This window comes from Cellulomonas persica (genome assembly GCF_007989825.1).
GTDB lineage: Bacteria > Actinomycetota > Actinomycetes > Actinomycetales > Cellulomonadaceae > Cellulomonas > Cellulomonas persica.
In genome coordinates, this window is the sequence record NZ_BJUA01000013.1 from 1 (window position 1) to 101,223 (window position 101,223).

The 101,223-nt window shown below is 74.2% G+C and carries 84 protein-coding genes; 57 read left to right on the plus strand and 27 right to left on the minus strand.

The features are described from left to right. Nucleotides 1–117: 117 nt before the first annotated feature. Nucleotides 118–567, plus strand: coding sequence for a 30S ribosome-binding factor RbfA (gene rbfA / locus CPE01_RS12680; protein WP_146807191.1), 450 nt, complete (start codon nucleotides 118–120; stop codon nucleotides 565–567). A gap of 118 nt (nucleotides 568–685) precedes the next feature. Here the strand turns inward: rbfA and CPE01_RS12685 are convergent, their stop codons facing one another. Further along, complete coding sequence (locus tag CPE01_RS12685; RefSeq protein ID WP_146807192.1) at nucleotides 686–2,194, minus strand: DHA2 family efflux MFS transporter permease subunit; 1,509 nt, start codon at nucleotides 2,192–2,194, stop codon at nucleotides 686–688. An 82-nt stretch (nucleotides 2,195–2,276) separates the two neighbouring features. On the opposite strand from CPE01_RS12685, the gene CPE01_RS12690 reads away from it, so the two are divergent. From CPE01_RS12690 to CPE01_RS12725, 8 genes are all read left to right on the plus strand, one after another. Continuing rightward, nucleotides 2,277–2,876: a TetR/AcrR family transcriptional regulator gene (locus tag CPE01_RS12690; protein ID WP_246783930.1), complete on the plus strand. Its 600-nt coding sequence runs from the start codon at nucleotides 2,277–2,279 to the stop codon at nucleotides 2,874–2,876. 5 nt (nucleotides 2,877–2,881) lie between these two features. Continuing rightward, the gene (truB, locus tag CPE01_RS12695; protein WP_146807193.1) at nucleotides 2,882–3,877 is read left to right on the plus strand and encodes a tRNA pseudouridine(55) synthase TruB; all 996 of its coding nucleotides are present in this window, start codon (nucleotides 2,882–2,884) and stop codon (nucleotides 3,875–3,877) included. A gap of 157 nt (nucleotides 3,878–4,034) precedes the next feature. Further along, nucleotides 4,035–7,388 carry a glycoside hydrolase family 9 protein gene (locus tag CPE01_RS12700; protein WP_246783931.1) on the plus strand — a complete coding sequence of 1,118 codons (3,354 nt, stop codon included), beginning with the start codon at nucleotides 4,035–4,037 and terminating at the stop codon, nucleotides 7,386–7,388. Between the two features lie 106 nt (nucleotides 7,389–7,494). Then, nucleotides 7,495–8,478: a bifunctional riboflavin kinase/FAD synthetase gene (locus tag CPE01_RS12705; protein WP_146807195.1), complete on the plus strand. Its 984-nt coding sequence runs from the start codon at nucleotides 7,495–7,497 to the stop codon at nucleotides 8,476–8,478. 225 nt (nucleotides 8,479–8,703) lie between these two features. Beyond that, nucleotides 8,704–9,783: a CAP domain-containing protein gene (locus CPE01_RS12710; RefSeq protein WP_146807196.1), complete on the plus strand. Its 1,080-nt coding sequence runs from the start codon at nucleotides 8,704–8,706 to the stop codon at nucleotides 9,781–9,783. A gap of 176 nt (nucleotides 9,784–9,959) precedes the next feature. Beyond that, nucleotides 9,960–10,229, plus strand: a complete 270-nt coding sequence (gene rpsO / locus CPE01_RS12715; RefSeq protein WP_013884091.1) for a 30S ribosomal protein S15 — start codon at nucleotides 9,960–9,962, stop codon at nucleotides 10,227–10,229. 273 nt (nucleotides 10,230–10,502) lie between these two features. Continuing rightward, nucleotides 10,503–12,725 (plus strand): polyribonucleotide nucleotidyltransferase, encoded by a 2,223-nt coding sequence (locus CPE01_RS12720; protein WP_146807197.1) that lies wholly within the window; start codon nucleotides 10,503–10,505, stop codon nucleotides 12,723–12,725. 1 nt (nucleotide 12,726) lies between these two features. Further along, nucleotides 12,727–14,070, plus strand: coding sequence for a M16 family metallopeptidase (locus CPE01_RS12725; protein WP_146807198.1), 1,344 nt, complete (start codon nucleotides 12,727–12,729; stop codon nucleotides 14,068–14,070). Nucleotides 14,071–14,220: 150 nt separating this feature from the next. On the opposite strand, the gene CPE01_RS12730 is transcribed toward CPE01_RS12725, so the two are convergent. Continuing rightward, nucleotides 14,221–17,382 carry a S8 family serine peptidase gene (locus CPE01_RS12730; protein WP_146807199.1) on the minus strand — a complete coding sequence of 1,054 codons (3,162 nt, stop codon included), beginning with the start codon at nucleotides 17,380–17,382 and terminating at the stop codon, nucleotides 14,221–14,223. A gap of 219 nt (nucleotides 17,383–17,601) precedes the next feature. Here CPE01_RS12730 and CPE01_RS12735 point away from each other — a divergent pair, with 219 nt between their 5' ends. The 3 genes from CPE01_RS12735 to CPE01_RS12745 all read left to right on the plus strand — a co-directional run bounded on the left by CPE01_RS12735 (nucleotide 17,602) and on the right by CPE01_RS12745 (nucleotide 19,800). After that, complete coding sequence (locus tag CPE01_RS12735) at nucleotides 17,602–18,492, plus strand: hypothetical protein (RefSeq protein ID WP_146807200.1); 891 nt, start codon at nucleotides 17,602–17,604, stop codon at nucleotides 18,490–18,492. Between the two features lie 84 nt (nucleotides 18,493–18,576). Then, on the plus strand, nucleotides 18,577–19,332 hold the full coding sequence (gene dapB / locus CPE01_RS12740; RefSeq protein ID WP_146807201.1) for a 4-hydroxy-tetrahydrodipicolinate reductase: 756 nt from the start codon (nucleotides 18,577–18,579) through the stop codon (nucleotides 19,330–19,332). A gap of 3 nt (nucleotides 19,333–19,335) precedes the next feature. Continuing rightward, nucleotides 19,336–19,800 (plus strand): hypothetical protein, encoded by a 465-nt coding sequence (locus CPE01_RS12745; protein WP_146807202.1) that lies wholly within the window; start codon nucleotides 19,336–19,338, stop codon nucleotides 19,798–19,800. A 50-nt stretch (nucleotides 19,801–19,850) separates the two neighbouring features. Here CPE01_RS12745 and CPE01_RS12750 read toward each other — a convergent pair whose 3' ends face one another. From CPE01_RS12750 to CPE01_RS12765, 4 genes are all read right to left on the minus strand, one after another. After that, nucleotides 19,851–20,405, minus strand: a complete 555-nt coding sequence (locus CPE01_RS12750; RefSeq protein ID WP_146807203.1) for a GNAT family N-acetyltransferase — start codon at nucleotides 20,403–20,405, stop codon at nucleotides 19,851–19,853. 12 nt (nucleotides 20,406–20,417) lie between these two features. Then, nucleotides 20,418–21,116, minus strand: a complete 699-nt coding sequence (locus CPE01_RS12755) for a TIGR00645 family protein (protein WP_146807204.1) — start codon at nucleotides 21,114–21,116, stop codon at nucleotides 20,418–20,420. A gap of 110 nt (nucleotides 21,117–21,226) precedes the next feature. Next, on the minus strand, nucleotides 21,227–21,547 hold the full coding sequence (locus tag CPE01_RS12760; protein ID WP_146807205.1) for an AzlD domain-containing protein: 321 nt from the start codon (nucleotides 21,545–21,547) through the stop codon (nucleotides 21,227–21,229). Continuing rightward, a complete protein-coding gene (locus CPE01_RS12765) occupies nucleotides 21,544–22,326 on the minus strand; it encodes an AzlC family ABC transporter permease (protein WP_146807206.1) in 783 nt (260 codons plus the stop codon). The genes CPE01_RS12760 and CPE01_RS12765 overlap by 4 nt, the downstream gene beginning before the upstream one ends. Before the next feature lie 74 nt (nucleotides 22,327–22,400). Here CPE01_RS12765 and CPE01_RS12770 point away from each other — a divergent pair, with 74 nt between their 5' ends. The 4 genes from CPE01_RS12770 (at nucleotide 22,401) to CPE01_RS12785 (ending at nucleotide 26,621) form a co-directional block, all read left to right on the plus strand. Next, complete coding sequence (locus CPE01_RS12770; protein WP_443092632.1) at nucleotides 22,401–23,276, plus strand: thymidylate synthase; 876 nt, start codon at nucleotides 22,401–22,403, stop codon at nucleotides 23,274–23,276. A gap of 9 nt (nucleotides 23,277–23,285) precedes the next feature. Next, nucleotides 23,286–23,813, plus strand: a complete 528-nt coding sequence (locus CPE01_RS12775; RefSeq protein ID WP_146807207.1) for a dihydrofolate reductase — start codon at nucleotides 23,286–23,288, stop codon at nucleotides 23,811–23,813. Between the two features lie 87 nt (nucleotides 23,814–23,900). After that, nucleotides 23,901–24,818, plus strand: coding sequence for a 4-hydroxy-tetrahydrodipicolinate synthase (gene dapA, locus CPE01_RS12780; protein ID WP_146807208.1), 918 nt, complete (start codon nucleotides 23,901–23,903; stop codon nucleotides 24,816–24,818). A 117-nt stretch (nucleotides 24,819–24,935) separates the two neighbouring features. Further along, entirely contained in the window at nucleotides 24,936–26,621 is a 1,686-nt protein-coding gene (locus CPE01_RS12785; RefSeq protein ID WP_146807209.1) for a ribonuclease J, read from the plus strand. Here CPE01_RS12785 and CPE01_RS12790 read toward each other — a convergent pair. After that, nucleotides 26,596–27,618, minus strand: coding sequence for a GlxA family transcriptional regulator (locus tag CPE01_RS12790; protein WP_146807210.1), 1,023 nt, complete (start codon nucleotides 27,616–27,618; stop codon nucleotides 26,596–26,598). The two genes, CPE01_RS12785 and CPE01_RS12790, sit on opposite strands and share 26 nt — an antisense overlap. A gap of 70 nt (nucleotides 27,619–27,688) precedes the next feature. On the opposite strand from CPE01_RS12790, the gene CPE01_RS12795 reads away from it, so the two are divergent. Next, nucleotides 27,689–28,516: an MBL fold metallo-hydrolase gene (locus CPE01_RS12795; RefSeq protein ID WP_146807211.1), complete on the plus strand. Its 828-nt coding sequence runs from the start codon at nucleotides 27,689–27,691 to the stop codon at nucleotides 28,514–28,516. Nucleotides 28,517–28,519: 3 nt separating this feature from the next. Here the strand turns inward: CPE01_RS12795 and CPE01_RS12800 are convergent, their stop codons facing one another. Next, on the minus strand, nucleotides 28,520–29,431 hold the full coding sequence (locus tag CPE01_RS12800) for a DMT family transporter (protein ID WP_146807212.1): 912 nt from the start codon (nucleotides 29,429–29,431) through the stop codon (nucleotides 28,520–28,522). Nucleotides 29,432–29,581: 150 nt separating this feature from the next. Here CPE01_RS12800 and CPE01_RS12805 point away from each other — a divergent pair, with 150 nt between their 5' ends. Then, on the plus strand, nucleotides 29,582–32,278 hold the full coding sequence (locus CPE01_RS12805; protein ID WP_146807213.1) for an FtsK/SpoIIIE family DNA translocase: 2,697 nt from the start codon (nucleotides 29,582–29,584) through the stop codon (nucleotides 32,276–32,278). After that, nucleotides 32,275–34,698: a putative bifunctional diguanylate cyclase/phosphodiesterase gene (locus tag CPE01_RS12810; RefSeq protein WP_246783933.1), complete on the plus strand. Its 2,424-nt coding sequence runs from the start codon at nucleotides 32,275–32,277 to the stop codon at nucleotides 34,696–34,698. Before CPE01_RS12805 ends, CPE01_RS12810 begins: the two co-directional genes overlap by 4 nt. 35 nt (nucleotides 34,699–34,733) lie before the next feature. Here CPE01_RS12810 and CPE01_RS12815 read toward each other — a convergent pair whose 3' ends face one another. Beyond that, a complete protein-coding gene (locus CPE01_RS12815) occupies nucleotides 34,734–36,044 on the minus strand; it encodes a CapA family protein (RefSeq protein WP_146807214.1) in 1,311 nt (436 codons plus the stop codon). A 135-nt stretch (nucleotides 36,045–36,179) separates the two neighbouring features. Between CPE01_RS12815 and pgsA the strand changes: the two genes are divergently transcribed. The 3 genes from pgsA (at nucleotide 36,180) to CPE01_RS12830 (ending at nucleotide 37,991) form a co-directional block, all read left to right on the plus strand. After that, entirely contained in the window at nucleotides 36,180–36,767 is a 588-nt protein-coding gene (gene pgsA, locus CPE01_RS12820) for a CDP-diacylglycerol--glycerol-3-phosphate 3-phosphatidyltransferase (RefSeq protein WP_146807215.1), read from the plus strand. 62 nt (nucleotides 36,768–36,829) lie between these two features. Further along, nucleotides 36,830–37,351, plus strand: coding sequence for a CinA family protein (locus tag CPE01_RS12825; RefSeq protein WP_146807265.1), 522 nt, complete (start codon nucleotides 36,830–36,832; stop codon nucleotides 37,349–37,351). Nucleotides 37,352–37,649: 298 nt separating this feature from the next. Next, entirely contained in the window at nucleotides 37,650–37,991 is a 342-nt protein-coding gene (locus tag CPE01_RS12830; RefSeq protein ID WP_146807216.1) for a helix-turn-helix domain-containing protein, read from the plus strand. A gap of 232 nt (nucleotides 37,992–38,223) precedes the next feature. On the opposite strand, the gene CPE01_RS12835 is transcribed toward CPE01_RS12830, so the two are convergent. Together CPE01_RS12835 and CPE01_RS12840 are read right to left on the minus strand one after the other, a co-directional pair. Next, a complete protein-coding gene (locus tag CPE01_RS12835) occupies nucleotides 38,224–38,982 on the minus strand; it encodes a DNA-formamidopyrimidine glycosylase family protein (RefSeq protein WP_146807217.1) in 759 nt (252 codons plus the stop codon). A gap of 63 nt (nucleotides 38,983–39,045) precedes the next feature. Continuing rightward, on the minus strand, nucleotides 39,046–44,202 hold the full coding sequence (locus CPE01_RS12840; RefSeq protein ID WP_146807218.1) for an Lhr family ATP-dependent helicase: 5,157 nt from the start codon (nucleotides 44,200–44,202) through the stop codon (nucleotides 39,046–39,048). Between the two features lie 144 nt (nucleotides 44,203–44,346). On the opposite strand from CPE01_RS12840, the gene CPE01_RS12845 reads away from it, so the two are divergent. From CPE01_RS12845 to rny, 6 genes are all read left to right on the plus strand, one after another. Then, nucleotides 44,347–44,580, plus strand: a complete 234-nt coding sequence (locus CPE01_RS12845) for a DUF3046 domain-containing protein (protein ID WP_146807219.1) — start codon at nucleotides 44,347–44,349, stop codon at nucleotides 44,578–44,580. Between the two features lie 18 nt (nucleotides 44,581–44,598). Continuing rightward, entirely contained in the window at nucleotides 44,599–46,710 is a 2,112-nt protein-coding gene (locus CPE01_RS12850) for an alkaline phosphatase family protein (protein WP_146807220.1), read from the plus strand. Nucleotide 46,711: 1 nt separating this feature from the next. Further along, complete coding sequence (locus CPE01_RS12855; RefSeq protein ID WP_246783934.1) at nucleotides 46,712–47,560, plus strand: MBL fold metallo-hydrolase; 849 nt, start codon at nucleotides 46,712–46,714, stop codon at nucleotides 47,558–47,560. Between the two features lie 285 nt (nucleotides 47,561–47,845). Continuing rightward, entirely contained in the window at nucleotides 47,846–48,889 is a 1,044-nt protein-coding gene (gene recA / locus CPE01_RS12860; RefSeq protein WP_146807221.1) for a recombinase RecA, read from the plus strand. A 171-nt stretch (nucleotides 48,890–49,060) separates the two neighbouring features. After that, on the plus strand, nucleotides 49,061–49,663 hold the full coding sequence (locus CPE01_RS12865) for a regulatory protein RecX (protein WP_146807222.1): 603 nt from the start codon (nucleotides 49,061–49,063) through the stop codon (nucleotides 49,661–49,663). Between the two features lie 228 nt (nucleotides 49,664–49,891). After that, nucleotides 49,892–51,418 (plus strand): ribonuclease Y, encoded by a 1,527-nt coding sequence (gene rny / locus CPE01_RS12870; RefSeq protein WP_146807223.1) that lies wholly within the window; start codon nucleotides 49,892–49,894, stop codon nucleotides 51,416–51,418. A gap of 94 nt (nucleotides 51,419–51,512) precedes the next feature. Here rny and CPE01_RS12875 read toward each other — a convergent pair whose 3' ends face one another. The 4 genes from CPE01_RS12875 to CPE01_RS12890 all read right to left on the minus strand — a co-directional run bounded on the left by CPE01_RS12875 (nucleotide 51,513) and on the right by CPE01_RS12890 (nucleotide 54,967). Beyond that, a complete protein-coding gene (locus tag CPE01_RS12875) occupies nucleotides 51,513–52,379 on the minus strand; it encodes an amino acid ABC transporter permease (RefSeq protein WP_146807224.1) in 867 nt (288 codons plus the stop codon). Continuing rightward, a complete protein-coding gene (locus CPE01_RS12880; protein WP_146807225.1) occupies nucleotides 52,376–53,047 on the minus strand; it encodes an amino acid ABC transporter permease in 672 nt (223 codons plus the stop codon). Before CPE01_RS12880 ends, CPE01_RS12875 begins: the two co-directional genes overlap by 4 nt. A 170-nt stretch (nucleotides 53,048–53,217) precedes the next feature. Beyond that, complete coding sequence (locus tag CPE01_RS12885; RefSeq protein ID WP_146807226.1) at nucleotides 53,218–54,075, minus strand: glutamate ABC transporter substrate-binding protein; 858 nt, start codon at nucleotides 54,073–54,075, stop codon at nucleotides 53,218–53,220. Between the two features lie 91 nt (nucleotides 54,076–54,166). Next, nucleotides 54,167–54,967: an amino acid ABC transporter ATP-binding protein gene (locus CPE01_RS12890; RefSeq protein ID WP_146807227.1), complete on the minus strand. Its 801-nt coding sequence runs from the start codon at nucleotides 54,965–54,967 to the stop codon at nucleotides 54,167–54,169. Nucleotides 54,968–55,135: 168 nt separating this feature from the next. On the opposite strand from CPE01_RS12890, the gene miaB reads away from it, so the two are divergent. Continuing rightward, entirely contained in the window at nucleotides 55,136–56,713 is a 1,578-nt protein-coding gene (gene miaB, locus CPE01_RS12895) for a tRNA (N6-isopentenyl adenosine(37)-C2)-methylthiotransferase MiaB (protein ID WP_146807228.1), read from the plus strand. A 132-nt stretch (nucleotides 56,714–56,845) separates the two neighbouring features. Here miaB and CPE01_RS12900 read toward each other — a convergent pair whose 3' ends face one another. Together CPE01_RS12900 and CPE01_RS12905 are read right to left on the minus strand one after the other, a co-directional pair. Continuing rightward, the gene (locus CPE01_RS12900; RefSeq protein ID WP_146807229.1) at nucleotides 56,846–57,364 is read right to left on the minus strand and encodes a type III secretion system chaperone family protein; all 519 of its coding nucleotides are present in this window, start codon (nucleotides 57,362–57,364) and stop codon (nucleotides 56,846–56,848) included. Beyond that, nucleotides 57,361–57,951 (minus strand): type III secretion system chaperone family protein, encoded by a 591-nt coding sequence (locus CPE01_RS12905; protein ID WP_146807230.1) that lies wholly within the window; start codon nucleotides 57,949–57,951, stop codon nucleotides 57,361–57,363. The genes CPE01_RS12900 and CPE01_RS12905 overlap by 4 nt, the downstream gene beginning before the upstream one ends. Before the next feature lie 154 nt (nucleotides 57,952–58,105). On the opposite strand from CPE01_RS12905, the gene CPE01_RS12910 reads away from it, so the two are divergent. The 5 genes from CPE01_RS12910 to CPE01_RS12930 all read left to right on the plus strand — a co-directional run bounded on the left by CPE01_RS12910 (nucleotide 58,106) and on the right by CPE01_RS12930 (nucleotide 61,958). Further along, nucleotides 58,106–58,663: a type III secretion system chaperone family protein gene (locus CPE01_RS12910; RefSeq protein WP_146807231.1), complete on the plus strand. Its 558-nt coding sequence runs from the start codon at nucleotides 58,106–58,108 to the stop codon at nucleotides 58,661–58,663. Nucleotides 58,664–58,820: 157 nt separating this feature from the next. Beyond that, nucleotides 58,821–59,642, plus strand: coding sequence for a class III extradiol ring-cleavage dioxygenase family protein (locus CPE01_RS12915; protein WP_146807232.1), 822 nt, complete (start codon nucleotides 58,821–58,823; stop codon nucleotides 59,640–59,642). Continuing rightward, nucleotides 59,639–60,598 (plus strand): tRNA (adenosine(37)-N6)-dimethylallyltransferase MiaA, encoded by a 960-nt coding sequence (miaA, locus tag CPE01_RS12920; RefSeq protein WP_146807233.1) that lies wholly within the window; start codon nucleotides 59,639–59,641, stop codon nucleotides 60,596–60,598. Before CPE01_RS12915 ends, miaA begins: the two co-directional genes overlap by 4 nt. Beyond that, nucleotides 60,595–61,584 (plus strand): diaminopimelate epimerase, encoded by a 990-nt coding sequence (gene dapF / locus CPE01_RS12925; protein ID WP_146807234.1) that lies wholly within the window; start codon nucleotides 60,595–60,597, stop codon nucleotides 61,582–61,584. Before miaA ends, dapF begins: the two co-directional genes overlap by 4 nt. A 35-nt stretch (nucleotides 61,585–61,619) precedes the next feature. Beyond that, nucleotides 61,620–61,958, plus strand: a complete 339-nt coding sequence (locus tag CPE01_RS12930; RefSeq protein ID WP_146807235.1) for a TlpA family protein disulfide reductase — start codon at nucleotides 61,620–61,622, stop codon at nucleotides 61,956–61,958. Here CPE01_RS12930 and CPE01_RS12935 read toward each other — a convergent pair. Continuing rightward, nucleotides 61,910–63,439 carry an MFS transporter gene (locus CPE01_RS12935; protein ID WP_146807236.1) on the minus strand — a complete coding sequence of 510 codons (1,530 nt, stop codon included), beginning with the start codon at nucleotides 63,437–63,439 and terminating at the stop codon, nucleotides 61,910–61,912. The genes CPE01_RS12930 and CPE01_RS12935 overlap by 49 nt on opposite strands. Nucleotides 63,440–63,473: 34 nt before the next feature. Next, entirely contained in the window at nucleotides 63,474–64,094 is a 621-nt protein-coding gene (locus CPE01_RS12940) for a class I SAM-dependent methyltransferase (RefSeq protein WP_146807237.1), read from the minus strand. Nucleotides 64,095–64,214: 120 nt separating this feature from the next. Between CPE01_RS12940 and hflX the strand changes: the two genes are divergently transcribed. The 4 genes from hflX to CPE01_RS12960 all read left to right on the plus strand — a co-directional run bounded on the left by hflX (nucleotide 64,215) and on the right by CPE01_RS12960 (nucleotide 69,360). Next, a complete protein-coding gene (gene hflX, locus CPE01_RS12945) occupies nucleotides 64,215–65,762 on the plus strand; it encodes a GTPase HflX (RefSeq protein ID WP_146807238.1) in 1,548 nt (515 codons plus the stop codon). Next, the gene (locus CPE01_RS16495) at nucleotides 65,759–65,896 is read left to right on the plus strand and encodes a hypothetical protein (protein ID WP_186811533.1); all 138 of its coding nucleotides are present in this window, start codon (nucleotides 65,759–65,761) and stop codon (nucleotides 65,894–65,896) included. Before hflX ends, CPE01_RS16495 begins: the two co-directional genes overlap by 4 nt. A gap of 231 nt (nucleotides 65,897–66,127) precedes the next feature. Further along, nucleotides 66,128–68,206: an ATP-dependent DNA helicase gene (locus CPE01_RS12955; protein WP_146807267.1), complete on the plus strand. Its 2,079-nt coding sequence runs from the start codon at nucleotides 66,128–66,130 to the stop codon at nucleotides 68,204–68,206. A gap of 140 nt (nucleotides 68,207–68,346) precedes the next feature. Then, entirely contained in the window at nucleotides 68,347–69,360 is a 1,014-nt protein-coding gene (locus tag CPE01_RS12960; RefSeq protein ID WP_146807239.1) for an L-lactate dehydrogenase, read from the plus strand. Nucleotides 69,361–69,499: 139 nt separating this feature from the next. Here the strand turns inward: CPE01_RS12960 and CPE01_RS12965 are convergent, their stop codons facing one another. Both CPE01_RS12965 and lexA read right to left on the minus strand, forming a co-directional pair. Then, nucleotides 69,500–69,733, minus strand: a complete 234-nt coding sequence (locus tag CPE01_RS12965; RefSeq protein WP_146807240.1) for a hypothetical protein — start codon at nucleotides 69,731–69,733, stop codon at nucleotides 69,500–69,502. 5 nt (nucleotides 69,734–69,738) lie between these two features. Continuing rightward, nucleotides 69,739–70,440 (minus strand): transcriptional repressor LexA, encoded by a 702-nt coding sequence (gene lexA / locus CPE01_RS12970; protein ID WP_371862009.1) that lies wholly within the window; start codon nucleotides 70,438–70,440, stop codon nucleotides 69,739–69,741. A 540-nt stretch (nucleotides 70,441–70,980) separates the two neighbouring features. On the opposite strand from lexA, the gene CPE01_RS12975 reads away from it, so the two are divergent. From CPE01_RS12975 to CPE01_RS12990, 4 genes are all read left to right on the plus strand, one after another. Further along, a complete protein-coding gene (locus CPE01_RS12975) occupies nucleotides 70,981–71,355 on the plus strand; it encodes a LysM peptidoglycan-binding domain-containing protein (RefSeq protein ID WP_146807242.1) in 375 nt (124 codons plus the stop codon). A gap of 218 nt (nucleotides 71,356–71,573) precedes the next feature. Then, nucleotides 71,574–72,107, plus strand: a complete 534-nt coding sequence (nrdR, locus tag CPE01_RS12980) for a transcriptional regulator NrdR (protein WP_146807243.1) — start codon at nucleotides 71,574–71,576, stop codon at nucleotides 72,105–72,107. Between the two features lie 64 nt (nucleotides 72,108–72,171). After that, a complete protein-coding gene (locus CPE01_RS12985; protein WP_146807244.1) occupies nucleotides 72,172–74,184 on the plus strand; it encodes a S9 family peptidase in 2,013 nt (670 codons plus the stop codon). 112 nt (nucleotides 74,185–74,296) lie between these two features. Further along, nucleotides 74,297–74,485 carry a DUF5302 domain-containing protein gene (locus CPE01_RS12990; RefSeq protein WP_146807245.1) on the plus strand — a complete coding sequence of 63 codons (189 nt, stop codon included), beginning with the start codon at nucleotides 74,297–74,299 and terminating at the stop codon, nucleotides 74,483–74,485. Nucleotides 74,486–74,681: 196 nt separating this feature from the next. Here the strand turns inward: CPE01_RS12990 and serA are convergent, their stop codons facing one another. Together serA and CPE01_RS13000 are read right to left on the minus strand one after the other, a co-directional pair. Continuing rightward, a complete protein-coding gene (serA, locus tag CPE01_RS12995) occupies nucleotides 74,682–75,881 on the minus strand; it encodes a phosphoglycerate dehydrogenase (RefSeq protein WP_146807246.1) in 1,200 nt (399 codons plus the stop codon). A gap of 147 nt (nucleotides 75,882–76,028) precedes the next feature. Beyond that, nucleotides 76,029–78,266: a HelD family protein gene (locus tag CPE01_RS13000; RefSeq protein ID WP_146807247.1), complete on the minus strand. Its 2,238-nt coding sequence runs from the start codon at nucleotides 78,264–78,266 to the stop codon at nucleotides 76,029–76,031. Between the two features lie 173 nt (nucleotides 78,267–78,439). Between CPE01_RS13000 and CPE01_RS13005 the strand changes: the two genes are divergently transcribed. Together CPE01_RS13005 and CPE01_RS13010 are read left to right on the plus strand one after the other, a co-directional pair. Further along, complete coding sequence (locus CPE01_RS13005) at nucleotides 78,440–79,378, plus strand: proteasome assembly chaperone family protein (protein ID WP_146807248.1); 939 nt, start codon at nucleotides 78,440–78,442, stop codon at nucleotides 79,376–79,378. 360 nt (nucleotides 79,379–79,738) lie between these two features. After that, the gene (locus CPE01_RS13010) at nucleotides 79,739–79,942 is read left to right on the plus strand and encodes a cold-shock protein (protein WP_146807249.1); all 204 of its coding nucleotides are present in this window, start codon (nucleotides 79,739–79,741) and stop codon (nucleotides 79,940–79,942) included. A gap of 176 nt (nucleotides 79,943–80,118) precedes the next feature. Here the strand turns inward: CPE01_RS13010 and CPE01_RS13015 are convergent, their stop codons facing one another. Then, nucleotides 80,119–81,036, minus strand: a complete 918-nt coding sequence (locus tag CPE01_RS13015; protein ID WP_146807250.1) for a spermidine synthase — start codon at nucleotides 81,034–81,036, stop codon at nucleotides 80,119–80,121. Nucleotides 81,037–81,236: 200 nt separating this feature from the next. Here CPE01_RS13015 and CPE01_RS13020 point away from each other — a divergent pair, with 200 nt between their 5' ends. Genes CPE01_RS13020 through CPE01_RS13030 form a run of 3 tightly spaced genes read left to right on the plus strand, consistent with a single transcriptional unit; the run spans nucleotide 81,237 to nucleotide 83,406 of the window. Then, nucleotides 81,237–81,677, plus strand: coding sequence for an SAV_6107 family HEPN domain-containing protein (locus tag CPE01_RS13020; RefSeq protein ID WP_146807251.1), 441 nt, complete (start codon nucleotides 81,237–81,239; stop codon nucleotides 81,675–81,677). Beyond that, nucleotides 81,674–82,957, plus strand: coding sequence for a DNA polymerase IV (dinB, locus tag CPE01_RS13025; protein ID WP_146807252.1), 1,284 nt, complete (start codon nucleotides 81,674–81,676; stop codon nucleotides 82,955–82,957). Before CPE01_RS13020 ends, dinB begins: the two co-directional genes overlap by 4 nt. Nucleotides 82,958–82,995: 38 nt before the next feature. Beyond that, the gene (locus CPE01_RS13030; protein ID WP_146807253.1) at nucleotides 82,996–83,406 is read left to right on the plus strand and encodes an SCO2097 family morphological protein; all 411 of its coding nucleotides are present in this window, start codon (nucleotides 82,996–82,998) and stop codon (nucleotides 83,404–83,406) included. Nucleotides 83,407–83,640: 234 nt separating this feature from the next. Here CPE01_RS13030 and CPE01_RS13035 read toward each other — a convergent pair whose 3' ends face one another. The 3 genes from CPE01_RS13035 to CPE01_RS13045 are packed head-to-tail and all read right to left on the minus strand — an operon-like array spanning nucleotide 83,641 to nucleotide 88,294. Beyond that, entirely contained in the window at nucleotides 83,641–86,016 is a 2,376-nt protein-coding gene (locus CPE01_RS13035) for a transglutaminase TgpA family protein (protein ID WP_146807254.1), read from the minus strand. Then, nucleotides 86,013–87,263, minus strand: coding sequence for a DUF58 domain-containing protein (locus CPE01_RS13040; protein ID WP_146807255.1), 1,251 nt, complete (start codon nucleotides 87,261–87,263; stop codon nucleotides 86,013–86,015). Before CPE01_RS13040 ends, CPE01_RS13035 begins: the two co-directional genes overlap by 4 nt. Then, complete coding sequence (locus tag CPE01_RS13045; RefSeq protein WP_146807256.1) at nucleotides 87,263–88,294, minus strand: AAA family ATPase; 1,032 nt, start codon at nucleotides 88,292–88,294, stop codon at nucleotides 87,263–87,265. The genes CPE01_RS13040 and CPE01_RS13045 overlap by 1 nt, the downstream gene beginning before the upstream one ends. Nucleotides 88,295–88,883: 589 nt before the next feature. Between CPE01_RS13045 and mraZ the strand changes: the two genes are divergently transcribed. The 10 genes from mraZ to CPE01_RS13095 all read left to right on the plus strand — a co-directional run. Further along, nucleotides 88,884–89,321 carry a division/cell wall cluster transcriptional repressor MraZ gene (gene mraZ / locus CPE01_RS13050; RefSeq protein ID WP_146807268.1) on the plus strand — a complete coding sequence of 146 codons (438 nt, stop codon included), beginning with the start codon at nucleotides 88,884–88,886 and terminating at the stop codon, nucleotides 89,319–89,321. 230 nt (nucleotides 89,322–89,551) lie between these two features. Continuing rightward, complete coding sequence (gene rsmH, locus CPE01_RS13055) at nucleotides 89,552–90,592, plus strand: 16S rRNA (cytosine(1402)-N(4))-methyltransferase RsmH (protein ID WP_146807257.1); 1,041 nt, start codon at nucleotides 89,552–89,554, stop codon at nucleotides 90,590–90,592. Further along, a complete protein-coding gene (gene ftsL, locus CPE01_RS13060; protein WP_146807258.1) occupies nucleotides 90,589–91,023 on the plus strand; it encodes a cell division protein FtsL in 435 nt (144 codons plus the stop codon). Before rsmH ends, ftsL begins: the two co-directional genes overlap by 4 nt. 83 nt (nucleotides 91,024–91,106) lie before the next feature. Then, nucleotides 91,107–92,957, plus strand: a complete 1,851-nt coding sequence (locus tag CPE01_RS13065) for a peptidoglycan D,D-transpeptidase FtsI family protein (protein ID WP_246783935.1) — start codon at nucleotides 91,107–91,109, stop codon at nucleotides 92,955–92,957. Nucleotides 92,958–93,019: 62 nt separating this feature from the next. After that, a complete protein-coding gene (locus CPE01_RS13070; protein ID WP_186811536.1) occupies nucleotides 93,020–94,615 on the plus strand; it encodes a UDP-N-acetylmuramoyl-L-alanyl-D-glutamate--2,6-diaminopimelate ligase in 1,596 nt (531 codons plus the stop codon). Then, the gene (locus tag CPE01_RS13075; RefSeq protein WP_146807259.1) at nucleotides 94,612–96,084 is read left to right on the plus strand and encodes a UDP-N-acetylmuramoyl-tripeptide--D-alanyl-D-alanine ligase; all 1,473 of its coding nucleotides are present in this window, start codon (nucleotides 94,612–94,614) and stop codon (nucleotides 96,082–96,084) included. The genes CPE01_RS13070 and CPE01_RS13075 overlap by 4 nt, the downstream gene beginning before the upstream one ends. After that, entirely contained in the window at nucleotides 96,081–97,163 is a 1,083-nt protein-coding gene (mraY, locus tag CPE01_RS13080; RefSeq protein WP_146807260.1) for a phospho-N-acetylmuramoyl-pentapeptide-transferase, read from the plus strand. Before CPE01_RS13075 ends, mraY begins: the two co-directional genes overlap by 4 nt. Then, nucleotides 97,164–98,642: a UDP-N-acetylmuramoyl-L-alanine--D-glutamate ligase gene (murD, locus tag CPE01_RS13085; RefSeq protein WP_146807261.1), complete on the plus strand. Its 1,479-nt coding sequence runs from the start codon at nucleotides 97,164–97,166 to the stop codon at nucleotides 98,640–98,642. It abuts the gene before it with no gap. Beyond that, complete coding sequence (gene ftsW / locus CPE01_RS13090; RefSeq protein WP_307723704.1) at nucleotides 98,639–99,976, plus strand: putative lipid II flippase FtsW; 1,338 nt, start codon at nucleotides 98,639–98,641, stop codon at nucleotides 99,974–99,976. Before murD ends, ftsW begins: the two co-directional genes overlap by 4 nt. Before the next feature lie 10 nt (nucleotides 99,977–99,986). Continuing rightward, the coding region (locus tag CPE01_RS13095; protein WP_186811539.1) for a UDP-N-acetylglucosamine--N-acetylmuramyl-(pentapeptide) pyrophosphoryl-undecaprenol N-acetylglucosamine transferase at nucleotides 99,987–101,223 on the plus strand (1,237 nt) is incomplete at its 3' end.

The following is a 101,223-nucleotide window of genomic DNA, read 5'->3' on the forward strand; positions in this document are numbered from 1 at the left end:
CCCCGGCAGGGGCGGCCGCCCGCCAGGCCCAACCACGGCCGTGTGCGCACACCGCACCCTCCCGAGCGCTCACCGCGGTGGGCGCTCCGGGCGTTCTGAGCATGTGAGGAGAGTCTGATGGCGGACAGCGCTCGTGCGCGCAAGCTGGCGGAGCGGATCCAGCAGGTGGTCGCGCAGATGCTCGACACCCGCGTGAAGGACCCGCGGCTGGGGTTCGTGACCGTGACGGACGTCCGGGTCACGGGAGACCTCCAGCACGCCGACGTGTTCTACACCGTGCTCGGCGACGACGAGGAGCGGGCCGCCAGCGCCAAGGCGCTCGAGTCGGCCAAGGGCATCATCCGCTCCGAGGTGGGCAAGCAGACGGGCATCCGGCTCACGCCAACGCTCGCGTTCCACCTCGACGCCGTACCGGAGACGGCCGCGCACCTGGAGCAGGCGCTCGCCGAGGCGGCGCGTCGTGACGCCGAGGTGCAGGCGCTGGCCAAGGCCGCGTCCTACGCGGGCGAGGCCGACCCGTACCGTCGTGCCGAGGAGGACGACGAGACGGACGAGGCTCAGGCCTGATCCACGGCGCACGCCGGCCCTGCGGGACCGCGCGGTCGCCGCGCACAGACGTCGCGAGGGCGGCTCGACCTGGTGGTCGGGCCGCCCTCGCTCATCGTGCGGTGGCGCGTCGGACGGGTCAGCGGGTAGCGAGGGCCGGCTGGTCCTCCTCGCTGCGCCGCGTCTCCGTCGGGTATGCGGGCTCCACGTCGAGCGTGGGGGAGTCCGGGGTGATGCGGCCCGTCGCGCGCGGCATGAAGGCGGCGACCACGGCGCCGAGACCGACGACCGCCGCCCCGACGAACGCCGCGGGCTGCAGACCCTGGGCGAACCCCTCGGGGGTCAGCGTCCCGTCGGCGGCCTGGAACACGGCCACGATCACCGCGACGCCGACCGCTCCGCCGACCTCGCGGATGGTCGAGTTCACCGAGCTCGCGGTGCCGTGGTCGTCGGGCGCCATGTCCGCGAGGACGGCGGTCGCCGAGGGCGCGAACGTCAGACCCATGCCGATCCCGGCGAGCGCGAGCCCGGGCACGATGTCGGTGTACACGGTGGTGTCCCCGACGACCGCGGCCTGCCAGGCGAGGCCGACCGCCTGCAGCGCGAGCCCGGCCGTGAGCAGGGGGCGCACGCCGAGGCGCGGGGCGAGCATGCCCGCGATCGGGGCGACGAGCATGGGCGCCGCGGTCCACGGCAGCGTGCGCACGCCCGCCTGCAGCGGGCTGTATCCCATCGCGATCTGCAGGTACTGCGAGAGCACGAACACCGTGCCGAAGACGCCGACCGAGAACAGGAACGAGCTGCCGTTGGCGGTCGCGAACGAGCGCACGCGGAACAGACGCAGGGGGACCAGCGGGTGGTCGGTCGTCGCCTCACGCCGCAGGAACGCGACGAGGAGCACGACGCCCGCGGTGACGGCGCCGAGCACGCGACCGGACGTCCAGCCGTCGTCGTTGCCGTGCACGACCGCCCAGACGATCGCCAGGACGCCCAGGCTGGCGAACACCAGCCCGGTCAGGTCGATGCGCTGGCGCCGGCCGTAGGACTCGGGCAGCACGCGCAGGACGAGCGGGACGGCGACGACCGCGACGGGCACGTTGATCCAGAAGATCGCCTCCCAGGAGATGCCCTGGACGACGGCGCCGCCGATCACCGGACCGAGCGCGACGCCGAGGCCGGACACGGCGCCCCACACGCCGATCGCCATGGCGCGACGTGCGCGGGGCACCGCGGCGGCCAGCAGCGTGAGCGACAGCGGCATGATCGCGGCGGCTCCGGCGCCCTGCACGGCGCGGGCCGCGATGAGCATCTCGGGGGAGGTGGCTGTCGCCGAGGCGATGGAGGCCAGGGTGAACACGCCGATCCCGACGAGGAAGACGCGGCGCCGGCCGAGGCGGTCGCCGAGGGTCGCGGCGGCGATCATCAGCGAGGCGAACGCGAGCGTGTAGGCGTTGATCATCCACTGCAGCTCGCTCAGTGACGCGGAGAGCTCGGTGCGCAGCACGGGGAGCGCGGTGGTCATGACGAGGTTGTCGAGCGTCGCCATGAACATCGGCAGGGACGCGGCCAGGAGCGCGATCCCGGTGCGGGTGACCCGAGGGCGGGCGCCGGACGCCGGCGCGTCGGCGTCGTGGAGGGACGTGGTCATCGAGGGCTCCCCTGCAACTCTTGTTGGCATTGAGTGATTACTAACAAGAGCGACCGTAGGCATCCGCTGATAACCTGTCAACATGTCCAGCAGCACCGTCGCGGCCGAGGCCGTCGGCAAGGAGCCCGCACGGGCCGTCCGCATGTCCGGCGACGAGCGCCGCGAGCAGATCCTCGCGGCGGCGCGCCGCGTGTTCGCCGAAGGGGGGTTCGCGGCGACGACCGACGAGGTCGCACGGGCCGCGGCGATCTCCCAGCCGTACGTCGTGCGCCTGTTCGGCTCCAAGCGTGACCTGTTCGTCGAGACGTACCGCCAGGCCGCCGACGAGGTCGTCGCGGTGCTGAGCGCCGCCGCGCAGGAGGACGACCCCGCCGAGGCCATGGGGCGCGCGTACCTCGAGCTCATCGAGGACCGCGACCTGCTGCGGCTGCTCATGCACGGCTTCATCGCGAGCGCCGACGACGAGGTGGGCCGCGTCGCGCGGCACTGCCTGGGCGAGGCCTACCGGCTGTTCGTCGCCGGCACCGGGGCGGGTCCCGACGAGGCGCGTCAGTTCGTCGCCTTCGGCATGCTGCTCAACGTGCTCGTCGCGGTCGACGCCGAGGCGCACCGCGGCGAGGACGGCGGGATGGACGCCCTGGTCGAGTGCGTGTTCCTCGCGACGCGCCGGGCCCAGGCGTGAGCGGGGTGCCGCAGGCGACCGCGCGCGGTCCGCGCGGGCCGCGCGACGACGCGCCGCGACGCCGCCGGCCGACCGCGGCAGACGGGTTCGTCGTCGTCGACAAGCCCGCGGGCTGGACGAGCCACGACGTCGTCGCGCGGATGCGCGGCCTCGCGGGGACCCGCAAGGTCGGGCACGCCGGCACGCTCGACCCCATGGCCACCGGCGTGCTCGTCGTCGGGATCGGCCGCGCGACGCGGCTGCTCACGTACGTCGTCGGCGCGGACAAGGAGTACACCGCGACGGTGCGGCTCGGTGTCGCGACGACGACCGAGGACGCCGAGGGTGAGGTCACGAGCGCGCACGACGCCGCGCACCTGACCCGCGAGCAGGTCGAGGCCGCCGCGCGCACGCTGACGGGCGACATCCTGCAGGTGCCGAGCGCCGTCTCGGCCATCAAGGTCGACGGCGAGCGCGCCTACGTGCGGGTCCGGGCGGGGGAGCAGGTCGAGCTCGCGGCGCGTCCGGTGACCGTGTCCGAGCTGACCGTCGGCGAGGTGCGTGCGGTCGACGTGCAGGCGGGCGAGCACCGGGTGCGCGTGCTCGACGTGGACGTCCGGACGGTCGTCTCGTCGGGCACCTACGTACGGGCGCTCGCGCGTGACCTGGGTGCGGCGCTCGGGGTCGGGGCGCACCTGACCGCGCTGCGTCGCACGCGCGTCGGCGGCTACCTGCTCGAGCACGCGCGCACGCTGGACGAGCTCGCGCTCGTGCCCGACGGCGTCCCGATCGACGTCATGCCGCTCGCCGACGCGGCGCGCGCGACGTTCCCGGTGCACGAGATCGACGAGGCGCAGGAGCGTGCGCTCGGGTACGGCCAGGCCATCGCCGCGTACCCCGCGTCGCTGACGGCCGACCCGGAGGTCACGGTCGCCGCGATCGGCCCGACGGGCCGCCTCGTCGCGCTGCTGCGGCTGCACGACGGCAAGGCCCGCCCGGTCCTCGTGCTCGCCGCGCAGTAGCCGCCACACCTGCGGGCGGCGGCGCGCTGCCCTAATCGGTTGTCATACGCCGGAACCGGTTTCGTCGCCCCGTATGTCCTGGTACGTTCCGGCTTGGCGACGATCGGGAGCTCTCTCCGCTCCCGGGGCACGCGCTGTCAGGCTTCGAGGAGACGACGTGGTTTCCTGGTTCCCCCGCCGTGCGCGCACGGCTGCACTCTCCGCCGGGCTGACCGCCACGGCGCTCGTCGCGACCGCCGCTGCCGCCCCCCTGGCGTTCGCGGACCCGGTCGAGTCCCCGCACGACTTCACGGACGGCACCCAGGGCTGGTACAGCTACGGCGGCGACTCGTCGTCGTCGATCGTGGACGGCGAGTTCTGCGTGGTCGTGCCGGCCGGCACGACGAACCCGTGGGACGCCGCCGCGCAGCACGACGGTGTGACCTTCGCGGCCGGCGACACGTACACCGTGTCGTTCTCCGCGCACGCGACCGTGCCCGTCTCGGTCAACCTGCGCGCCGGGATCGGCTGGCCCGACGACGTCTCGTCGACCGTCGCGCTGACCGAGGATGAGCAGGACTACGCGTTCACCTGGACGCCGGGGTTCAGCGGTGACGGGAACACGTCGTTCCAGCTCGGCGCGCAGGCGCAGGACTACACGTTCTGCCTCGACGACTTCCAGATCAGCGGTGAGGTCGAGCTGATCCCGGACACGAGCTTCGACGGCGTCCTGCCCGAGGGCTGGAGCGCCAACGGCTGGAACGTCACCTCGGAGCCGGGTGAGGGCGAGCCGCTGTGCTTCGAGGTGCTCGACGGCTCGGGCCAGTACGCGGGTCTGGTGCTGAACGGCCTGCCGATCGAGGCGGACGCCAACTACCGCCTCACCTACACGGCGAGCTCGAGCAACGCGGCGACGATCCGCACGGTCATCGGCGAGAACGCCGAGCCGTGGCGCACGGCGTTCGTGGACAACACCCAGCTCACGACCGACCTGCAGGAGCACGTGCTGGCGTTCACCTCGCCGGTGACGTTCCCGGCCGAGTCCTCCGACCCCGCGGTCGGCGTCGGGCAGGTCGCGCTGCAGATGGGTGCGCGCGGCGACTTCACGTTCTGCATCACGAGCCTGTCGCTCCAGAAGGTCGCCACGCCGCCGCCGCCCTACGAGCCCGACGTGCGTGGCCCGATCCGGGTCAACCAGCTCGGCTACCTGCCGGGCGGTCCCAAGAACGCGACGGTCGTGAGCGACGCGAGCGAGCCGCTGGACTGGCAGCTGCAGGACGCGGCGCAGCAGGTGGTCGCGTCGGGCCAGGCGACGCCCGCCGGCCTCGACCCGAGCTCGCAGCTCGACGTCCAGACCATCGACTTCAGCGCGTTCCAGACGCCCGGAACGGGCTACACGCTCGTCGTCGGCGAGGACCGCAGCGACCCGTTCGCGATCTCGGCGACGCTCTACGACCAGCTGCGCTACGACGCGCTGAACTACTTCTACCCCGTGCGCTCCGGCATCGCCGTCGACGTGCCGGACGACCGGTACGACCGGCCCGCCGGGCACGTCTCGGGCCCTGACGGCGCGGTGAACAAGGGCGACCTCGACGTCGCGTGCCTGACCGCTGCCGAGGACGGCGCGTCGTGGTCCTACGGCACGTGGACCTGCCCGCAGGGCTACTCGCTCGACGTCGTGGGTGGTTGGTACGACGCGGGCGACCACGGCAAGTACGTGGTCAACGGCGGCATCTCGGTCGCACAGCTGCTCGGCACGTACGAGCGGACGCTGCACCGCAAGAACGTCGTGGCGGGCGCGCTCGGCGACGGCACGCTCGACGTGCCGGCCGACGAGAGCGGCAACAAGGTGCCCGACGTCCTGGACGAGGCGCGCTGGCAGCTCGAGTTCCTGCTCGCGATGCAGGTCCCGGCCGGCTCGGGGATGACGGTCTCGGCGACCGACACGCGGTCGCTCGACGGCCTGGTGCACCACAAGATCCACGACGTCGGCTGGACCGGTCTGGGCCTGCTGCCCTCGGACGACCCGCAGCAGCGGCGCCTGCACCGGCCGTCGACGGCCGCGACGCTCAACCTCGCCGCGGCGGCTGCCCAGGGCTCGCGCCTGTTCGAGAAGTACGACAAGGCGTTCGCGAAGGAGCTGCTGAAGGCCGCGAAGACGGCCTACGCCGCCGCCGAGCGGGTTCCGGACCTGTACGCGCCGGTGACCGCCGGTCAGAACGGCGGTGGCCCGTACGACGACACCGACGTCAGCGACGAGTTCTACTGGGCGGCGGCCGAGCTCTTCCTCACCACGGGCGACCCGGCGTTCAGGAAGGACGTGCTCGCGAGCCCGGACCACACCGGTGACATCTGGTCGCGGACCGGGTTCTCGTGGGGGAGCGTGGCGCCGCTCGCGCGCATGGACCTCGCGACCGTGCCGAGCAAGCTGCCGAAGAAGGACGTCGACGCCGTGCGCGCCTCGGTCGTGGCGGGTGCGGACACGTACCTCGCGTGGCAGGAGGCCGAGGCGTTCGGTCACGCGTACCCGGGCCAGGCGGACGGCTCGTACGAGTGGGGCTCGAACTCGGCGGTCCTCAACAACCAGGTGGTGCTCGGCACGGCGTACGACCTGACCGGTGACCCCCGGTACGCGCGGGCGGTCCTCGAGTCGATGGACTACCTGCTCGGCCGCAACGCGCTGAACAACTCGTACATCACCGGGTACGGCACGCAGTACTCGTCGCACCAGCACAGCCGCTGGCTGGTGCCGCCGCTGCCGGGCACGATCTCGGGCGGTCCGAACTCGCAGCGCGGGACGTGGGACCCGGTGATGAACCGGCTCTACCCCGCGGGCCACGAGTGCGCGCCGCAGATGTGCTACGTGGACGACATCGAGGCGTGGTCGGTCAACGAGCTGACGATCAACTGGAACGCGCCGATGTCGTGGGTCGCGTCCTTCGTCGCCGACGTCGCCGCCAAGGGTCTGCCCGCGGCGCCGGTCGTCACGACGCAGCCGCAGGACGCGACCGTCGCACCCGGTGCCACGGCGTCGTTCGTCGTCGCCGCCACCGGGAGCCCGACGCCCACCGTGCGGTGGGAGCAGCGCGACGCCAAGGGCAGGTGGAAGCCGGTGCACGGCGCGACCTCGACCACGCTGACGGTCAAGGCCTCGCCCGCGACCGACGGTGCGCAGTTCCGGGCGGTGTTCACGAACCCGTCCGGCTCGGCGACCACGGACGCGGCCACGCTGCGCATCACGCGACAGGCGCCGACCATCACCGTGCACCCCGCGTCGGCCTCCGGGAAGCAGGGCACGAAGGTCACGCTGCGCGCGGCGGCGACCGGCTACCCGACGCCGAGGATCCAGTGGCAGGTGCTCGAGAAGGGGTCGACGAGCTGGGTCGACGTGCGTCGCGCGTGCGGCACGTCGCTGCAGTTCGTCATCGGTCCGCCGACCGACGGCGACCGCTACCGCGCGGTGTTCACGAACACCGCTGGCAGTGCCACGACGCGTGAGGCGACCATCACCCTGGCGCGCGGTCCGCGGTGACCTCACCGGTGCGCGGCCTCGTCGCAGCTGCCCCGTGGGCGGCACGACGAGGCCGCGCGGCCGGACGCCGCAGCACCGCACCGTGAGGCGGTGGCATGATCGGCGGGTGCATCGCTGGACCGACCTCGCCGACGTGCCGTCCGACTTCGGTCCGACGGTCGTGACGCTCGGCAACTTCGACGGAGTGCACCGCGGTCACGCGAGCGTCCTGCGCCGCATGGCGGCCGACGCGCGTGCGCAGGGCTCGGCCGCGGTCGCGGTGACGTTCTCGCCGCACCCGCTGCAGGTGCACCGCCCCGACGACGCTCCGCCGTTGCTCACGGGGGACGAGGACCGCCTCGACCTGCTCGAGCAGACGGGGCTCGACGCCGTGCTGCTGCTGGAGTACTCGCTCGACTTCGCCCGTCAGTCGCCCGAGGAGTTCGTGCGCACGTACCTCGTGGAGGGGCTGCGGGCGCGCACGGTGGTCGTCGGGCGGGACGTGCGGTTCGGCTGGCAGAACGCGGGCGACCTCACGACGATGGTCGAGCTCGGCCGCCGGTACGGGTTCGAGGTCGAGGTGATCGACGACATCACCCCGACCGGCCACGACGAGGCCCTGCGCCGCCGGTGGTCGTCGACGTGGGTGCGCGAGGCCCTCGCCACGGGCGACGTCGAGCAGGCGGCGCTCGTGCTCGGCCGCCCGCACCGGCTGCGCGGCATCGTCGTGCACGGCGACGCGCGGGGGCGTGAGCTCGGCTTCCCGACCGCCAACCTCGCCCAGGACGCGCTCGGCATGGTCCCCGCCGACGGCGTGTACGCGGGCTGGCTGCGCCGGACGCGGGCCGCGGACGGCACGCCCGTCGTCGACGACGAGCCGCTGCCCGCCGCGGTCTCGATCGGCACCAACCCCACGTTCGACGGCGTGCAGCGGCGCGTCGAGGCGTACGTGCTCGACCGCACGGACCTCGACCTGTACGACCAGGAGGTCGTGCTCGACCTCGTCGCGCGCCTGCGGCCGACGCTGCGGTTCTCGTCGGTCGACGACCTGCTCGAGCAGATGCACGCGGACGTCGTGCGCGTGCGTGAGGTGCTCGCGGCCGAGGGCTGACACCCGGCCGGGACGGCCTCGGGGGAACCGGGGAAACCGGTCGACGAACCACGCCCCGCGCGGGCCGCGGGCGCCCGCGGGCCGCTGCAGAGGTGCGCGGACGGTGCGTCGCGGCTGGTCAGCGGCATTCTCTGCGTCGGGACTCAGGTCTCCGGTTCGACGTGCCGATGCGAGCGACAGGGATCCGCCGGATCTCGGCCCTGTCGTCGCCCCACGGAGGTCCGTGTGACCGTGCGTCGCACCCTCGTCCTGATCGGCCTCGCCGCCTCGTGCGCGCTCGTCGCCGGAGCCGTCGTCCCCGCCGCCGCCGGCACGCCCGGCTCCCCGGCGCAGGCCGGCACCGCGCAGCCGCCCACGGTCCTCGGGCCCACGCTCGCCGCACCGACGAGCGTGACGCTCGACGCGTCCGCGGCGACGGCGCTGGTCTCCGCCGCCGGCGTCGACACCAAGCCGACCAAGGAATGGGTCACACGCCTGTACAACCGCAGCATCGCCGAGGCGCTCGCGGTGCCGGTCGAGTGGAGCGGGAGCGTGGGCGCGTGCACCGCCGGACAGGAGTCGAGGGCGTCCCGCGCGGCGACGCTGACGACCGTCAACGCGATGCGCGCGATGGTCCAGCTGCCGCCGGTCGAGCTCGACACCGAGGCGAGCAGCGCGGCCCAGAAGGCGGCCCTGCTCATGGACGCGAACGACAAGCTGTCGCACGCCCCGAGCCCGAGCGAGTTCCCCAAGTGCTGGACGCGGGCCGCCAAGAGCGCCGCGGGCGTCTCCAACCTCGCGCTCGGCGCGAGCGGCGCCAAGGCGATCGCCGCGTACATGGTGGATCCGGGCACCGGCAACACCGCGGTCGGCCACCGCCGGTGGATCCTCAACCCCACGACCACGCGCATCGCGACGGGCTCGACGCCGTCGGCCAACGCGCTCACGGTGATCGGCCTGGGCTCGTCGTCGTCCGTCGCCGCGCCGACGTGGATCGAGTGGCCCGCGCGCGGCTGGTTCCCGGAGCAGCTCGAGCCGAACGGCCGCTGGTCGCTGTCGTCGTCCGACCCGGACGTCAGCTTCTCGAAGGCGACCGTCAAGGTGCAGCGGCTGTGGTCGTCGGGCCGCGTGGCCCGCACGCTCAAGGTCAAGAGGTACACGCCGGTCGTGGGCTACGGCCCCAACACGCTGGTGTTCCACGTCAAGGGCGTCGGCGACCCGAAGGGCACGACGCCGCTGCGGTACCGCGTGACGGTGTCCGGCATCACCGGCGGCTCGTCGCGCACCCTGAGCTACGTCGTGCGGCTGTACGACCCCACCGCCTGACGGTCTCGCCCGGCGGGCGCCGGTCACGCGGGCCGGTCTCGCAGGTCATGTGCGGCCCGGCTCCGGGGCTGGCCTGCGGCTGGTAGGCTGTCGTAGCCGTCAGAACGGCCGCGGAACGAGAGAGCCCGGGTGGACGTGCCCCGGCGCACCGCGCAACGAGATCAACAAGGAGAGCCGTGTCCCTCGACGCTGCCACCAAGCAGGCCATCATGACCGAGTACGCCACGCACGAGGGCGACACCGGTTCCCCCGAGGTCCAGATCGCTGTCCTGACGCAGCGCATCAAGGACCTGACCGAGCACCTCAAGGAGCACAAGCACGACCACCACAGCCGCCGCGGCCTGCTGCTGCTCGTCGGTCGTCGTCGCCGCCTGCTCGGCTACCTGCAGAAGATCGACATCAACCGTTACCGCTCGATCATCGAGCGTCTCGGCCTGCGTCGCTGACCTCCCGGACCAGCCCGGATCCCCGCGGGGGTCCGGGCTGGTCCGCATGTCGGGCCCGCGCGTCGCGCGACAGGCCCGGCCGCACACCGGCAAGATCGTCGGCGTGCCCGGTCGCTCGAGCCGAGCGGCCCGCACCACCCGTTCCACACGCATCACCCACCGCGTCGGTCCACCTGTCCGGTCCTCGGTAGTGGCCCCCGGAGCCTGGCTCCGTGGGCCTCGATCGAAGACCGCCGGGACCGGCCGGCGCCTTCGAGAGCAAGGAGGGCACCCGTGGAGGGTCCCGAGATCCAGTTCGCCGAGGCCGTGATCGACAACGGTCGCTTCGGCACCCGCACCGTCCGTTTCGAGACCGGCCGCCTCGCCAAGCAGGCCGCCGGCTCCGCCGCCGCGTACCTCGACGGCGAGACGATGCTCCTGTCGGCCACGACGGCCGGCAAGCACCCCAAGGAGCAGTTCGACTTCTTCCCGCTGACGATCGACGTCGAGGAGCGGCAGTACGCCGCCGGCAAGATCCCCGGCTCGTTCTTCCGCCGTGAGGGCCGCCCGTCGACCGAGGCGATCCTCGCGTGCCGTCTCGTCGACCGTCCGCTGCGCCCGCTGTTCGTCAAGGGCCTGCGCAACGAGGTCCAGGTCGTCATCACCGTCCTGGCGATCCACCCGGACGACGCGTACGACGTGCTCGCGATCAACGCCGCGTCGATCTCGACGCAGCTGTCGGGCCTGCCGTTCTCCGGCCCTGTCGGCGGTGTGCGCATCGCGCTCATCGACGGCCAGTGGGTCGCGTTCCCGCGCTACTCCGAGCGTGAGCGCGCGACGTTCGACATGGTCGTCGCGGGCCGCGTGGTCGGCGACGACGTCGCGATCGCGATGATCGAGGCCGAGGCGCCCGAGAAGTCGTGGAACATCATCAAGGACGAGGGCGGCCAGGCGCCGACCGAGGAGATCGTCGCGCAGGGCCTCGAGGCCGCCAAGCCGTTCATCCGCGTCCTCGTCGAGGCGCAGACCGAGCTCGCCGCGAAGGCCGCCAAGGAGACCCAGGTCTTCCCGACGTTCCCGGACTACCAGGACGACGTCTACGCCGCGGTCGAGGCCGCCGCGACGGCGCGCCTGGGCGAGGCCCTGAGCATCGCCGACAAGCAGACCCGCGAGGGTCGCCTCGACGAGATCAAGGCCGAGGTGCAGGCCGAGCTCGCCGCGCAGTTCGAGGGTCGCGACAAGGAGATCTCCGCCGCGTACCGCTCGGTGCAGAAGAAGCTCATCCGCCAGCGCATCCTCACCGACGGCTTCCGCATCGACGGCCGTGGCCTGCGCGACATCCGCACGCTCTCGGCCGAGGTCGAGGTCCTGCCGCGCGTGCACGGCTCGGCGCTGTTCGAGCGTGGCGAGACCCAGATCCTGGGCGTCACGACGCTGAACATGCTCCGCATGGAGCAGCAGCTCGACACGCTGTCGCCCGAGACGCGCAAGCGCTACATGCACAACTACAACTTCCCGCCCTACTCGACGGGCGAGACGGGCCGCGTGGGCTCGCCGAAGCGCCGCGAGATCGGCCACGGAGCGCTCGCCGAGCGCGCGCTCATGCCGGTCCTGCCGAGCCGCGAGGAGTTCCCCTACGCGATCCGTCAGGTCTCGGAGGCGCTGGGCTCGAACGGCTCGACGTCGATGGGCTCGGTCTGCGCCTCGACCCTGTCGCTGCTCAACGCGGGTGTGCCGCTGCGCGCGCCCGTCGCGGGCATCGCGATGGGCCTCGTGTCCGACACGGTGGACGGTGAGACCCGCTACGCGGCGCTCACCGACATCCTCGGCGCCGAGGACGCGTTCGGCGACATGGACTTCAAGGTCGCCGGTACCCGCGAGTTCGTCACGGCCATCCAGCTCGACACCAAGCTCGACGGCATCCCCGCCTCGGTCCTGGCCGGCGCGCTGACGCAGGCCAAGGAGGCGCGTCTGGCGATCCTCGACGTCATCGCCGAGGCCATCGACACGCCCGACGAGATGAGCCCGTTCGCGCCGCGCGTCATCACGGTGAAGGTCCCGGTCGACAAGATCGGCGAGGTCATCGGCCCGAAGGGCAAGATGATCAACCAGATCCAGGAGGAGACCGGCGCCGACATCTCGATCGAGGACGACGGCACGGTCTACATCGGCGCGACCGACGGTCCGTCGGCCGAGGCCGCGCGGGCCGCGATCAACGCGATCGCGAACCCGCACATGCCGGAGATCGGCGAGCGCTTCGTCGGCACCGTCGTCAAGACGACGACGTTCGGCGCGTTCATCTCGCTGTCGCCGGGCAAGGACGGTCTGCTGCACATCAGCCAGATCCGCAAGCTCGTCGGCGGCAAGCGCGTCGAGAACGTCGAGGACGTGCTCGCGGTCGGCCAGAAGGTCCAGGTCGAGATCGGCGAGATCGACCCGCGCGGCAAGCTGTCGCTGCACGCGGTCGTCGACGAGGACAAGGCCGAGGCCCCGGCCGACGCCGCGGTCGACGCCTGACGTGCCTCTCGAGCTCCCGCTCGTGCGCCCGGGTCTCCCGGGCGCCGAGCAGTCCGCCGGGCAGGACGGCGACGCCTTCGTGCGTCGTTCCGTCCTGCCCGGCGGCGTCCGGGTCCTGACCGAGCACATGCCCGGCCTGCGGTCCGCCACCGTCGGGGCGTGGGTCGGCGTCGGCTCGCGTGACGAGGAGTCGGGTCACTTCGGCTCGACGCACTTCCTCGAGCACCTGCTCTTCAAGGGCACGGCGCGGCGCACCGCGATGGACATCGCGGAGGCGTTCGACGCGGTGGGTGGCGAGGCCAACGCGGCGACCGGGAAGGAGCACACGTGCTACTACGCGCGCGTGCTCGACACCGACCTGCCCATGGCGGTCGACGTGATCGCCGACATGGTGACCTCCGCACGCCTCGACGCCGACGAGCTCGAGACCGAGCGGGGTGTCATCCTCGAAGAGCTCGCCATGAACGACGACGACCCGAGCGACGTCGTGCACGAGCAGTTCGCCACCGCGGTGCTCGGCGAGCACCCGCTGGGCCGGCCGATCGGCGGCACCCCGGACACGATCCGCGACGTGCCGCGCGACGCCGTCTGGGAGCACTACCGCTGGCACTACCAGCCGTCGACGCTCGTCGTGAGCGCCGCCGGCGGGGTCGACCACGACACGCTGTGCGCGCAGGTCTCCGACGCCCTCGTCGCCGGGGGCTGGGACCTGTCGGGCGACGCGAGTCCCACCGGTCGCCGTGATCGCGCCGTCGAGCTCGCCGCCGGGCAGCAGGGTCTGCCGATCGTCGGCGTCGAGCGCGCCGTGCGGCGGCACACCGAGCAGGCGAACGTCATCGTCGGCTGCACGTCGCTGACCGCTACCGACGACCGGCGGTTCACGCTGTCGGTGCTCAACGCGGTGCTCGGCGGCGGCATGTCGTCGCGCCTGTTCCAGGAGGTGCGCGAGAAGCGAGGCCTGGCGTACTCGACGTACTCGTTCGCGTCCGGCCACACCGACACCGGCGTGTTCGGCCTCTACGCGGGGTGCACGCCGGCGAAGGTCGACGAGGTCGTCGCGCTCATGGTCGCGGAGTGGGAGCGCCTCGCCGCGGAGCCCATCACGGCCGCCGAGCTCGAGCGGTCGATCGGACAGCTCTCGGGCGGGCTCGTGCTCGGCATGGAGGACACGGGCTCGCGCATGAGCCGTCTGGGCAAGGCCGAGCTCGTGCACGGCCAGCTGCTGAGCATCGACGAGTCGCTCGAGCGCGTGCGTGCCGTCACGGTGCAGGACGTCCAGGAGCTCGCCGCCGAGCTCGCGTCACGGCCGCGGTCCGTCGTGCGCGTCGGACCGTTCGGCGACTGAGCCGGGCCAGGCTGATCACGGCGCGCTGATCACGACGCCCTGATCACGACATCCTGGTCACGACCCCTGATCACCGCGCTGCGCGGGCCGGCCGAGGCCGACCCGCGCAGCGCGGGACCTTCCGGGCGTCAGCCCGGTCGTGTCAGGTGATCACGGGATCGACGACGTGCTCTCGCACGACGCCCCCGAGTCGGCGCCGGTGCCGCCGAAGCAGGAGTCCGTCCCCGTACCGCCGTTGAGCGTGTCGGTACCGGACTCGCCGTACAGCTTGTCCGTCCCGGCGTCGCCGTACAGGGCGTCGTTCCCGGTGCCGCCGCGCACGGTGTCGTTCCCCGACCCGCCGCGCAGGGTGTCGTTGCCCGACCCGCCGAGCACGGTGTCGTTGCCGGCCCCGCCGGTCGCGGTGTCGCCACCCGAGCCGGCGTCGACCGCGTCGTTCCCCGACCCGCCGTCGATGGTGTCGGTGCCGTCACCCCCGGCGATGGTGTCCGCTCCGACGTCGCCGTACAGCCGGTCGTTGCCGGTGCCTCCGGAGATCAGGTCGTTGCCGTCACCGCCACGGACCGTGTCGTTGCCGGGGTTGCCGTACAGCTTGTCGCTGCCGGCCTCCCCGAGGACCGTGTCGTTCCCGTTGCCGCCGAGGATGGTGTCGACGCCCGGCCCTCCCGAGAGCGAGTCGTTGCCGTCCCAGCCCTCGATCCGGTCGTTGCCGGCGCCACCGCGCAGCACGTTCACGCCTGCAGTCCCGACGAGCCGGTCGGCGTACGCGGAACCGATGGCGTTCTCGGCCTGCACGATCGTGTCGGTCCCCTGACCCGTCGCGGTGCCCGCGGCGAGGTCGACGACGACACCCGCGGTCGCGGTCGCGAAGATGACGGTGTCCGTGCCGGCCATGCCCCACAGCGCGTCGTTGCCGGCGCCGCCGTTGAGCTCGTCGTCGCCGAACCAACCGTCCAGCACGTCGTCGCCAGCCCCCCCGTTGAGGTAGTCGCCGGCGTCGTCGTTCGACCCGCCACCGGGGTTGCCGAGCAGCGTGTCGTTGCCCGCCTCGCCCCGGATGTCGTCCGAGCCCGACCCGCCGAACACGGTGTCGTTGCCCGAGCCGCCGCGGATCGTGTCGTCACCCGCGTCACCGCAGATCCGGTCGTTGCCGCCCAGACCGTTGATGACGTCGTTGCCCGCACCGGCGACGATCACGTCGGCGCCCGCTGTTCCGTTGATCGTGTCCGCGCCCGGCGTCCCGACGATGGTCGCCGCGACACCCCCGCAGAGCGGCGGGGCCCCGTTCTCGATGTGCAGGTTGAGCAGGCCGTTGGCCGCGCCGAACCCGTCCACCTTGATGCGGTAGGTGGTGCCGCCGTTGACGGGGAACGTGACCAGGCTGCGGTTGCCCGTGCCGGAGTCGTCGTCCCAGGCCAGCGGCGTGAGCGTGGCCAGCGAGCTGCCGGTGTAGACGGTCAGCGTCGTGTCGAACGTGGTCACGGACGTGCCGTTGTCCTCGGTCGAGATCGTCGCGGTGCCGGTCGTGGCGGGTGTCCACCGCCACCAGACGCCGTTGTCGACGCTGAACGGCCCCGGCTCGCCCGGCTCGGCGTCGGAGCAGACGGTGAAGTCGAAGTCGTTGATCGGCCCGTTTCCGGCGAACACCTCCGGCGACGCGAAGTCGTTGTTGTTCACCGTGCGGGTCGCCGCGTCGAGCACGTTGATGCGCTTGCGGGTGACACCCGCCCGCGTCACGTCCACGCCCGTCGCGTCGAGGTTCGCCGCCGCGGCCGCGTTCGTGATGGGGACGCCGTTGCCGTCGACGCACTCGCGCAGCAGCGCGAAGGCGCCCGTGACGTGCGGGGCCGCCATCGAGGTGCCGTCCTTGAACCCGTGGTTGTTCGTGGTCGGGACGGCGGCGTCGATCGAGACACCCGGAGCCCACCAGCGCAGGCCCGAGGTCGAGTTGCTGAACCCGGCCGGGACGTCGGTGTCCGTCGTCGCGCCGATCGCGAACGCCGTCGTGAGGCAGCCGGGGAAGCTCATCCCGGCGGTGCTGCCGTTGTTGCCGGCGGCCACGACGACCGCGACGCCCTGCCCCTGCAGGAGCGAGAACCACGTGTTCGTGGTCGGGCCGGTGTTCACGCACCCGGCGTCACCCGGTGCGAACACGGCGTTCGTCCCGATGCTCAGGTTGACCGAGACGATCTTGGGGTTCGTCGTGGTCTTGAGCGCGTAGACGCGGGCGAGCGCGTTGTTGATCGACGAGAACTGGGCCGTCCACCGTGCGCTGGTGGGGTTGTCCTGCGCGACCTTCAGCGCGTGGATCCCGGCCCCGCGCGCGACGCCCTCGTGCCCTCCGGTGAACGTGCTGCCCGCCGCGATGCTCGCGACGTGCGTGCCGTGGTCGCAGTCGGTCGAGTGCGTGCACTCGTCGGCCGAGCCCGGTGCCGTCGACGCGTTGACCCCGCCAGGGCACGACGAGTCGGTGACGTAGCAGGCCTGCGACACGATGCGTCCCGTGAACGCGTTGTGCTGGTTGTCGACCCCGGAGTCGATCACGGCGACCTCGTACCTGCCGCCGGTCGCGCCGTCGAAGTCGTTGCCGAGGACCCCAGCGGTGTTGAGCAGGTCGGAGTCGATGACCCCGGTGCTCGTGTCCAGCGTCGAGTACGCCTCGCCGTCGAGCGTGACCGACCCGACGTCCGGGTCGGCGAGCAGGGCGTCGAGCCCGTCCTCGGTAACGGTCCAGACCCCGGCCGGGAGGACCGGGTCGAGGCTCACGAGGTCCGAGCCCGTGCCGGCGAGGGTCGCGCCGATCGCGGCCTGGGCGTCAGCGGTCAGCTCGCTCTGCACCCGGCCCGCCGTCGCCGACGTGCCGAGGTCGGACCGCAGCGCGTCGGCGGCCGTGACGGTCACGCGCGCGCTGCCGGCCCGGGTGATCGCGGAGCGCACCGCGGCCACCTGCGTCGGGTCGGGGGCGCTCGGCAGGGGAGCGACCGCGGGCAGCCGCTTCGTCTGGGGCGTCTTCGAGCCGGCGACGTCGGGCGTGACGAAGCCCGGGGTCGGGACCGGCCCCGGGTCGGTGGTCTTGGGTACGTCCGTCGCGGCGCCGGAGGCCCCGGCGCCCTCGGGGTGGTAGCCGACGTAGCCCTCGAACTCCGGCTGCGCCCCGGCCGGGTCCTGCAGCGGGTTCGACGCCTGGCTGGTGGCGGCCGGCGGGGCCGCGAGGGCGGCAGTGCCGCCGGTGATGGCCAGAGCCAGCGCAGCGACCGTGGCTGCCGTGGCTCGTCGTACGTTCCTCCGATGACATCTTGCGGGCACGATCATCGTGCACCCCCTCGTGCTGAGCGAAGACGGGCGCCGGCGGTCGCGGTGGAGGGCCCCGACGCGCACGGCCGCCCCGTCTCGTGCGACAGTCAGGAGCCGGCGCGGGGCGCGGTACGGACGTCCTGCGAGCGAACGATGTCGGGTTCGGGGTGTTTTCACCCTGCTCTCGGGCCGGCGTTCGCCACCCCGACCCGCGGTGCGCGAGGCGATGATGGAGCCGTGACCACCTCGTCGGCCTTCTCCGACCGTGACTACCGCCGGCTCCCGACCACGGAGCCCGGCCTGGTCGAGCACGCGTGGGTCCTGCGCGACGCAGGTGCCGTGCGCGAGCTCCTGCTCCCGGACGGCCGCGGCCTGGTCCAGCTCGCGCTCGGGGAGCCCGGCCGGCTCACCGACGCGCTGACCGGGGCGCGGCGGGCGGAGGGCGACGACGTCCGCGGCCTGCTCACGCGGGCCGCGGTCCGTGAGCTCCCGGCGGGCGCCGTGCGCCTCGGCGTCCAGCTCCACCCCATGGCGGTCGGACGGCTGGACGTCGCGCCGCCCGCCGGCTCGGCGCTGCGAGCCGGCAGTGACCTCCTCGTCGACCGAGCGGTGCCGGTCCAGGACGTGCTGGGGAACGAGACGACCGACGCCGCTCGTGCGGCGCTCGCCGCCGGTGACGACGAGACGGCCGCCTGGCTCGTGGTCTCGGCGCTCGCCCGGCGCGTGGAGCAGCGCACCGGCCGGCGCCAGGACGAGCTCGACGAGCGCAGCGCGCAGGACCGGGCCACGTTCGCGGAGGTCGTCGCGCAGGTCGACGCCGAGCGCGGGCTCGTCGCGGCGAGCGACCTGGCCCGTACGCACGGCGTCACGGTGAGCGACCTGCACCGCTGGTCCGTGCGGTACCTGGGCGTGCCGCCGGCCACCTATCTCGCCGCGGTGCGCTTCACGGGGTTCGTGCGCGAGGCCGTGGGGCCCGGGCCGGTCGCGCCCGCGGACGTCGTCGCCGCGCTGCGCTGGTACGCGCAGTCGACGGTCGCGCCGCGCGAGGTCGAGCGGTTCACCGGCCTGACCCCGGTCGAGCTGCGCCGTGTCGAGGAACGCGTGGCCGAGCTCGTCGGGATCGCGTGACCAGGCTCGCGTCGCGCGCGTCGGGACACGCACGAGGCTGACGCCGCACGAGCGGAGCATCGCGCGCGGCTAGGGTTACCAGTCGTGAGCGAACGGATCAGGGTGGCCGTGCTGGGCGCGGCGGGACGCATGGGCTCGACGACGGTGCGCGCGGTCGAGGCCGCGCCGGACCTGGAGCTCGTCGCCGCGCTCGACGCGACCGACGACCTCGCGAAGGTCACGGCGGCGGGGGCGCAGGTCGCCGTCGACTTCACGGTGCCGTCCGTGACCGAGGGCAACGTGCACGCGCTCGTCGACGCGGGCGTCCACGCGGTGGTCGGCACGACCGGCTGGGACGACGCCTCGCGCGCACGCGTGCGCGACCACCTCGCCGACCGGCCCGGCGTCGGGGTGCTCATCGCGCCCAACTTCGCGCTCGGCGCGGTGCTGACGATGGCGTTCGCGGCGCGCGCCGCGCGGTGGTTCGAGTCCGTCGAGATCGTCGAGCTGCACCACCCGGACAAGGTCGACGCGCCGTCGGGCACGGCGATGCACACCGCGCACGCGGTGGCCCACGCGCGTCGTGCCGCGGGCGTCGCGCCGAGCCCGGACGCGACCGAGCAGTCGCTCGACGGTGCGCGCGGCGCGCTCGTCGACGACGTGCGCGTGCACGCCGTGCGCCTGCGTGGTCTCACGGCGCACGAGGAGGTGCTCCTCGGCAACCCGGGCGAGCAGCTCACGATCCGCCACGACTCGTTCGACCGCGTGAGCTTCATGCCCGGCGTCCTGCTCGCGGTGCGCCAGATGCCCTCCCGGCCCGGGCTCACCGTGGGCCTCGAGCACCTGCTCGACCTGGGCTGAGCGATGGCGCAGCGACGACCCCGCTCGACGGCGGTCGCGGTCGGGGCCGCGCTCGCCCTCACCGCGCTCCTCGTCCTCTACCTGCTGCTGGTCGCGACGCGCGCGACCGGCCTCATCCGCACGGGCGAGCCCATCGCGATCGCGCTCGGCGCGGCCCTGTGGATCCTGCCGGTCGTCGCGATCTGGTTCCTGGCACGCGAGTGGGCGCTCGCGATCGACGTGCAGCGCATGGCGGACACGCTCGCGGAGGCCGACGAGCTGCCCGTGGACGACCTGCCGCGCTCACCGGGCGGGCGGATCGACCGCGCCGCCGCGCGCGCCGCGTTCGACGACGTGCGCGCGCGCTGCGAGGCCGAGCCTGACGACTGGCGCTCGTGGTACCACCTCGCGTTCGCCTACGACGCGGCGGGGGACCGGCGCCGGGCCCGCGAGTCCTTGCGGCACGCGCGCACGCTCTACCGCGCCTGAGCGGCGGCCGAGCCGACCTCGGCCGGGCGGACCGGCCGACGCGCGGACCGTCAGATCGCCGCCCACCACCGGTGCTCGCGCACCGTGCGGGTCGTGCCGTCGGGCAGCGTGCCGGACGCGAGCTCGCGCACCGTGTCGTCGGGACCGAGACCGGCGCCCGAGAGGAACTGCGCGCGCGCGGCGTCGCCGTCGAGCACCCAGGTCTGGAGCTGGTCGGCCCCGTCCTCGCGGAGCAGGTCCACGCACGCCGCGAGCAGCCGCGAGCCGTGACCGGCCTGCTGGTGCGCGGGGTCGACCTCGAGCGCGAGCAGCAGGCCGCCGGGGGCGCCGGCCGGGTCGGTCGCCCGGACCGGGGCGATCGACGCGAAGCCCACGACCGTCGCACCCTCGCACGCGACGAGCACGCGGTGACCGGCCGGGGGAGTGCTCACCGCGGTCGCCCACTGGCTGCGCATCGCGTCGAGGTCGAGCACGTCGAGCGCGCCACCCAGCAGCTCACCGTGCGCGCGGCGCCACGCGTCGACCTGGATCGTGGCGATCGCGCGCTCGTCGCCCGGCACCGCGGGCCGGACCGAGACGTCGGAGGTCTCGCGGAACAGGCTCATGCCCCGATCGTCTCAGGCGCCGGGCGCGTCGGCTGCCGCGTCCGCCGTGACCGGCGCGACCCTCGGCCTCGGCGGGTGCTTGGTCGAGACCCGGTCGATCCACGCGAGCGCCATCGCCGAGAGGATGAACGCGATGTGGATGAGCGTCTGCCACAGCAGCGGCTCGGCGCCGTACGTCTCGATCGTGGACTCCGCCTCGATGAAGCTCGCCAGCAGGTGGATCGAGGAGATGCCGATGATCGACATCGCGAGCTTGGTCTTCAGCACGTTCGCGTTGACGTGCGAGAGCCACTCGGGCTGGTCGGGGTGGTCGTCGAGCCGGATCCGGGAGACGAACGTCTCGTAGCCGCCGATGATGACCATGATCAGCAGGTTGGCGATCATCACGACGTCGACGAGGCCGAGGACGGCGATGATCATGTCGCCGCTCGTGAACTGGTCGGCGGTCGGGTCCTCCGCGAGCTGCTCCGCGGTCGCGTGCACGTGCCCGGTGAACAGGCCCACGCCGAGGTGCCACAGCTCCTTCATGAACTGCCAGACGTAGAACGCCTGGGCCACGATCAGCCCCAGGTAGAGCGGCACCTGCAGCCAGCGCGACATGAAGATGAACGCGCCGATGGGCGCGCGCTCGGGCGGCGCGGGTGCCGGGCTCGTGCTCGGACCGGCCGGGTGCGAGCTGGTGGGGCTGGTGGTCAAGGTGGCCTCGGCCATCGGTCCTCCGGGTAGCGGGTGCCGCGCGGGCGGCCTCGTCGTCGGGCGAGGGTACAACGCGTGACCTACGCCCCTGGTGCCCGGCGCACGCGCGTGACCTGCGCCTCGTCTCAGGCCATGCCGAGAGCGCGCAGCAGCGCGGCCGTCAGCGCAGCGAGGACCACCACGACGACGAACGGGGCGCGCAGGGCGAGCGCGACCGCCGCGACGGCGAGCGCGGGCAGCCGGGCGTCGACGACGAGGTCGCCGCCCTGGGCGACCGCCTGCACGGCGACGAGCGCGGACAGCAGCGCGACGGTGACGAGCGAGGCGGTGCGCGCGACGCGGGGCTCGGCGAGCCAGTGCTCGGGCACGAGGTGCCCCACGAGCTTGATCGCGAACACGACGGCGGACGCGACGACCACGGCGACCCAGGTGGCGGTGGGGCTCACGGGCGGGCTCCTTCCTCGGGCTCGTCGTCCTGGCGGGTGGCGGGGTCCCGCGCGGCGCGGGGGTCGGGCTGGATGCCCGAGCCCGGCGGCTGGACGGGCGTCAGCATGCCGACGAGGATCGCGACCGCCGCCGCGAGCAGCACGGGCACGCCCGCGGGCAGGAACGGCGTGGTCGCGAGCGCCGCGACCACGGCCGCGGCCGCCACGAGCCGCGCGAGCCGTCCCTGCGCACCCGTCAGCCGCGGCCAGACGAGCGCGAGGAACGCCGCGGCGGCGGCCGCGTCGAGGCCGTACCGGCGCGGGTCACCCAGCGCGTCGCCCAGGAGCGCACCGCCGAGCGTGAAGAGGTTCCAGAGCGCGAACACGCCGGCGCCCGTCCACCAGAAGCCCGCACGAGCCGCCGGGCCGGGCGGGTGCGCGGTCCCGACCGCGGTGGACTCGTCGATCGTGAGCTGCGCCGCGAGCAGACGCCGTCCGCCGTGCGCGCCCAGGAGCGGGGCGACCTGCGGTCCGTAGAGGCCGTTGCGCACACCGAGCAGGCCCGCGGTCGCCACCGCGGCGGCCGGCGTGCCCGCCGAGCCCACGACGCCGATGAACGCGAACTGCGACCCGCCGGAGAACATGAGCAGCGACAACGCCATCGTCTGCCCGAGCGACAACCCGGCCGCCACCGAGAGCGCGCCGAACGAGACGCCGTACAGCCCCGTGGCCACGGCGACCGAGAGAGCCTGACGGACGGCTGCGCGCACCTCGTCGCGCTGGGGGTCCGGGCTGCTCACGCGGGTCACTGTCGCACATCGCGGGACCCGGTCGGACTTCGTCGGAGCCCGACCGTACGATGGCGCGCATGACGCTGCCGTCCGCCGACGCGACCGCCCTGTCGTCCTCCTCGTCGTCCCTCGGGCAGGCTCCCGGAGCCACCGGTGGCGCCGTCGTCCCGACCCCGTACGAGGACCTGCTGCGTCTCGTTCTGGAGACCGGGACGCCGAAGTCGGACCGCACGGGCACGGGGACCCGGTCGGTGTTCGGGCACCAGATGCGGTTCGACCTGTCGGCGGGCTTCCCGCTCGTGACGACGAAGCGCGTGCACCTCAAGTCGGTCGTGTACGAGCTGCTGTGGTTCCTGCGCGGCGACTCGAACGTGCGCTGGCTGCAGCAGCACGGCGTGAGGATCTGGGACGAGTGGGCCGACGAGGACGGCGAGCTCGGGCCTGTGTACGGCGTGCAGTGGCGGTCCTGGCCGACGCCCGACGGCGGTCACGTGGACCAGATCACGCAGCTCGTCGAGAACCTGCGCGCCGACCCGGACTCGCGCCGGCACATCGTCTCGGCCTGGAACGTCGCCGAGCTGCCGCAGATGGCGCTCCTGCCGTGCCACGCGTTGTTCCAGTTCTACGTCGCCGACGGTCGGCTCTCGTGCCAGCTCTACCAGCGCTCGGCGGACCTGTTCCTCGGCGTGCCGTTCAACATCGCCTCGTACGCGCTGCTCACCCACATGGTCGCGCAGCAGGCGGGGCTCGAGGTCGGCGACTTCGTGTGGACGGGGGGCGACTGCCACATCTACGACAACCACGTCGAGCAGGTGCGTGAGCAGCTCACGCGCGAGCCGTACCCGGCGCCGCAGCTGCGCCTGCGCCGGGCGGCGTCGATCCTCGACTACACGTACGAGGACGTCGAGGTCGTCGGGTACCAGCACCACCCGACGATCAAGGCCCCGATCGCCGTCTGACCCGGGGAGATGACCACGACACGAGAGCCGCACGTCGCGCTCGTCTGGGCGCAGAGCCCGGCGGGCGTGATCGGCGTCGACGGCGGGCTGCCGTGGCGCGTGCCCGAGGACCTCGCGCGCTTCAAGGAGCTCACGGGCGGGCATCCCGTCGTCATGGGCCGCGCGACGTGGGACTCGCTGCCACCGCGCTGGCGCCCGCTGCCCGGCCGCACGAACGTCGTGCTGTCCCGCGCGGCGGACCTCGCGCTCGACGGCGCGACGGTGTGCGCGGACCTCGACGGTGCGCTCGCGGTGGCCGCCGCCTCGGCCGGGGGCGAGCAGGTGTGGGTGGTCGGGGGAGGCGCGGTGTACGCGCTCGCGCTGGCCCGCGCCGACCGCGTGGAGCTCACGACCGTGGACGTCGAGGTCGAGGGCGACACGTACGCACCGCACCTGCCGCACGACGAGTGGCGTCGCGCGTCGGTGGACCCCGACGAGGGGTGGCACACCTCGTCGTCGGGCGTGCGCTACCGGTTCGAGTCCTACGTGCGCCGCTGACGCGCGGGCCGGGTCGCGAGCCCGGCGCGTGCCCGTGGGCTGGAATCAGCGCGGTCCGTGCGCCCGCGGAGCGGTACGGTGGGCGCCATGCCGCAGGTGACGTCGAGCACGCGACCGTTCGGGGCCTTGCTCTCCGCGATGGTCACCCCGTTCACCGCCGACGGCGACGTCGACCTGGACGCCGCGGTGCAGCTCGCCCGCCGGCTCGTCGACGCCGGGCACTCGGGGCTGGTCCTCAACGGCACGACCGGCGAGGCGCCCACGACGCACGCGCCCGAGAAGGCCGAGCTCATCGCCGCGGTGGTCGAGGCGGTGGGCGACCGGGCGTACGTCGTCGCCGGTGCCGGGTCGAACGACACGCTGCACGCGGTCCGGATGGCCGAGCAGGCCGCCGAGGCGGGCGCGCACGGGCTGCTCGTCGTCAGCCCGTACTACTCGCGCCCCTCGCAGCCCGGCGTCATCGCCCACGTGCGCGCGGTGCTCGACGCGGCCGACCTGCCCGCGATGCTCTACGACGTCCCGGGGCGCAGCGGCGTTCGCCTCGCCGACTCCACGATCGACACCCTCGCCGCCGACGAGCGCGTGGTCGCCTTCAAGGACGCCACCGGCGACACCGTGAACGCCGCACGCGCGATCGCCCGCACGGACCTGGCCTGGTACTCGGGCGACGACGGCCTGCTCGCGCAGTTCCTCGCCGTCGGCGCCGTGGGCATCGTCGGCGTCGTGACGCAGGCCGCGACCCGCATGTTCGTCGACGTGCTCGAGGCGTGGGACCGCGGTGACGTCACCGCGATGCAGCGGGCGTACGCCGCGACCCTGCCCGTGACCGACGCCGTCAACGGCGCCGGCTTCCAGGCCGTCCACGTCAAGGCGGCGCTCGAGGTGCTCGGGCTCATCCCGCGGCGCACCGTCCGCCTGCCGTACGTCCCCGCGTCCGACGAGGAGGTCGACGGCATCCGCACCGCGCTGCGCGCTGCGGGCCTGCTCGACGCCGCGCTCACCTGACGCCCACGCGACCCCCGGGGCCGCACGCACCACCGATACGTCATCACCCGGACCCGGTCCGGGACCGTCGCGGGTCCGCGCCGCACAAGCCCGGCCCGCCCGTTGCAGGGAGAGCCCTTGAGCCACCCCCACCCCGAGCTCGACACCCCGCCGCCGCTGGCCGAGGGCGCACTGCGCGTCGTCGCCCTGGGCGGTCTCGGCGAGGTCGGCCGCAACATGGCCGTGCTCGAGTTCGCCGGCCGTCTGCTCGTCGTCGACTGCGGTGTCCTGTTCCCCGAGGACCACCAGCCCGGCGTCGACCTGATCCTGCCGGACTTCGACTACATCCGGGACCGCCTCGGCGACATCGAGGCGATCGTGCTCACGCACGGCCACGAGGACCACATCGGAGCCGTGCCGTACCTGCTGCGGCTGCGCGAGGACATCCCGCTGGTCGGGTCCCAGCTCACGCTCGCGTTCGTCGAGGCGAAGCTCAAGGAGCACCGGATCACGCCGGTCACGCGGCCCGTGCGCGAGGGTCAGGTCGAGCGGTTCGGCCAGTTCGAGTGCGAGTTCGTCGCCGTCAACCACTCGATCCCGGACGCGCTCGCGGTCGCCGTGACGACGCCCGCGGGCACCGTGCTCCACACGGGCGACTTCAAGATGGACCAGCTCCCGCTCGACGGGCGCATCACGGACCTGCGTGCGTTCGCGCGCCTCGGCGAGAAGGGCGTCGACCTGTTCATGGTCGACTCGACCAACGCCGAGGTCCCCGGCTTCGTCGCGCCCGAGCGCGGCATCGGTCCCGTGCTCGACTCGGTCTTCGCGGACTCGGCGAAGCGCATCATCGTCGCGTCGTTCGCCTCGCACGTGCACCGCGTCCAGCAGGTGCTCGACGCCGCCGCGGCGCACGGCCGCCGCGTCGCGCTCGTCGGGCGCTCGATGGTCCGCAACATGGCGATCGCCGCCGACCTCGGGTACCTGAAGGTGCCCGACGGCGTGCTCGTCGACCTCAAGGCGGTCGGCGACCTGCCCGACGACGAGGTCGTGCTCATGTGCACCGGCTCGCAGGGCGAGCCGATGGCCGCGCTGTCCCGCATGGCGAACAACGACCACAAGGTCTCCGTCGGCGCGGGTGACACCGTGATCCTCGCGTCGTCGCTCATCCCCGGGAACGAGAACGCCGTGTACCGCGTGATCAACGGGCTCACGCGGCTCGGTGCGCGCGTCGTGCACTCGGGCAACGCGAAGGTGCACGTCTCGGGCCACGCGTCGGCCGGTGAGCTCCTGTACTGCTACAACATCCTGCGCCCGCGCAACGTGATGCCCGTGCACGGCGAGGTCCGTCACCTCGTGGCCAACGCCGCGCTCGCGGTGCAGACCGGTGTCCCGGCCGACCGCGTGGTGCTCGCCGAGGACGGCGTGGTCGTCGACCTCGTCGACGGGCGCGCGTCGGTCGTCGGCGCGGTGCCGTGCGGCTACGTCTACGTCGACGGCTCGAGCGTCGGTGGCATCACCGAGGCCGAGCTCAAGGACCGCCGGATCCTCGGTGACGAGGGCTTCGTGTCGATCTTCGCGGTCGTCTCCTCGGCCGACGGCAAGGTGCTCGCGGGACCGCAGATCCACGCGCGCGGCTTCGCCGAGCAGGACGAGGTCTTCGAGGACATCCTCCCCGAGGTCACGCGCGCGCTCGAGGAGGCCGTCGCGCAAGGTGCGACCGACACCCACCAGCTCCAGCAGGTCATCCGGCGCGTCGTCGGCCGGTGGGTCTCGAGCCGGCTGCGCCGCCGGCCGATGATCATCCCCGTGGTGGTCGAGGCCTGACGGAGAACATCTCGCGGTGGCGACGCGGCGTCGTGCGCAGGTGCTCGGCGAAGTGCGCGCGCAGCGTCGCCGCCGACCCGAGACCCGCGCGCCGCGCGACCTCGTCGATGCCCAGGTCGGTGGTCTCGAGCAGCGTGCGCGCCCGCGCGAGGCGCTGCTGCACGAGCCACTGACCGGGGCTGAGCCCGATGCGCTCGCGGAACCGGCGCGTGAACGTGCGTCGCGCGAGGTGGACCTGGGCCGCCCACGTGTCGAGGTCGAGCGGCTCGTCGAGGTGGTCGAGCGCCCAGTCGACCGCGCGGTCGACCGGGTCGGCGCCCGGGCGCCGGGACACCGGCGCGGGGATGAACTGCGCCTGCGCGCCGTCGCGGTGCGGTGCGAGCACGAGGGCGCGCGCGACGTCGTCGGCGACCGTGACGCCGCGGTCGGTGCGCACGACGTGCAGGCACGTGTCGAGCGCAGCGGCGACGCCCGCTGACGTCACGACGTCCCCGAGGTCCGACCACAGGATGTCGGAGCGGACCGTGACCGCGGGGTAGCGGCGGGCGAGGTCCCCTGCCGCGTGCCAGTGTGTCGCGAGCGTGCGCCCGTCGGCGACGCCGCTGGCCGCGACCACGTACGCGCCCAGGCACAGCCCGACGATCCGCGCCCCGCGCTCGTGCGCGCCACGCACGGCCGCGACGAGGGCGTGCGGCGGCTCGCGGCGCGTGTCCCAGCTCGGCAGGACCACGGTGTCCGCCTGGGCGAGGACGTCCAGGCCGTGCTCGACGACGACGTCGTAGCCCGCGGCGGTCGGCAACCGCCCGGCCTGCTCGGCGCACACGACGACCTCGTACCCGGTGTGTGGTGCGACGCCCCGGCCCGAGGCGAACACTGCACTCGGGACGGCGAGGTGGAACGGGCTGATCCCCGCGAACGCGACCACGGCGACACGGTGCACGAAGGCATCCGGGGCAGCGCCGTCCTCGACGGCGGTCGGCGACGAGGAGACGGACATGGCCCGATCCTAGCGATGTGCGGCTCACGGGCCACTGGTCGGTCGTCGACGACCAGCCCAGCATGGGGACATGACCGAGCTCACCAGCCCCGATGTCGTCTCGTCCCTCGCCGAGGGCGGCCCGACCCCAGGCCTCGACCCGACGCCCGACGTCGTCGCGACGTGGGTGGGCGGCCCGACCGTCCGACTCTCGTACGCGGGACTCACGTTCCTGACCGACCCGACGTTCGACCCGGCCCCGGCCGAGTACCCCGGCCCCGTCACGCTGCACAAGCTCGTGGGACCCGCGGTGGCGGTCGACGAGCTGGGCGCGCTCGACGTCGTGCTGCTGTCGCACGACCAGCACGCCGACAACCTCGACATGGCGGGCCGCGCGCTGCTCGCCGACGTCCCGGTGGTCCTGTCCACGCCCGACGCCGCCGCTCGCGTGCCCGGCGTGCGCGGCCTCGCGCCCTGGGAGCAGGTGGTGCTCGACGGCGACGTGCGGGTCACGGCGGTGCCGGCACGGCACGGCCCGCAGGGCGCCGAGCCCCTGAGTGGCGCCGTCACCGGCTTCGTGCTCGAGGCGCACGCCTGGCCGACCGTGTACGTCTCGGGCGACAACGCCTCGATCGACGTGGTCGACCAGGTCGCGCGCCGGTTCCCGCAGATCGGGCTCGCGGTGCTCTTCGTGGGCGGGGCGAACGTCGGGCGCTTCGGTGCCGAGCCGGTCACGCTCGACGCGCTGCGCGCGGCCGCCGTCGTCGAGCTGCTCGCGCCCGCGCGCGTCGTGCCCGTGCACCACACCGACTGGTCGCACTTCGTCGAGCCGCTCTCGACCCTCGTCGAACGGCTCGAGCGCGGCGCCCGGTCCGACCGGCTCGTCGTGCTCGAGCGCGGGCGGCCCACCGCCGTGTGACCGCTACGAGCGCAGCTCGAGCTCCGTCGCGGCCTCGGCGAGCGTGGCCCCTGGGCGAGCGGTGGCCGACCGCCGCGAGGCCGCGGCGGAGCCCGCGAGGATGAGCGCCGCGGCGGCGACCACGGCCAGCGTGAGCGGCTCGTCGAGGATCACCGCACCGAGCGCGACCGCGACCACCGGGTTGAGGTAGGCGACGAGCGTCGAGCGTGCACCGCCCACCTCCTCGATGAGCCGGAAGAACAGCACGAAGGCCAGCGCGGTGCACACGACGCCCAGGACGACGAGCGCGACGACGGCGTCCGTCCCGGGCCGTGCGTGCGGCGCCTCGAGCAGCACGACCGGCAGGTACACGAGCGCGGCGAGCGTCAGGCAGACCGTGGTCAGCGGGATCGCGGGGACGCCGCGCAGGTGGCGCTCGGCGACGATCGGCGCGATCGCGTACCCCAGGGCCGCGACGAGCACCTGCACGACGGCCCACGGGTCGCCTCCGGCGGCGGCCCCCGGTCCGAGCAGGAGCGCGACGCCGCCGAGCGCGACGACCAGCCCGACCCACCGCACGAGCGCGACGGCCTGGTGGTCGACGAACCGGCCGATCACGACCGCCGCGATCGGGACGGTCGCCACGAGCAGGCCCGTCGTCGAGCTCGAGAGCGTGCGCTCGGCGTTCGACAGCAGGATCCACGGGATGACCAGCTCGAGCACCGCGAACGCGACGACCGCGCGCCAGTGCCCGCGCAGCGGGCGCAGGCCCCCGCCGCGCAGCGCGAACGGCAGGAGCAGGAGCGCGCCGATCGCGGTACGCGCGAGCACGACCGTGGCCGGGGTCACCTCCTCGACCGCGACCTTGATGAGCAGGTAGGGCACGCCCCAGATCACGCCCATCGCCAGCAGCAGCGCCCAGCCGCGGCGCGTCACGGGAGCAGTCCACGCGTGTCTGTGTGCACGGGCGTCACGCTAGGGGCACCCACCGACACGGTCACGAGGATTCCCGCGCACAGGCGGCGCACGGGCGACACGGACCCGGACAGCGCCGTTCCAGCGGGTCGCGACGCTAGGTTGAGGACCATGGCGACCCGTACGACTCCCCGGTCGCGCTCCGGCGCGCCCGCAGCACGGTCCGCCGGCACGTCGTCCTCCGGGAAGCCCGCACGCACGCGGCAGCCGAGCGCGCGTCCGGCGGGCCGCTCCGCGCCGCCCCCGCCCCGTCGACCCGCGCTCCCGGTGCGCATCGTCAAGGGCGTGTGGATGGGCAGCGCGCACCTGGTCGGCGGCGCGGCGCGTCGCGTCGGCCGCGACGCGCGCGACCTCGACCCGTCGCACCGCCGGGACGGCCTGGCGTTCACCCTGCTCGGGATCGCGGTGGTCGTCGCCGCGCGGGAGTGGTGGTCGCTGTCCGGGACCGCGGGCGGCGTGGTGCACAACATCGTCGCGGGCACGTTCGGCGTCGTGGGCGTCGTCGTCCCGGTCCTGCTGCTGGCGACGTCCGTGCGGCTCATGCGGCACCCGGACCGCGGTCAGGCGAACGGGCGCATCGGCATCGGCCTCGGTGCGATCCTGCTGGCGGTGTGCGGGCTCGTCCACGTCTTCGCGGGGACCCCCGGCACCGACGACATGGACGCCGTGCGCGGCGCGGGCGGCATGCTCGGGCTCATCGTCGGCACGCCCCTGGCGACCCTCCTGACGGTCCCGGTCGCGGCCGTCCTGCTCTTCCTCCTGGCGTTCTTCGGCGTGCTCGTCGTGACCGCGACGCCCGTGCACCAGATCGTGCCGCGCCTGCGCGCGCTGTACCGCCGCCTCACCGGGCAGCACGACGAGGCCGAGGGCGCCGAGGACGACGAGCCCCTGATCATCAACGCGGGCCACACCGCGGTCGACGAGCCCGAGCCGCGGCCCAAGCGCCTCGGCCGGCTGCGTCGTCGTCGTGCGGAACGGGCCGCCGCCCTGGACGAGGCCGCGCTCGAGGCCTACGAGGCCGACGAGGCATTCGTGCGCGCCGCGGTCGTCGTGCCCGGCAGCGAGGTCGACGGTGACCACGACGACGCCACAGCGCACCTCGACCCGGCGCGCGACCCGGCACCGGCCACCGAGCCGACCACGGTCGTCGCCGAGGCGACGTCGACCACGGCCGCGCCGACCAAGCCCGCTCTGACGCCGCCCGTGACGACGGGTGTGCCGCGCGGTGAGCAGCCGATGCTCGACGGCGAGGTCCTGTACACGCTGCCGTCGGAGGACTCGCTCGTGAAGGGCGCGCCGCACAAGGTGCGCTCGGCCGCCAACGACCGCGTCGTCGAGTCGCTCACGAGCGTCCTCGAGCAGTTCGAGATCGACGCCAAGGTCACGGGGTTCACGCGCGGCCCGACCGTGACGCGCTACGAGGTCGAGCTCGGCCCGGCGGTCAAGGTCGAGCGTGTGACCGCGCTGTCGAAGAACATCGCGTACGCGGTGGCCTCGGCGGACGTGCGGATCCTGTCGCCCATCCCCGGCAAGTCGGCGATCGGCATCGAGATCCCCAACACGGACCGCGAGACGGTCGCCCTGGGCGACGTGCTGCGCTCGGCCGCGGCCAAGCGGTCCGACCACCCGATGGTCATCGGCGTCGGCAAGGACGTCGAGGGCGGGTACGTGACCGCGAACCTCGCGAAGATGCCGCACCTGCTCGTCGCGGGCGCCACCGGCGCCGGCAAGTCGAGCTTCGTGAACTCCATGATCGTCTCGATCCTCATGCGCGCGACGCCCGACGAGGTGCGCATGGTGCTCGTCGACCCGAAGCGCGTCGAGCTCACGATCTACGAGGGCATCCCGCACCTCATCACCCCGATCATCACCAACCCGAAGAAGGCCGCCGAGGCCCTCGAGTGGGTGGTGCGGGAGATGGAGGCGCGGTACGACGACCTCGCGATGTTCGGGTTCAAGCACATCGACGACTTCAACGCCGCGGTGCGCGCGGGGAAGGTCAAGCCGCTGCCGGGTTCCGAGCGCAAGATCGCGACGTACCCGTACCTGCTGGTCATCGTCGACGAGCTGGCGGACCTCATGATGGTCGCGCCGCGCGACGTCGAGGCCTCGATCCAGCGCATCACGCAGCTCGCGCGGGCTGCCGGCATCCACCTCGTGCTCGCCACGCAGCGCCCGTCGGTCGACGTCGTGACGGGTCTCATCAAGGCCAACGTGCCGTCGCGGCTGGCGTTCGCGACGTCCTCGCTGACCGACTCGCGCGTCGTGCTCGACCAGCCTGGTGCCGAGAAGCTCATCGGCCAGGGTGACGCGCTGTTCCTCCCGATGGGCGCGGCCAAGCCCATGCGCACCCAGGGCGCGTGGGTCGCGGAGTCCGAGATCCACGCGGTCGTCTCGCACGTCAAGACGCAGCTCAAGCCGACCTACCGGCAGGACATCACCGCCGCGGCGCCCAAGAAGCAGGTCGACGAGGACATCGGTGACGACCTCGACCTGCTGCTCCAGGCCGCCGAGCTGGTCGTGACGACGCAGTTCGGCTCGACGTCGATGCTGCAGCGCAAGCTGCGGGTCGGCTTCGCCAAGGCGGGTCGCCTCATGGACCTGCTCGAGTCGCGCGAGATCGTCGGCCCTTCCGAGGGCTCGAAGGCCCGTGAGGTCCTCGTGCAGCCCGACGACCTGCCGGCCACGCTGGCCATGCTCCGGGGTGCGCCCGAGGCGCTGCCCGGCGACGAGCCGATCCCCGTCGCGACCGACTACCACGACGACCTCGAGGACGAGGGCCAGGACTGGCCCGGCGGCGGTCGGTGAACGCCGGGCTCGCGCCGGACGACGCGTCGCTCGCGTCGTTGGTCGCCGGGACGCAGGACAGCGTGGGCGTGGGCCTGCTCGTGATCGCGGCGATCGCCGTCGTCGCACTCGTGTGGGTGCTCGTGCTCCTCGCGCGGCAGCGCCGCGAGGTGCACCGCGCCAACGGTCTGCTCGACCTGTCACGCGAGCTGCGGCACCGCTACGACGCGCTGCAGGCCGTCACCAAGGAGGGCGTGCTCGTCGTGTCGCTGTCCGGCACGGTCCTGGACATCTCCGAGCGCGCGGCCGCGATCCTGGGCGTCGACAGCGACGCCGCGGTGGGCCGCCACCTGACCGACCTGCCCGTCGTGCTCGTCAACGAGCAGGGCCTGTCGATGAACCCCGCGGCGGTCCTCGGGTACCGCACGGGTCGCGCCGGCTACACGGTCGACTCGCAGCTCGTCGGGGTCGCGGTGCCGGGGCCGAGCGGGACGCAGGCCCGCATGGTGCAGGTCGCGAGCCAGCTCGTGGCCGCGGCCGACGGCGACGCGCCCGCGGTCCTGACGACGCTCGTCGACGTCACGGGCTCCCGGCAGGTCGAGGCGGCGCTGTCCCGGTCGGAGACCCAGTTCCGCGTCGCGATGGAGAACGCGCCGATCGGCATGGCGCTCGTCGACCTCGACTGGCACATCGTCGAGGCCAACTCGGCGCTCGCCGAGCTGCTCGGCACCACGGTCGAGGCGCTGCGCGGCTACCCGATGGAGGCGCTCGGCACGCCGGACTCGCGCGCGAGCGAGCGGCTCGAGGTGGACCGGCTGCTCGGCGGAGGCCAGCACCGGTTCTCGATCGAGAAGCGCTACCAGCGGGCCGACGACCACCAGGTGTGGGTCGTGCTCGACGCGGCCCTGGTGCGCAGCCCCACCGGCGAGCCCGACCACTTCGTCGTGCAGGTGCGTGACTCGACCGAGTCCCGGCTGCAGGCCGAGATGCTCACGCACCGTGCGATGCACGACCCGCTGACCGGCCTGGCGAACCGCACGCTCCTGCAGGAGGTGCTGCAGTCCGTCCTCGAGCAGCCCGGGGTCGTCGACCGGGTCGCGGTGCTCGCGTGCGACCTCGACGGCTTCAAGGAGATCAACGACCGGTACGGGCACGCGGCGGGCGACGAGGTGCTCGTGCACGTCGCGGGCGTGCTGCGGGCCGCGACCGCACGACGCGGCACGGTCGCGCGCCTGGGCGGCGACGAGTTCGTCGTCGTGGTGCAGGACATCGACGGGCCGCGCGCGGTGTTCGAGGTCGCGGGCGCGATCCACGCGGGGCTCGCCGAGCCGGTACGCGTGGCCCGGCGACGACTGCCCGTCGCCGCGAGCATCGGGATCGCGCTGGCCGACCCGGACACCGTGCAGGGCGGCGCGCCGGGCCTGCTCGCCGCAGCCGACTCGGCGCTCTACAAGGCCAAGGCGGCAGGTCGCGGACGCACGGAGGTGTACGACCACTCGATGACGCGCTCGTCGAGCGCGGACCTGCTGCGCGAGCTCACGGACGCGCTCGACGCCGACGAGCTCGTCGTGCACTACCAGCCGATCGTCGACCTGGCCGACGGCCGGGTCGTCGGCTACGAGGCGCTCGTGCGCTGGCAGCACCCGTACCGCGGGCTCCTGCTGCCCGCCGCGTTCCTCCCGCTCGCCCAGGAGGCGGGCCTCGCCGTGCCGCTGGGGCAGTTCGTCGCGACCAAGGTCGCCGAGTTCGTCGCGTCGTCGCCCGACCGCACCACGTGGGTCTCGGTCAACGTCTCGGCCGACCAGCTCGGCGACGGGGAGTTCGCGACGACGCTGCTCGCGGAGATCTCGCGACACAGGCTCATGGCGGGCCGGATCGTCGTCGAGCTCACCGAGTCCTCGCTGGTCGCGTCCGGGACGCGGATCCGGCACGAGCTGACGCAGCTGTCCGCGGCGGGCGTCCCGATCCTGCTCGACGACTTCGGCACGGGGGTCTCGCCGCTGTCCTACCTGCGCGACCTGCCGGTCGCGGGCGTCAAGCTCGACATGTCCTTCACGTCCGGCATCCCCGACGACCCCACGGCGGGCAAGGTGGTGCGGGCTCTCGGCGCGCTCGCGCGCGAGCTCGCGATGGTGACGATCGCCGAGGGCATCGAGCACGCCGAGCAGGCCGAGTACCTGCACCGCAACGGCTGGCGGTACGGGCAGGGGTGGTTGTACGGGGGAGCGCAGCCCGCGCCGGCCGAGCAGTTCGCGCCGCCGAGCCCGGTCGCGCCCCCGCTCGTGCGCGACGCGACCCGATCGGCACCCGTGCCGGCCGACCTCGTCCCGCCGACCGGTCCGACGCTGCCGGGGATGTCGTCGGGCCCCGCTCCCACGCCGCCCGGTGGTCGCCCACCGACGAGCGGCCCGGCAGGCCCGCTGCCGCGACTGCCGCACTGACCTCACCGCCGTGCGGGCGGTGCGGGGGTGCGACGTCAGCGCGCCCGCGTCACCACGGTCGGTGCGTCACCGGTCGGCGTGAGCGGGCTCGTCCGCTCGGGCGCCTGCGTCCCGGCCGCCTCCGTCACGCGCGCGAGCCGCGCGGCGACCTCCGAGGCGGACAACGTCGAGGTGCCGTCCGCGATGTCCCGCAGCGCGTGCACCCGGTGCCCGCCCTTGCGGTCCACCGTGACCGCGGTCCACTCGACCCCCGTGACGCGCGCCGGTCCGGCGGCTCTGCCCTCGGCGTCGAACCCGCCCGGACTGCTGACGTGCGCGGTGAGCATCAACCCGGAGTCGGTCTTGGGTGAGCAGCACGCGCCGTCCTGGTTGGACAGGAAGTTCCCCAGGCCGTAGGCGACCCACATGCCGGTGCCGTCGGGGCCGCCGTCGAGGCGCACCACGGGCTGCGGGACGTGCGCGTGGTGCCCGATGTAGAGGTCGAACTCGCCCGAGGCGGCGATCTCCTGGGCGACCTCGAGCTGCTCGGGCGTCGGTTCCGTCTGGTACTCGACGCAGCAGTGCACGCTCGCGACGACGAGGTCGGCGCCGGCCGCGCGCGCGGCCCGGGCCTGGGCGACCATCGCCGGGACGTCGATCAGCGAGACGGACCACGGCTTGTCCGCGTCGACGGGCATGCCGTTGGTGCCGTAGGTCGCGGCGACCTGGGCGACCGTGAGCGACTGACCCGCGCGCTCGAGCGTGTAGAGCTGCGGCTGGTCCGCCTCGGCCTGCGACCGGGCGGTACCGACGTGGCCGAGCCCGGCGGCGTCGAGCGCGTCGAGCGTCGCCGCGACGCCCGCGAAGCCCCGGTCCACCGAGTGGTTCGACGCGGTCGAGCAGCCGTCCCAGCCCTGCCCGGCCAGGCCGGGCACGATCTGCGCGGGCGCGCCGAACACGGGGTAGCCGCTCGGCTTCGAGCCCGCCGGGGCGACGGGGACCTCGAGGTGGCACAGGGTCAGGTCGCCACCCTGCACCCACGGGTCGAGGGGTGCCAGCAGCGGTGCGAAGTCGACGGTGCCACCCTCCGTGGCCGACGAGATGACGGGCAGGTGCGGGAGCACGTCACCCGTCGCGACGATGGTGAACTCGGCGTCCGGGTCGGGCGTCGGCGAGGGCGTGGGTGACGGGGTCGGGCTCGTCGTGACCTCGGCCGTGGTGGGTTGCGCCCGCCCGGGCTCGTCGGTGCCGCGGTCCCACGGCTGCAGCGCGGCTGCGGCCCCGACCGCGCACACGACGACGACCACGAGGGTGAGGACCGGGGCCGCCAGGGGACGGCGCCGGGTGGAGCGGGCATGGCGAGTCACGCGTGGACCCTAGCCGCCCGGCTGCGAACTGCGAGAACGCGCACGCCGTGCACCACCCGAGCGGCGCACACGACGACGCGCGGACGTGGGCCCGAGGTGCCCGTGCGCGGGCCCGGCACGACCTAGTCTGTGCGGGTGAGTGCCGCACCGCAGCCGTCGTGGAACCTCGCGAACGTGTTGACGGTCGCGCGGGTGGTCCTGGTCCCGGTGTTCGGCTGGGCCCTGCTCGTCGACGGCGGCGAGAGCGTCGGGTACCGCCTGCTGGCCGCCGGCGTCTTCGCGCTCGCCGCGGTGACCGACCGGATCGACGGCTGGTACGCGCGCCGCACCAACCAGGTCACCGACTTCGGCAAGCTGCTCGACCCGATCGCCGACAAGCTGCTCATCGGCACGGCCCTGGTCCTGCTCTCCGCGCTCGACGAGCTGCCCTGGTGGATCACGGTCGTGATCCTGGTCCGCGAGCTCGGCATCACGGTGATGCGGTTCTTCCTGCTGCGCTACGTCGTGCTGCCCGCCTCGCGCGGCGGCAAGCTCAAGACGGTGCTGCAGTCGTTCGCGATCGGGCTCTACGTGCTGCCGCTGTTCGCGATGCCGCACGCGGTCGAGGTGCTCGCGGGCGTCGTGATGGCGGCGGCACTCGTCGTGACGGTCGTGACCGGGCTCGACTACGTGCGGACCGCGGTCCGCATCCGCCGCACGGCGACCGTCCCGCCGGGGATCTAGCCGTGCCAGGCCCCGACGTGCCGGGCCCCGAGGTCCCGGGCCCCGACGTGCCGGACCTCGTCGTGCCGGACCCGGCCGGGGCGGGCTCGGCGGCCGAGGCGCTTCGGGCGCTGCGCGAGCGCGGCTGGACGCTCGCCGTGGCGGAGTCGCTCACGGGCGGGCTGCTCAGCGCCCGCATCGTCGACGTGCCGGGCGCCTCGCTGGTCCACCGCGGGGCCGTGGTCGCATACGCGACCGAGCTCAAGGCGACCCTGCTCGGCGTGCCCGACGGCCTGCTGGCCCGGCGCGGTCCCGTCGACCCGGACGTCGCGCTGCGGATGGCCGCCGGCGTGCGCGAGCGGCTGGGTGCCGACGTGGGGGTCGCGACGACGGGGGTCGCCGGGCCCGACGAGCAGGACGGCAAGCCGCCCGGCACCGTGCACGTCGCCGTGGTGACGCCGGACGCACAGGCGGTGCGTTCGTGGCACCTCGTGGGGGACCGGGCGATGGTGCGGGAGCGGACGGTCGAGGCCGCGTTGCGCCTGCTCCGCGAGCTGGCCGACGGGTCCGGTGACGAGCGGGCAGGCGGCCCCGACACGGCGTGACACGCGCGCGTCCCGCACACGCGGGTGAATCCTCACGTGTGGTCGTGGCGGGCTCGACCGGCCCGGGAACACGACGACGTGCTCGGACGTTGGAGCCAGCGTGATGAACACTCGACCTCCCGTCCGCCGCACGCCCGCGCGTGTGGGCGGCGCAAGGTACGGTGGAAAGGTGTCGGCGGACAGGACGTCGACACGCGAGGCGACACGCCAGCCGGCACGGGACGTGCCGACTGGTCCGACACTCCGGTCGGACGGCAGGACCGTCGGCCGGACGGACGAGACGAGAGGGGGAGCCCCGATGGTCGTTCTCCGTCGTGAGATCGGCGATGTGCTGCGGGATGCGCGCCAGCGCCAGGGCCGGACCCTTCGTGAGGTCTCGTCGGCAGCACGGGTCTCGCTCGGGTACCTGAGCGAGGTCGAGCGAGGGCAGAAGGAGGCGTCGTCGGAGCTGCTGCAGAGCATCTGCGTGGCGCTCGACGTGCCGATGTCGCTCGTGCTGCGCGAGGTGAGCGACCGCGTCGCGGTCGCCGAGGGTCTGCTCATCCCGGACACGGTCCCCGCGGACCTGGCAGCGTCGATGGGTTGCACGGGCGAGGGTGGCTGGGCGCGCACGCGCTCGGAGCTCGCGCCGATCGGCTGACGACCGCGGTCGTCAGCCCACCGCAGGGCACGCACCGCGGCCTGCCGCGCCGCAGTGCACGGGTGCGCTGCCCCGACTTTCCCGCACGATCGACTTCCCGTACGCCCCGGACAGCCGCTGTCCGGGGCGTACGGCGTCTGTGCCCGGTGCCGATTCCGTCGGACCCGTGCCCGATGCGTGCGCCCCTCGGATGCCTGGCTCTCTCGCGCGCTGCCGACCGTGCGCCCCGGGGTCACCGGGCTCGCTGGCAGGTCGGGCAGTAGAAGACCGGCCGTTGCATCGGGGGCCGGCGCGCCTGACCGACCGCGACGGGCGTGCCGCAGCGCGGGCAGGGCTGCCGCAGCCGCCCGTGCACGCGACCGGGTGGGAACCCCGTGAGCACCGAGCGCTGCATCTGCTGCCGCGCGGTCCGGTAGAGGCGCACCGGGTCGGGCACCTCGTCGGCGGGTGTCCAGGGCCACAGACGCAGCGCGAACAGCGATTCGGCGCAGTAGATCGTCCCGATGCCCGCCGCAACCCGCTGGTCGAGCAGCACCTCGGCGGCGGGCGTCTGCCCGGCCGCCCGCCACCGCTCGAGGACCTCGTCGAGGTCGAGCTCGTCGGCGAGCACGTCGGGGCCCAGATGACCCAGGAGGCGGGGCTCGTCGCGCGTCGGGAGCACGTCGAGCATGCCGAGCAGCCTGCCGTACGCGGTCCAGCGTGACGTCGCGAGCAGTGCCCGCACCTCCTCGGACCGACCCCGCGCCGCGGGTGTACCGGTACGCGCGATCCGCCACTCGCCGTCCATGCGCAGGTGCGTGTGCAGCGTGCGGCCGTCGTCGAACCGCGTGAGCAGGTGCTTGCCGTAGGGCCGGGTGCCGAGCACGGTCCGTCCGACGAGGTCCACGCCCGCGGCCGTCGGCCAGCGCAGCTCGGCGCGCTCGAGCACCTGACCCGCGAGCGCCTCGTCGAGCCGGGTCGCCGTCCGGCGCAGGATGTCTCCCTCAGGCACCGCGGACCGCCCTCACGGTGCCCGACCGCCGTCCGACGGTGCACGGACGCGGCGGCGTGCGCGTCACCGGTCCGTCCCGAGCCGCAGCCCGCGCGGCGTGGTCGCGAAGCCCGCCGCGACCAGAGCCCGTCCCGCGGGCGAGTGGACGGCGCCGTCCGCGAGCACCGCCGCGCCGTCGATCCGCGTGATGGTCAGCCGGCCGGTGCGCGCGACGACGGCGGCGAGCCCGCGTGCGGCCGCGGCGAGCGTCTCGTCGTCCTCCGCGAACGACAGCACCGTGCGGCCGCCGCGTTCGAGGTAGAGCGCAAGACCGCCGTCGACGAGCACGACGAGCGACCCCGCCTTGCGCCCAGGCCGGTGGCCCGTGCCGTCGGCCGCCGGTCGGTCGGGCCACGCGAGCGAGCCGCCGTAGGGGTTCGCGGGGTCGGTCGCGGCCAGCACGACGACGACGGGGTGGGGACCGGCGCCGTACCGGCGCGGCGCGTCGGCGGACGCTCCGGAGCCCGCCGTCGCAGCGCCCGCCGCCGCGCCTGACCTGGTCATGCCTGCCCCTGCTGTGCCTGCCCTCGCCGTGCCTGCCCTCGCCGTGCCCGAACCGGTCGCTCCCGCTCCCGGCAGCGCCCATGCGTCGGTGGACGGCGGTGCAGCGCCCGGGCGCTCGTCGCGCAGCTCGACGGCCCGGTCGCGCGCCGCCTGCACGGTCGCGGCGTCGGCGCGCAGCTGGTCGACCGCGCCGGGCAGCGCGAACTGCGAGCCGCCGAGCCGTTCGACGAAGTACCCGCGGCGCACCTGACCGCCCTGCTCGAGCGCCCCGAGCACGCGGTACACGTCGCCGAAACGCGCACCGATCCCCTCGAGCGGGGCGACGGCGCGCGTCAGCACGCCGTGGCGGTCCAGGAGCTGCGCGGCGAGCGCGTGCGCGCGCAGGGTCGGGTCGGGCTCGCGCGCCGGCAGGAGCGACCAGCGGCCCGCGGCGCTCGCCGCGCTCGCACCCGGGCGACCGAGCGCCCCGGCCGAGGCCATGCCGGGCCCGCGCAGCCCGAGGCGAGGACGCAGCGCGCGACCGCGCGGCGCCGCGGGGCGCGTGCGGTGGGCGGTGCTGCCCGAGCCCAGCCACGCGCGCAGGGGCGCGAGCGAGTCGTTGGTGACCTGTCCGGCCCACACGAGCTCCCACAGCGCGGCCGCGATCTCGCGCTCGCTCACGTGACCGGAAGCCGGCCGATGCTGCTCGTCGCCGGACGCGAGCTCCTGGCCGTGCTCCTGCTCGCGCGCACGCTCGTGCTGGGCGAGCCGTTCGGCCACGCGCGCGACGAGCGCGCCCACGAACCACGCGCCGCCGTCGGCCAGACAGTCCAGGACCGCGTCGCGGACCGGTGACGGCGTGAGCTCGTCGGGCACGGGGGCGGGCAGCGTGAGGTCCGCGACGGCCGCCGGGTGCAGCGAGACCAGGCCGTCGTGGCCCGGCAGCGCGGCGTGCCCGGCCCACACCACCTCGCCGGCGGCCGTGAGCTCGTCGAGCATCTCCGGGCGGTAGTCGACGACGCGCGACGGCAGGACGTGCGCCTCGAGCGCCGAGGCCGGGACGGCGAAGCCCGCGAGCTGCTCGACGACGCGGGCGACACCGTCCACTCCGCGCAGGCCGTCGCTCGCACGCCCCAGCACGGGCACGACCGACTGCCAGCGCGGCAGGAAGACTCCCAGCGAGCGCGGGTCGACGGGCTCGACCTGCGACCGCAGCGCCGCGAGCGAGCGCCGCCGCAGCGTGCGCAGCACGTTGGCGTCGCAGAACTCGTCGCCCGTCCCGCCGAGCTCGGTGGGTCGCAGCCGACCGCGCACGAGCACGCCCGCGCTCTCCAGGCGGGCGAGCGCATGGTGCGCGATCGCGACACCCCAGCCGTAGCGCGCGGCGAGCGCGGTCGCGGTGAACGGGCCGTGCGTGCGGGCGTACCGGCGCGCGAGGTCCCCGACGGGGTCGGGCAGGACCTCGGTGAACGCCTCGGGCACGCCGACGGGCAGCGCCACGCCGAGCGCGTCCCGCAGCCGCCCCGCGTCCTCGATCGCGGCCCACTGCGTCGCGCGGTGCGGCGGCACGCCCGCGAGGCGCACCTCGATCAGCCGACGCGCGTCGGCGAGCTCGGCGAGCCACGTCGCCACGTGGTCGTGCGCGGCGGGCGCGGTGCGGGTCATCAGCTCGGCGACCGTCAGCGGGCCGTGCCGGCGCACGGTGTCGGCGAGCTGCTCGATCGTCGTCGCCTGCCGGTCCGGCGCGCGGCCGGACAGCTCGGCCTCCGTCTCGAGCACCGCCTCGGGGTCGAGCAGGTCCGCGAGCTGGGACTCGCCGCCCTGGCCGAGCAGCTCGGCCAGGAGTGTCGGGTCGAGCGTGAGCGCCGCGGCCCGGCGCTCGGCGAGCGGCGCGTCCCCGTCGTACAGGAACTGCGCGGTGTAGCCCATGAGCAGGGACTGCGCGAACGGCGAGGGCGCGGGTGTCGTCACCTCGAGCACCCGCACGCGCCCGGTCGAGATCCCGCGCATGAGCTCGGCGAGCGCAGCGGTGTCGAAGTCGTCCTGCAGGCACTCGCGCGTCGCCTCGAGCAGGATGGGGAAGTCGGGGTACTGCGCGGCGACCGACAGGAGCTGCGCGGCGCGCTGGCGCTGCTGCCACAGCGGGCTGCGGCGGTCCGGCCGACGGCGGGGGAGCAGCAGGGCGCGTCCGGCGGCCTCGCGGAAGCGCGCGCCGAACAGCGCCGACGAGCCGAGCTCGGAGCGGACCTGCGTCACGACGTCGTCGGCGTCGACGAGCAGGTCGGCCAGGTCGAGACCCGGGCCGCCGGAGGTCGGCGGCGGCCCGCTGCGGCTGTCGAGCCCGTCGACCGGCCACAGCTCGTCGAGCTCGGCGTCGAGCATGTCGGGCAGCCGCAGGACGATCCCGTCGTCGGAGTGCATCGCCGCGGCGTCCACGCCGTACCGCTCGCGCAGCCGCGCGCCCAGCACCACGGCCCACGGCGCGTGCACGCGCGCGCCGTACGGCGAGTGGATGACGATCCGCCAGTCGCCGAGCTCGTCGCGGAACCGCTCGACGACCACCGCGGTGTCGCTCGGCACCTCACCCGTGGCTGTCTGCTGCTCGCGCAGGTAGGCGAGCAGGTTGTCGGCCGCCCAGGCGTCGAGGCCCGCCGCGGTCGCGGCGAGCCGCGCGTCCTCGTCGTCGAGCGCGACGAGCTCGCGCACCCACGCACCCATCGCCTGACCCAGCGCCGCGGGCCGGCCCGGCGCGTCGCCCTTCCAGAACGGCAGCCGCCCGGGCAGCCCGGGCGCGGGGGAGACCAGCACCCGGTCCGTCGTGATCTGCTCGATGCGCCACGTGCTCGAGCCGAGCGTGAACGTGTCGCCGGCACGCGACTCGTAGACCATCTCCTCGTCGAGCTCGCCGACGCGCTTGCCGCCGCGTGTGCGCCCGCCCGAGACCTCGGGGTCGACGGGCACGCCGTCCGCCGAGCCCGTGGCCAGGAACACGCCGTACATGCCGCGGTCGGGGATCGTGCCGCCGCTCGTGACCGCGAGCCGCAGCGCGCCCGGCCGGCCCGTGAGCACGTCCCGCACGCGGTCCCACACGAGGCGTGGACGCAGCTCGGCGAACTCCTCGCTCGGGTACCGGCCCGCGAGCATGTCGAGCACCGCGCGCAGGGTCGCGTCGCCGAGCTGGCTGAACGGCGCCGCGCGGCGCACGACGCGTGCCAGCTCGTCGACCGGCCAGTCGTCGACCGCGACCATCGCGACGACCTGCTGCGCGAGGACGTCGAGCGGGTTGCTCGGGATCGCGAGCGGCTCGAGCTCGCCGCTGCGCATGCGCTGGGCCGTGACCGCCGCGGCCACGAGCTCGCCCCGGTACGTCGGGAAGACCACGCCGCGCGAGACGGCACCGACCTGGTGGCCCGCGCGGCCGATCCGCTGCAGGCCGCTCGCGACCGACGGCGGTGCGCCGACCTGCACGACGAGGTCGACCGCGCCCATGTCGATCCCGAGCTCGAGCGAGCTCGTGGCGACGACCGCGGGCAGCGCGCCGGCCTTGAGCTCGGACTCGGTGCGGGTGCGCTCGGCCCGGCTCATGGACCCGTGATGCGCCCGCGCGAGGATGCCGCTCGCGTCGCGCGTGTCGATCCCGACGCCCGTGCCGGACTGCCCGGGCACGGAAGCCGCGTGCAGCTCGCCGGGGTCCGCGACGTCCAGCCCCTGGCGCTGGGCCCACACCTCGTTCATGCGCGACGTGAGGCGCTCCGCGCCGCGCCGCGAGTTGGTGAACACGAGCGTCGAGCGGTGCTCGGCCACGAGGTCGACGACGCGCTCCTCGACGTGCGGCCAGACCGACGCGCGGCGCTGGGGGCTGTGGGCCGCTCCCGACAGGTCCGGGCCCTCGTCGTCGGGCGTGCCGCCCCCGGGCGTGGGGGCGCTCGCGAGGTCCGTCAGGTCCGGGACCGGCACGACGACGTCCACCGCGATCTGCTTGGTGGACGGCGGCTGCACGACGACCACCTCGCGGCCGCCCTCGTGCGGCGGGCGCGCGCCGGCCAGGAAGCCCGCGACCGGCTCGACGGGCTGGACGGTGGCGGACAGCCCGATCCGCTGCGCAGGTGCGTGCCCGCCCGCCTCCAGGAGGGCGTCGAGCCGTTCGAGGGACAGCGCGAGGTGCGCGCCGCGCTTGGTGCCGGCGACGGCGTGGATCTCGTCGACGATCACTGTCCGGACTCCCGCGAGTCCCGCCCGGGCGCCCGAGGTCAGGACGAGGTAGAGCGACTCGGGCGTCGTGATGAGCACGTCCGGGGGTCGCGTCGCGAACGCGCGTCGCTCCGACGGGGGCGTGTCGCCCGTGCGGATGCCGACCGCGACGTCCGGGAGCGTGGTCCCCAGGCGCGTGGCCGCCTGGCGGATCCCGACGAGCGGCGAGCGCAGGTTGCGCTCGACGTCGGTCGCGAGCGCCTTGAGCGGGGAGACGTACAGCACGCGGCAGCGCAGCGCGGGGTCCTGCGGCGGCGGTCCGGTCAGGAGGCCGTCCAGGGCCCACAGGAAGGCGGCGAGCGTCTTGCCCGAGCCCGTGGGCGCCACGACGAGCGCGTGCCGCCCGCCCGAGACGGCGTCCCACGCGCCGAGCTGGGCCGCGGTCGGCTCGGCGAACGCGCCCGAGAACCACGACCGGGTCGGCTCGGAGAACCGGGTGAGCACCACGGCGCCATCGTCGCAGGCCCCGCCCACATCCGCGGCCTCGTCGAGGCAGCCGGCCCCGACGAGCCGGTCGGCGCGCGACGGACGCCTGGTCGACCTGCCGGTCGTGTGCTGCGCGCCGTCCGTGGTCCGTGACAGGCTGACGCCGTGAGGTACAGCGAGTTCTGGGAGCTGGTCGAGGAGGTCCTCGGCAGCGCGCACGGGCGTGAGCTCGTCGCGACGCTCGTCGTGGGCGCGCTCGACAACCGGACGGCCGCGGCGGCGCTCGAGGACGGGCAGGACCCCCGCACCGTGTGGCACGCGCTGTGCGACGAGCTCGACATCCCCGAGTCGCGCAGGTGGGGGGCCGACCAGCGCCGGCCCGCCCCGCCGCGCCGCTGAGCGGACGGTGAGCGTCCGGTGAGCGAGCGCGCGGAGGTCTCCGCCGCTCGTCGTCCGGGCCGGCTCGCGTGGTGGCCCACGCTCGCGGACCTCGGGGACGCGCTCGCGGGCCTCGTCTCGACCGCCGCCGGGCTCGCGATCGCCGTGGCCGTGGTCGACGGCGTCGAGGCGGCCCGTGCGTCGGCCGTCCTGCTCGTCGCGCTCGTCGTGTTCGTCGGCGACCTCGTGCTGCGCGGCCCGCTGCGTGCGCTCGCGCGCGTCCTCGGCGCGATGGGTGCCCTCCTGCTGGGCCTGGTCGCGCAGGTCGCGCTCGCGTGGGGCGCGCTGCTGCTCGTGCCGGGCATCCGCGTCACCTCGGGCTGGGCGGTGCTCGGGGTGCTCGCGATCGCGGCGGTCGTCATGGCCGCCGGGCGCTGGCTGATCGGCGCGAACGACTCCGACTACGTCATCTCGGACGTCCTGCGCCGCGCGCGACGCAAGGCCCGACGGCAGCCCGCACGCGCGGTCGACGGGCGTCCCGTCGGACTGCTCGTCGTGCAGCTCGACGGCGTGGCCGAGCCCGTGCTGCACGAGGCGATCGAGGCGGGGCTCGCGCCGACCATGGCGCGCTGGCTCGAGGCCGGCACCCACCTGCTCGAGACCTGGTGGGCACGCGTCCCGTCGACGACGCCCGCGAGCCAGGCCGGGCTGCTGCACGGCGACTCGGGGGAGATCCCCGCGTTCCGCTGGTGGGACCGCGACCTGGGGCGGCTCGTCGTGACGAACCACCCGGCCGACGCGGCGCTCGTCGAGGCGCGCATGACGAACGGCAAGGGTCTGCTCGCGGGCGGCGGCACCGCGGTCTCGACGATGTTCACGGGCGACGCGGAGCGCGCGTACGTCGTCATGAGCCGGACGCGCAACCGCGGTCCGGACGGGTCGGGCGCAGGACTCGGGCCGGGCGCGGAGTTCGTGCGGTTCTTCGCGAGCCCGTTCGTCCTCGCGCGTGCCGTCTCGCTCACGGCGGGCGAGATCGTCAAGGAGCTCTACCAGGCGCGCCGGCAGAGCGTGCGCGACGTGCGGCCACGGATCTCGCGCGGCGGGTGGTACGTGCTGCTGCGCGGCGTGACGAACGTGCTCATGCGCGACCTGTCGACGTCGCTCGTCGCCGAGGCGCTGGTGCGCGGGGACCCGGCCGTGTTCGTCGACCTCGTGGACTACGACGAGATCGCGCACCACGCCGGGCCGACGAGGCCCGAGTCGCTGCGTGCGCTCGAGGGACTCGACCGGGTGCTGCGGACGCTCGAGCAGGCGATGCTGGTCGCGCCGCGCGACTACCGCGTCGTCGTGCTGTCCGACCACGGGCAGGCGCTCGGCGAGACGTTCGAGCAGCTCGAGGGGCGCTCGCTGATCGACGTCGTGCGCGAGCTCATGGCGCGTCCCGAGGCGAGCGGGCTCGAGAGCGGCACGGGCGAGGACTGGGGCCCGTTGAACGCGCTCGTCACGAGCGTCGTGGGGTCCGGCGGGAGCCGCGCGATGGGGCCGGACGCGGGGCGTGGATCCGGCCGGGCACGCGCGGCCGGAGCACCCGAGCCGCCCGAGGTGGTCGTCGTCGGGTCGGGCAACCTGGGCCTCGTGTGGTTCCCGCGGGTGGACCACCGCCTGGTGCTCGAGGAGCTGCAGGAGCGCTGGCCCGCGCTCGTCGCGGGGCTGGCGGCCCGGCCGGGCGTCGGCGTGGTCGTGGTCGACACGCACGAGCGCGGGCTCGTCGCGTTCGGCGCGCGCGGGCTCGCGCTGCTCGAGCCCCGGGACGGCGAGACCGCGGTCGAGGGCGAGGACCCGCTCGCGCCGTACGGGCCGCGTGCGCGCGCCGACCTCGCGCGCGCGGCGCGGCTGCCGCACACGGGCGACGTGCTGCTGGTCTCACGCGTCACCGCGCGCGGGCACGTGCACGCGTTCGAGGGCCAGGTGGGGTCGCACGGCGGGATCGGCGGGCACCAGAACAGCGCGCTGCTGCTGCACCCGGCGGACTGGTCCGTCGACGACGACCTGCGTGAGCCCGTCGGCGACGACGAGCTGCTCGTCGGGGCGGAGGCCGTGCACGCCCAGCTCGTGCGCTGGGCCGAGCGCAACGGGCTGCGCGGGGCGTGACGTGACCGGACGCGAGACGAGCGTGGTGCCGTCGCACGCCCCGCCGTCGGACGCCCCGCGGGACGTCACCGTGCGCTGGCTCGGGCACGCGAGCGTGGTGCTGGACCTGCCCGCGGACCCCGGGACGGGCGGCCGCGTGCGGCTGCTGACAGACCCGTTGCTGCGTCGGCACGCAGGGCTGCTGCGCCGGCGCGGGCGCGCGCCGCTGCGCGAGGACTGGGGCGAGCCGGACGCCGTGCTCGTCTCGCACCTGCACCACGACCACGCCGAGCTCGGCTCGCTCGAGCTCGTCGCCGGCACCCCCGTGGTCACGGCGCCCACCAACGCGCACTGGCTGCGCCACCACGGCGTGCGCGCGGTCGGGGTCCCGGAGGGGACGTGGTGGCAGGTGCCGGGCACGTCGGTGGCCGTGCTGCCGGTGACCGCGGTGCACGGGCACCGCCCGATGCCGCACCGGCCGAACGCGGCCGTGGGGTTCCTCGTGGTCGCGCCGAGCGCGCGCGTGTGGTTCGCGGGGGACACCGAGCCGTTCCCGCAGATGGCGGACCTCGCGCGGGTCGCGGGCGGGCCGATCGACCTCGCGCTCGTGCCCGTGGGCGGGTGGGGCCCGCGGCTGTCCGGCGGGCACATGGACCCCGTGCAGGCCGCGCGCGCGGTCGAGGTCGTCGGGGCGACGACGGCCGTGCCCGTGCACTGGGGGACGCTGCACGCGCCCGTGTCACGGCGGCTGCCGCCGGGCTGGATGGACGCCGCGGGTCCCGCGTTCGCGGCGGCTGTCGCGCGCGGTCCGTCGCCGTGCGCCGTCCACGTGCTCGAGCCGGGGGAGCAGGTGCGGCTCCCGCACGTGTGAGCGGTCGTGGCGGGGTCCGTCTGCGTCCGTCCGGCTGCGCGGCGAGCTCCTGCCGACGGGTTCCCGGCGTGTCGCGCGCGATCGAACGTCTGTTCGGTAGTGTGGGTCGCGGTGACGACGAACGTGTCGCCCACCCGTCCCCAGACCGGACCCGTGCAGGGTCCGTCCCCAGTCCGGGCAGGTGGCACGCGCGGGTGTCGGTGGTCGGGCATAACGTCACCGCGACGACGAGACCAGCCCCCGTAAGCCGCAGCGACACTCGCTGCCGAGACGAAGGTGAGCACCATGCCTCCTGCACCCCAGGACCGCGAGAAGGCCCTCGAGGCCGCTCTCTCCCAGATCGACCGTCAGTTCGGCAAGGGCTCGATCATGCGCCTCGGCGACGAGGGTCGCGCGCCGGTCGAGGTGATCCCGACCGGGTCGATCGCGCTCGACGTCGCGCTCGGCATCGGCGGTCTGCCGCGCGGTCGCATCATCGAGATCTACGGCCCGGAGTCCTCGGGCAAGACGACGGTCGCGCTGCACGCGGTCGCCAACGCGCAGAAGGCCGGCGGCATCGCGGCGTTCATCGACGCCGAGCACGCGCTGGACCCCGAGTACGCCAAGAAGCTCGGCGTCGACACCGACGCGCTCCTCGTCTCCCAGCCGGACACGGGCGAGCAGGCGCTCGAGATCATGGACATGCTGATCCGCTCGGGCGCGATCGACATCATCGTCATCGACTCGGTCGCGGCGCTCGTGCCCAAGGCCGAGATCGAGGGTGAGATGGGGGACAGCCACGTCGGCCTCCAGGCGCGCCTCATGTCGCAGGCGCTGCGCAAGATCACCGGCGCGCTCAACCAGTCCGGGACCACCGCGATCTTCATCAACCAGCTGCGCGAGAAGATCGGCGTGTTCTTCGGTTCGCCCGAGACCACGACCGGTGGCAAGGCGCTCAAGTTCTACGCCTCCGTGCGCATGGACATCCGTCGCATCGAGACCCTCAAGGAGGGCACCGACGCGGTCGGCAACCGCACGCGCGTCAAGGTCGTGAAGAACAAGATGTCGCCGCCGTTCAAGCAGGCGGAGTTCGACATCCTCTACGGCGTCGGCATCTCGCGTGAGGGCTCGCTCATCGACCTCGGCGTCGAGCACGGGTTCGTCCGCAAGTCGGGTGCCTGGTTCACCTACGAGGGGGACCAGCTCGGGCAGGGCAAGGAGAACGCGCGCAAGTTCCTGCGCGACAACCCCGACCTCGCCGACGAGCTCGACAAGAAGATCAAGGAGAAGCTCGGTATCGGTGCGCGCGTGGACGCGCCGGCCGACCCTGCGGCGAAGGTCGACTTCTGAGCGGGCGACCGCTGAGCGGACGGCCTCTGCGTGACGGGCTCCCGCGTGTCCCCGTCCGGGGACGCGCGGGAGCGGCGCGGGCAGGCCGCGGCGCGCGCGGCACCCGGATGCCCCGCGACACCCGGATGGCCCGCGGCACCCGGATGGCCCGTGAGACCCGGATGGGCTGACATGGCACGTGGTGCGCAGTACCCCGGTGCGGCGTCCCGTCGCCGGCGCTCCCAGGAGCCGCCGTCGACGGGTGCCGCCGCGGTCGACGCCGAGCCCGATCCCGAGTCCGTCGCGCGCGCGATCGCGTTGCGCCTCCTGACCGGTGCTCCGCGCAGCCGGGCTCAGCTCGAGGAGGCGATGGCCCGGCGCGACGTGCCCGAGGACGTGGCGGCACGCGTGCTCGACCGGTTCACCGAGGTGGGCCTGGTGGATGACGCCGAGTACGCGCGCATGCTCGTGCGGACGCGCCACGCGGAGCGCGGTCTGTCGCGGCGGGCGATCGCCGTCGAGCTGCGCCGGCGGGGGATCGACGAGGAGTCCGCGTCTGCGGCGCTCGAACAGGTCGATGCCGACGACGAGGAGCAGGCCGCGCGTCACCTCGTCCGGCGCAAGCTCGCGTCCACCGCGGGGCTCGACACGCAGACGCGTCTGCGCCGCGTCGTGGGCGCCCTCGGTCGCAAGGGCTACGCGCCGTCGCTCGTGCTCCGTCTCGCACGCGAGGAGCTGGCCGCCGAGGGCGACGACGCGTCGTCCGACGACGGCGACTGGTCGCCCGCGGACTGAGCCGCCCGACGCCGCGCGTCTTCCGCCCGGTCGCCCTCACGCCGTTGACCAGTGCAGAAGGCGGGGAGCACCTCGGTGCCCAGGAGGGTGAAGCCGGGTGTCGCGGGCCTGGCTGGCGGCGCAGGTGGGTGACAATGGGCCGACGCGGGGCGCGTGCCCGGCGCGGCGTGACGGTCGGCCCGGCGCCGGTCGCCGACGCACTCGTGGAGCGACGAGCGGAGGTGCGGCGTGGGCGAGATCGCGACCATCGTCGGGCTGCTCGGCGCGTGCCTGGTCGCGTTGATCCTCGTGCTCGTCGCGCGTCGCGAGGCCGGCGCCCAGCGTGAGCAGGCCGAGAAGGACGTCGCGGAGATCAAGGACGAGGCGCGCGCGCTGCTGGCGAGCGCCGAGCGGCGCGAGCAGCGGGCACGCGAGCGCGACGAGACCGCTGCCGCCGCACAGACCACCGCCGCCGAGGCCGAGCAGCGCGCGCGCGAGCACGAGCGCGTCGCCGCACAGTCGGAGCGCGCGGCCGAGCGTGCGCTGGCTGCGGCCGAGCGTGACGCCGCCGCTCAGCTCGCGCTCGCGCAGCAGCAGGCGCAGGCTGCGCTCGACGACGCACGCTCACGCGCCCGGGCCGAGCTCGAGTCCGTCACCGGCCTCACGGTCGACGAGGCGCGCGAGGCGCTCACGCGTCGCATCACCGAGCAGGCGCAGAACGAGGCGTCGTCGTACGTCCGTCGCGCCGAGGCCCAGGCGAGGCGCACCGCCGAGGCCCGCGCGCGCCGCATCGTCGCGACCGCGGCGCAGCGCACGGCCGTCGCGACCAGCGCGCAGTCCGCGCTCACCGTGCTCCCGCTGCCCTCGGACGAGATGAAGGGCCGGATCATCGGCAAGGAGGGGCGCAACATCCGCTCCTTCGAGGCGCTCACGGGCGTCAACGTCCTGGTGGACGAGCAGCCCGACGCCGTGGTGCTGTCGTGCTTCGACGCCGAGCGGCGCGAGATCGCCCAGGTCATGCTCGAGGCGCTCATGACCGACGGCCGCATCCAGCCCCAGCGCATCGAGGCTGCGTACGCCGAGGCGCTCGCCGGCGCGGACGAGCGCGCGGTCGCCGCGGGGCACGACGCAGCCGAGCGTGCCGGGGTGCAGGACCTGCACCCCGTGCTCGTGCGGGCGCTCGGGCGGCTGCGGCTGCGCACGTCCTACGGGCAGAACGTGCTCGAGCACCTCGTCGAGAGCGCGCTGCTCGCGGGCTCGATCGCCGCGGAGCTGGGCGCGCAGGAGTCGGTTGCCCGGCGGGCTGCGTTCCTGCACGACATCGGCAAGGCGCTCACGAACGAGGTGCCCGGCTCGCACGCGTCCGTGGGGGCGGATCTCGCGCGCCGCCACGGCGAGAGCGAGGTCGTCGTGAACGCGATCGCCGCGCACCACGACGAGGTGCCGCTCGAGACCGTCGAGGCCGTCGTCGTGCAGGTCGCCGACGCCGTCTCGGCGGGACGTCCGGGCGCACGTCGTCAGGAGCTCGACCAGTACGTCGAGCGCATGGACAAGCTCGAGAGCCTCGTCGCCGCGCACCAGGGTGTGCGCCGGGCGCTGGCGATGTCTGCGGGTCGCGAGGTCCGCGTGGTCGTCGAGCCGTCGGAGGTCGACGACGCGGCGCTGCCGCAGCTCGCGGTGGCGATCGCCCGGCACATCGAGGCCGACCTGTCGTACCCGGGTGAGATCCAGGTGACTGTGGTGCGCGAGATCAGGGCCAGCGCGACGGCCGGCTGAGCCACACTGCCCGGCCCGTCCTGTCCCGGCCCGGCCCGGCCACGCCGCCCGACCGAGCCGCGGCGCCCGCCCACCGCGGCGGTGGGTCGGCCGGTCAGTCCTGGGCGGTGGCGACCGCGAGGCTCGGCGCCTCGGCGCGTGCGCGGCCTGCCGTGCGGCGGCCGACCCGCCCGGCGAGCGCCTCGGCGAGTCGGGTCAGAAGCCAGTTGATCAGGATGAAGACCACGGCGGCCACGACGAGCGCCTGCAGGATGTTGCCGTTGCCCGAGCCGAAGCGCCGCGCGGCGGCCAGGAGCTCGGGGTAGGTGATGATCGCCCCGAGAGCGGTGTCCTTGAGGATCACGACGAGCTGGCTGGCGATGGCGGGCAGCATCGCGATGATCGCCTGCGGGACCTCGACGAGTCGCAGCGACTGGGACCGTCGTAGGCCGATCGCGAGCGCTGCCTCACGTTGTCCCCGCGGCAGGCTGTGCACGCCCGAGCGCACGAGCTCCGCGAACACCGAGCCGTTGTAGAGGGTCAGGCCCAGCACGACCGCGACGAGCGGCAGGTCCTTCGGCGAGACGAGGTCGAGCCGGGGGATCGCCATGTAGAAGAAGACCATCATGATCAGCACCGGGACGGCGCGGAAGAACTCCACGATCCCGCCGCTCAGGGTCCTCACCGTGCGCGAGGCCGAGAGTCTGCCGAGGCCGAACACGATGCCGAAGACGCCCGCCGTGACGATCGAGAGGCCGGCGGCGATGAGCGTCTGCTTCAGACCCGGGAGGAAGAAGTTCTCCCACGCGTTGGCGGTGAACAGCGGGCGCCACAGGTCGGCGTCGAGCTGACCCTTGCGGTCGAGCAGGACGAGCGCGTACACACCGAGACCCACGACCACGACCGTGGCCACGACGTTGACCCAGACCATGCGCCGCCGGGCGCGCGGTCCCGGGGCGTCGAAGAGCACCGAGCCGCTCACCGGGCCACCGCCAGCCGCCGCGACAGGCTGGTCGTCGCGACACCGATGGGCACGACCAGGATGACGAACCCGAACGCGAACACCAGGAAGATCGCGACCATGAGGTCCGGCCGGAACTCGATCATCTGCTTGAGCAGGCCGGAGGTCTCGGCGACGGACCCCGCGGCGGCGACCGTCGAGTTCTTCGTGAGCGCGATCAGCACGTTGCCGAGCGGCGCGACCGCACCGCGGAACGCCTGGGGCAGGATCACCAGCCGCGCGGAGTCGCCGAACCCGAGGCCGATCGCCCGCGCGGCCTCCGCCTGACCGACGGGCACGGTGTTGACCCCGGAGCGCAGGGCCTCGCAGACGAACGCCGCGTGGTAGACGGTCAGGCCCAGGACCGAGAGCCAGAAGAAGTTGCGCTGGAAGTCCGACGAGAGCGTGATCCCGAGCTGTCCCCACAGCCCGAGGACGCAGAACACGATGATCACCGTGAGCGGGGTGTTCCTCAGGAGCGTCACGTACGTCGTCCCGGCCCAGCGCAGGCTCGGGACGGGAGAGATGCGCATGACCGCCAGCACCGTGCCCAGCACGAGGGCGAAGATCGCCGCGAAGAAGGTGAGCTGGATGTTCACCCAGAACGCGCCGAGCACGTCGAACTCGCTGAACAGTGACCCGAAGTCCACCTGTCCTCCTGTCGTGGCCGCTGGTCTGTCGTGTTGCTCTGTCGTGCTGGTCGGTCGTGCTGGTCGGTCGTGCCGGTGGTCGTGAGCGCCGGTGGTCTGCGCCGTGCGGCCGGACGACGAGGGTGCGTCGTCCGGCCGCACGCGCTCACGCGCGGGCTATGCGCACGCGGTCACGAGCAGGCAGCGGGCTCGGGCGGGTTGAGGTCGGCGTTCGGCTTGTAGCCCGACGCGCTCACGTTGTCGTCGAGCGCCTTCTGCCACGAGCCGTCCTCGATCATCGCCGTGATGGCGTCGGTGACGGCCTGGCACTTGTCGGAGTCCTTCGGCAGGCCGACGCCGTAGTTCTCCTCCGAGAACGGGTTCCCGACGACCTTGACCTTGCCCTCGTTGGCGGGGATCGCGGCCAGACCGGCCAGGATGATGTCGTCGGTCGTGACGGCGTCGACGGTGCCGGCGGTCAGGGCCGTGACGCACTCGCTGTAGCCGGGCTGCTCGAGCAGCTGCGTTCCGGCCGCGTACTCGTCCTTGATCCGCTGCGCCGAGGTGGAGCCCGTCACGGAGCACAGGTTCTTGCCGTCGAGGTCCTCCGGGCCGGTGATCGTGTCGTCGTCGGCCGCGACCAGCAGGTCCTGCCCGGCGACGAAGTACGGCCCGGCGAACGACACGACCTCCTTGCGCGCGTCGGTGATCGAGTACGTCGCGAAGATCATGTCGACCTGCTTGTTCTGCAGCATCGTCTCGCGCTGCGCGGACGGCGACTCGACGAACTCGATGTCGTCCTCGGCGTAGCCGAGCTTGTCCGCCACGTACTTCGCGACGGCGACGTCGAAGCCCGTGTACGTGTCGCCGTCCTTGAAGCCGAGGCCGGGCTGGTCGAACTTGATGCCGATGCGGATGGTCCCACCGCTGCTGCCGCCGGTGCCGCCCTGCGTCGCGTCGTCGGAGCCGCCGTCGTCGTCGGACGAACAGGCGGCGAGCGTGAGGGCGCCCGCGAGGAGCATCGCGGTCGCCATGATTCGGGTACGCATGGTGGTTCCCTTCGTGTCGGATCTCAACGTGTCGTGCGGGAAGCCTCGGAGGGGTCGGAGGGACGGGTCAGGGGACCGGCGGGGCCGTTCCTCAGTGGGTGAGGATCTTGGACAGGAAGTCGCGCGCGCGCTCGCTGCGCGGCGCCGTGAAGAACGTCTCGGGGTCGGCCTGCTCGACGATCTCGCCCGCGTCCATGAAGACCACGCGGTTCGCGGCACGCCGCGCGAAGCCCATCTCGTGGGTCACGACGAGCATCGTCATGCCGTCGCGCGCGAGCCCGACCATGACGTCGAGGACCTCGTTGATCATCTCGGGGTCGAGCGCGGACGTCGGCTCGTCGAACAGCATCACCTTGGGACCCATGGCGAGCGCGCGGGCGATCGCGACGCGCTGCTGCTGCCCGCCCGAGAGCTGCGCGGGCAGCTTGGCGGCCTGGTTGCCGACGCCGACCCGGTCGAGCAGCTCGCGGGCCCGCGCGACGGCGTCGGACTTCTTGACGCCCTTGGCCTTGATGGGACCGAGCGTGACGTTCTCGAGCACGGTCCGGTGGGCGAACAGGTTGAACGACTGGAACACCATCCCGACCTCGGCGCGCAGCCGGGCCAGCTCGCGCCCCTCCTCGGGCAGCTCGCGCCCGTCGATGACGATCGATCCGGAGTCGATCGTCTCGAGCCGGTTGATGGTGCGGCACAGCGTCGACTTGCCGCTGCCCGACGGTCCGATGATCACCACGACCTCGCCGCGCGCGACGGTCAGGTCGATGTGCTTGAGCACGTGCAGCGCGCCGAAGTGCTTGTCCACGCCACGCAGCTCGACGAGCGGGGGACCGAGCTCGCCGTGCGCGGGTGCGGGCTCAGGGCCGGGATCGGGTTCGGTCGCGAGGTCCGCCATTCGTCGAACGTAGGGGGAAATGTCCGGATGTGCATCCGTCCACGCGTTTCGATCAGGCAACATTCGTGCGTCGCAGTCTCCGCGTCGCGGGCTGGTGACCTGCGCGAGCGCACCGAGAGCCCGACGCGCGTCGGGGGTCCGCGGCGCGCGGCCTTACCCTGGTCGGTGATGTCCACGACCCTGCACGCGCCCGAGATCGCACCGCCGACGACGACGTCCGGCGGCGCTGCGCGCACCTATCTCGTCAAGACGCTCGGCTGCCAGATGAACGTCCACGACTCCGAGCACATGGCCGGCATGCTCGAGCAGGCGGGCTACGTCGCGGCGACGCCCGAGCAGGCGGCCGCCGAGGACGCCGACGTCATCGTCATCAACACGTGCGCGGTGCGCGAGAACGCCGCGGACAAGCTCTACGGCAACCTCGGCCGCCTCGCGCGGACCAAGCGCAGCCGGCCCGACATGCAGATCGCGGTCGGCGGCTGCCTCGCGCAGAAGGACCGTGCGGGCATCGTCGAGCGTGCGCCGTGGGTCGACGTCGTGTTCGGGACGCACAACCTCGACGTGCTGCCCGCCCTGCTGGAGCGCGCGCGCCACAACGCGGCGGCCCAGGTCGAGATCGAGGAGTCCCTCAAGGTCTTCCCGTCGACGCTGCCCACGCGCCGTGAGTCGGTGTACGCGGGCTGGGTGTCGATCAGCGTCGGGTGCAACAACACGTGCACGTTCTGCATCGTGCCGCACCTGCGCGGCAAGGAGCGTGACCGCCGTCCCGGGGAGATCCTCGCGGAGGTCGAGGCGCTCGTCGCCACAGGCGCGATCGAGGTCACGCTGCTGGGCCAGAACGTGAACTCCTACGGCGTGGGCTTCGGCGACCGGGGCGCGTTCGCCAAGCTCCTGCGCGCGGTCGGCGCGGTCGAGGGCCTCGAGCGCGTGCGGTTCACGTCGCCGCACCCGGCCGCCTTCACCGACGACGTCATCGCCGCGATGGCCGACACCCCGACGGTCATGCCGTCGCTCCACATGCCGCTGCAGTCCGGATCGGACCGGGTGCTGCGCGCGATGCGCCGCTCGTACCGCTCGGAGAAGTTCCTCGGCATCCTCGACCGGGTGCGCGCGGCCATCCCGCACGCGGCGATCACCACCGACATCATCGTCGGCTTCCCGGGGGAGACCGAGGAGGACTTCGAGGACACGATGCGCGTGGTCGAGGCGGCGCGGTTCTCCTCGGCGTTCACGTTCCAGTACTCGCCGCGGCCCGGCACACCCGCCGCGGACCTGCCCGAGCAGCTCCCCAAGCAGGTCGTGCAGGAGCGGTACGAGCGTCTGATCGCGCTGCAGGAGCGGATCTGCGCGCAGGAGAACGCCGCGCAGGAGGGCCGGGTCGTCGAGGTGCTCGTCGCCGAGGGTGAGGGCCGCAAGGACGGCGAGACCCAGCGGATCTCGGGGCGCGCGGCGGACAACCGGCTCGTGCACCTCGCGCTGCCGCTCGACCTCGCGCCCGGAGACGAGCCGCGTCCCGGCGACCTCGTGACCGTCGAGGTCACGCACGGTGCCCCGCACCACCTCGTCGCGGACTCGGCGCTCGTCGGTGGTCGGTTCGCCGTGCGGCGCACGCGGGCAGGTGACGCGTGGGAGGCGCGTCGGTCCGGGCACGACGAGCATGCGGGCGGCCACGGCGGCGACGCGTGCGGCACCGGGGCGGCACCCGGTCCGGTGAGCCTCGGGATGCCGACGCTCGCCGTGCGCTGAGGTGCGTCGCGGCGCGTCGCGCCCGGCCAGGCCTCTGATCTCCCTCGTCACGCGGTGGGCTCCGTCGGTGTCGTGAGCCGGTCGCGCGCGGGGCGCCGTCGCGAGCCCGTGAGTCGTCGGTCAGCTGTCGGGTCAGTTGTCGGGCACGTCCGGAGCGGGCCCGCCGCCCGGGATCGTCGCCTCGAGGGCGGCGAACAGCTGCACGCCCGTCCCCAGGCCGCACGAGAGCACCTGGGCGAGCTGCTTGTCGGTCGCACCCGGCTCGAAGTCGGCGCTCACCTCGGAGTAGAGGGCGAGCATGCCCTCCTCCTCGCGGAGGTACGCCTTGGGCCAGATGCGCTCCCGGTTCCAGTCGTTGAGCGCGAGCGCGACCGCGGACCGCTGCTCGAGCGGCACCTGGTGGTGCCAGCGCCCGCGCACCTGGACGATCTCGCCGTGCTCGCCGAGGAGCAGGAACCAGAACCGGCTGCCGTCCCACGTGCCGGTGAGGTCGCCGTCGTCGTCGACGACGAACCGGTAGCCCTTGTCCAGCAGGTAGTCGCCGACCCGGTCGCGCGTGACGGGACGCGGCTCCTCCTCGTCGGCGGGTGCGGCCTTGGCGGGCTTCGGCAGCCCGCCCAGCACGCGCAGGAGCCAGCCCGGCCCGCTCACGGCACGCTCCCGGCGGGGTCGGGGTACTTCTCGTCGATCGCGTCGAAGAACATCGAGCCCGTCGACAGGCCGCAGAACAACAGCTGCGAGAGCTGCGCGTCGGTCGCGCCGTGCTCGAGGTCGGTGGCGACCTCGGAGACGACGTGCACGCGGCCGTTGTCACGCACGCGCACGTACGCCTTGGGCCAGATGCGGTCGGCGTTCCACTCGTTGCACAGGTCGAGGACCTCTTCGAGGCGCTCGATCGCGATCTCGCGGTGCCACTGGCCCCGGATCTGCAGGATCTCCGCGCTCTCGCCGAACAGGAAGAAGTAGAACAGCCGACCGCGCCACAGGCCGCCGAGGTCTCCGTCGTTGTCGACGAAGTAGCTGAAGTGGTTGTCCGCCATCCACGCGGCGATCCGTGCGGGCGTCACCGGGCGCGGGTGGTCGGCGGCCGGCTCGGCGACACCGAGCTCGCGTGCGAGCAGGCGCGTGACGTTCGCGTGGAGCTCGTCGTCGGAGGGCTCGGGCCCGGCCGCCGGGGCGTCGGCGGACGCGCGCCGACGACGCCACCACGGGCGGTGCTCGTCGTGCTGCGCGACCATGGGGGCGACACTACCCGCGCACGTCCCGCGGATCGCGGTGGGTGTCCCAGAGCGTGGACGCGTCGCGTCACGCCCGGTTCGCGGGCCCCGGCGCACGCGGGCTAGGGTCGCCACGATCCGCCAGCCGGGTCCCGAGACGACGAGGACGGTGCCCATGGGCCTCTTCAGCAAGCACGACGCGCCCGAGCGCACCCCGCAGCAGACGCCCGAGCCGCGCGAGCTCGCGCCGCTCACGCACGAGCGGATCACCGCGACGCTGGACGCGCACGGCTACCGCTACGCGATCGACGGCGACGGCGACATCGGCGGCATCTGGGACGACCACGTCTTCTACTTCGTGCGCATCGGGGCCGATCGTGAGTTCCTGCAGGTCCGCGGGCGCTGGACCCGCCCGCTGTCCGCCGAGCACTACCTCGAGGTCCTCGAGGTCGCGAACACGTGGAACACCGAGAAGGTGTTCCCGAAGACCTACGTGCGCGTCGAGGACGACCTGCTCGGCGTGTACGCCGAGCACGCGGTCGACTACCGGCCGGGCGTCTCCGACTCCCAGCTCGACCAGCACCTGGGTTGCGCGGTCTCCACGGCGCTCGCGTTCTTCTCGCACCTGGACGAGCAGTACCCGCAGGCGGTCGAGGAGCACCGTGCGCTCGCGGCAGCCGCTCGTGCGGCGGCGTCTGCGTCGGACGACGCCGACGAGCCCGGCCGCGCCTGAGCCGGCCGTACCCTTCCCGACGAGGTCTGCTCGACCAGGTCTGCGCCGGACCAGGGCGAGCGCTGAACCAGGGCAGCGCTGAACCGGGGCAGCCCGGACCGGGTCGGCCCGTCGCGCGTCGTCGGCCTGCGCGGCGACCTCGGATAGCGTCGCCCCCATGCTCGTCGCCGCCGCTCTCGTCCCGGACACCGCGCTGCTCGTGCCGGGCGTCTCCGGTCGCCAGGACGCCGCGGGCGGCCTGCGCGAGGCCGCGACGTCCGCGGTGCGCCGCGCGGTCGCGGGCGCCGAGCGCGTCGTCGTCGTCGCTCCCGGCCGTCCTGCGCGATCCCCGTCGCGGTCAAGGGCTGACGTGCTAACGGACGGCGAGACGGGACAGAGCACGGCCGTGCACGTCGTCGCGGTCGTCGGGCTGGTCCGTGCGACCCTCGCGGCGGCGGGCGTGCCGGACACGCTGCTCGCACCGGTCCCGCCGGTCGCGCTGGCGCCGCCTCCGCTGGACACCGGCACCGCGATCATGACGCCGGCGGCGGGGGTCTCGACCGCGGTGGCGCTGCGCCTGCTCGCCGCGGCGGGCGGTGCGGCGACGCACGCCGTGGAGACCACCGGCACCGACGGCACAGCGCTGCGTGCGCTCGGCGCGCGGCTCGTCGCGGGAACCGGACGAGACGCGCTCGTCGTCGTCGGTTCCGCGTCCGGCCGGCACGGCCCCGACGCGCCGCTGGCCGACGACCCCGACGCGCTCGCGTACGACGACGCACTCGTCGCCGACCTCCGGACGGCGGACCCCGCGGCGCGCGAACGCCTCGCGGCGCTCGACCCCCACCGGGCCGCGGGGCTCGCGGTCACCGGCTGGGGTCCGTGGCAGGTGCTCGTCGGCGCGGCCGGGCCACGCACCGTGGTGCGTGCCGACGTCGCGGGGGATGTGCTGCTCGGCGCGCAGCACGTCGTCGGGACGTGGCACGTCGAGGCCCCGGCATGAGCGCGCTCGTCGTCGCCGTCGTCGGCCCGACCGCGACCGGCAAGTCCGACCTGGCCGTCGAGCTCGCGCTCGCACTGGGCGGTGAGGTGCTCAACGCCGACGCGCTGCAGCTCTACCGCGGCATGGACGTCGGCACCGCCAAGATGACACCCGACGAACGCCGGGGCGTGCCCCACCACCTGCTCGACGTGCTCGACCCCCTCGAGGAGGCGTCGGTCGCCGACTACCAGGCGCTCGCGCGCGCGGCGATCGACGACTGCACCGCGCGCGGCGCGCGTGTGGTCGCCGCGGGCGGCTCGGGCCTGTACGTGCGCGCACTGCTCGACCACATGGAGTTCCCGGGGACCGACCCGGACGTGCGGGCGCGCCTGGAGGCACGCGTCGAGGCCGAGGGGTCGCGCGCGCTGCACGACGAGCTCGCGCGCCTCGACCCCGACGCGGCCGCCGCGATCGGACCGCGCAACGCGCGACGCGTCGTGCGCGCGCTCGAGGTCATCGAGCTCACCGGCAGGCGGTACTCGGCGTCCCTGCCGCAGCACGTGTACGAGGTCCCCGCCGTGCAGATCGGCCTCGACTGCGATCGTGCGGTGCTCGACGAGCGGGTCGCGGCGCGCACCCGGCACATGTTCGATCGTGGCCTCGTCGCCGAGGTCGAGGGACTGCTCGCGCACGGGCTGGGCCGCACCGCAGCGCGCGCCGTGGGCTACGCCGAGACGGCCGCGATGCTGCGCGGTGAGCTCACGCCCGACGAGGCACGCGAGGCGATCACGGCCGGGACGCGACGCCTGGCGCGCAAGCAGATGGGCTGGTTCGGCCGCGACCCGCGCGTGCACTGGCTCGACGCGCAGGACCCGGACCTCGTCGGCAAGGCCCTCGCGCTGGTCGCGGAGGCGGACGCCGGCCGTCTCGGACTCGCCACGGACGACCCGGCGCCCCGCCGTAGTCTGGGCTCATGACGACAGCCGTGCGCACGTCGCTCGACGACGGGACCGGCGCGCCCGCGCGCCCCGACGGCCTCCTGCACGTCACCAAGGGCCACGGCACGCAGAACGACTTCGTGCTGGTCGACGACCGCGACGGTCGCCTCGACCTCGGCGCCGACCTCGTGCGGGCGCTCGCGGACCGGCGCGCGGGTGTCGGCGGGGACGGCGTCATCCGCCTGGTCGCGAGCCGGCACGTGCCGGAGGGTGCCGCGCTGCTCGCCGACGCACCCGAGGCGCAGTGGTTCATGGACTACCGCAACGCCGACGGCTCGGTCGCGGAGATGTGCGGCAACGGCGTGCGCGTGTTCGCGCTCTACCTGGACCGGCTCGGGCTGTGGCCCCAGGCCGGCGAGGTCGCGGTGGGCACGCGCGCCGGCGTCATGCGCGTGCGCCGGGTCGCCGCGCCGCAGGGCGTCGGGGACGGCGCGTGGTTCGCGTTCGACATCGGTCGCTGGCACCTGCCCGGCGGGCGTGCCGCGGCCGAGGCAGGGTTCGACGCCGAGGTCGCGGTCACCGGGCTGGACGTGGTCCGCCCGGCGCTGTCCGTCGACGTCGGCAACCCGCACAGCGTGCTCGCGCTGCCGGACGTGGCCGAGCTGGACGCCCTGGACCTGACGCGGGCCCCGCAGGTGCAGCCGGTGCCGCCGCACGGGACGAACGTCGAGATCGTCGTCCCGCTCGGGGAGGCCGTCGTGGACGGGCGTACGACGGGACGGGTGCGCATGCGCGTGCACGAGCGCGGCGTGGGGGAGACCCGCTCGTGCGGCACGGGTGCGGTCGCCGCCGCGATGGCCGTCCGGACGTGGGCGGGCGCCGGCGCGCCCGATACCTGGCTCGTCGACGTGCCGGGCGGCACGGTGCGCGTGACCGCGCTGGGCGACGACCACGCCGAGCTGGCCGGTCCCGCCGTGCTCGTGGGCGAGATGGACGTCGACCTCACCGCGCTGCTCAGCCGGTGAGCACCGCCGGACCGGCGGCGGCGTCGGCGCATGCCGTGGAACCTCCGACGGTCCTCACGTCCGACGACCTCGGGGTCGAGCTCGGTCCGCGCGCGACCGTCGTCGAGCTGTCGAGCACGTTCTGCCAGCCGTGCCGGATGGCGCGCGTGGTGCTGCAGCGCGCGGTCGAGACGACCCACGGCGTGCGGCTCGTCGAGCTCGACGTCGCCGGCTCGCGTGGCGAGGCGCTCGGCGCCCGGCTGGGCGTCCTGAGCACGCCCACGGTCCTGGTGCTCGACTCCCGCGGGCGGATCCGCGACCGCGCGGCCGGCGTCCCGCGGCTCGCTCAGGTGCGCGCGACGCTCGAGTCGGTCGGGGTGTCTGACGACCGCTGAGCCGCGCCGGTGCGTACGTCGTCCGGCGCGTCCTCGGCGACGTTCGCGCTCGCGCCGGCGTGCCCGTGCGCCGCGCGAGGCGTGACGCGCGCGGCCAGGAGTGCCGCGCCCGCGGCGAGCGCCGCCGTGAGCGCGAAGCACGCGACGTAGGGCGTGGCGCCGCCGCGCGACGAGACGGCCGCGAACAGCACGCCCGTGACCGCGAGGGCCAGCGACGCCCCGATGGAGTCGGAGACCGACAGCGCCGAGCTGTTGGTGCCCGCGGCACGGCCCGTGGAGTACCGCAGCACGAGCACGGTCTGGCGCGCGTACGTCAGGCCCATGCCGAAGCCTGCGACCGCCCACGCGACGACGAGCAGCGGGATCGGGGCGTGGACGGCGGCGCCGACTCCGGTCCCCGCGATGCCGACCGTCACGATCAGGGTGCCGACCTGGATGGCGCGCGCGTGCGGCAGCCGCTCGCCGAGCCGGCCCTGCACCCAGGCGGCGCTCGCCCACGTGAGGGCCGCGGCGGTCAGGGACACGCCCGCGAACGTGGCGGCGACGTCGTACCGGCGGGTCAGCAGGTACGGCAGGTACACCTCCGCGGCGAAGAACGCGCCCGCGAGCAGGCCGCGGTCGGCGATCACCGCGGGCAGGCCGCGTGCCGCGCGCAGCGTGCCGGGAGGGACCAGGCGTGACAGTGCACCCAGCGCGACCGCGACGCCGACGAGCGCGACGACGACCGTCGCGGCCCCGCCGATCTCGCCGCTGACGCCGAGGACCAGCACGGCGACGGCGGCGAGCACCGCCCACGCGATCCGTCGCGCACCGGCGACCGTCGTGGGCGCGTCGTCGGCGGCGCGTCCTGCCGGCGTGAGCCCGTCGGGCGCGGGCTCGGGGTGCTCGGGTGGTCCGAGCGACCGGACGCGCGCCAGGACGACCGTCGCGATCGGCGGGACGATGAGCGCGACCCCGAGGAACACCCACCGCCAGTCGAGGTGCTCGGTGACGAACCCCGCGACGGGTGGTCCGACGAGCGACGGGACGACCCACGCAGCGGAGAATCCCGCGAACACCCGCGGGTGCAGCGCGCCGGGGTAGAGCCGCGCGACGACGACGTACGACACGACGGTGAGCGCGCCGCCGCCCAGACCCTGCAGGAGCCGACCGCCGGCGAGCACGACCATCGTCGGCGCGGTGCCCGCGACGACCAGCCCGACGACGAACGCGATCGCGGCGGCCAGCAGCGGGCGCGCAGGCCCGGCCCGGTCCGCCCAGGCGCCCGCGGTGACCATCCCCACGACGCCCGATGCCAGCGGCGCGGCGAACGCGACGGCGTACAGCGCGGCGCCGTCGAGCTCGAGCGAGACCGTCGGCATGACGGTCGTCACGGCGAGGGACTCGAAGGCGGCGAGGAACACCAGGGCGCACATCGCCCAGGTCGTCGCGCGCAGGCGGACCCAGGCCGCACGCGCGTCGTCGGTCAGGACGGAGGGCATCCCGGCAGCCTAGGCGCCGGTGCCGACAGAGCCGTCAGGCGCTCCCGTCGGCCGACGTGACCTCCAGCACGCGGAAGCCCTTGGCGCTCGCGACACGCTCCACGGTCGCGCGTCCCTCGAGCTGCTCGGCGAGCCATCGCTGCAGCGAGTCGGCGCCCAGGTTCTTGCCGACGACGAGCGAGGCCACGCCACCCGGAGCCAGACGCGGCAGCCATCGCAGCAGCAGCTCGTGCAGCGCCTGCTTGCCGACGCGGATCGGCGGGTTCGACCAGATGGCGGCGAAGCGCACGTCGGCCGGCACGGCGTCCGGCTGCACGGCACGCACGTTCGCCGCACCCGCCGCCGCCGCGTTGTGCCGCACAAGGTCGAGCGCCCGCTCGTTCACGTCGACGGCCCACACGCGCGCGCCCGGCGAGCGCAGCGCGAGCTCGAGCGCGAGCGGACCCCACCCGCAGCCGAGGTCGAGCAGGTCGCCCGCGGCCGGTGGCGGGGGCACCTCGTCCAGCAGGACCCGTGTCGCGTGGTCCACGTGGTCGGGTGAGAAGACCCCGCCCGCCGTCTGGACCTGCAGGTCCCGGCCGGCGAGGCGGACGACGATGGTGCGGCGCTCGTCGGGGGAGGCCGGCTGTGCGGTGAAGTAGTGGTCTGCGGCCACGCGCCGACCCTACCGAGCAGCCTGCGCCGGCAGCGAAACACCTCGCACGCGCGGCGCGGTGCGTGCGACCCTGGAGGGGCACGCAGGACGTCCCCGTGTGCCCGGACGAGAAGGAGCCGCGTGAGCGAGACCCACCACACCACCACAACGAGCCCGACGCCGGACGAGCCGCGCTCGCCCCAGCAGGTGGCCGACGACGTGGTGGCGCGGGTGCTCGCGAGGGCGGGGACCGCGCTGCACGCCGGCGGCACCGTGCACTCGTCGTACGACGGCGACCAGCTCGAGCTCGAGGAGCGCACGTCGCTGCGTCGCGTCGCGGGCCTGTCCACCGAGCTCGAGGACGTCACCGAGGTCGAGTACCGCGAGCTGCGGCTCGAGAAGGTCGTCCTCGTCGGCGTCTGGGGCTCGTCGTCGTCGGGCGGCACGTCGAACGGCACGCTGCAGGACGCCGAGGTGTCCCTGCGCGAGCTCGCGGCGCTCGCCGAGACCGCGGGCTCGACCGTGCTCGACGGTCTGCTGCAGCGTCGCGCCAAGCCGGACGCGGGCACGTACCTGGGCTCCGGCAAGGCGGCCGAGCTCGCCTCCGTCGTCGCGGCGGCCGGTGCGGACACCGTGATCGTCGACGGCGAGCTCGCGCCCTCGCAGCGGCGTGCGCTCGAGGACATCGTGCGCGTCAAGGTCATCGACCGGACCGCGCTGATCCTCGACATCTTCGCCCAGCACGCCAAGTCGCGTGAGGGCAAGGCCCAGGTCGAGCTCGCGCAGCTCGAGTACCTCCTGCCGCGCCTGCGCGGCTGGGGTGAGTCGATGTCCCGCCAGGCCGGTGGCCAGGTCGGCGGCGCCGGGGCGGGCATGGGGTCGCGCGGACCCGGTGAGACCAAGATCGAGCTCGACCGGCGGCGCATCCGCAACCGCATGGCGAAGCTGCGTCGCGAGATCGCGGCGATGGAGCCCGCGCGGCTGACCAAGCGCGCGTCGCGCAAGCGGCACGCGATCCCGTCGGTCGCGATCGCCGGCTACACCAACGCGGGGAAGTCCTCGCTGCTCAACCGGCTGACCCACGCGGGCGTGCTCGTCGAGAACGCGCTGTTCGCGACGCTCGACCCGACGGTCCGCCGCGCGGAGACGGTCGACGGCCGCGTCTACACGCTCGCCGACACGGTCGGCTTCGTGCGGGCGCTGCCCCACCAGCTCGTCGAGGCGTTCCGCTCGACGCTCGAGGAGGTCGCGGACGCCGACCTGATCCTGCACGTCGTCGACGCGTCGCACCCGGACCCCGAGGGGCAGATCGCGGCCGTGCGGCACGTGTTCGCGGACATCCCCGGTGCGATGGACGTGCCCGAGATCATCGTGCTCAACAAGGCCGACCTCGCGGCTCCCGAGGTGATCGCCCGTCTGCGGTCGCGCGAGCTGCACTCGATCGTCGTGTCCGCGCACAGCGGCGAGGGGATCGCCGAGCTGCAGGCGCTCATCGCCGACCAGCTGCCGCGGCCGGGCGTCGCGGTGGACGTCGTCGTGCCGTACCAGCGCGGGGACCTCGTCAACCGCGTCCACGAGCACGGCGACATCGACCACGAGGAGCACACCGCGGACGGCACGCTGCTGCGCGCCCGGGTCGACGAGTCGCTCGCGGCCGAGCTCGAGGCGGCGTCGGTCCGACGCGCGTGACGGCGCGCCGGGAGCGGCGCGTCCCGGTCGCGATCGTCGGCGCGGCGGTCGTCGCCATGGACCTCGTCGTGGGCCTCGCTGCGGGCGTCGCGACGGCGGGGGAGTCGCGGGGCGCCCTCGTCGTCCGGCACTAGGCTGGACCGATGCCCTCGCCCTCGTCCGCACCCGACGACGCCCGGGCACTCGACACCGCGCCGCCGCCCGAGCCGCACGCCGACGACCCTGAAGGGGACGGCACCGAGCGGAGCGGCACTCAGAAGAGCGGCACCACGAAGAGCGGCACCACGAAGAGCGGCACCACGAAGAGCGGCACCGATCCCGACCGCGCCGAACGCGACACTGACCGGGGCATCACTGACCGGGACATGATCGACCGGGACAGTGCGGTCGACGAGCTGCTCGACGTGGCCGTCGGTGCGCTCGGCGGCGCTCGTCGCGACGGTCAGCACACCATGGCGCGCGCGGTGGCCGCGGCGCTGCGCACCGGCGAGCACCTGCTCGTGCAGGCGGGCACCGGGACCGGCAAGTCGCTCGGCTACCTCGTGCCCGCCGTCCAGCACGCGGTGCACGCCGACGAGCGCGTCGTCGTCTCGACCGCGACGCTCGCGCTGCAGCGCCAGGTCCTCACGCGCGACCTGCCGCTCGTCGCCGACGCGCTCGCGCCGCACCTGCCGCGCCGCCCCGACATCGCGCTGCTCAAGGGCTGGCACAACTACGTCTGCCTGCACAAGGTCGAGGGTGGCTACCCGGCCGACGACCAGGGCTCGCTGTTCGACCTGCCGGAGAAGGCCGGCGCGGCCGAGCACCCGTCGGCGGGCGGGTCCGGCCCGGGTGCGCTCGGGCAGCAGGTCGTGCGGCTGCGCGAGTGGGCGCAGGAGACGGACACGGGCGACCGCGACGACCTGGTACCCGGCGTCAGCGACCGTGCGTGGCGTCAGGTGTCGGTCACGTCGCTCGAGTGCATGGGCTCGGTCTGCCCCAAGCTCGACGAGTGCTTCCCCGAACGCGCGCGTGGACGGGCGCGTGAGGCCGACGTCGTCGTGACGAACCACGCGATGCTCGGGATCGCCGCGTCCGGCTCACCGAACGTGCTGCCCGAGCACCAGGTGCTCGTCGTGGACGAGGCGCACGAGCTCGCGGACCGGGTCACCACGCAGGCGACCGCCGAGCTGTCGCTGCCCGTCGTGCAGCACGCGGCGCGCGTCGCCAGGCGGCACGGAGGCGTCCCGGCGGCGGACCTGGAGGCCGCGGGGGAGGCGCTCGCGGGTGTGATCGTGCCACTGCGCGAGGGCCGGTTCCCCGGGGGCCTGCCCGACGACGTCCACAGCGCCGTGGCCGCGGTGCGTGACGCGGCGCGCACCCTCCTGTCCCTTCTACGGCCTGAGCCCGGCTCGCCGGGCGGCGCGGCGCCTGCCGACGGGGGCCGCAAGGTCGCGCAGTCGGCTGTGCTCACGCTGTTCGAGACCGCCGAGCGCATGACCTCCGAGCCACAGGACGCCGCGCGCACCGTCCTGTGGTGCGCGCGCGGCGAGGACCGCTCGGGAGCGGTGACGACGCGGCTGCACGCCGCGCCCCTCGCGGTGAACGGCCTCATCCGCACGCAGCTGTTCGCGGGGCGGACCGCCGTCCTGACGTCCGCGACGCTCGCACTCGGCGGCACGTTCGACCCGATGGCCCGCTCCGTGGGCCTCGAGCAGCGGCCCGACCTCGAGCCCGAAGGGCCGACGACCGTGCCCGGCGCCGACCCCGCGCCCGCCGTCGCCGTCACGGGACCGATGCGCTGGCGCGGCCTCGACGTCGGCAGCCCGTTCGACTACCCGAAGCAGGGCATCTGCTACGTCGCGCGTCGCCTGCCGCCGCCCGGCCGCGAGCCCGCGACCGACGCCCAGCTCGACGAGATCGAGGCGCTCGTGCGCGCGTCCGGCGGGGCGACGCTCGGGCTGTTCTCGTCGCGGCGCGCCGCGACCGCCGCGGCCGAGGCGATGCGCGAGCGCCTCGACGTCCCGGTCCTCCTGCAGGGCGACGACCAGCTCCCGACCCTGGTCGCGCAGTTCGCGGCCGACGAGCCGACGTGCCTGTTCGGCTCACTCGCGCTCTGGCAGGGCGTCGACGTGCCGGGCCGTGCGTGCCGGCTCGTGCTCATCGACCGCATCCCGTTCCCGCGTCCCGACGACCCGGTGCGCTCGGCGCGCGCCGACGTCGTCGCCGCCTCGGGAGGCAACGGCTTCATGGCGGTGTCCGCGACGCACGCGGCGCTCCTGCTCGCGCAGGGCGCCGGCCGGCTCGTGCGCGGCCCCGGTGACAAGGGCGTCGTCGCCGTGCTGGACCCGCGCCTGGCCACGGCCCGTTACGGCGAGTTCCTCGCCCGCTCGATGCCGCCGTTCTGGCGCACGACCGACCGCGACGTCGCCGTGGCGGCCCTAGCGCGCCTGCGCGACGAGTGAGCCGGTAGCCTGCGCGGGAGGGCCAGCGGTCAGCGGACGCCCAGGTGACGCGGCCCATTCCGGCCCGGCAGCAGCGTCCACGACCGTACGGCCCGACGCACGACCTCACCCGCACGAACCGCTGCACCAGGAGGCGCACCATGTCCGAGCAGATCGCTGAGCACCCGGCGAGCGACGACTCGACCGCACCCGTGGGCGCCGCCCACCGCCGGACCTCGAAGCTCGCGATCGTCGGCGCCGGTGCGGTCGGCTCGACCATGGCGTACGCCGCGCTGATGCGCGGCGCCGCTCGCAACGTCGCGCTGTTCGACATCAACAAGGCGAAGGTCGAGGCCGAGGCGCTCGACCTCGGGCACGGCATCCAGTTCATGTCGATGGCCGAGGTCGTCGGGTCCGACGACATCGCGGTCTGCGCCGACGCCGACGTCGTCGTGTTCACCGCGGGCGCCAAGCAGAAGCCCGGCCAGACGCGCATCGACCTCGCCGAGGCCACCATCGGCCTGGTGAAGAAGGTGTTGCCCTCGCTGGTCGAGGTCGCCCCGCACGCCGTCTACGTGATGGTCACCAACCCGGTCGACGTGGTGACGTACGCGTCGCTCAAGATCTCGGGCCTGCCGCCCACGCAGATGTTCGGCTCGGGCACCGTGCTCGACTCCTCACGCCTGCGCTACCTGATCGCGAACCACACGGGTGTCGCCGTGCAGAACGTGCACGCGTACATCGCGGGCGAGCACGGCGACTCCGAGCTGCCCCTGTGGAGCTCGGCGTCGATCGGCGCGATCCCGCTGCTCGAGTGGCAGGGCATCGAGGGCCAGGGTCCGCTCACGCACGCGGTGCGCGAGGAGATCGCGCGCGAGGTCGTCGAGTCCGCGTACCGGATCATCGAGGGCAAGGGCGCGACGAACTACGCGGTCGCCCTGGCTGGCTCGCGCATCATCGAGGCGATCCTCAAGGACGAGCGGCGCGTCCTGCCGGTCTCCTCCTTGCTCACGGACTACTACGGCATCAGCGACGTGTGCCTGTCCGTGCCGACGATCGTGGGCTCGGCCGGGGTGCTCGACCGCCTGCCCGTCCCGATGTCGGTCGACGAGCTCTCGGGCCTGCGCGCCTCGGCCCAGGCCGTGCGCGACGTCGCGCGCCGCTTCGGCTACTGACATCCGGGGCGGACGAGGCCCGAGCGCGCCGATCCGAGCAGGTTCCGAGCGGGCCGGGCCCTGGGCGGGCGACACCCGGCCGACCGAGATCGCGCGGGTCGATGACGTGCTCGACGGGACTGACGCGGCCGTGGTGGCGTCAGTCGGCCCAGACGTCCTCCCAGCGGCCCTCGTCCGTCGGCGGGTCCGTCGGTGGATGCCCGCCCGCGTCCTGCGTCGCCACGACGGCGCGGTCGTCCGGGCCGTCGTGCGCGGGCTCCTGCTCGGCCGGCGCGGCCCCGGCCGACGCCCGTTCGGCGCGTTCGTCGTCCGTCAGGGCGTCGCGCAGGCGGCGGCCGACGTCGCGGCCCGGGTCGGGGAGGCGGCCAGGCACGGGCGTCAGAGGCTGCGCAGGACGCTGACGACGCGTCCGAGGACCGTCGCGTCGTCGCCGGGGATGGGCGCGTAGGCCGCGTTGTGCGGCATGAGCCAGACGTGCCCGTCGGCGCGACGCAGAGTCTTGACCGTCGCCTCACCGTCGATCATCGCCGCCACGATCTCGCCGTTCTCCGCGACCGGCTGGCGGCGGACCACCACCCAGTCGCCGTCGCAGATCGCCGCGTCGACCATCGAGTCTCCGGAGACCTTGAGCAGGAAGAGCTCACCGTCACCCACGAGCTGGCGGGGGAGCGGGAAGACGTCCTCGACCACCTGCTCCGCGAGGATCGGGCCGCCCGCGGCGATCCGGCCGACCACGGGGACGTACGCCGGCGCGGCCAGGCGCTCCGACCCGGTGTCGCCGAGCTCGAGCTCGGAGCCGCCGTCCCCTGTGAACTGCGGCACGCCGCGCGAGTCGTCGGCGTGGACGACCTCGATGGCGCGCGGCCGCTTCGGGTCGCGGCGCAGGTAGCCCTTGCGCTCGAGAGCGGTCAGCTGGTGCTTGACGCTCGACGGGCTCGTCAGCCCCACCGCGTCGCCGATCTCGCGCATGCTCGGCGGGTAGCCGCGGGTCTCGACGGAGACGCGGATCGTCTGGAGCACGAGGCGCTGACGCGCCGTCAGGCCGTCCGGGCCCGGCGGCGTCTCGGGCAGCTCGTGCACCGTTCCGAGCGTGCCCTGCGCACCGCTCTCGGTCTGGTCGTCGGTCCGCTCGTCCGTCACGTCCACCCCTCCAGTCCACGTCCGTCGCCCGGCCGTGGTCGACCCGGTCGCTCGGTGCGCCCCACCGTCCCCCCGTGATCCCCCGGCTGCTCCGCCCCCGTGGCGACGTCTCCACGGCCCCGACCGACGTCCTCGACGCCAGCCGCCTGCGGGCGGTGCTGCGCGGAGGAGGCCTCGGTGCGAGCCGTGGTGCCGTCGTCATGCGGGCCGTACGTCCGCGGACGGGGTCTGTGCGTGAGCGGTCGGCGGGTGTGTCAGTGGTCGATGGTGCGCTGTACCTCAGCAGGAAGCCTACGCAGGCGGACCAGCGATTTCAAACATCTGTTCGACATCTCTGGACGCGTGTCGCGGGCCTCTGGTAGAACTCGTACAGACGTACGACGAACACATGTATGACGAACAGGTGTATGACGGACGAGGCCCTACCCCGCCGCGCTGCGGGAAGCGGGTGGTCCGGCGTCACGAAGGAGAGGAAGCGCGATGAGCACGATGGTGATCGGTCCCTCGGTCCCGACGATCCGTGGCGTGCGCTCGTCCGCGGGCGAGCGCGGCCAGGCGGCCGCGCCGGCCGGCCTGCACCTGACGCGTCGTGGCCGCGCCGTCGTCGTGGTTCTCGCGCTCGTCGTGGCCGCGGTGGCGTTCGCGCTCGGCGCGCGGTCGGCTGCAGGCGCCCCGGCGGACGTCACGGTCGACCGCTACGTCGTGCAGGCCGGTGACACGCTGTGGGACATCGCGGCGCAGTCGCGAGGCGCCGGCGAGTCGGTGAGTGCGCAGGTGCGCGAGCTCGTCCGCGTGAACGGGCTGTCGGGTGACCAGGTCGTCGCCGGCCAGGAGATCGTCGTCCCGCGCGGCTGACGGCGCGCGTGAGACCGAACCCAGCTTCCGCGGGGCCGAGGCCGAGCGGTACTGCGCCCGAGGGCCGCCATCCCTGAGGCGTCGCTGCCGACGCGGGCGGTCGGACCCGGCCCGTCCCGGTGGGGTCGGCCCTCGGGTCGTCGGTCCGGCCGGGGTCGGTACGATCGTTCGGGGTCGGCGCACGTCGGCACTGATCTCATGGCGCAGGGAGGCTCAGGGTGCACTGCCCGTTCTGCCGTCACCCGGACTCTCGGGTCGTCGACTCGCGGACCTCGGACGACGGGTCCTCGATCCGTCGCCGTCGTCAGTGCCCGTCCTGCAACCGTCGGTTCACGACCGTGGAGACCACGAGCCTGTCAGTGGTGAAGCGGTCCGGCGCCACCGAGCCGTTCAGCCGGGACAAGATCGCGGGCGGCGTGCGCAAGGCCTGCCAGGGACGCCCGGTGAGCGAGGACGATCTCGCACTGCTCGCACAGAAGGTCGAGGAGACCCTGCGGTCGTCGGGCTCGGCCGAGATCGACGCGTACGAGATCGGTCTGGCGATCCTCGGTCCGCTGCGCGAGCTCGACGAGGTCGCCTACCTGCGGTTCGCGAGCGTGTACCAGGCGTTCGACTCGCTCGAGGACTTCGAGGCGGCGATCACCGTCCTGCGGGCCGAGCGCGCCGAGCGTGACGGCGAGGGCGACGAGGAGGCGTTCGGTGACGAGGAGTCGTCGCACGACGACTCGGTGGAGTCCGGCTCGGCGCTCTGACCTGCGCGGGTGACGGCGCGCACCCGTGGCAGGAGTGGCCTGACGTTCGGGTTACGGTCGGACCATGCTTCCTGACGACGTCTTCCTGCTGCGTGCGCCCGGCGCGCCGGCCCTGCTTCCCGACGGCTCCGCGGCGATCGTCGCGGTCTCGCGTCCCGACCGCGACTCGGACCAGTACCGCGGCGGCCTGTGGATCGTCCCGACGGACGGGTCCGCGCCGCGGCAGCTCACGCGCGGCCACAGCGACAGCGAGCCGGACGTCTCGCCGGATGGCCGGTGGGTCGTGTTCGTGCGCGGCGGCTCGGGCAAGCCGCAGCTCCACCTCGTCGAGGCGGCGGGCGGTGAGCCGTTCGCGATCACCGCGGAGCCGCTCGGCGCGGGGCAGCCCCGGTTCTCGCCCGACGGGCGTCGCATCGCGTTCGTGGCGCGCGTACCGCAGGAGGGGCGCTACGTGCCGGACGGGGACCCCGCCGCCGAGCGTCCGCGTCTCATCACCGAGCTCCGCCACCGCGCCGACGGGATCGGGTTCGTGCGGGACCGCACCCGTCAGCTGTTCGTCGTCGAGGTGCCGGACGCCACCGGGGACGCGGTCGCGGTCCCGTCGTCGTTCCGTCTGACCGACGCGGACAGCGACGTCGACGCGCCGCGCTGGTTCACCGACGGCCGGTCGATCGCAGCGGTCCTGGCGCGCCACGCGGCGCGCGAGGACGACCTGCGGCGCGACGCGGTGGCCGTCGTGGTCCCGGACGAGCTCGTGGGTGAGCAGGGGACTGCGACGATCACACCCCTCACGGATGCCGACGCGGGTTCGTCGCTGTCGGTCTCGCGCGTCCTTCCCGCCGCGGACGGCCGGCGCGTGTGGCTCCTCGCGGACGACGCGGGGGAGTCCGGCCGTGACTTCATCGCCGCGCTGACCGGGCTGTTCGAGGTCCCCCTCGACGAGGCAGGCGCTGCGGCAGGTCCCGCGCGCCGGCTCACGGACCCCGACGAGGTGGACCTCGACCCCGCGGTGCTGGTCGAGCTCGGCGGTGACGAGGTCGCCGTCGCACCGCTGCGCTCCGGGGCGGTGCACCTGTGCCGGGTCGGCGCGGACGGCGTGCTGCACGACCTGCTGGGCGGCGCGGTCGTCGTGAGCGCGGCGGCGTTCTCGGGTGGCGTGCTGGTCGCGGTCCGGGCGACGCCGAGCAGCGCTGGGGACGTCGTCGCCGTGCACGGCGACGACGAACGCGTGCTCACCGACCTGTCGGCCGAGCTGCGTGCCACCGGGCGCGTCCGCGTGCCCGAACCGCTGGTGGCGCACGCCCCCGACGGCTACCGCGTCGAGGGTTGGCTCACGACGCCGGACCCCGAGCGGTACGGCGCGGGTCCCCACCCGACGATCCTCACGATCCACGGCGGTCCGTTCGCGCAGTACACGCACGCGGTCTTCGACGAGGTGCAGGTGCTCGTCGAGGCGGGTTACGCCGTCGTGCACGGCAACCCGCGTGGTTCGTCGGGCCGTGGACGCGCGCACGGGCGCGCGATCCGCCGCGGCTTCGGCACCGTCGACACCGACGACGTGCTCGCCCTGCTCGACCAGGCGCTGGCCGACGACCGGACCGACGCGGAGCGGACGGGGGTCATGGGCGGCTCGTACGGCGGCTACATGACCGCCTGGCTGACGACGCGGACCGACAGGTTCCGTGCGGCGATCGTCGAGCGCGGTTTCCTCGACCCGGTGAGCTTCGTGGGGTCGAGCGACATCGGCTGGTTCTTCGGGCTGGAGTACCTGGGTGAGCCGGAGACGGAGGCGGACCTCGTCGCGGGTCAGTCGCCGATGGCGCACGTCGCCTCGGTGCGCACGCCGACATTCGTCATCCACTCGGAGCAGGACTGGCGGTGCCCGGTCGAGCAGGGGCAGCGCTGGTTCGTCGAGCTCAAGCGACGCGGCGTCCCGACCGAGCTCCTGCTGTTCCCGGGCGAGGGTCACGAGCTGACGCGTTCGGGGCGGCCCGCGCACCGCGTCGAGCGGTTCGAGCACGTGCTGCGCTGGTGGCAGCGCTGGCTGCCGGTCGAGCCCGCGGGCGCGACCGTCTGACACGACCGCCCCGGGGCCCACCGGTGTCCGACGGGCTCCGGGGCGGGATTGAGGTGGCACGCGCGCCGCGCGTCGGCCACGCTGAGGGTTCGACGACGGACAGGAGGAGCCGATGGCGCACGACGACACCAAGCCGGCGGTCAGTGAGGACGCGAAGGCGAAGTTCCGGGAGGCGCTCGAGCGCAAGAAGGGCGCGCAGCACCGCACGGCCGACGCCCAGGCGAACACCGGGCAGGTGCACGGCTCGGAGACCACCGGCCCTGCGCAGCGGCGGTTCCAGCGCAAGTCCGGCTCGTCGTGACGACGCGCTGACGGCCCCTCCCCGGACGGGTCCGCGCGGCGGGCACGTCCGGGGCGGAGAGGCCCGCGGAGCCGTCAGGCGACGCAGAGGCGCACAAGGCCCCGACCGGTCGACCGGTCGGGGCCTTGTGCGTGCTCGGGCGAGGCCGTGGCCGCCGCGATCGCGAGGGGATGCGCGCGCAGGCCACCCGTCGCGCTCAGGACAGCAGACGCACCCGGATGGCCTCGGGCTGCGCGGCGAGCGCGTCGACGAGCGCGTCCTCGACCGGCGAGCCGGCGTCCGTCACCACGTAGCCGAGCTCGCCGCGGGTTGCGAGCAGCTGTCCCTCGATGTTCACGCCGTGCTCGGCGAGCGTCGCGTTGACGTTCGCCAGCACGCCGGGGACGTTGCGGTGCAGGTAGGCGAGCCGGTGCACGCCCGGGGGCTGGTCGAGCGCGACGTTCGGCAGGTTGACCGACAGGGTCGTGGAGCCTGTGGCCAGGTAGTCGCGCACCTTGTGGGCGACGAACTGCCCGATCGCCTCCTGCGCCTCCTCGGTCGAGCCACCGGTGTGGGGCGTGAGGATGACGTTCGGCAGGCCGCGCAGCTCGGACTCGAACGGGTCGCCCTTGCGCTTCGGCTCCTCGGGGAACACGTCGATCGCGGCGCCCGCGAGGTGGCCGGACACGATCGCGTCGCGCACCGCCGCGGGGTCGACGACGAAGCCCCTGGACAGGTTGAGCAGGATCGAGCCGGGCTTCATCCGGGCGATCTGCGGCGCGCCGAAGAACCCGGCGTTGCCGGGGCGTCCGTCGACGTGCAGCGTCACGACGTCGGCGACCTCGAGCAGCTCGTCGAGCGTCGCGGCGCGGCGCGCGTTGCCGAGCGCGAGCTTCTCGGCCGCGTCGTAGAAGACGACGGACATGCCGAGGTTCTCCGCGAGCACCGACAGCTGCGTGCCGATGTTGCCGTAGCCGATGATGCCGAGCGTGCGGCCGCGGACCTCGTGCGCGCCGGTCGCGGACTTGTTCCAGATCCCGCCGTGCATCTCCTTGTCGAACACGGTCAGACGGCGCGTCAGCGAGATGATGTCGGCGATCGCGATCTCGACGACGGAACGCGTGTTGGAGAACGGCGCGTTGAACGCGGCGATCCCGAGCGAGGCGGCGGCGCGCAGGTCGATCTGGTTCGTGCCGATGCAGAATGCGCCGATCGCCACGAGGTCGGGGGCGTGGGCGACGACGTCCGCCGTGACCTGGGTCTTGGACCGGATCCCGAGGAGCGCGACGCCGTCGAGCGCGTCGATCAGCTCGGACTCGTCGAGCGCGCCGGTGCGCGTGGTGACGTCGAAGCCCGCGTCCTCGAGGATCGTGCGGGCGTGCGGGTGGAGGTTCTCGAGCAGCAGGGCCTTGGGCACGGCCCCATCGTGCGCCTGTCCGGGTGCTGGGCGCCGCGTTGTCCGATCTGCGGACAGGCTGCCGGACGCAGCGACGACGTGGACCCGGTAGGCCCCAGCACCGCCGGTGATCCTCGTCTGCCGTGCCGGTCCCGGGCGGTCAGCCGGTCAGTCGCTCAGCCCCGCGGGCAGGCCGCGCGCGTGCAGCACGTGCAGCGCCCTCGTCGGACGCGTCATCGCGACGTACAGGTCACCGGCGGAGACCGCGAGCACCTCGCCGGGCTCGACGAGCACGACGTGGTCGAACTCGAGCCCCTTCGCCTGACGCGCCGTGAGCACGACGACCGGCGCGTCGAGGTCGAGCGGAGCGCGCTGGTCGGCGCGCTCGCCGCCCGCGGCCTCGACCGCGGCACGCAGCTCGTCCACGCGTCCGGCGGCCGCGATGACCGCCACGCGCCCGGCACCCGTCTCGTCCTGCACCGCGCGCAGCGCGTCGACCGCAGCCGTCGCCGCGGCGCTCGTGAGCGCGGCGTCCTCGACCCGGGTCACGACGAGCGCGTCGGGGACCTCGCGCGCCGACGTCAGGGGAGAGCGGGGCAGGCCCGCGGCGTCGGCGACGCGACCCGCCGCGTCCGCGACGGACGCGGGCGTGCGGTAGTTGACCGTGAGGTCCGCCTGTCGCCAGCTCCCGCGCAGCACCGGGTCGAGCATCGCGGCCCACTGGCGCGCGCCCGCGGCCGACGAGGTCTGCGCGACGTCGCCCACGATCGTCAGCGACCGCGTGGGGACGCGCCGCAGCAGCGCGCGCCACGCCATCGCCGACAGCTCCTGCGCCTCGTCGACGACGACGTGACCGTACGTCCACGTGCGGTCCGCCGCGGCGCGCTCCGCGGTCGTGAGCACGGGACCGCCCGCCGAGAACCGGTCCGCGAGCAGCTCGGCCGACACGAACGCGCCCGCGCTGGTCTGCTCGAGCACCTGACGCGCGTACGAGACCTCGCGCTGCCGCGCCTCGGCCGCGACGCGCGCCTGCGCGCGAGCCGCCTGGTCGTCCTCGCCGAGCAGCTCGGCGGCCTCGTCGAGCAGCGGGACGTCGGCGGGCGTCCACGGCGCGTCCGGCTCGCGCGCCAGGAGCGCGCGCTCGTCGGCCGACAGCTGCGGTGCGGCCGACTCGAGCCGCCACGGCTTGGCGTACAGGTCCGCGAGGAGCTTCTGCGGGGTCAACGGCATCCACGCGAGGTTCAGGGCGATCCTGATCTCCCGGGTCGAGCGCAGGTCCTCCAGGATCTCCGCACGCTCGTCGGGCGGGACGTCGAACGCGAGCTGGTCGACGTACTGCGCCGCGAGGCGCGAGAGCATGTCGCGCACGAACGCGACCCGCGCGAGGTTGTGCGGGCGGTGCAGGCGACGGGCGCGCGCGATGGCCTGCGCCACGTCCTGCGGGCGCACGACGACGGTGCGGCCGTCGATGCGCACGGTCGTCGGCTCGGCCGGCACGCGCTGCCGGTCGCTCACGGCGCGCGCGATCACGCGCGCCATCACCGCCCGGCCCTTGATCTGCGCGACGTGCTCGGGCTCGTCGCCGGACGCGACGACGCCCGGCACCAGGTCGGCGATGGTCGTGGTGACCACACCGGTCTCGCCGAGCGACGGCAGGACCTGGTCGATGTAGCGCAGGAACGTGCGCGACGGCCCGACGAGCAGCACGCCCGAGCGTTCGAGCAACCGGCGGTGCGCGTACAGCAGGTAGGCCGCGCGGTGCAGCGCGACCGCGGTCTTGCCGGTGCCCGGCCCACCCTGCACGACGAGCGCGCCGCCCAGCTCGGAGCGGATGATCGCGTCCTGCTCGGCCTGGATGGTCGCGACGATGTCGCCCATCCGGCCGGTGCGGGCCGCGCGCAGCCCGGCCAGGAGCGCGCCCTCGCCGGACAGGCCGGTCAGCTCGTCGCCGTCGCCGTCGAGCAGGTCGAGGTCGAGGACCTCGTCCTCGACGCCGGTCACGGTCCGACCGCGGGTGACCACGTGACGGCGGCGCTGCACGCCTTCGGGGTGAGCGGCGGTCGCGCGGTAGAACGCACGCGCTGCCGGAGCGCGCCAGTCGGTGAGCAGCTGGGTCTGCTCCTCGTCGGTCAGGCCGATCCGCCCGACGTAGCGGCGCGCGCCGTCGTCGAGGTCGAGCCGGCCGAACACCAGGCGCTCCTCGACGGCCTCGAGCTGCGCGAGCCGGTCCTCGTACAGCGTGGCGAACGCATCACGCTCGCTGCGGTTCTGCGGCGAGCCCGACGGTCCCTCGCGCCGGACCGCCGCGAGTCGGGACCGGGTCTGCGCGCGCAGCTCGTCGAGCCGGCCGTAGACGACGTCGACCTGCTGCTGCTCGAGGGCGATCTCGTCGTCCGGGGTCGTCACGCGCGTGTCCTCCTCAGGGCGCTCGTCGCGGGGCCGATGAGCGGCCGTCCATTGTTCCACCTCGCCCGCGGCGTCGCGACGCACCGACGCGTGGTTCGTGCGCGGGAATCGTGGCGCGCGCCGGCGCGTTGAGCACGCCAGACGTCCGAGAAGACGAGGGAGTGCGCGCGAGGATGCTGGACCCCAGCGAGATCTACGAGGTGGACCCGGCGGCCGAGGCCGAGGTCCGGGCACGGTCAGCCGTCCAGGGCAGCGGACCGGTGCTGGTGCACGCGGTGCGCGGGTTCGTCGACGCCGGCGCCACCGGCCAGCTCGCGGTCGAGCACCTGGTCGAGGAGTTCCCGCACACGCGCCTGGCGACGTTCGACACCGACCAGCTCGTCGACTACCGCTCGCGCCGACCCGCGATGACGTTCGACGCGACCGCGTGGACGCACTACGAGGAGCCGCAGCTCGTCGTCGACCTCGTGCGCGACGCCGAGGGGGTCCCGTTCCTGCTGCTGCACGGCGCCGAGCCGGACGTGCAGTGGGAGCGGTACGTGGCCGCGGTCCGTCAGCTCGTCGAGCGGTTCGACGTGCCGCTCACGATCGGGCTGCACGGCATCCCCATGGGTCTGCCGCACACGCGGCCCGTGTCCGTGACGGCGCACGCGACGCGCGCCGACCTCGTCGCCGACCACCGCTCCTGGTTCGGCCAGGTGCAGGTGCCGGCGAGCGCGTCGGCGCTGCTCGAGCTGCGACTCGGCGAGGCCGGCCACGACGCGATGGGCTTCGCGGTGCACGTCCCGCACTACCTCGCGCAGTCGCAGTACCCGCAGGCGACGATCGCCGGGCTGCGCGCCGTCGAGCGTGCGACCGGTCTGGACCTGCGCACGGGCGAGCTCGACGCGGCGGCGACCGACGCGACGCTCGAGATCGAGCGTCAGGTGTCCCAGTCCGACGAGGTGCGCTCGCTCGTGACCGCGCTCGAGGAGCAGTACGACGCGTTCAGCCGCAATGTCGGCAGCACGAGCCTGCTCGCGCAGGCCACGGACCTGCCGACGGCCGACGAGCTCGGCGCCGAGTTCGAACGCTTCCTGGCACAGCAGGGCGACGACCCCGCGGGCACCTGACCCGACGTCGCGTCCGCATTCGCACCGCCGTGCGCACCGTCCTTCGCGTCGACCTCGACCGAGGCTGGTGACCTGGCCGGTCACCCGTCCGGCGCACGGATCGCGCGGTGTTTACCCAATCGTTGTCGAAATGCGGTCGAACGACCCCTGTGAGGCGTGGCGCACGACACAGCGCGATGCAAGGATCGCTGACGTTGCAGTGGCGTGATCGCTTGACCGGTGCCGTCGCTCCCGGTGACCCGGGGCGGCAGTCCCACCAGCCCTTCGGCTGGCCCACCCGGTGCAGGACGTGAGGCATTGCGGCACGGTCGCGGAGCAGTTCCGTGGCCGCCACCGAGTGGAACGACAAGGAAGCACGACATGGCGCAGGGTGCAGTCAAGTGGTTCAACGCTGAGAAGGGCTTCGGGTTCATCGCCCAGGACGGCGGCGGTGCCGACGTCTTCGTCCACTACTCCGCGATCGAGACGCAGGGTTACCGCACGCTCGACGAGGGTCAGCGCGTCGAGTTCGAGATCACGCAGGGCCAGAAGGGTCCGCAGGCGGAGCACGTCCGCCCGCTCTGAGCTCGGACGTACGACCGCGAGCGTCGCGGAACTCCACGAAGGGACCGACCCGACCAGGGTCGGTCCCTTCGTCGTGGCGGGACCCTGCCGTCGTTGGGCCCTTGCCGTCACCGAGTCGTGGTCGTGCCCGTCTCCTTCGCCGCCGCGGTCTGGCAGCCAGGGCCGCTCAGGACAGATCAGGCGCCGGCCGGGGTGTCGACGGGCGGGTCGCGCAGGACGGGCGCGGAGCCGACGAGCGCGGCGAGCTCGTCGCCGCGCAGCAGGCGGGCCGGTGCCGGGAGACTGCGGACCGCGCGCGCCAGCCCGGCGACCGCGAGCAGCTGCGCGTCGTCGCTCGCCGCGAGCACGACGTTGCCGTAGCCGCGGCCGCGCAGGAGCGAGGGCTCCGCGATCGCGGCCACGTCGGGGAACACGTCGGCCAGGGTCGCGGCCTCGCTGCGTGCGCGGGTGAGTGCCGCACCGTCCGCGCAGTTGACCAGGTACAGGCCGCCCGGACGCAGCACGCGGGCGACGTCGCGGACCATCTCGACGGTCGTGACGTGCGACGGCGTGGTGTCGCCCGCGAACACGTCCCGCACGACGACGTCCGCCGACGCGTCCGGCAGCCGCGAGAGCTGCTCGCGCGCGTCACCGGCCCGGATCCGCAGCGCGGGGGAGCGCGGGAGTGCGAACCACGTCCGCACGAGCTCGGGCAGCTGGGCGTCGAGCTCGACCGCGATCTGGCGCGAGCCCGGTCGCACCGCGTCGAGCGCCCGCGCGAGCGCGCAGCCCGCGGCCCCGAGGTGGACGACGTCGAGAGGGTCGCCGGGCCGCAGGACGTCCACGACGAGCGCCATCTGCTGCATGTACTCGAACGCGAGGACGCCCGGGTCGTCCAGGTCCAGGTAGGAGCTCGGCACGCCGTTGACGAGCAGCGTGGCGCCCGACGAGTGGTCGGGGTCGGGGACGATCTCGACGGTCCCCGTCGGGATGGTGACCGGCCCGGTCGGCCAGGACGCGCGGGTCGCGCGGGCACCGGACCGGGCGGTCGTACGGCCGCCTGGACCCGATGTCGGTGGTCGGTGCGAGCCTTGGCGTCGTCCTCGGTCGGGCATGCGTCGACCCTACGGGTCGCCCCCGGGGGCGGTCCTCCGTGGAGGTCCCGCCGTCGATCGTCCGCGGGACGTCGTTCGTGGGGAATCCGGGGGCGAGGTCTCCACGCTTGACGGAGATCGAACAGATGTTCGATACTGAGGTGAACCAGGGTGGACCGCGGCGCGGTCGACCGCACGGTGCGAGGTGGAGGTGGTCGGGGATGGTGGCGGTGGTGCACACGGGTCGCGCGCACGAGCTGCTGGCGCGAGCCGACGCGGAGCTGCTCGCCGCCCAGTACTCGAGCGAGCCGTGGGAGCGGTTCGGGCACGCCCACCTGGCGGGCCTCCGGGCGGGAGCGGCCGTCATCGCCCGGCGCGGCGCCCCGACGGGTCGGGGTGCCCCTCGTACGGTCTGGGGCATGCTCACGCAGGTCGCCCCCGAGCTCGAGCGGCTGGCGCGCTTCTTCGCCGACGGCGCCGCGCTGCGCTCGGCGGTGGACGCCGGCCGCTTCGACCAGGTCGACGAGGAGCGGGCCGAGCTCACGCTGTGCGCCGCCGAGGACCTCGTCGACGCCGCACGCGAGCTCGTCCAGGCGCTCGACGCCCGCGACCTGGCGGAGCGGGGCGGGAGCCCACGCATGCTCGCGGTGCGTGCGTCGTGAGCCGAGCGCCCCGCGCGGCGCACGTCCGTCGGAGCTGGGGGACGAGCGAGGACGGCTGCTCGATCCTGCACGTCGACATGGACGCGTTCTTCGCGTCCGTCGAGCTCGCGCGCCGGCCGCAGCTGCGCGGGCTGCCGGTGATCGTGGGCGGTGCCGCGCGCGGCGTCGTCCTGGCTGCGACGTACGAGGCGCGCGCGTACGGCGTGCACTCGGCGATGCCGATGGCCGCTGCGATGCGCCTGTGCCCGCAGGCCGTCGTGGTCCCGCCTGACCACAGCGCGTACCACGAGGTGTCGGTCGGGGTGATGGAGGTGCTCTCGGACGTCACCGCGCTCGTCGAGCAGGTGAGCGTCGACGAGGCGTTCCTCGATGTGGCGGGCGCGCGCCGCAGGCTCGGTCCGCCCACCCAGATCGCCGAGGCGATCCGCCGGGTCGTGCGCGAGCGGTACGGCATCACGTGCTCGGTCGGCATCGCGTCGACCAAGTTCGTCGCGAAGATCGCCTCCGGCCACGCGAAGCCCGACGGCGTCCTGCTGGTGCCCAAGGCTGCGACGGTCGACTTCCTGCGCGCGCTGCCCGTCGGCGCGCTCTGGGGCGTGGGGGAGCGGACCGAGGCGGCGCTGGGCCGCTGGGGCATCACGACGGTCGCGGAGCTCGCGGACTGTGACGTCGCGACGGTGCAGCGCGCGGTCGGCAAGGTCGCGGGCGCGCACCTGCACGACCTCGCGTGGGGCCGCGACCCGCGTCCGGTGAGCCCCGGGCGGGAGGAGAAGTCGATCGGGGCGGAGGAGACCTTCGTCACGGACGAGCACGACCTCGGCGTCGTGCAGGCGAAGGCGCTCGAGCTGGCGGACCGGTGCGCCCGGCGTCTGCGGCAACGCTCGCTCGTCGCCCGGACCGTCACGATCAAGGTCCGCACCTCCGACTTCCGGACGCTCACCCGGTCCCGCACCCTCGGCACGCCGACCGACGTCGGTCGCGAGATCTACCTGGCGGCCCGAGCGATGCTCGCGGGCGTGGACCTGCGCGGACTGCCGGTACGGCTGGTCGGGGTCCGGGTCGAGACGCTCTCGCCGGTGACCGTCGCGGTCCGTCAGCCGACCTTCGCGGAGGTGGTGGACGAGGGCGCTGGGTCGGACGAGGCGCACCGCGAGGCCGAGCGCGCGATGGACCAGGTCCGGGACAAGTTCGGCGCTCGCGCGATCCGTCCGGCGACCGCGATCTCGACCCCGACATCGGATCGCTCGACTACCACCTTCCAGGTGGCGGATCTATCCTGATCCCGACACGTTCATCGACATGACCATCGGGGGTCGGGATGCCTCTCTCTGAGTACGAGCAGCGCGTCCTGGAGCAGATGGAGCGCCAGCTCGCGACGGACGACCCGCGTCTGGCGAACACGCTGACGCAGCGCGGCCGCCGTGCGGTCGGACGCTACGTCGTCGCCGGCATCGGCGCGGCGCTCGGACTGCTGCTGCTCGTGATCGGCGCCGCGGAGAGCCTCCCGCTGCTCGGTGTCGTGGGCTTCATCGTCATGTTCGTGCCGGTCGCGTACGCGTTCGCGCGCCCGCACCGCCAGTCCGGTCCGACGGGCGTCGTGACCGACGACGGCGCCGTCCGCAAGCACGGTGGCCAGAAGAAGGCCAAGGGACGTGCCAAGGGGCAGAGCTTCATGTCCCGCATGGAGGAGCGCTGGGACCGCCGTCGCGGCGAGAGCGGCGGTCTGTGACCCGAGGTCGCGCCCACCCGTCCCGCTGCGACGACCGTCACGCCCGGCGCTGATCGGTGCCGCCCCGCTCGTCCTGTTCTGCGCTGCTCCAGGCCGGGATCTCACTGAGCGGTCACCCTCGACCGACCTGCGTCCGCCCGTGGGCCACGCGCGGGTGAAATCGGCCGCCGGCATCAGCGCGTAGCCGCGCCCCGTGCCTGACGGCCGAGAGTCCGTCCTGGCACGAGACGCGGCTCAGCGACGGACGCTGCTGCGGCTGTTGCGATGCACGAGGCCCCGGACAGCGTGCCGGGCCTGGCTCAACCGGCTCTGGCGCGCCACGCCCGCCCCTCGGGCGCCCGTGATGACCTGGTCGGCCCACCGCGCGGTGGCCCCGGGCTCGGGTGCGACGGCGTGCAGGGCGTACCGCTCCTGCTCGACGGCACGTGCGAGCGAGCGCAGGGCCTCGACGGACTCGTCGTCCAGCGGGCCCCCCGCGGCGTGCTCGACCTGCCGCACGACCACCGGGACCACGGCCCGCGGGGTCGTCGCGGGCGTCCAGCGCACGCCGAGGCGCGCGAGCCCGCGCCGCAGTCGCACCCAGGCCTGCTCCGGCGTGAGGTCGGCGAGCACGCGTGCGCGTCGGCGGGTGAGGGCGGTCACGACCAGCGCCGCGATCACCAGGACCACGGCGACGGTGATCGCCACCGGCACCCAGGTCGTCTCCTCGGTCGTCGTGACCGTTCCTGGCCCGTTGTTCACGGGTGCCGTCCCGCCGGTGACGGGCGCGCCGGTCGGGATGACGTCGCCGGTGGGGAACGCACCGCCGCCGGTGTTGGCGAAGGGGTCGCTCCAGGGCGGCGGGGCGCCGGTCTGGACCGCGGGCGTGGGCTCGAACCGCACCCAGCCGTAGCCCTCGAACGCGATCTCGGGCCAGGCGTGGGACTGCTGGCCGGTGACGACGTACGAGCCGCCGGTGGCCGACCCCGGCAGGAAGCCGACGCCGACGCGCGCCGGCAGCCCGAGGGACCGGGCCATGACGGTCATGGCGGTCGCGAACTGCACGCAGTAGCCCTGGCGCGACTCCAGGAAGTCCCACACCGGGTCGTCCGTGCGCGCGGGTGCGACGTGCGTGTCGTAGGTGAAGTTGGCCGACGAGCGCAGGAAGGTCTGCAGTGCGAGCGCCCGCTCGTAGGGCGTGGTCGCGCCTGCGTCCTGCGCGACCTGCGCGGCGAGCGCGCGGATGTCGGCCTCGTGCGAGCTCGCGGGCACCTCGAGCGCGCGCGGGTCGCCGGTGGTGGCGACCTGGGCGTCCTCGAGCTCGTCAGCGGTGAGGGAGGGGATCTCGACGGTCATCGAGAACTCCATGCCCTCGAACGTCTCCTCGGCCCCGTCGACCTGGTCGCGCGAGACGTCGTAGGACCAGTCGCCCTCGACGTCGAGCGTGCGCGGGAAGGTCGAGATCGGGAGCTGGCGGTCCTCGAGCACACCCACCGTGGCGTCGACGATCGCGATCGTGCCGCGCGACGGGTCGGGGGCGGTCCCGAGCAGGGCCGGGTCCGAGGTGAGCAGGCCGTCGGCGTCGCCGACGTCGACGGCCTGCTCGGACGGCGAGTCGGAGTGCCACGAGCGGCCGTCGAACGACAGCAGCGTGAACGCCCGCAACGGGCCGACGGAGCTCGCGTTGACGGCGGGTGCCGCTCCCGCGGTCGCGCTCGGCGCGGGAGTGGCTGGGTCCGCGGGCTCCTCGGCCTGCCCGGACTCGTCCTCGCGCCTCTCGTCGTCCGCCGCCTCGTCGAGGCTGCGCACCTGGTAGCGGAGCACGACGTCGTCGGTCCGGCTGCCGAGGCTCTCGCGCACGTCGAGGTCCGAGGTCAGGTCGACGGGTCCGCCGCGGCCCGAGCCGAACTGCGGCAGCCCCCAGGACGACCAGCCGGGGAGCCCGGCGAGCACCGGGCCGGCCACGAGGGCGACGACGAGCACGCCCGCGGCCGACGCGCCCGCCAGTCCCGCTCGTCGAGCGTCGTCGTCGCGCGTGCCGCGCGGGGCGACGCTCAGCGCGAGCAGCAGGAGGTAGAGCAGCCCGGTCCAGAACAGCGCGGAGCCGCGCGCGGGGAAGCCGAGGACGATCGTCGGCGTCCACATCGCGGCGAACGCGACGCCGGCCAGCGCCGGCATGCCGAGGCCCACGGCCAGCAGGTCGGCGGCGAGGAACACGAGGAGGGCGCCGACCGCGAGCATGAGCTCGAGCGGCCGGACCACGTCGACGGGCACGGTCGCGACCTGCACGACGTGCACGCCCTCGGACCACATCGCGGCGGTGCGTTCCCACGACGACAGGTCGGGCACGAGCTGCAGGCGTCCGGGTGGCGCTCCGTACCGCAGGAGGACGGCGACGAACGCGACCACCAGCCCGACGACGCTCGGTGCCCACACGGACCGGGTGAGGGCCCGGACGATCATCACGCTCGCGGCGACGACGAGCACCTGCACCGTGACGGCGCCGCGCCACGGCACGGTCCCGAGCAGGTTCGTCAGTGCGTGCAACGACGCCAGCGTCGCGAGTGCGCACAGTGCGGTGGCCACCGCGGCGCGCCAGCCGCGCGGCGTCGTGACGTGCAGGGGGCTCATCGCGCGCTCCCGAGCAGTCGCAGCCAGCAGTCGAGGAGCGGCTCGCCGGGGCTCGCCTCGCACGCGCGCCAGCCGGCCCGTCGCAGCGCGGCGACCGTGAACTCGGCCTCGCGGTGGTCATGGGCGTGCTGGGGGTCGCTGCGCACGATCGCCCAGCCCTGGGCGGTGTCGGCGACGTGCGCCAGCGCGCTGCGGGCGCCCGCGCCGAGCGGGCCGAGCACGCCGAGCACGATCTCCCCGCCGGCCTCGGTGCTCTCGAGCAGGTGAGCCGCGCGCACGAGCCGGGCCTGCGCCTCGGTCGTCCCGCGCGGCGCCTCGAGGTCGACCGTGCGGTCGAGCAGCGCGGCGCGCGCGCCGTCGTGCCGCGTGTGGACGAACGGGACGCCGGTGACGGTGCTGTGCTCGCTGACGCCGTCGAGCATGCGCACGGGGTGCCCTGCCTCGAGCATCGCGAGCGCGATCGACGTCGCGAGCGAGATGGTCCACTCCACGTGCGGTCCGCGGCTCGGCAGGTCGAGGAGCACGGAGACCGGGCGCATGCCCGCGCGCTCGTCGGAGCGCACGAGCAGCTCGCCGCGGCGCGCGCTGCTGCGCCAGTGCACGCGGCGCAGGTCGTCGCCCTCGTGGTAGTCGCGCAGCGACGCGTCGTCGGTGGACGGCGAGCGGGCGCCGAGCGCCACGCGGTCGGGCTCGCCGATCAGCACGTCCGACGGCGTGGGGAGCGGGACCACGGTCGGCCAGACCGTCACCTCCGCCTGCTCGCCGAGGGTGGACGTGCTCGCGACGGTGCCGAACAGGTCGGTGCGCGTCACGACGAGCGGTCCGAGCGGCCAGCGGCCGCGCCGCGCGGCGTCCACGCCGTAGGAGACGAGCACGACGCCGGACGAGCGCTGCACCCGCGCGCGCAGCGGGCGTCCGGCGGACAGCTCGGTGGCGGCCTGCTCGGCGAACTTGAGCCCGGCCAGGCGCGCGCGTCCGGACGGGTCGCTGGACGTGATGCGGACCTCGACGCCGACCCGCTCGCCCGCGTGCACGGGGTTGGGCAGGACGAGCCGGTGGACGGTGAGCGGTCGCCGTGAGCCGCCCGCGTCGAGCCAGGCGACCACGCCCGCGCTCGCCCCGACGACGACGAGCGCGACCGCGCCGAGCCGCACGAGGTCGCGCGATCCCATGCCGATCCCGAGGAGGATCAGCGCCAGGCCGGTCGCGCCGAGCGCCCAGCCCCGCAGCGTGGGCCGCAGCAGCATCAGATGGCGCGCCGGGTCCCCGCGACACCCGCGGTCGCGGTCGTGGCGGCGGTGGGTGCCGGGCCGGCGGCCGGGAGCGGCACGCTCTCGACCAGGCTCGCGACGATCGACTCGGTGCTGCGCCCGGACAGTCGCGACTCCGTGCTGGGCAGGAGCCGGTGCGCGAGCACGGACGCGGCGAGCTGCTGCACGTCGTCGGGCAGCACGTGGTCGCGTCCGTCGATCGCGGCGATGCCCTTGGCGGCCCGCAGGAGCTGGATCGCGGCGCGCGGCGACGCACCGAGGCGCAGGCCCGGCTCGTTCCGCGTGGCGCCGACGAGGTCGACGACGTACCGCTTGACGGCGGGGGAGGCGTACAGCCGGCGCGTGACGTCGATGAGCCGCGCGACGTGCGCGGCGTCGGTCACGGCCTGCAGCCCGGCGAGCGGGTCGGACGACTCCTGCAGGTCGAGCATGTCGAGCTCGGACTCGACGCTCGGGTAACCCACCGTCAGGCGGGCCATGAACCGGTCGCGCTGCGCCTCGGGCAGCGGGTACGTGCCTTCCATCTCGACGGGGTTCTGCGTCGCGACGACGAAGAACGGCCGCGGCAGGCGGTAGGTCCGACCGTCGACCGTGGCCTGGCCCTCCTGCATGCACTCGAGGAGCGCCGACTGCGTCTTCGGCGACGCGCGGTTGATCTCGTCGCCGATGACGACGTGCGCGAACACGGGGCCCGGGCGGAACTCGAACTCGTTGGTCTGAGTGCGGAAGATGTTGACGCCCGTGAGGTCGCTCGGCATGAGGTCCGGAGTGAACTGGACCCGGCCGACGCTGCAGTCGATCGTGCGCGCGAGCGCCTTGGCGAGCGTCGTCTTGCCGACGCCGGGCACGTCCTCGAGGAGCAGGTGACCTTCGGCCAGGAGCACCGCGAGCGTGGTGCGCACGAGCTCGGGACGACCGGTGACGACGTGCTCGATCGCCGTACGCATCCGGTCGGTCGTGGCGACGAGGTCCGAGAGCTCGTCGGACGAGGGAACGGACTGCAGCATGTGGCCTCCTTTGGCGGACTGGCACGAGCCTACGGTGCGGTCCGCCCGGTCGGGGACGCCTTGTCCTACTTCCACCCGCATGGTCCCCCGCCGGTGGCGACGAGGGGTCGGCGGAGCGTCCGCGCGCCGCTCGCCCCACTTCCCTCCACGGCGCACCCCGCGCGACCGACCAGAGGGCGGCAGAACCCGGTCAGAACGGGACGAGACGGTCGATTTCGGGGCGCGTCAGTGGTGCGCCGGCCGGTACGGCGCACGCGGGCGCGCTGATTCCCTCCACTTCGCCCCACCGCCTCTGACCTGCGCAAACGCGCCACGTCCGGGTGAAAACCGGGGAATCTGAAGGTGCAGGTGGAGCAAAGTGGAGTAGCGTGGGGGCACGTGGTGAGGCGGGGAGTGAACGGGTTCGGTACGAGGTCCGTACGGGGTCCGGGAGCCACTCGCAGGTCGGTCGGCGGACCGGTGTCCAGGCGGTGAGCGGGTCCGGGAACGGGCCCGCGAGGCGAGGTCGGCAAGGCGGCGAGGCCGGGAGGTCGAACCCGCGGAGGGAGGCGGTGTGTCGCATGAGACCGTCGGCGTCCTCGGCTCCGGCATGCCCTTCCTCGGCACCTACACGCCGCGGCTGGACGACAAGGGCCGCCTCATCCTCCCGGCGAAGTTCCGGCCTCAGCTCGCGCAGGGCCTCGTGATGACGCGCGGTCAGGAGCGCTGTCTCTTCCTGCTCCCGCTGGACGAGTTCCGCCGCTACCACGACCAGCTCCGCCAGGCGCCGGTCACGAGCAAGCAGGCACGGGACTACCTGCGCGTGTTCCTGTCCGGCGCGAGCGACGAGCTGCCCGACAAGCAGGGGCGCATCTCGATCCCGCCGGTGCTGCGCCAGTACGCCGGGCTCAACCGCGACGTGGCTGTGATCGGCACGGGCACGCGGGTCGAGATCTGGGACCTGCAGGCCTGGGAGACCTACCTGGCCGAGCAGGAGACCGGTTACGCCGACGCCACGGAGGAGGTCTTCCCGCAGGGCCGCTGGTGAGCCCGGCGCCCCCGGGGCGCACCCGACGACACGACAGACAGCAGCTCGACAGCACGCACGACGAGGCCCGGCTCCCGCCCGACGAGACCTCCTCCCGACCGCTCTGCCGCACTTCCCCGCGGCAGAGGGCCGGTGGGGGATCTGGTCGGACGGCGGAGGGGCTGCCCGACCACCAGCCACACCAGCCCAGCACCAGCTGCAGGACAGCACGAGCGCGAGAGGGGGGACCCGTGACCGAGCCGACGCACCAGCCGTCCGACGACGCGGCGGACGCGCGATCGTCGGACGCCGCCTCGCGGCACGTGCCCGTCCTGCTCGAGCGCTGCCTCGAGCTGCTCGCACCCGCGCTCGAGGTCGACGGCGCGGTGATGGTGGACTCGACGCTCGGCATGGGCGGTCACACCGAGGGTGTGCTGCGGCGCTTCCCGCACGTGCGCGTCGTCGGCCTCGACCGCGACACGCAGGCGATCTCGCTCGCGAGCGAGCGGCTCGCGCCGTTCGGGGACCGGTTCACCGCGGTGCACGCGGTGTACGACGAGATCCGCGACGTCCTGGCCGAGCTGGGGATCCCGGCCGTGCAGGGCGTGCTCATGGACCTGGGCGTGTCGTCGCTGCAGCTCGACGAGACCGAGCGCGGCTTCTCGTACGCCCACGACGCGCCGCTCGACATGCGGATGGACGCCACGACCGGTCTGACCGCCGCGGACGTCCTCAACACGTACGACGAGCGCGAGCTGGCACGCGTGCTGCGCACGTACGGCGAGGAGCGGTTCGCGCCGCGCATCGCCCGCTCGATCGTGCGGGCGCGGCAGGAGGCGCCGCTGACCCGCACGGGCGAGCTCGTCGACCTCGTGCGCGCGAGCATCCCCGCGGCCAAGCGGCAGACGGGCGGGCACCCGGCCAAGCGCACGTTCCAGGCGCTGCGCATCGAGGTCAACCACGAGCTCGACGCGCTGGCCGCGGCGATCCCCGAGTCGATCGAGGCGCTCGCGGTCGGCGGGCGGATCGTCGTCGAGGCGTACCAGTCGCTCGAGGACCGCATGGTCAAGCAGGCCTTCGCCCAGGGCGCGAGCGTGAGCGCGCCGCCCGGGCTGCCCGTCGTGCCGGACACGCACCAGCCGTACCTGCGTCTGGTCACGCGCGGCGCGGAGGAGGCCGACGAGGCCGAGCTCGCCCGCAACCCCCGCTCACAGTCGGTGCGACTACGAGCGGCAGAACGCCTCCGCGCCACCCCCGACCACCTGCGACCGACTCCGAGGAGGGCAGCATGAGCGCCAGCAGCGCAGCCCGCGCGTACCCCGCTCCCGCACGCCCCACGCTCGCCCCGGGTGCGCGGTCCACGCCGCTCGAGGCCCCCTCGCGCCAGGCGTCGCCCCGCCTGCGACTCGTGCGTGCCCCCGCGCAGGGCCGTACGCGCGTGCCGTTCGTCCTCGTCTGCATGGGCGTGCTCGCTGCCGCGTTGCTGTCCGCGCTCCTGCTCAACACGCAGATGGCGAAGAACTCCTACGAGAAGTACGACCTGTCCAACGAGCTGAGCCGGCTCGACCAGGACGCGCAGGACCTGTCGGCCGCGCTCGACCAGAAGGCGTCGCCGGGTCAGCTCGCGAAGGCCGCGGGCAAGCTCGGCATGGTGCCGTCCGACGGGACGGGCTGGATCCGGCTGTCCGACAAGGCGGTGCAGGCCGCCGCCGGCGGGCGCTGATGACCGACGTCACGCAGCGCCCGGCGGCGCGCGGCCCGCGTGGCGTCCCGGGCGCCGCGCCCCGCAGCGGGCACAGTGGCCACGTGAGCTCCACGACGGTGCGCCGCGCGCCCGGCGGACGCGAGCCGCAGGACCCCGCGGCCAAGCCGACGCGGTCGCGCGGCGCAGGTGCGCCGCCGATCGTCGTGCCCCGGCGCGAGCAGCCCGCACCCGCCGGCAGGCGCGCGCGCCTGCTCGTGCTCGTCGTCGCGATCGTGCTGCTGCTCGCCACGTTCGCCGGTCGGCTCGTGTACGTCCAGGCGATCAGCGGTCCGTCCCTCGCGCAGCAGGCGCGGGACAAGCGCCTGTCGACCTACGCGGTGATCGGCGCGCGCGGGCAGATCACCGACCGCGACGGGGTCGCTCTCGCGAGCTCCGTCGAGCGGTACAACATCTCGGTCAACCAGCTGCTCGTGGGGGAGTACCGCGGCGACGGCACCGACGAGGACCCACCCGGTGCGCTCGGCGTCGCGCGGCGGCTCGCGCCGTTGCTCGAGATGGACCCGGCGGTCCTGGGCGGCGAGCTCGTCGGCGACCGGAAGTTCAAGTACCTCGTCAAGGGCGTCCTGCCGACCACCGCGCGCGAGATCTTCAAGATGCGCCTGCCGGGGATCAACATCGACAAGGTCGCCGACCGTGTCTACCCGAACGGCAACCTCGCGGGGAACGTCATCGGCTTCGTGAACTCCAACGGCCAGGGCCTCGAGGGCCTCGAGGCCTCGCTCGACGAGCGGCTCAAGGGCACGCCCGGCACGGAGGTCGTCGAACGCGGTGCCAAGGGCCAGCAGGTGCCCGGCGGCTACTTCGAGGACACGCCCGCGACCACGGGAGACTCGGTGCGCCTCACGCTCGACTCGGACATCGCGTGGAAGGCGCAGAGCCTGCTCGACGCCCAGGTCAAGGCGACCGGGGCGGACTCCGGCACGGTCGTCGTGCTCGACATCCCCTCGGGGGAGCTGCTCGCGCTCGCGGACTCGGGCGCACGCGACCCGAACAACCCGGGGGCGTCGTCGGGGGGATCGCTCGCGCCGTCGATCTCGAACATCTTCGAGCCGGGGTCGACCGGCAAGGTCATCACGATGGCCGCGGTGCTCGAGGAGGGCCTGGTCACGCCGACCGACAAGTGGACCGTCCCGTACCAGTACCAGCTCGAGAACGGGCAGGTCTTCAAGGACTCGCACCCGCACGAGACGCAGCACCTGACGACCACGGGCGTGCTCGCGGAGTCGTCGAACACCGGGACCGTGCAGATCGGCTCGTTGCTGACGACCGACCAGCGCTACCAGTGGCTCGAGCGGTTCGGCCTCGGGACGAGGACGGGCATCGAGCTGCGCGGCGAGTCGCCCGGGTCGTTCGCCGACCGCAACAACAACCGCACGCCGTACGCGGTCCTGTTCGGGCAGGCCGTCGCGGTGAACGCGCTCCAGGCGACCCAGGTGTTCGCCACCGTCGCCAACGGCGGGGTCCGCGTGCAGCCGCACATCATCAAGGGCTGGACGTCGCCCGACGGTCACTACGAGGACGCCGACGAGCCGGCGCGCACGCGGATCATCTCCGACGACACCGCCTCGACCCTGATGTCGATGCTCGAGTCCGTGGTCGACGACGGCACCGGGTCGAGCGCAGCCATCCCCGGCTACCGCGTGGCCGGCAAGACGGGCACGGCGCAGAACTGGGTCAACGGCAAGCAGGGCATCACGGCGTCCTTCATCGGTGTGGTCCCCGCGGACGAGCCGCGCCTCGCGATCAGTGTGATCCTGCACAACCCGCGGTCGTCGGAGTACGGCGGCGTGGTCGCGGCGCCGGTCTTCCGGGACATCGGCACGTACGCCCTGAGTGAGCTGGGTGTGCCGCCCTCGGGGGCCAAGGCGACGCTGTTCCCGACGACGTGGTGAGCACCCCCGCGGAGCTGGTCGAGCGCGCGTCGGGGGCGGGGGTCCGGGGTAGATTCCTCCCCATGACCTCGACGGCCCGGATGCGCCCCTCGCATCCCGTCGACCTCCCGCTCGCCGTCCTCGTGGACCTGTTCTCGCTGGTCAGCGCGGGTAGGGCCGTCGAGGGAACGGTCGTGCGCGGCGTGAGCATGGCCTCGGACGACGTGCTGCCCGGCGAGCTGTTCGTCGCGGTGCCCGGGGCGAAGGTGCACGGTGCGGCGTACGCCGCCCAGGCCGTCGACGCGGGTGCGGTGGCGATCGTCACGGACGAGGCCGGGCGTGCGCTGGTCGCGGACCTCGCGTCACGCGTGCCCGTGCTCGTCGCACCGGACCCGCGCGCGCTCGCCGGTCCGCTCGCGGCCGAGGTCGCCCAGCACCCCGCGGCGCGGCTGCGCACGGTCGGGATCACGGGCACCAACGGCAAGACCACGACGACGTACTTCGTCGACGCCGCGCTGCGTGCGGTGCACGCGAGCACCGCGGTGCTCGGCACGGTCGAGCTGCGCATCGGCGACGAGGCGATCGAGAGCCCCCGCACGACGGTCGAGGCCCCCGTGCTGACGAACGTGCTCGCACGGGCGCTCGAGCAGGGCGCGACGGCGGTCGCGATGGAGGTCTCGTCGCACGCGCTCGCGCTGCACCGCGTGGCGGGGACGACGTTCGACGTCGTCGCGTTCACCAACCTGCAGCGCGACCACCTCGACTTCCACGGCGACATGGACGGGTACTTCCGGGACAAGGCCCGCCTGTTCGCGCCCGGCCAGGGCCGGCGCGGCGTCGTCGTCGTGGACGACGAGTGGGGCCGACGCCTCGTGCGCGAGGCGCAGATCCCGGTCGAGTCGGTCGCCACGCACGTGGGCGACCCCGCCGCCGCGGACGCCGACTGGTCGGTCGTGGCCGCGGACGTCGGCCTCGACGGCGTCGGCTCGACGTTCACGCTGCGCGGGCCGGACGGCCGCGAGCACACGGCCGCGAGCCCGCTGCCGGGGCTCGTCAACGTCTCGAACGCCGCGCTCGCGATCGTCGTGGCGCACGCCGCGGGCGTCGACCTGGACGTCGCGATCACGGCGGTGGCCGGCGCGCACGCCGTGCCGGGCCGCATGGAGCGCGTCGTCGAGCGCGCGCCCGGACGACCGCTCGCGATCGTCGACTACGCGCACACGCCCGACGCGCTCGTGCTCGCGCTCGACGCGGTGCGCCCGATCACGCCGGGCCGTCTGGTCATCGTCTTCGGCTCCGACGGCGACCGTGACCGGGGCAAGCGCCCGATCATGGGCGAGATCGCCGCACGGCTCGCCGACGTCCTCGTCGTGACGGACGAGAACCCTCGCTCGGAGGATCCGGGCGAGATCCGCGCCGCCATCCTGGCCGGCGTGCGTGAGGTGCGACCCGACCTCACGGACGTGCACGAGGTGACCCCGCGCTCCGAGGCGGTGCGCCACGGGCTGGCGATCGCGGGCGAGGGTGACACCGTGATCGTCACGGGCAAGGGCCACGAACCGACCCAGGAGATCGCCGGAGTGTTCCACCGGTACAACGACCGAGACGTCTTCCTGCAGGCCGTCGCCGACGGCCTCGCCGACGCGCAGCCCGCGACCCGTGACGGGGGCGTCGCGTGATCGCGCTGACCGCCGCCGAGGTCGCGGCGGCCACGGGCGGGACCCTGCACGCCGTCGCGCCCGCCACCGTGGTGCACGGTTCGGTGGTGACCGACTCGCGTCAGGTCGAGACCGGCGGGCTGTTCGTCGCGCTGCCCGGCGAGCACGTCGACGGGCACGACTTCGCGGCGACCGCGGTCGCCGCGGGTGCCGCCGCGGTCCTGGCGGCGCGCCCGCTGGCGGACGACGAGGGCCGTGGGCTGCCCACGGTCGTCGTGCCGGACGTCGAGGTCGCGCTCGGCGAGCTGGCCCGCGAGGTCCTCGCGCGGCTCCGGCTCGCGGCGCTCGAGCCCGGCGGCAGCGGCCTGCGCGTCATCGGCGTCACGGGCTCGGTGGGCAAGACGACGACGAAGGACCTGCTCGCCCAGCTGTGCGGCGCCGCAGGGCCGACGATCGCGCCCGTACGCTCGTTCAACAACGAGATCGGTCTGCCTCTGACGGTCCTGCGGGCCGACGAGTCCACGCGCTTCCTTGTGCTCGAGATGGGCGCGTCGGGCCCCGGTCACCTCGACTACCTCACGCGCATCGCGCCGCCCGACGTGGCGGTCGTGCTCGTCGTCGGGCAGGCGCACCTCGGGGGCTTCGGCGGGATCGAGGCGGTCGCGCGCGCCAAGTCGGAGATCGTCCAGGGCCTCGTGCCCGACGGCGTGGCGGTGCTCAACGCCGACGACCACCGCGTGCTCGCGATGTCCGCGCTCGCCCCCGGTGAGGTCGTGACGTTCGGCGCGAGCACGGGTGCGGGCGTGCGCGCGACCGACGTGGTCGTCGACCGGGCCGGGCGCGCGCGGTTCACGCTCGTCGTCGCCGACGGCACGGCGCAGCGCCAGGAGGCGCGCGTCGAGCTGCGGCTCGTGGGCGAGCACCACGTCCACAACGCGCTCGCCGCCGCCGCGGCCGCGCTCGCGGTCGGGCTCACGCTCGAGGACGTCGCGGCGAGCCTGACCGCCGCGGACGCGCTGTCGCCGCACCGCATGCACGTCGTGGACCGCGCCGACGGCGTGACGGTCATCGACGACTCCTACAACGCGAACCCGGACTCGATGCGCGCCGCGCTGAAGGCGCTCGCGGTCGTCGCGGGTCGCGACCGGCGCTCGGTCGCCGTGCTGGGGGAGATGCTCGAGCTGGGCGAGGGCTCGCGCGCCGCGCACGACGCGATCGGCGAGCTCGTGGTGCGCCTCAACATCGGCCTGACGGTCGTGGTGGGCGAGGGTGCGCGACCGATCGGCGACGGCGCCAACCGCGAGGGCAGCTGGGGCGACGAGGTCGCGCTCGTCGACGACGTCGACGCGGCCGAGCGGTTCCTCGAGACCGAGCTGCGCCCGGGGGACGTCGTGCTCGTCAAGTCGTCGTTCGGTGCGGGCCTGTGGCAGCTCGGTGACCGGCTCACGGACCCGACCACGCACCCGGCGGCGACGGCGGTCACGTCGTGAGGGCCGTCCTGATCTCGGGCGGCGTGGCGATGCTCGTCGCCCTGCTCGGCACGCCGCTGTTCATCCGCTTCCTGGTCCGCAAGCAGTACGGCCAGTTCATCCGCCAGGACGGTCCGACCGCGCACTTCACCAAGCGCGGCACGCCGACCATGGGCGGCGTCGTCATCATCGGCGCGACCCTGCTGGGCTGGAGCGCCGCGCTCCTGCTGACCGGTACCCGGCCGTCGGTGTCCGGCGTCCTCGTGCTGTTCCTCATGACGGGGCTGGGGCTCGTCGGGTTCCTCGACGACTTCATCAAGATCAGCCGGCAACGCAGCCTGGGCCTGCAGGCGCGCTGGAAGATCGTCGGGCAGGGGCTGGTCGGCATCGCGTTCGCGGTCGCCGCGCTGCAGTTCCCCAACGAGCTGTTCCGCACGCCCGCGTCGACGAACATCTCGTTCATCCGCGACACGAACCTCGACCTGGCGTTCGCGGGCGCGACCGTGGGTCTCGTCCTGTTCGTCATCTGGGCGAACTTCCTCATCACCGCGTGGTCGAACGCGGTCAACCTCACCGACGGCCTGGACGGTCTCGCGACGGGCGTCTCGCTCATCGTCTTCGGCGCGTACGTCGTCGTGTGCGTGTGGCAGTTCAACCAGTCGTGCCAGATCCTCGCGTCGGCCGGACCACGCTGCTACGAGACGCGCGACCCGCTCGCGCTGGCCGTGGTCGCCGCGGCGATCACCGGGGCGTGCTTCGGCTTCCTGTGGTGGAACGCGAGCCCCGCGAAGATCTTCATGGGCGACACCGGCTCGCTCGCGCTCGGTGGCGCCCTCGCCGGCCTGTCGATCCTCACCCGCACCGAGATCCTCGCCGCGATCATCGGTGGCCTGTTCGTGCTCGAGGTGCTCTCGGACGTCATCCAGATCGGGTCGTTCAAGCTCACCGGGAGACGGGTGTTCAAGATGGCCCCGCTGCACCACCACTTCGAGCTCGGCGGGTGGGGCGAGGTCACGATCGTCATCCGGTTCTGGATCATCGCCGGCCTGTTCGTCGCGCTCGGCGTCGGGATCTTCTACGCCGAGTGGGTGGCGGGCTAGGTGTCACCGCTCGACTCACCGCTGGACCTCGAGGGCGCACGGGTCGTCGTCGCAGGGCTGGGGGTCTCCGGTCGTGCCGCCGCCGAGGTGCTCGCGTCGCGCGGCGCTCGCGTGGTCCCCGTCGACGACGCGTCCGACGACGCGGTGGCGACCGACGAGTACCTGGCGGGAGGCGGTCTGGACCGCGCCGACCTCGTCGTGACCTCACCCGGCCTCGCGCCGCACCACCCGCTGCTCGCCGCCGCCGCGGCACGCGGCCTGCCCGTGTGGAGCGAGGTCGAGCTCGCGTGGCGCGTGCGCGTGCCCGGACCGTCGGGTGTGCCCGCGCCGTGGCTCGCGCTCACGGGGACCAACGGCAAGACGACGACCGTCGGGATGCTCGAGTCGATCCTGTCCGCGGCTGGCCGCACCGCGCTCGCGGTCGGCAACGTCGGCACGCCGATCACGCACGCCGCCACCGACGCGTCGCTCGACGTGCTCGCGGTCGAGCTGTCGAGCTTCCAGCTGCACTTCACGCACTCGATGTCGGCGCAGGCCGCCGCCGTGCTCAACGTCGCGCCCGACCACCTCGACTGGCACGGCTCGCTCGAGGCGTACGCGGCGGACAAGGCGCGCGTGTACGAGCGCGCCCAGCTCGCGTGCGTCTACAACGTGGCCGACCCGCGCACCGAGCAGATGGTGCGCGACGCCGACGTCGTGGACGGTGCGGTCGCGGTCGGGTTCACCACGGCGACGCCGTCGGTCGGCCAGATCGGCCTCGTCGAGGACGTCCTCGTCGACCGCGGGTTCGCCCGGCTGCGGCACACGCACGCCACAGAGCTCGCGACGCTCGACGACCTGCGCGCGCACGCCGGGCCGGACGGCACCGTGCCGCGTCACGTGGTCGCGGACGCGCTCGCCGCGGCGGCGCTCGCGCTCGCCCACGGCGTCGAGCCGGTGGCGGTGCGCGACGGGCTACGGGCCTTCGACCCGGGTCGGCACCGCATCGAGACGGTCGCGCACGAGTCGACGCCCGACGGCCCGGTGTCCTACGTCGACGACTCGAAGGCAACCAACGCGCACGCCGCGGCGGCGTCCCTCGGCGCGTTCGCGCCCGGCAGCGTCGTGTGGATCGCGGGCGGGCTGGCCAAGGGCGCGCGGTTCGACGAGCTCGTCCGGACCCGCCGCGACCGGCTGCGCGGCGTCGTGCTGATCGGCGTCGACCGCGAGCCGCTGCGTGACGCGCTCGCCCGACACGCGCCCGATGTCCCCGTCGTCGAGATCGTCCCCGGTGAGACTGGGGACGTGATGACCTCCGCCGTGGCCGCTGCGCGCTCGCTGGTCCGCACCGCGGGTGCGTCCGGCGCCACGGTGCTGCTCGCCCCCGCGTGCGCCTCGATGGACCAGTTCGCCTCGTACGCCGCCCGCGGTGACGCGTTCGCCGCGGCTGCGCGTGCCGCGGTGGGCGAGGGAGGCGAGCGGACGGGCGGTCGCGCGTGAGCGCCGTGCCGGCCGGCGGCCGGACCACCGCGTCCCTCCCCGCCGACGAGTCCACCGGGGGGCAGACCGTCCGTGGGTCGGTGCTCGGTCAGTGGAACAGCGTCGTCACGAGCTACTACGTGCTCATCGGCGCGAGCTCTCTGCTGCTCGTGATCGGCCTCGTCATGGTGCTGTCCAGCTCGAGCGTCGAGTCGCTCGAGAAGTCGGGCAACGCGTACGCGGTCTTCTTCGACCAGGCGAAGTACGCGCTGCTCGGGCTGCCGGTCGCGATCGTGCTCGCCCGGATGCCGGTGCGCTTCTTCCGCGCGATCGCGTGGCCCGCGCTGGGCGCGGCGCTCGCGTTCCAGTCGCTCATCTTCCTCGGGCTCGGCTGCGGCAAGGGCGGCAACACCAACTGGGTCTGCCTGCCTGGCGGCGTCTCCGCGCAGCCCTCCGAGACGATCAAGCTCGCGCTCGCGCTCTGGCTCGCCGCGGTGCTCGCGCGCAAGCAGCAGTACCTGCAGGAGTGGAAGCACGTCTTCATCCCGGCCGTGCCGGTGGCGGGCGTCGCGATCGGTGCGGTCCTGCTCGGTCACGACCTGGGCACCGCGCTCGTGCTGTTCATCCTGGTGGCGGGTGCCCTGTTCGTCGCGGGTGTGCCGCTACGGATGTTCGCGGTCGCGGGCGTGTTCGCAGGCGCCGCGGTCGCCGCGCTGGTGCTGCTGAGCGACAACCGCATGGGCCGCATCTCGAACTGGCTCGGCGGCGACGAGTGCAGCGCGTCGGCGGACTGCTACCAGACGCTGCACGGCAGCTGGGGCCTCGCGAGCGGGGGCATCGGCGGCCTGGGCCTGGGGCAGTCCCGCGAGAAGTGGTCGTACCTGCCCGCCGCGCACAACGACTTCATCTTCGCGATCCTCGGCGAGGAGCTCGGGCTCGTCGGCACGCTCGTCGTGCTCGGGCTGTTCGGCCTGCTCGCGTTCGCGATGGTCCGCGTGATCATGCGCCACCCGGACCCGTTCGTGAAGATCGCGACCGGCGGGATCCTCGCCTGGGTGGTCGGCCAGGCGTTCATCAACATCGCGGTCGTGATCGGGCTCGCACCCGTCATCGGCGTGCCGCTCCCGCTGGTCTCTGCGGGCGGCTCCGCGCTCATCATGACGATGGCCGCGCTCGGCGTCGTCGTGGCGTTCGCCCGGGACGAGCCCGGTGCCGCGGACGCGCTCGCCGCACGGGCGGGCGTCGTACGGCGCTCGCTGGCCGTCGTCGGTCTCGGTCGAGCGTCCTCCGGCCGCAGCTCACGTGGTGCGCGCGACGACGCGCCCCGGTCCTCGAGAGGTGGTGGCCGTGCCTGACGCGCGCCCCGTGTCCGTCCTCCTGGCGGGGGGCGGCACCGCCGGCCACGTCAACCCGTTGCTCGCGGTCGCCGGTGAGCTGCGTCGTCGGCACCCGGACGCGACGCTCACCGTGCTCGGCACGGCCGAGGGCCTCGAGGCGCGGCTGGTGCCGCTGGCCGGGCTGCCGCTCGCGGTCGTGCCCCGCGTGCCCCTCCCGCGCCGTCCGTCGCTCGACCTGCTGCGCCTGCCCGCGCGCCTGCGTGCCGCGATCGAGGCGGCCGGCCGGGCGATCGACGAGAGCGGCGCTCAGGTCGTCGTCGGCTTCGGCGGCTACGTCGCCACGCCCGCGTACCTCGCCGCCCGACGGCGCGACGTCCCGGTCGTCGTGCACGAGCAGAACGCCCGTCCCGGGCTCGCGAACCGGCTCGGGGCACGCTGGGCCCGCGCGGTCGCGGTGACGTTCCCCGGCACGTCGCTGCCCGGTGCGGTGGTCACGGGCCTGCCGCTGCGCGGGCCGGTGGCCGCGCTCGTCGAGCAGCGCGCGCAGGACGCCGCGGGGACACGCGCCCGGGCGGCCGTCGCGCTCGGCCTCGACCCCGAGCTCCCGACGCTGCTCGTCACGGGTGGCTCGCTCGGCGCCGCGAGCATCAACGCGGCGCTCGCGGGTGCCGCGGGCGACCTGCTCGCCGCGGGCGTGCAGGTGCTGCACCTGACCGGCCGGGACAAGTCCGGCCCGGTGGTGGCCGCGCGCGACGCCCTCACGCTCGAGCGCGACCTCGTCGCGCGCTACCACGTGCGCGAGTACCTCGACGAGATGCACCTCGCCCTCGCGTGCGCCGACCTCGTGCTCGGCCGCGCCGGTGCCGGGACGGTCTGCGAGGTGGCCGCGCTCGGGCTGCCGGCCGTCTACGTGCCGCTGCCGATCGGCAACGGCGAGCAGCGGCGCAACGCCGAGCCCGTGGTCGCGGCGGGCGGTGCGCTGCTCGTCGACGACGCCGACCTCGACGCGGCGTGGGTCCGCGCACACCTGCCCGCGCTGCTCGTCGGCCCGCAGGCCACCGAGGCGCGTGCGCGGATGGCGGCCGCAGCCGCGTCCGTCGGCGTGCCCGACGCGTCGGGCCGCGTGGTCGAGCTCGTCGAGGCCCAGCTTCCTGCGGCGTCCGCTGCCGGGCGCCGGGCCGCCTCCGTCGCCGAACCGTCGCGCCCGACCGACTCCGACGAGCCGTCGGGCCCGACGGAGTCGGGTCGCACCGGTTCCGGCGACG

Excerpts from the sequence above, each read along its gene's own strand:
- rbfA (WP_146807191.1), top strand. The coding sequence starts at position 118 with ATGGCGGACAGCGCTCGTGCGCGCAAGCTGGCGGAGCGGATCCAGCAG.
- CPE01_RS12685 (WP_146807192.1), bottom strand. The coding sequence starts at position 2,194 with ATGACCACGTCCCTCCACGACGCCGACGCGCCGGCGTCCGGCGCCCGC.
- CPE01_RS12690 (WP_246783930.1), top strand. The coding sequence starts at position 2,277 with ATGTCCAGCAGCACCGTCGCGGCCGAGGCCGTCGGCAAGGAGCCCGCA.
- CPE01_RS12730 (WP_146807199.1), bottom strand. The coding sequence starts at position 17,382 with ATGATCGTGCCCGCAAGATGTCATCGGAGGAACGTACGACGAGCCACG.
- CPE01_RS12745 (WP_146807202.1), top strand. The coding sequence starts at position 19,336 with ATGGCGCAGCGACGACCCCGCTCGACGGCGGTCGCGGTCGGGGCCGCG.
- CPE01_RS12750 (WP_146807203.1), bottom strand. The coding sequence starts at position 20,405 with ATGAGCCTGTTCCGCGAGACCTCCGACGTCTCGGTCCGGCCCGCGGTG.
- CPE01_RS12755 (WP_146807204.1), bottom strand. The coding sequence starts at position 21,116 with ATGGCCGAGGCCACCTTGACCACCAGCCCCACCAGCTCGCACCCGGCC.
- CPE01_RS12775 (WP_146807207.1), top strand. The coding sequence starts at position 23,286 with ATGACCACGACACGAGAGCCGCACGTCGCGCTCGTCTGGGCGCAGAGC.
- dapA (WP_146807208.1), top strand. The coding sequence starts at position 23,901 with ATGCCGCAGGTGACGTCGAGCACGCGACCGTTCGGGGCCTTGCTCTCC.
- CPE01_RS12790 (WP_146807210.1), bottom strand. The coding sequence starts at position 27,618 with ATGTCCGTCTCCTCGTCGCCGACCGCCGTCGAGGACGGCGCTGCCCCG.
- CPE01_RS12795 (WP_146807211.1), top strand. The coding sequence starts at position 27,689 with ATGACCGAGCTCACCAGCCCCGATGTCGTCTCGTCCCTCGCCGAGGGC.
- CPE01_RS12805 (WP_146807213.1), top strand. The coding sequence starts at position 29,582 with ATGGCGACCCGTACGACTCCCCGGTCGCGCTCCGGCGCGCCCGCAGCA.
- CPE01_RS12830 (WP_146807216.1), top strand. The coding sequence starts at position 37,650 with ATGGTCGTTCTCCGTCGTGAGATCGGCGATGTGCTGCGGGATGCGCGC.
- recA (WP_146807221.1), top strand. The coding sequence starts at position 47,846 with ATGCCTCCTGCACCCCAGGACCGCGAGAAGGCCCTCGAGGCCGCTCTC.
- CPE01_RS12865 (WP_146807222.1), top strand. The coding sequence starts at position 49,061 with ATGGCACGTGGTGCGCAGTACCCCGGTGCGGCGTCCCGTCGCCGGCGC.
- CPE01_RS12885 (WP_146807226.1), bottom strand. The coding sequence starts at position 54,075 with ATGCGTACCCGAATCATGGCGACCGCGATGCTCCTCGCGGGCGCCCTC.
- CPE01_RS12890 (WP_146807227.1), bottom strand. The coding sequence starts at position 54,967 with ATGGCGGACCTCGCGACCGAACCCGATCCCGGCCCTGAGCCCGCACCC.
- miaB (WP_146807228.1), top strand. The coding sequence starts at position 55,136 with ATGTCCACGACCCTGCACGCGCCCGAGATCGCACCGCCGACGACGACG.
- CPE01_RS12905 (WP_146807230.1), bottom strand. The coding sequence starts at position 57,951 with ATGGTCGCGCAGCACGACGAGCACCGCCCGTGGTGGCGTCGTCGGCGC.
- CPE01_RS12910 (WP_146807231.1), top strand. The coding sequence starts at position 58,106 with ATGGGCCTCTTCAGCAAGCACGACGCGCCCGAGCGCACCCCGCAGCAG.
- CPE01_RS12915 (WP_146807232.1), top strand. The coding sequence starts at position 58,821 with ATGCTCGTCGCCGCCGCTCTCGTCCCGGACACCGCGCTGCTCGTGCCG.
- miaA (WP_146807233.1), top strand. The coding sequence starts at position 59,639 with ATGAGCGCGCTCGTCGTCGCCGTCGTCGGCCCGACCGCGACCGGCAAG.
- dapF (WP_146807234.1), top strand. The coding sequence starts at position 60,595 with ATGACGACAGCCGTGCGCACGTCGCTCGACGACGGGACCGGCGCGCCC.
- CPE01_RS12935 (WP_146807236.1), bottom strand. The coding sequence starts at position 63,439 with ATGCCCTCCGTCCTGACCGACGACGCGCGTGCGGCCTGGGTCCGCCTG.
- CPE01_RS12955 (WP_146807267.1), top strand. The coding sequence starts at position 66,128 with ATGATCGACCGGGACAGTGCGGTCGACGAGCTGCTCGACGTGGCCGTC.
- CPE01_RS12960 (WP_146807239.1), top strand. The coding sequence starts at position 68,347 with ATGTCCGAGCAGATCGCTGAGCACCCGGCGAGCGACGACTCGACCGCA.
- CPE01_RS12975 (WP_146807242.1), top strand. The coding sequence starts at position 70,981 with ATGAGCACGATGGTGATCGGTCCCTCGGTCCCGACGATCCGTGGCGTG.
- CPE01_RS12985 (WP_146807244.1), top strand. The coding sequence starts at position 72,172 with ATGCTTCCTGACGACGTCTTCCTGCTGCGTGCGCCCGGCGCGCCGGCC.
- CPE01_RS12990 (WP_146807245.1), top strand. The coding sequence starts at position 74,297 with ATGGCGCACGACGACACCAAGCCGGCGGTCAGTGAGGACGCGAAGGCG.
- CPE01_RS13005 (WP_146807248.1), top strand. The coding sequence starts at position 78,440 with ATGCTGGACCCCAGCGAGATCTACGAGGTGGACCCGGCGGCCGAGGCC.
- CPE01_RS13010 (WP_146807249.1), top strand. The coding sequence starts at position 79,739 with ATGGCGCAGGGTGCAGTCAAGTGGTTCAACGCTGAGAAGGGCTTCGGG.
- CPE01_RS13015 (WP_146807250.1), bottom strand. The coding sequence starts at position 81,036 with ATGCCCGACCGAGGACGACGCCAAGGCTCGCACCGACCACCGACATCG.
- CPE01_RS13020 (WP_146807251.1), top strand. The coding sequence starts at position 81,237 with ATGGTGGCGGTGGTGCACACGGGTCGCGCGCACGAGCTGCTGGCGCGA.
- CPE01_RS13030 (WP_146807253.1), top strand. The coding sequence starts at position 82,996 with ATGCCTCTCTCTGAGTACGAGCAGCGCGTCCTGGAGCAGATGGAGCGC.
- CPE01_RS13035 (WP_146807254.1), bottom strand. The coding sequence starts at position 86,016 with ATGAGCCCCCTGCACGTCACGACGCCGCGCGGCTGGCGCGCCGCGGTG.
- CPE01_RS13040 (WP_146807255.1), bottom strand. The coding sequence starts at position 87,263 with ATGCTGCTGCGGCCCACGCTGCGGGGCTGGGCGCTCGGCGCGACCGGC.
- CPE01_RS13045 (WP_146807256.1), bottom strand. The coding sequence starts at position 88,294 with ATGCTGCAGTCCGTTCCCTCGTCCGACGAGCTCTCGGACCTCGTCGCC.
- mraZ (WP_146807268.1), top strand. The coding sequence starts at position 88,884 with ATGCCCTTCCTCGGCACCTACACGCCGCGGCTGGACGACAAGGGCCGC.
- ftsL (WP_146807258.1), top strand. The coding sequence starts at position 90,589 with ATGAGCGCCAGCAGCGCAGCCCGCGCGTACCCCGCTCCCGCACGCCCC.
- CPE01_RS13070 (WP_186811536.1), top strand. The coding sequence starts at position 93,020 with ATGACCTCGACGGCCCGGATGCGCCCCTCGCATCCCGTCGACCTCCCG.